This is a genomic window from Albimonas pacifica (assembly GCF_900113695.1).
GTDB lineage: Bacteria > Pseudomonadota > Alphaproteobacteria > Rhodobacterales > Rhodobacteraceae > Albimonas > Albimonas pacifica.
Genome location: NZ_FOQH01000002.1, coordinates 449,050 through 563,915 on the forward strand (window position 1 = coordinate 449,050; position 114,866 = coordinate 563,915).

A 114,866-nucleotide genomic window follows, 5' to 3' on the forward strand; every position below is an offset into this window, starting at 1 on the left:
CGGACGAGGCGGCGATCGCGGCGCTCGACGCGCTGCCGGGTATCGGGCGCTGGACGGCGGAGGTCTACCTGCTGACCTCGCTGGGGCGGGCGGACGTGTTCGCGCCCGGCGACCTCGCCCTGCAGGAGGCCGCGCGGCTGCTGTTCGGCCTCGAGGCCCGGCCGGCGGAGAAGGACTTCGCCGCCATGGCGCGCGCCTGGTCGCCCTGGCGCGGGGTGGCGGCGCGGCTGCTTTGGGCCTACTACAGGGCCATGAAGAACCGGGAAGGGATGATCTGATGGCGGCTCTCACGGGGCCCTCGCTGCCGGCGAAGTCGGGCGAGGCGAAATCGGCGGTGGTGTTCCTGCACGGCTACGGCGCGGACGGCCCGGACCTGCTGGGGCTGGGCGACGTGCTGGCCGATCACCTGCCCGACACCGCCTTCTACGCCCCCAACGCGCCCGAGCGCAGCGTGATGAACCCCATGGGCTACCAGTGGTTCCCGATCCCGCGCATGGACGGCTCGACCGAGGCGCAGCGCGCGGCCTCGATGGCGGTCTCGATCGGGCTGGTGAACGACTATCTCGACGGGATCCTGAAGGAGACGGGGCTGCCGGCGGACAAGCTGGCGCTGATCGGCTTCAGCCAGGGGACGATGATGTCCCTGCAGGTCGCGCCGCGGCGCAAGGAGCAGCTCGCCTGCGTCGTCGGCTTCTCGGGGATGCTGCTGGCGCCGGAGCGGCTGCCGGAGGAGATCGCGACGAAGCCCCCGGTGCTTCTGATCCATGGCGACGCCGACCCGGTGGTGCCCTTCGAGAACCTGGAGCTCGCGGCCCGGGGACTCGCCGAGGCCGGAATCGAGGTGCGCGTCCTGCCGTGCCGGAACGTGCAGCATTCGATCTCGCCCGAGGGGCTGGGGGCGGCGCTGCAGATGCTCAAGACGCATCTGGGCTGACCCGCCCGGGCCGGCGGGCCGGGGTCTCAAGCCCTTGTTTCCGCTGGCCGATCCCTCTCCCCACCGGGGCCGGGCGCGGGCGTCGTCAAGTCGTCGCAAAGCGCTGATAGACCTTCGGTGCGGCGGATGGGCTCGCAGCATCTGGAGAGTTGCGCGGCGTCATCCGCCAGATATAGTTCTCTTACCTACCGGGACGGGACGCGTCCCGTCTCGGCGGAACTGGAACGTCGGGACGGGAGACCTCTTGGGTGCGCAACGACCCCTACACCACCCAGTTCGTGCGAAGTCCGGCGCGGCTGAAGGAGCATCCCGCGCTGGTGCTCAACGCCGACTACCGGCCGCTGAGCTACTTCCCCCTGTCGCTGTGGCCCTGGCAGGAGGCGGTGAAGGCCGCCTTCCTCGACCGCGTGACCATCGTGGCGGAATACGAGGAGGTGGCGCGCTCGCCCAGCCTCGAGATCAAGCTGCCCTCGGTCGTGGTGCTGCGCGAATACGTGAAGCCGGCGCGGCTCGCGGCCTTCACCCGCTTCAACCTGTTCCTGCGCGACGAGTTCCGCTGCCAGTACTGCGGGGCGAAGGGGGACCTGACCTTCGACCACGTGATCCCGCGAGCGGCCGGCGGGCGCACGACCTGGGAGAACGTCGTCGCCGCCTGCGGGCCGTGCAACCTGCGCAAGGGCTCGCGGTCGCTGCGCCAGGCGGGGATGCGGCTCGCCAAGCCGGCCGGGCGGCCCACCGCGGCGCAGCTGCAGAACGTCGGGCGGAAGTTCCCGCCCAACCATCTCCACGACACCTGGCTCGATTACCTCTACTGGGACGCGGAACTGGAGCCCTGAGGGCGCCTCAGGCCCGCTTCAGCGAGGCGATCCACAGGCCCGCGAGGATCAGCGAGAAGATCCCGTTCCACGAGGCCATGGACAGGCCCGCCAGGCTCCACGCGACTTCGTCGCAGCGGACCAGGGGAGCGTTCTGGATCGCCGCCAGCAGGTCGTCGGTCGAGAGCCCCGCGCCCATCGAGGAGGCGCACTCCGTCGGGCCTTCCCACCAGCCGCGCTCGACCCCGGTGTGGAGCAGCGCGACGCCCGTCCCCGCCAGCATCGCCAGCGCCCCCAGCGCGCGGATCGCGCGCAGGCCGCGCAGCGCGGGGACCAGCAGCAGGGCGCCCAGCAGGATCGCCAGCGCATGGGGCCAGCGCTGCCAGATGCACATCTCGCAGGGCGCGAGGCCGCCCAGGTGCTGGAAGGCGAAGGCCCCCGCCAGCAGCCCCGCAGACCCCGCCGCGGCGAGGCCCGCGAGGTAGGTCTGCACGGTCTCGGGCAGGGCGGCCGGTCGGGCGGCGGTCCGGCTCGGGGCGCTCACAGGGCGTACTTCACGATCGCGAAGCCTCCGATCAGCAGGGCGACCGAGACGGTCGCCACCAGCCCCAGCCGCCGGTCGATGAAATCGCGGATCGGCTCGCCGAAGCGGTAGAGAAGGGCCGCGATGAGGAAGAACCGCAGGCCCCGGGCGAGCACCGAGGTCGCCATGAACAGAGCGAAGTTCAAACCCGTGACCCCTGAAAAGATCGTGATGACCTTGTAGGGGAAGGGCGTGACGCCCGCGATCAGCACCGCCCAGAAGCCCTGGTCGTTGTAGGAGCCGGCGAGCGCGTCGAAGGCGTCGGCCTTGTGGTAGAACTCCAGCACCGGCCGCCCGACGCTGTCGAACAGCCCCCAGCCGATATAGTAGCCCAGCGCGCCGCCCAGAACCGAGGCGAGCGTGCAGACGCCGGCGATCAGCCAGGCGCGCTTCGGGGCGGCGATGATCATCGGGATCATCAGCACGTCCGGCGGGATCGGGAACATCGAGCTTTCGATTAAGCTGACGAAGGCCAGCGTCCACAGCGCGTAAGGCGTTTCCGCCTGGCGCAGAACCCAGTTGTAAAGCGGTCTGATCATGGTCCGGAGCGTTAGCCATCCGATGGGGGGCTGTCCACGCGGCACACGGGGGTGCGGCGATGGGGGCCGGGGCGGGCGCCGGGGGGAGGGGCGGACGCCGCTCCGGTTCCGCGGTCGGGGAGCGCTTCTGAACTCGCCAGGCGACAGGCGCTTGGCAGAGGATGTCGGAGGGGCGGCGCCCGGGGGGCGGAGGTCGGAGGGGGGACGACCGGGCCGGGCCGCGCCGCGGGCGAGCGCGCGCCGCAGGCGGGACGGTCGACGCGGCGCCTGCGCGATCAGCCCAGGGGACCGGCCTCGGGGTCCTCGACCTCGGCCGGGGCGTCGCCGCGGCCGCGGAAGCCGGTGGCGAGCACGTACATCTCGGCCGAATCCTTGCGGCTCGACGGCGGCTTGATGTGGCGCACCGTGGCGAAGTTGGTCTTGAGCATCGCGAGCAGGTCCGCCTCGGACCCGCCCTGCAGGGTCTTGGCCAGGAACGCGCCGCCGGTCTTCAGCACCTCGGTCGCGAACCAGGCCGCGGCCTCGCACAGCGCCATGATCCGCAGGTGGTCCGTCGCCCGGTGGCCGGACGAGGAGGCCGCCATGTCCGAAAGCACCGCGTCCGCCTCGCCGCCGAGCGCGGCCTTCACCGCCTCGTCCGCGCCTTCCTCGAGGAAGTCCATCTGCAGCAGCTCGCAGCCGGGCAGGGGGGCGACCTCCTGCAGGTCGATGCCCAGGATCCGGCCGCGGGGGCGGTTGGGCTTGTGACCGTCGGCGTTGACCTTCTTCGCCGCCACCTGCAGCCAGCCGCCGGGCGCGCAGCCCAGGTCGACGATGCAGGCGCCGGTCCTGAGGAACGGGTGCTTCTCCTCGATCTCCAGCAGCTTGAAGGCGGCGCGGCCGCGATAGCCCTCGCGCTTCGCCCGCTGAACGTAGGGGTCGTTGAGCTGCCGCTCCAGCCAGCGGGTCGAGGACAGGCGCCGGCCCTTGGCGGTCTTCACCCGCGTCTTCAGTTCCCGCGCGCCGCGCCCGGAGGTTCCCGCTCCGTCGCCGCCGCTCTTGCCGCCGCTCATGACCCGTGTCCGTCCAAATCAGTGCTGCCGGGCCCGCTCGGCCCACATCAGGGAATACAGCATCCCCTCGCGAAGGCCACGGTCCGCGACGCGGATGCGGGGCGCGGGCCATAGCCGCAGGATGGTCTGCAGGATCGCGGCGCCGGCGATCACCAGCTCGGCCCGGTCGGGGCCCACGCCCGGGTGCAGGCGGCGCCCCTCGGGGCCGAGGTCGATCAGGTGGCGGGCGATGCGCGCCGAGGCCGAGCGCTCCAGCCACATGCCGTCGACCTTGGCGCGGTCGTACTTGGTCAGCCCCAGACGCAGGGCGCCGATGGTCGTCACCGTGCCCGAGGCGCCGATGATCTGCAGGCCGGGCAGCTTCTCGGCCGACTTCTCGTCCTCGTAGGGGAGGAAGCCCGCGATGTGATCCTCGAAATGGCAGGCCATCAGCGCATAGCGGTCGGCGTCGGATTCGACGTCCGCATAGCGGTCGTGAAGGGTCGCGACGCCGACGGGGGCCGAGATCCAGTCCACGATCCGCTCGCGCGCCGCCCGGCGCAGCTCCGAGCGGTCGGGGCCGCCGCGGCCCGGGGCGAGCGCCAGGATCAGGTCCTGCCGCTCCGCGGGCGCGCAGCCGGCGAGGTCGAGCCAGATCAGCTCGGTCGAGCCGCCGCCGATGTCGAAGACCATCAGGCTCTCGGCCTGCTCGTCGAGCAGCGGGGCGCAGCCGGCGAGCGCGAGGCGCGCCTCCTGCTCGGGCGTGATCACCTCCATCTCGAGGCCCGTCTCGCGGCGGACCCGGCGCAGGAAGCCCCGCGCGTTGGCCGCGCGCCGGCAGGCCTCGGTCGCCACGATCCGGCAGCGCGCCACCTCGTGACGGCGGATCTTGGAGGCGCAGATGCGCAGGGCGTCCAGCGTGCGGGACATCGCGGCGCGCGACAGCTCGCCATGGGTCTCCACCCCCTCGCCCAGGCGCACGTTGCGGCTGAAGGCGTCGATGACGCGGAAGCCGGAGGGATCCGGCTCGGCGATCAGCAGACGGCAGTTGTTGGTGCCGAGGTCGAGGGCAGCGTAACGGGCCGGCGCCTTCGACGGGGCCCGGGCGGAAATGGCTTTGGCAGGCGCCTGGGCCTGCGACTGCGCGCCCTGCGGCGTCGTCATATCGAAAACCTCCGCGGCGTGTCGCCGCGCTTGTCTACAATGGGTATCGAAAGAGCCGGCCGGCAACAAGGGGATGGCGGATGACGTGCACGAGAAGCCCGAGCGGCGCAATCCCGCGGGCGCCCGAAGGCGCCGCGGCCGGCGGCGGCGCGGGGGTCCTGGCCGAGCGGGACTTCGGCCCGGCGATCCCCCTCGACGCGGCCCCCTTCGCGGACCTCGCGCCCGGCGCCTGGGTCGAGGGCTGGAGCTTCGCCCCCGCCCCCCTGCGCCGCGCGGCCGAGGCGCGGCTCGCCGCCCGCGGGGTGGAGGCGCGCTTCCGCTCCGCCTGGAAGACCGTGCTCCACGCCCTGCTGGAGGGGGAGGGGCCCGGGGCGGGCGAGACGCTCGACCTGCTCTATCCCGTCGTCCCCGGCGTGGATCCCGAGCGCTTCCTGCGCGAGCTGCATCCCGCGGCCGAGCTGTTCCCCGGCCTTTCCCTGCGCCCCGACCCGGTCCCGAGCCTGCCCGGCGAGGCGCCCGCCTGCCACCTGCTGCGGGAGGGGGGGCGGGAATCGCGCCTCACGATCCCGGTGCGCGCGCGCACCGCCCCCCATGGGGGACAGGTGCTCGCCGCCTGCGGCTGGCTGCGCATCGTGCCCGCGGGAGAGGACGCGCCGGTCGTCGACGGCCCCTGGGAGGATCCGGTGGAGCAGGCGCTTCTCGCCGCCTTCGAGACGCTCTCCCAGGCCATCGCGCGGCGCGGCTGGCACGGCCCCGGCCCGCATTTCGACCGGCTGGTCCTGCGCATCGAGGCGCCGCTGGAGGATCGCCCCCTTCCCGTCGGCGCGGAGTGTCTCAGCCTCGCCGAGGCGCTGCACGAGGAGCTCTATTTCGGCGCGCTCGACCTGCTGCGCGCGGCCTCGGGCCTGCCGGAGGGGGACCGCACGCTGACCCCGGGCGAGGTGGTTCCCCAGGTCGTGCCGGTCCCCGCCGGGGCGCCGGTGCGCCTGCGTGTCACCGTCTCGCCCCCGCCCGCCGGCCCGCATCCCGCCCGCCCCGCGCCGCCGCCCGTGGACGCGCCGGAGCTCGAGACCCTCGAGCGGCCGATGACCGCGGGCGAGATCGCCGCGGCGCTGGCGGCCTTCGGGGGCGAGCCGCTCGAGACGCGCTCCCGCCGCGGGCGGGCGGTGGCGGCGCGCGTGCGGGCGGGCAGTGGGCCGGGCGTCGTCATCACCGGCGGCCAGCACGCCAACGAGCCCACCGGCATCCCCGGCGCGCTGCTGGCCGCCCGGGCGCTGGCGGCCGAGGGCGCGCCCGTCGCCGTCTGCCCGCTGGAGAACCCCGACGGCCACGCCCTGCACATGCGCCTGCGCGAGACCGCGCCGCGCCACATGCACCACGCCGCGCGCTACACCGCCCTTGGCGCCGACCTCGCCTTCGTGGCGGGGGGCGAGGGCGCCCTTCGCCCGCGGATGCGCGCCGCCGTCGGCGCCGACCTGCACCTGAGCCTGCACGGCTACCCCTCGCACGAGTGGCTGCACCCCTTCGCCGGCTACCTGCCCCACGGGTTCGAGAGCTGGTCGCTGCCCCGCGGCTGCTTCCTGATCCTGCGTCGGGACGAGGGCTGGGCCGCCCCCGCCCGCGCCGCGCTGCACGCCGCCGCCGCGGCGCTGGAGGCGGACCCGGAGATCGCCGCGCTCAACGCCCGCCAGCTCGCGACGCTGGCGCGCTACGCCCCCTCCGCCGCGCCCGAGCGCATCGGCTGCGTGCCGGTGATCGAGGGGCCACCGCTCCCCTCGCCGCACGGTGCGCCCTTTCCGGTCACGCTGATCGTCGAGACCCCCGACGAGACCGTGGACGGGCCCCTGTTCCGCCTGCTGACCCGCGCCCAGGTCCTGGCCGCGACCGCCGCCGCGCGCGCCTTCCGCGCCGCGCCCCGACCGGGCGCGTGATCGCCGCCGCGCCGCCCATCTCCCGGGCGCGTCGGGCGCCCCGCCGGGGCGCGGGGGCCGCGGGGCGCGCGCGGCTCCGGACCCATCGCGGGGATGTGACGCGCGATGCCGCAGATGCGGTTGCGCAGTGGCGAATACACCACATCTACGTCCCGATCGCATTCAGAGTCCGCGGCGTTCACGTTCCCTCCGCTAGATTGCCATCCGCTGGTCCGGCGGACGGCCCGGAAGGGCGACCGCCCGCGGCATCCGGAAGCTGGAGGAAGCAGACGTGCCACTCTCATCCCTCACCGTCCGCGGCCGCCCGATGGCGTCGTCGCTCGCGCTCGCGGCGGCGCTCGCCGCCGCGCTGATCGCGGCGGGCCCCTCGCCGCATGCGCTGGCGCAGCAGGCGGGGCCGCAGCCCGCCGGCGCGCCCGCCACCTTCGCGGACCTGGCCGAGACGCTGAGCCCGGCGGTGGTCAACATCGCCACCACCTCGAAGGTCGCCATGCCCGAGCGGCCGGGCGGCCCGCAGCTGCCCGAGAACTCGCCCTTCCGCGAGCTGTTCCCCGAGCTCTTCGGCGGCGAGCGCGGCGGCGGCGAGCGGCAGATGCGCCCGCGCCAGTCGCTGGGCTCGGGCTTCGTGATCTCGGCAGACGGCTACGTGGTGACCAACAACCACGTCATCGACGGCGCCGACGAGATCAAGGTGAACTTCACCGACGGCTCCTCGCTGACCGCCGAGCTGGTGGGCACCGACCCCAAGACCGACGTGGCGCTGCTGAAGGTCTCGCCCGAGCGCGACCTGCCGCACGTGCCCTTCGCGGATTCCGACGCCACCCGCGTCGGCGACTGGGTGATGGCCATCGGCAACCCGTTCGGCCTGGGCGGCTCGGTCTCGGCCGGCATCATCTCGGCGCGCAACCGCGACATCAACGCGGGCCCCTACGACGACTTCCTGCAGACCGACGCCGCGATCAACCGCGGCAACTCGGGCGGGCCGCTCTTCGACATGTCGGGCGCGGTCGTGGGCATGAACACCGCGATCATCTCGCCCACGGGCGGCTCGATCGGCATCGGCTTCGCGGTGCCCGCGAACATCGTCAAGAACGTCATCGACCAGCTGCAGGAGTTCGGCTCCACCCGCCGCGGCTGGCTGGGCGTCTCGATCCAGGAGGTGACGCCCGACATCGCCGAGAGCCTCGGGCTCGACAAGGCCGCCGGCGCGCTGGTCGCCCAGGTGGTCGAGGACGGGCCGGCCGCCTCCGGCGGGCTCGAGAACGGCGACGTGATCCTCAACTTCGACGGCAAGCCCGTCGAGACGATGCGCGACCTGCCGCGCATGGTCGCCGAGACCGCCGCCCACAAGACCGTCGAAGTCGAGGTCTGGCGCAAGGGCGAGGTCGAGACCGTGCAGGTCGAGCTCGGCCTGCTCGAGGAGGACGCGCCGGTGATGAACGCCTCGGCGGACGTCGGCGCCCAGGACCAGGCGCCGGGCGCGCAGGCGCTGGGCATGACCCTGACCGAGATCACCCCCAAGGCGCGGCAGGACTACAGCCTCGCCGACGACCTCGAGGGCGTGCTGGTCGAGCAGGTGGACGGCGCCTCCAACGCCGCCGAGAAGGGCCTGCGCCCGGGCGACGTGATCGTCGAGGTGGCGCAGGAGACCGTCGCCACCCCCGCCGACGTCGAGGCCCGCGTGCAGGCCGCGCGCGACCAGGGGCGCAAGTCGGTGCTGCTGCTGGTCAGCTCGGGCGGCGACCTGCGCTTCGTCGCGGTGACGGTCGACTGATCCGACCCGGGTCCGAGCGGCCCCGCGACCGCCGCCCCGTCCCGGGGCGGCGTCTTGCGTTTCGGGGGGCCTGCGCCGCCTCCGGCGTCGCCTGGCGCCATCGACCGTCATTCAACGAAATCGAAAGATTCGGTCGCGAGGGCGAGGGCGATCTTCATCTTCCGTAAACCGGAATCCGTCGACGCTGGTCCGCAAACATAACGAGACCGGAGGAAGCGTCATGACGATCAGGGAGGGGCGTCGCGTCGACGTCCTGCATCTCGTGTCCGGAGGCGCGCGCCAGCAGCCCCGGGCGGAAGCCGCGCGCGACCTCTACGACGGGCTCTGGTTCCGTTCCGCCCGCGCGCGGGCCGAACGGGCGGGCGACGCCTGGTTCATCCTCTCGGCCCGCCACGGACTGCTGGAGCCCGAGGCGCGAGTTCAGCCCTACGCCGATCGCCTCGACGGCCGCTCGGCCGCCGCCCTGCGCGCCTGGGTGACCCTGACCACCGAGCGGATGGAGCGGATGCTGCCCGAGGCCGGGCGCGTGGTGGTGCTGTGCGACCGCGACCCGCCGCCCGAGCTCCTGCGCTGGCTGCGCGTGCGCTACCCGGAGGTCGAGACCCCGCTCGCCGGGCTCAACATCGCCGCCCAGGTCCTGCACATGGCCCGCGACGCCGACCGGGTGATGCGCGCCCCGCCCGCCCGCCGCCTCGCGCGGATGGCCTGAGGGGCCGGGGCGCCGGCGCTCCGCGCCCTCCCCCGCGCGGGCGGTCCGCAAGTCCGCCGCGGTCCGGTTCCTCGCGCCGCCGCGGGCCCGAGGTCCCGAGGTCCCGTCCCACGCGCCGTCGCGGGCCCGGGGTCCCGTCACACGCGCCGCCGCGCTTCAGCGGCCTTGGGGCGTCCGGGCCGGCGCGCCTCGCCCGCCTGCGGCCATCCGGAGATGGCCCGAGGGCATCGGCGCCGGGTTCCCGCGCCCAGGGTCGCCACGCGCCCCGCCGAAAAGCACGAAAGCCGCCCCGGGGGGCGGCTTTCTCAAGCGGCGTCCGTAGGGACGGGCCGGGTCATTCCCGCCCGCCGCTCAGCCAGCTTTCCAGCCAGTGGATGTCGTAGGCGCCGGCCTGGACCTCGGGGTCGGCGGCCAGCGCGTCGAACAGCGGCGCGGTGGTGTCGATGCCGTCCACGATCATCTCGGCCAGCGCGCGGCGCAGGCGGGCGAGCGCCGTGGGCCGGTCCTCGGCGTGCACGATCAGCTTGCCGATCAGGCTGTCGTAATAGGGCGGGATCCGGTAGCCGCGGTAGATGGCGCTGTCCATCCGCACCCCCAGCCCGCCGGGGGCGTGGAAGGCGGTGATCGTCCCGGGGCAGGGGGCGAAGTCGGGCAGGCGCTCGGCGTTCAGGCGGCACTCGATGGCGTGGCCCTCGGGCTTCAGGGTCGCCTGGTCGAAGGTCATCGGGTGGCCGGCGGCGACGCGGAGCTGCTCCTTGACCAGATCGACGCGCCAGACGGCCTCGGTCACCGGATGCTCGACCTGCAGGCGGGTGTTCATTTCAATGAAATAGAACTCGCCGTTCTCCCACAGGAACTCGATGGTGCCGGCGCCGCGGTAGCCCATCCGGCCGATCGCCTCGGCGCAGGTCTCGCCGATGCGCTTGCGGTCGGCGGCGGTCAGGACCGGGGAGGGGCACTCCTCGAACACCTTCTGGTGGCGGCGCTGGAGGGAGCAGTCCCGCTCGCCCAGATGCACCGCGCGGCCCCTGCCGTCGCCGAAGACCTGGATCTCGATGTGGCGCGGCTTGCCGAGGTATTTCTCGAGATAGACCGCGTCGTCGCCGAAGGCCGCCCGGGCCTCGGAGCGGGCCGAGGACCAGGCGTTGGGGAGTTCCGAGGCGTCGCGGGCGACCTTCATGCCGCGGCCGCCGCCGCCCGCGCTGGCCTTCACCAGCACCGGGTAGCCGATGTCCTTGGCGACGCTCAGCGCCTCCTCGACCGAGGTCACGGCGCCGTCGGAGCCGGGCACGCAGGGCACGCCCAGCGCCTTCATCGTGTCCTTGGCGGCGATCTTGTCGCCCATCACCCGGATGTGCGCCGCGGACGGGCCGATGAAGGTCAGGCCGTGGTCCTCGACGATCTGCACGAAGTTGGCGTTCTCGCTCAGGAACCCGTAGCCGGGGTGGATCGCCTCGGCGCCGGTGATCTCGCAGGCCGAGATGATCGCGGGGATGTTGAGGTAGCTCTGCGCCGCGGCGGGCGGGCCGATGCACACGCTCTCGTCGGCGAGCCGCACGTGCATGGCGTCGGCGTCGGCGGTGGAATGCACCGCCACCGTCTTGATGCCCATCTCGCGGCAGGCGCGATGGATGCGCAGGGCGATTTCGCCCCGGTTGGCGATCAGGACCTTGTCGAACATCGAAACGCTCCCGGTAAAGGACGAGGGACCCGGGGGCGCGGCAGGCCCCCGGTCCGGCGTCACTCGATGATCATCAGGGGGGCGCCGAACTCGACCGGCGTGCCGTCGGCGACCAGGATCCGCTTCACCGTGCCCGAGCGCGGCGAGGGGATCTGGTTCATGGTCTTCATCGCCTCGACGATCAGCAGGGTCTGCCCCTCCGAGACCTGGTCGCCCACGCGCACGAAGCTCGGCGCGCCGGGTTCGGCCTGGAGGTAGACGGTGCCGACCATCGGCGAGGCGACGGCGCCCGGATGCCGGGCGAGGTCGTCGGCGGCGTCGCCGGTGGCCTCGGCCGCGACGGGCGCAGGCGCGGCCGCGACGGGCGCGGCGGCGGGAACGGCGACCTGGACGGGGGCGGCCTGAAGCTGGCGGGTGACGCGCACGCTCAGGTGGTCGTCCTCGCCGTATTCGCGATCGACCTCGATCTCGGTCAGCTCGGTCTCCCGAAGCAGCTCGGCGAGCTGACGGATGAAGGCGATGTCGGCTTCGTGGTGCTTGCTCATGCAGGGTTCGCGCTGTTGCGAGGCCTGACGGAGCGACGCCATTGGTCAGGCGACGCGGGCCCCCGGTGTCGTCGCTGCGGCGTTTACACGTTGAAAAGGGTCTTTGCCAAGGGCTGCGTGCCCAAGGCCCCGGACCGGCGGGGCGCCGCGCGCGTCGCGTGGACAAGCCGCACGCCCCGTGCGAGAGCCGCGCCCGGTCCACAAGCCGCGGGAGAGAGCCGATGAAAGCCGTCCTGTACGAGAGGTTCCAGGCGCCGCCGAAGGTCGTGCGCGTCCCCGATCCGACGCCCGCGCCCCACGGGGTCGTGATCCGCGTCGGGGCGACCGGGGTCTGCCGCTCCGACTGGCACGGCTGGATGGGACATGACGCGGACATCGAACTGCCGCACGTCCCCGGCCACGAACTGGCCGGCGTGGTCGAGGCGGTGGGCCGCGACGTGCGCCTGTGGGCGGTCGGCGACCGGGTCACGGTCCCCTTCATCTCCGGCTGCGGCGCCTGCGCGGAGTGTCACGCCGGCCACCAGCAGGTCTGCCTCGCCCAGGAGCAGCCGGGTTTCACGCACTGGGGCTCCTTCGCCGAGTTCGTGGCGATCCACCAGGCGGACCTCAACCTCGTGGCGCTGCCGCAGGAGATGGACTTCGCCACCGCCGCGAGCCTGGGCTGCCGCTTCGCCACCTCGTTCCGCGCGGTGGTCGACCAGGGCCGGGTCCGGGCGGGCGAGTGGGTGGCGGTCCACGGCTGCGGGGGCGTGGGCCTCTCGGCGGTGATGATCGCGGCGGCCTGCGGGGCGCAGGTGGTCGCGGTCGACATCGACCCCGCCAAGCTGGCGCTGGCGCGCGCGCTGGGGGCGGCCGCGACGGTGGACGGGACCGCCGTCGCCGACGTGCCCGCGGCGGTGATCGAGGCGACGCGGGGCGGGGCGCATGTCTCGCTCGACGCGCTGGGCCATCCGACGACCTTCGCCAACTCGATCCTCAACCTGCGCCCGCGCGGGCGGCACGTGCAGGTGGGGCTGCTGCTGGGGGACCAGGCGACGCCGGCCGCGCCGATGGCGCGGGTGATCGGCAAGGAGCTCGAGATCCTCGGCTCCCACGGGATGCAGGCGCACCGCTATCCGGCGATGCTGGAGATGATCCGCTCCGGCCGGCTCGATCCCTCGCGGCTGGTGGGGGCGCGGATTTCGCTCGACGAGGCGCCGGCGGCGCTGATGGCGATGGACCGCTTCCAGTCGCTGGGCGCCACGGTCGTCGACCGGTTCTGAGATGGCCCGGGGCGCGTCCGGAGCGCCTCCGCTCCGCGGGGCGAGGGGACAGGGGCGGGGAGAGCGCCGCGGCGCCGGTCCCCGCCCCGGCCCTCAGCCCTGCTTCTCGCGGGCGGCCGAGACCACGTCGCGCATGTGGTCGAGCGGCGCGTAGCCCCGCACCAGCTCGTCGCCGATCACGAAGGTCGGCGTGCCCTGGATCTGCAGCTTCTTGGCCAGCTCGTAGGTCCGCTCGATCTGCGCCTTGATCTCGGGCGACTCGGCGCGGGTCTTCAGCGCTTCGACGTCGAGGCCGACCTCCTGCGCGATCGACCACACCTGCGCGTCGGTGAGCGAGCCGCGGTGGCCCATCAGCGCGTCGTTGAAGGCCATGTAGAGCTTGCCGTCCTGCTGCGCGCGGGCGGCCAGCGCCGCCTTCGCCGCGGTCACCGAGCTCGGCCCCAGGATCGGGAACTCCTTGACCACGTAGCGCAGCCCCGCGTCGGTCTCGACCAGCTTGCGCACGTCGGCATGGGCCTTCTTGCAGTAGCCGCAGTTGTAGTCGATGAACTCGACCACCGTGACGTCCCCGTCGGGATTGCCGGCGACGTGGGAATAGCCGTCGTCGAAGATCTCGTCGCGGTTCTCCGAGACCATGTCGCGCGCCTCGTTCGCCTCGGCCGCCTCGCGCCGGTCCTCGAGGACCTTCACCGCCTCCATGATCACTTCGGGATGCTCGAGCAGGTAGCGCCGGATCTCGGCGCGCAGCAGGGCACGGCCCTCCGGGTCGAGCTGCATCGCCTCCGACAGCGCGGTCTGCGCGGGGGCCGGCGCAGGCGCGAGGCCGACCAGCGCCGCCGCGAGGGCGAGGCCGGGCAGGGCGAGCAGGGGCTTGCGGGCGAGGGGCGCGAGGGCGGTGGTCATGGTGCGGTCTCTCCGTCGGGGCGTTCCGGCCGGCCCGCGCGGGCGCGGAGGCGGAGGGGATGGGGTGTCGGACGCGAGTTTAACAAGGCTTCGCCGGGGATGCCCGCGTCATTGCTGCATGGCCTTGGTGGCGACCACGATGTCGTCCGCCCGCAGCCAGGAGGGGGAGCCCGCCGGCAGCAGGCTCTTGGCCCGCTCGGCCATGCGGTGGGCGTCGATGGGCTGGTTGATCAGCATCATCCGCTCGGCGGTGACCAGCGCCGCCTCCCCCTCCTGCCCGGTGCGGGCGTAGGCGAAGGCGAGGTCGCGCAGCAGCCCCGGGTCGCCGCCGTCCGAGCGCGCGGCCCCCCGCTCCAGCGCGGCCAACGCCTCGCGGTCCGCGGCGGGCGAGCCGACCGAGAGCAGGGCGCGCCCCAGGTAGCCCAGGATCAGCGGCTCGTCCGGGGCCAGCGCCACGGCGCGGCGATAGGGCGTCACCGCCTCCACGCCGCGCCCGCTCTCCAGCAGGATCTGGCCCTTGAGCTCGTAGTAATAGGGATCGTTCGGCCGGATCTGGATCAGCCGGTCGGCCTCGGCCACCGCGGCGTCCGGGTCGGGGGCGCGGTGCAGGGCGACGGCGCGGCGCAGGGTCGCGAACTCCGAGCGGTCGTCGGGGTCGAGCCGGCGCAGCACCGTGGAGGGCGTGTCGATGAACCCCTCCAGCTTCGCCTCCATCCGCTGCACCCAGTAGACCAGCTCCGGGTCCGGCGCGTCGCCGCGGGCGGGGGATTCGGCGGCCCGGCGGCGGATCGCCGACAGGCGCTCGGCCGAGACCGGGTGGGTCAGGGCGTAGGGGTCGACGTGGCGGGTCGAGAACACCTCCTGTCCGCGGAACTGCTCCAGCACCTCCTCCATGCCGGTCGGATCGACGCCCGCGCGCTCGAGATAGGTGATGCCGGCCTGGTCGGCGGCCGATTCCTCGGCGCGGCTGAACGACAGCAGCGCCCGCTGCACCGCGGTCTGCGAGCCGGCGCCCAGGCCCACGCCCGCCGCCGCGCTGGCGCCGCCGCCCGCGAGCCCCGCCGCGGCCGCCGCCGCGATGCCCAGCAGCATCCCCGCCATCGCCGGCCCGCGCAGGTTGTTCATGGCGATCTGCCGGCGCGCCAGGTGCCCGCCGGTGATGTGCCCGATCTCGTGCGCGATCACGCCCTGCAGCTTCGCGGGCTCGGGGAAGTCGCGCAGCAGGCCGGTCGAGACCACCAGGTTGCGGCCGCCGTAGACGAAGGCGTTGGGCAGCCGGTCGTCGAAGATGCGGATCTCGATCGACTCCGGCGCCACGCCGGCTGCGCGCATCAGCGGGTCGGAGAGGCGCTTGAGCGTCGCCTCCACCTCCGCGTCGCGCACGAAGCCGGCGGCGAAAGCGGGCTGCGCCAGCGTCGCCAGCAGCGCCGCGCCGAAGGCCGCGGCGCGCGCGGCGCGGCGCAGGAGGGAGCGCCCCGCAGGGGAGGCGCCGGTCGGGCGGGAGAGGGTCTGCGACACGTCCGCGGCTCGCCTTCGGTCTCGGCCGCGCGTCCGCGGCGCGGCCCGTGATCCTGTCCGGGGCGCGGTTCCTACGCCCCCGCATCCTTGCGCCGCGCCGGTCGGCCGCGGAAAAGGCGGCCTGCGCGAGGTTGACCGCCTGCGCGGCGGGGCCTCACGCTGGGAGGCGCGCGCAGGTCATCAGGAGCCGAAAAAGATGAAGAGTTCAAGGCGGAGCGCGGTGGCTCCCTTCATGGTGATGGACATCATGGAAAACGTACGCGCGCTGGAGGCGACGGGGCGCGACGTGATCCACATGGAGGTCGGCCAGCCCTCGACCCCCGCCCCGCGTCTCGCGCGCGAGGCGGTGGCCAAGGCGATGTCGGGCGAGGCGCTGGGCTACACCGTCGCCCTCGGCCTGCCGGAGCTGCGAGAGGCGATCGCCGACCTCTACCGCCGCCGCCACGGGATCGTGCTGGACCCCTCGCGGGTGGTGGTCACCGCCGGCAGCTCGGGCGCCTTCACGCTGGCCTTCCTGGCGCTGTTCGAGGTGGGGGCGAAGGTGGCGATCGGGGACCCGAGCTACCCCTCCTACCGCAACATCCTCAAGGCGCTCGGCATCGAGCCGGTGCGCATCGAGACCGGTCCCGAATCGAGATGGCAGCCGCGCCCCGAGGACCTGGGCGACGCCGACGGGATGCTGGTGGCGAGCCCGGCGAACCCCTCGGGCACGATGCTCGACCGCGCGGCGCTCGCGGCGCTGTCGGCGGCCTGCACGGCGCGCGGCGCGGGCTTCATCTCGGACGAGATCTATCACGGGTTGACCTACGGCGCCCCCGCGGTCAGCGCGCTGGAGGTCACCGACGACGTGATGGTGATCAATTCGTTCTCGAAATACTGGTCGATGACCGGCTGGCGGATCGGCTGGATGGTCGTGCCCCCGGACATGGTCCGCACGATCGAGCGCCTGGCTCAGAACTTCTTCATCTGCGCCCCTCACGTCGCCCAGGTTGCGGCGCTCGCGGCCCTGCAGGCGGAAGATGAATGCGAAGCGAACAGAAGGGTTTATGAACGCAACCGGGCGCTGCTGATGAACGAGTTGCCGGCCGCGGGCTTCACCGAACTGGCCCCCGCGGACGGCGCGTTCTACCTCTACGCGGACGTCCGCGGGCTGACCGACGACAGCCACGACTTCTGCGCGCGGATGCTCTCGGAAGCCGGAGTTGCCGCAACGCCCGGCCACGATTTCGACCCTGTGCGGGGCGAATCCTTCGTCCGTTTCAGCTTCGCGCGGGACGAGGCGCACATCGCCGAAGGGGCCCGCCGGCTGCGCGCCTGGCTGAGGGGATGAGGCCGCCGAACGGCCCCTCCCGCGCCTGCGGATAAGATTGCCGGAATGTGAATATCGCTGTTCCCAAGTCAGATGAATCGGGGTATGAATGGCCCGGAGAGAGATAGGTGGGGGTCCCCGAGAGGGGTTGTCGGCTTAGCCGACGTCCTTCCTGGTCTCGGTTGGGGAAGACGAGAGCTAGGAGATTATGGCCATGAAGCACTTCGCTCTGGCGGCGGCGATGCTCGGTGCGTCGGCCGGTTACGCGATGGCCGCGACGGTCACGTACACTTCGGCGGCGGACGGTTCGTCCATCGTGGGGTCCACGAACTCGGCCGGCACGGTGACGATCCCGGGCTTCGTCCTGGGTTATTCCGGTTCGGGCGGCACCATTCCGCTCGACGCCGTGCTGCAGTCGGTGACGATCTCGTTCAGCGGCGACTGGCAGGGGACCCTGGTCGCGACGCTTGGCAGCAACGAGTCGACCGGCTCGATCGCCGGCAACAACAACTGGGCGACCTGGCTGCTGACCGGGTTCAACCAGAACGGCGTCAGCATCCCGGCGTACGTCACGAACACCGGCGCGCAGTTCAGCGCGACGCTGCCGTCCAACTACAACTACAACTCGGCCACCAACGAGTACGAGACCCCGTTCAACTCGTTCGGCGTCAGCTACTCCGGCCTGCTGTCGATGGGCGCCTACAACCCCTCGACCTCGTTCTACGACGGCGTCGCCAACGTGAACTTCTCGTTCGCGGCCTCGGTGTTCGACGTGACGCAGTCCGAGAACGCGCCGCGCAGCATCCAGGACAAGCTCCTGAACCTGGGCGCGACCGTGACCTACACCTACGAGCAGGTTCCGCCGCCGCCGTCGACGGTGCCGCTGCCGGCCGCTCTGCCCCTGATGGGCGCCGGCCTCGCCGGCCTGGCCTTCGTGGCGCGCCGCCGCAAGGGCTGATCCGCCAGCTCGAAGATCCTGGAAACGCCGTCTCCCCCGGAGGCGGCGTTTTCGTTTGCGCAGGACCCTGAGCGGAGCCCGCCATCCGCGTCCTGCCCTGGTCCTGGCCCCGGCCGCGCAGCGGGCGCCGCCGAGCGGGCGGGGCCGGACCGGCCGCCGCGTCCAAGCCGCGCGTCCACGCCGACGCCCCTCGGCCCGCTTCTGCGATCCCGCCTGGCGCCTTCCCCCGCACGGCCCGCTGGCCCCGTCTCGCCGCATCCTGGCCGGGCTGCATCCTGTCCGCGACGCCGAGGGCGGGCGGAAGCCTGCGCTGGATCTCCGGAAACCTGAGGCGGGGGGGGGAGGCGGGCGCGGCGCGACTTCGTCGCCCGGCGCAGGGGGCGCGTCGTCAACGACAAAGGGGACGCCCTGGCGGGCGTCCCCTTCTTCGTCTGGAGCGGCTGGCCGGCCCTGGGCGGCCGGAAGGATCAGCGTTTCAGCGCCCACCAGCCGCGTTTCTTCGGACGCGCGGCCTCGGCCGCCTCCTCCGCCGCCGAGCGGGCCACCGGCTCGAACTCGGCCGCGGGGGCCTCGGGCGCCGGGGCGTCCTCAGCCGGGCTCGCCGCCTCGAGCGCGGGGGCCGGTTCGGCCTCCGCCGGCTCGGAGACGGGCTCGGCCTCGGCCTCGGGGGCAGGGGCCTCGGCCGCCGTCTCCGCCGGCGCCTCGACCTCGGCCGGGGCGGCCTCGGCGGTCTCGGGCTGCGCCGCCTCAGGCGTCTCCTCCGGCTCGGGGGCAGGCTCGGGAGCCGCGTCCTGCTCGGGCGCCGCGTCCTCGACGGACGTCTCGGACGCCGCGGTCTGCTCGGCGTCCTCCGCCTTCTTCGACTTGCGCCGACGGCGGGTGCGCTTGGGCTCGGGGATCTCGACCGGGGCGTCGGACTCCATCAGGGTCTCGGGCTGGGTCGGGGCGGCGGGCGCCTCGTCAGCCTCGCTCTCCTTCGCGGAGGGCGCGGCGGGCTTCTCGTCGGCGCCCTCCTCGTCCCCCCCGCGCCGCCGGCGGCGGCCGCCGCGGCGGCCGCGGCGGCGGCGGGAGCCGTCGTCGTCGTCCTTGTCCTTGCTCTCGGAGCGGTCGGAGCGCGCCTCGCGGCTCTCCTCCGCCGGCTCCTCGTCGCGGGCGACGGGGGCGGGGATCTCCTCGGCCGGGGCCTCGACCAGCTCGGCCTCCTCGACCTCCTCCAGGTCCGGCGCGTCCATCGCGGGGACCAGGCCCTGCAGCGGCAGGCGCGAGGCGGTCTTGATCCGCTCGACGTGGAACTCCGGCGAGAACAGCGAGGGGTCGCCCTCGACGCGGATCACCACGCCGTGGCGGGCCTCGATGCCCGAGAGATGGTCGCGCTTGTCGTTGAGCAGGTAGCTCGCCGTGCCCATCGGCGCGCGCACCGCCAGCTCCGGCGCGCGGCCGCGCGCGGCCTCGCCCTCGAGCTGGCGCAGGATCGACAGGGCCAGCGAGCTGTCCGCACGCACCACGCCGGTGCCGTGGCAGTGGGCGCAGGGGGCGGTGGTCGCCTCCAGCACGCCGGGCCGCAGACGCTGGCGCGACATCTCCATCAGGCCGAAGGCCGAGATCCGGCCGACCTGGATGCGCGCGCGGTCGACCTTCAGCTTCTCCTTCATCCGCTTCTCGACGGCCCGGTTGTTGCGCGGGTCCTCCATGTCGATGAAGTCGATGACGATCAGGCCGGCGAGGTCGCGCAGGCGCAGCTGGCGGGCGATCTCGTCGGCCGCCTCCAGGTTGGTCTTCAGGGCGGTGTCCTCGATGGACCCCTCCTTGGTCGACTTGCCGGAGTTGATGTCGATCGCCACCAGCGCCTCGGTGACGCCGATCACGATGTAGCCGCCCGACTTCAGGTGCACCGTCGGGTTGAACATCGAGGCGAGCTCCTGCTCGACCCCGTGCTTGGCGAACAGCGGCTGCGGGTCCGAGTGCCGGACCACGTTGCGCGCGTGGCCGGGCATCAGCATGGACATGTAGTCCTTGGCTTCCTTGTAGCCCTCGTCCCCGTCGACGCAGATCTGGTCGATGCCCTGGGCGTAGAGGTCCCGGATCGCGCGCTTGATCAGCGAGCCTTCCTCGTAGATCAGCGTCGGCGCGACCGAGCGGAGCGTCGTCTCGCGGATCCGCTCCCACTGGCGCAGGAGGTATTCGTAGTCGCGCTCGATCTCCTGGGCGGTGCGCTTGGCGCCGGCCGTGCGGATGATCAGGCCCATGCCGCGCGGCACCTCGATGTCGCCGGCGATGTCCTTGAGCTTCTTGCGGTCGGCCGCGTTGGTGATCTTGCGCGAGATGCCGCCGCCGCGGGCGGTGTTGGGCATCAGCACGCAATACCGGCCGGCGAGCGAGAGGTACGTGGTCAGCGCGGCGCCCTTGTTGCCCCGCTCCTCCTTCACGACCTGGACCAGCAGGATCTGGCGGACCTTGATCACTTCCTGGATCTTGTAGCGGCGCTGGAAGATGCGGCGGGCGGAGATGCCCTCGCCCAGGTCGTCGCCGTCGTCGCGCACCTCGGAGGCGGCGTCGTCGTCGGAGCCGTCGTCGACCGACGGCTGGGCGTCGCCCTTGTCGGACCGGTCGCCCTTGTCGGCTTTCGCCTCGGCGGGCGCGTCGTCGGCGCCCTCGTCGCGGCCCTTTCCGCGGCGCGAGCGGCGCGAGCGGCCGCCGCGGCGCGAGCGCCGGCGGCGCTTGTCGCCCGAGGCGTCGTCGCCCTCGCCGTCGCCGTCGCCGGAGGCGTCCTGGCCTTCGGTCTCGGTCTCGGCGTCGTCGGCGGTCTCGGCCTTCTGCGAGGCTTCGGCCTCGGCGACGGGGATCGCCTCCTCGGCCGGGATCTCGGCGGGGGCGGCTTCGGCCGTCTCCACTTCGGGCGTCTCGGCGGGGGCCTCGTCGGTCACGGGCTCTGCGGGCGTTTCGGGCGCGGCTTCGGCGACGGGCGCCTCCGGCTCGGCGACCGGCTCGGCCGGGGTGTCGGCGAAGACGCCGGCGACGATCTCGCGGGCGGCTTCCGCCTCGGGCGTGAGGGTCTCGGCCGGGGTTTCCTCGACCGGGGTTTCCTCGACCGGGGCCGTCTCGGCGGTCTCGGCGGGCGTCTCTTCGGCCGGGGCCTCGGACGCAGCTTCCGCGGACGCCGCAGAGGGCGTCTCGGCGGGCGTTTCGGCGGCGGCGGCCTCGTCCTCGGGGCGGCGGGTCGCGGGGGGATAGTCCTCCTCCACGCGCTCGTCGTCCTCGTCGCCGGCGCCGGCGGCCTCGGCCATCACGCGCGGCGAGCCGCCGTCCTTGTCGTCGCCGTCCTCGTCGTCGTCGCTGGAGCCGCCGCCGCCGGACGCGTCCGAATCCTCGGATGCGGCGGTCTCAGGGTCGGTTTCGGCGTCGGACCCGGCCTTCGGCGCCTCGGCCGCCGTCTCGGCCGCGGGGGCCTCCTCGGCGTGGACCGCCTCGACGGCCTCGCGCGTCCGGGGCGCGTCGTCCTCGTCGGCCGCGGAGTCGTCCTCGTCGGAATCGTCGTCCTCGGCGGAATCGTCCTCGCCCTCGGAGACGGTCTCGGGGCGCTCGGCCTCGTAGTCGTCGTCCTCGTCGTCGGAGTCGTCCGTCTCGCGGTCGTCCTCGTCCTCGTCCTCGTCGTCTTCGTCCTCGCGGGCGGCGTCGCGGGCGGCCTTGGCCTCGGCGCGGGCGGCGGCGGCGGCCTGTCGGGCGGCGCGGCGGTCCTCGTCGGCGGCGGCGCGCTTGCGGGCCTCCTCCTCCTCCTCGGCGATCAGCGCTTCGCGATCGGCCTTGGGGATCTGGTAGTAGTCGGGATGAATCTCCGAGAAGGCGAGGAACCCGTGACGGTTCCCGCCATATTCCACGAAGGCCGCCTGGAGCGAGGGCTCCACCCGGGTCACTTTCGCGAGGTAGATATTGCCGGCGATCTGCTTCTTCGAGATCGTCTCGAAGTCGAAATCTTCTACCTTGTTTCCGTCTGCGACGACGACCCGGGTCTCCTCCGGGTGCGTCGCGTCAATGAGCATCTTCTTCGCCATGGTCTCCCACGCCGGCGAGCGCCCTCCTCCGCCGCCCGGCCTTGCGGGGGCGGACGCAGCAGGGGCGCGCCGGTCTCGATACGGGCGATCCCGGGCCCGCCGGTCACGCCCGCGCGCGGAAGGGCCGGCGCCGAGGCGCGTCCTCCGTCTTCGCAGGTCCGGCAGGGCAGGGGCATCGCGGTCTGGTCTCCAAGATCACGCCGTCGATCATCGTCGCGGCGCGGTCGCATCGGGGGGCCGTCGTCCTTTGGGAGTCGGGCCCGAACTTCGGGGACGCGGCCTGCGCCGGCTGTCCTCAGGGGGCGGTCGTGGCCGCGTCCTCCCGGGATCCGGATATGCGCCGGGGCGTCGTCCGAAAAACCTGTTCGTTCATCGGGCGGCGGAACTCGGGGGCCTGTCGCCGTAAGGGGGGCGAGCGGCGGCCCGGGTCTTCCGCAGCCTGAGCAATATAGCCGGCCGGCGGTCGCCTTGACAATCGGAAAGCCCCGAGGCCGCATGGGGCGGGCGCGCGGCCTGGGGGAGGGGCGCGCGGACCCGGCGAACCGCCCCACGAGATCGCGCAAGTCAATGGCATGGAACCGTTTTTCCTGTCCGCCCCGGGGCGGGTTCCGCAGCGTCTTCCGACGCTGGGCGCCGCCTGTGTGCGCAAGCGCCGCGGCGTTGGCCGCCGCATTCGCGATCACTCCGCTGCGGGCGCCTGCGTCGGAGGCGCCCGAAACCGAGGCGCCCCGCATCGTCGGCCTGCGCCATGTCGAGGGCCGCACCCGCGTCGCCCTGCGGCTTGCGCGCGCGAGCGGCTTCGAGGTCTTCGCCCTCGAGGACCCGCCGCGGCTGGTGGTCGCCTTCGACGGTCCCGCCTGGGAGGGCGCGCCGCCCCCGCCGCCGCCCGGCGGCCTGGTGAAGGCGGTGCGCGCGGGCCTCGTCGCCGACGGGCGCGCGCGGCTGGTGCTGGAACTGGTGCGCCCGGCGCGGCTCGCCGAGGCGGTGCAGTTCCCCGACCCCGACGACCCCTCCGGCCCCACCATCCTGCGGCTGGAGCTCGCCTACGCCGCGCCCGACGCCTTCGCCGCCGCCGTGGGCTGGCCGGAGGGGCAGGGGCCGCTCGCCCCCGCGCCCCCGCCCGCCGATCCGCGCCCGCTGGTGATGATCGACCCCGGCCACGGCGGCATGGACCCCGGCGCGATCCGGGGCGAGGCGGTGGAGAAGGCGCTGGTGATGACCTTCGCGCGCGACCTGAAGGCCGCGCTCGAGGCGACCGGCCGCTGGCGGGTGGCGCTGACCCGCGAGGACGACCGCTACCTCGGCCTCGCCGAGCGGGTGGCGCGGGCGGAGGCGGCGGGGGCGGCGGCGCTGCTCTCGATCCACGCCAACACCGTGGCGCGCGGCGACGCGGTGGGCGCCTCGATCTTCACGCTGGCCGCCGCCGGGTCCACCGACGCCGAGACCGCGGCGCTCGCCGATTCGGAGAACCGGGCCGACGTGGCCCCCGGCGACGACCGCGCGGTGGAGCCCGACGCGGCGCTTCGCGCGGTTCACGAGATCGGGATGCGGCGCGCATTGCTCGCCTCGCGCGGGCTGGGGACGGAGCTGGTCGACCACCTGGCGCAGGCGACGCCGATGCTGCGCGGCCGGGCGCACAGCCAGGCGGGGTTCCGGGTGCTGAAATCCTCGCGCGTGCCCGCGGCGCTGGTGGAGCTGGGGTTCCTGTCGAACGCCCAGGACCTCGCGCGGATGCGCGACCCGGCCTGGCGGCGGCGCGCGGCGCAGGCGCTGACCCAGGGGCTGGACGCCTGGGCGGGGGCCGCGGCGGCCCGTCCTTTCGCCGCGCTCGCCCCCTGAGCGCCCAAGTTCGTCGCATTAAGGTCATCTCCGTCGCAGGATCGCCCGCTGCGCCGCCACGACGCCCTGTCGCCGCCCTTGGTCCGTCACTATGTTCCGCGAGTCCTGTCGCATCGAGTCGACCGGGGCGAGGCAAGGAACGGGATCGGGCATGACGCGCTTTCTGGCATGGGTGTTCTCCATCATCTCCATCGGCGCCATCTTCGGGCTGGGCGCGATGGCGGTCATGGTCTGGCATTACGGGAACGACCTGCCGTCCCATGAGCGCCTGGAGAACTATCAGCCCGCCACCCTGAGCCGCGTCTACGACCGCGACGGCCGGGTGATGGCCGAATACCTGACCGAGCGGCGCATCTTCGCCCCGGTCGAGGAGATCCCCGACCTGGTGAAGAACGCCTTCATCGCCGCCGAGGACCGCAATTTCTACGAGCACCACGGCTTCGACGCGCTCGGCATCATGGGCGCGGTGGTCGACTACGCCCGCGGCGGGCGCCTGCGGGGCGCCTCGACCATCACCCAGCAGGTGATGAAGAACTTCCTGCTCACCAACGAGCGCAGCTTCGACCGCAAGTTCAAGGAGATCATCCTCGCCACCCGCATGGAGCAGGTGCTGTCGAAGGACCAGATCCTCGAGCTCTACCTCAACGAGATCTATCTCGGCGCGCGCGCCTACGGCGTCGTCGCCGCCGCCGCCAACTACTTCGGCAAGCCGCTCGAGCATCTGAGCGTGGCCGAGGCCGCCTATCTCGCGGCCCTGCCCAAGGCCCCCTCCAACCTGCACCCGGTGGACAACCGCGACGAGGCGCTCGACCGGCGCGGCTACGTGCTGGGCCAGATGCTGCGCGCAGGCTTCATCACCCAGGCCCAGCATGACGAGGCGATGGAGGATCCGCTGCACACCGTGCTCGACGGCTCGCTGCAGCCCGAGATCCAGACCGTGCCGCGCCGCGACTATTTCTCCGAGGAGATCCGCCGCCAGCTCGTCGAGCGCCTGGGCGAGGACGAGGTGGAGGGCGGCGGCCTGACCGTGCGCGCGACGCTCGACCCCGAGCTGCAGCGAGTCGGCGCCGACGCCCTGCGCGCCCGGCTGGTGGAGTGGGACAAGACCCGCCAGGGCTGGCGCGGCCCGGTCGCCCAGCTCGACCCCGCCCAGCTCGAGACCGAGGAGAGCTGGCGGCGCGCGCTCGGCTCCGCCCGCGCGCCGATGGACATCCCCGGCTGGTTCCCCGCAGTGGTGCTGAAGGTGGGCGACACCACCGCGCGCATCGGCATCCAGGGCGTGCCCGAGGATGAGGACGGCCATTTCATCGGCATCGCCGACGCCAACTGGGCCAAGCCCGAGCTCGAGGGCGGCGGCGTCGGCCGCGCCCCGCGCCAGCCCTCCGACATCTACGCCGTGGGCGACGTGATCATGGTCGCGGCCGAGGACGCCGAGGGCGCCGAGATCCGCGACCTCGACGGCGAGGCGCTGCTCGCCGAGGTCGACAGCTGGTCGCTGCGCCAGATCCCCGAGATCGAGGGCGCGTTCATGGCCATGGACCCGACCACGGGCCGGGTGCTGGCGATGCAGGGCGGCTTCAGCTTCGAGACCTCGGTGTTCAACCGCGCCAGCCAGGCCAAGCGGCAGCCGGGCTCGTCCTTCAAGCCCTTCGTCTACGCCGCGGCGCTCGACAACGGCTACACGCCCTCGTCGGTGATCCTGGACGCCCCGATCGTCATCGACACCGGCTCTGACGAGCTGTGGCGGCCGACCAACTCCTCGAACCGGTTCTACGGCCCCTCGCCGATGCGCGTGGGCATCGAGCAGTCGCGCAACGTCATGACCGTGCGCCTCGCGCAGGAGATCGGCATGGAGCGCGTGGCGGAGTATGCCGAGCGCTTCGGCGTCTACGAGAACATGCCCCACCACCTGAGCTATGCGCTGGGCGCGGGCGAGACCACGCTCTACCAGATGGTCGGCGCCTACGGGATGTTCGCCAACGGCGGCTGGCGGATCGAGCCCACGCTCGTCGACCGCGTGCAGGACCGCTATGGCGAGACCCTGTTCAAGCAGGACAACCGCGCCTGCTACGAGTGCACCGAGATCTGGGAGGCCGGGCTGAAAGAGCCGGTGCCCACCCCCGACAAGCAGCTGATCATGGACCCGGTGACGGCCTTCCAGCTGACCTCGATGATGCGCGGCACGGTGGAGCGGGGCACGGCCACGACGCTCGCCTCGCTGGGCATTCCGATGGCGGCCAAGACCGGCACCACCAACGACGCCCGCGACGCCTGGCTGATCGCCTTCACCCCCAACATGGTGGCGGGCTGCTACATCGGCTACGACAACCCCCGTCCCATGGGCCGCAGCGCCTATGGCTCGACCATGTGCGGCCCGGTCATCAAGGCCTTCATGGAAGAGGCGATGAAGGACCGCCCGCACCTGGACTTCCACGTGCCCCCGGGCGCGGTGATGGCCAAGATCGACCGCGGCTCGGGCCGCCGGCTCTCGGACGACGCCTCGGGCCCCGGCGTGGTGGTCGAGGCCTTCCACCCCGGCGAGGAGCCGCAGATCGGCGAATACTCGGGCGGCCGGGTCATCGACGGCGGCTTCGTGGCCTACAAGGGCGGCGACCTGCCGATGTCGCTGGACGCCAGCGCCGACTCGGGCGGGGCCTACGGCGGGGGCGCGGCCCCTGCCGGCGGCGCCTCGGGCGGGGCGGCGCGGCCGGCGCCGCCGAAGCCCGCGGCCGGCGGCTTCGGCTCCGGCGGGCTCTACTGAGGGGTTTTCGGGCCCGTCATCGGTCGATCGCGGCGCGCGGCTCTCTTGAGCCGCGCGCTTCGCCGGTCTAAATCCCCCCATCGCGCGCCGCTCCGTCTTCGCCGGGGCCGGCGCGCGCCGTCAGGACGAGGAGCGTCTCCATGCGCGCGGAAACCCAGGGCGTCGTCGCCGAGATCGAGAAATCGCTGGACCTGCTGCGCAAGCGCCTGGGCTGGGAGACCGCCGAGCACCGGTTGGAGGAGCTCAACGCCCGCGTCGAGGACCCTACCCTGTGGGACGATCCCGCCAACGCCCAGAAGGTGATGCGCGACCGCCAGACGCTGGCCGACGCGCTGGCGCGATGCAAGGAGATCGGCCAGGAGCTCGCCGACAACGTCGAGCTGATCGAGCTGGGCGAAATGGAGGGCGACCAGGAGGTGATCGGCGAGGCCGAGGCCGCGCTCGCCGCCCTGCGCGACCGCGCCGCCGCCGCCGAGATCGAGGCGCTGCTGGACGGCGAGGCCGACGGCTCGGACACCTTCCTCGAGATCAACGCCGGCGCCGGCGGCACCGAGAGCTGCGACTGGGCGCAGATGCTGGCGCGCATGTACACCCGCTGGGCCGAGGCGCACGGCTACAAGGTCGAGCTGATGAGCGAGAGCGCCGGCGAGGAGGCCGGGATCAAGTCGGCCTCCTACAAGATCTCCGGCCCCAACGCCTATGGCTGGCTGAAGTCGGAATCGGGCGTGCACCGGCTGGTGCGGATCTCGCCCTTCGACAACGCGGCGCGGCGGCAGACCTCGTTCTCGTCGGTGTGGGTCTACCCGGTGGTGGACGACTCGATCGAGATCGACGTGAAGCCCAACGAGATCCGCATCGACACCTATCGCTCCTCGGGCGCGGGCGGGCAGCACGTGAACACCACCGACTCGGCGGTGCGCATCACCCACCTGCCGACGGGCATCGTGGTGACCTCGTCGGAGAAGTCTCAGCACCAGAACCGGGCCAACGCCATGGCGGCGCTGAAGTCGAAGCTCTACGAGATGGAGCTGCGCAAGCGCACCGAGGCGATCCAGGAGCAGCACGACGCCAAGGGCGAGATCGGCTGGGGCAACCAGATCCGCTCCTACGTCCTGCAGCCCTACCAGATGGTCAAGGACCTGCGCACCAACGTCGAGACCTCGGACACCGGCGGCGTGCTGGACGGGGATCTGGACAAGTTCATGGCCGCGGCGCTGGCGCTGGAGGTGACCGGCAAGTCCCGCGCCGAGGCGATGGCCGAGGACTGAGCCGCCCTCGCAGGCGGGTCGCGTCGATCGAAACGGCGGACGGGGCGAGGGCCCCGTCCGCCGTTTCGCATTCGGCCCCCGCGCCTGCCGGCCCCGCCTCCCCACCCGCCCGCCCTCGGCGCGGCCGGCAGCCGCGGGGGCCGACTGCGGGCGGGATGCCGGCCGCGAGGAGGGCCAGGCGCCGCGTGGGGAGGTCGTAAGGCCGGGGCTGGGCGCGGGCGCCGGCGGCGGGGCCTTGGCCGGGCGCGAGCCTGGCGCCGGAGGCGCTGGGCCCACGGGCGGGGCGTCCGGGCGGCGGGCGACGGGGGGACGGCGCTCCGCCGGCAGGGCGACCGAGGGCCGGCCCGGCTGCGCTTGGTGAGAGCGGTCGCCAGGCAGGGCGGCGGCGGGAGAGCCGGCGCAGGGGATGGACCTCCGACGGGGCGGGACCGGGCGGGGGGGCTCGGCGGGACAGGGCGCGCTATCCTTCGGGATAGGCGGATGCGCCATCCGGAGCGGGCGGCTGGCCCTTCGCGACGTCGCGCGGTGCACGGGGTTTTCGTAGAACCGTCCCTATCGCAGCGGGCGCCGCCTCGCCGCAGCCGACAGACAGGAGCATCGCAGATGACCGCCGCCGCCCCTCATCCCGTCTCCGCCCATCCCGCTTCCGGCCTTCCGGCCGCGCCGGGCGGGGCGCTGGGCGCGATCGTTCTCGCCTGCCTGGCCGGCGCCGCGATCGGCGGGGGCGTGGCCGTCGCGGGGCATGGCCTGCTGGCGGCGTTCGTCGCCGCCTGGCTTTCGGCGATCGTGGGGACGGTGGCGATCCCGGCCCTGGGACTGATGCTGCGCCGCGCGCCGGCGCGGGCGGCGGTCCCGGCCGATCTCGACGCCTGGGACGCCGATCTCAGGCAGGAGCTCGAGGCCGTACGCGCGTCGCGCCGCGTGGCCTGAGACCGGTTCCGGCCGCCGGCCCCGCAGAGCGGGACCTGCGCGCCCCCCCGATCCCCTTGCGCTCACCCCCCCCTCCGGGAGGGCGCGCGAAGCGGCCGGAGCCGACCCGACCGACGCCGCCGGCAGGACCGCCCGGTCCCGCCGGCGGCGTTCCGCGTTCAGCGCGCCAGCAGCCGGCGCAGGCGGTCGCGCACGCGCAGGTCGCGCACGAGGGTCCCGGCCTCGGCCGCCGCCTCCGCGCCGGCGGGGTCGTAGAGGTTCTCCTCGACGAAGCGCAGGGAGTTGGTCTCCAGCAGCTCGCGGTACTGGCGCCGCCAGGTGAAGCCGACGGTCTCGGGCAGGTCGGGGTTGCGCAGGAAGGCCTCGCCGCCGCGGCGGATCTTGCGCATGTAGCGCTCCCGCGAGCGCAGGGTGAAATGCAGGATGTCGAGCACGTTCTCGGCCACCCGCCCGGGCCGGCCGCCGTGCACGGCGTGGGCGCCGTCGACCACCGTGATCCGCCGGGCGCCGCGGTGGGCGTATTTCGGCGGCGCGGGAATGTCGTGGGGGATGGTGGTCACGCGCTTGCGCCACAGCATCCGCTCGTGGAAGGGCAGGGCCGGATCCTCGATGCACACGAAGTCGGCGTGCCAGCCCTGGGCGGTGGAGCGCCAGAAGGGCAGGGCCCCCAGCGCCTGGGCGAGCGAGCCGCCGGCGCGGGGGATCCAGAACTCGTCGGCGTCGCTGTTGATCACCCAGTCGGCGCGGAACCGGGCCGCGGCCATGCGGGCCATGCGCGTCACCCACTCGCCCTGGCGGAAGTCGTCGCCGGTCTCGCGCAGGGGAGTGACCACGCCCTGTCGGGCGAACTCGTCGATGATGTCGGGGGTCTCGTCGACGCTGAGATTGTCGGTGACGATGACGTGGTCGACGCCGGCGTCGAGGTGGAACAGCAGGTTCTCGCGCAGGATGTCGCCCTCGTCCCGCGCCAGGATCGTCATGACGAGGGTCATCGCAGGGGCGGCCTCCTGTCCCGCGGGCGCGGGCGACCGCGCGCCGGGCAAGCCGGCGGGCCCCCGAAAGCGACATGCGCCGCCGGGGGCGAACCGGGGCGCATGCGCGTCACGTCACGGGTCCGCGGGCGTCGGGCGCGCGCGGCGATCAGCTGTCCGACGAGTCGGAGGCGGGCGCCGGGCTGGGCGAGGGCGCGGGCGCCGAGGCGCGGGGCGCCTGAGAGCCGTTGGAGAGCGGGTCGTCCGAACGCTGGACCGAGCCCTCGAAATGGGCGCCGCTCTCGATGGCGATGGTCTTGTGGATGATGTCGCCCTCGACCTTCGCGGACGAGGTCAGGCGCACCTTCACGCCGCGGACCCGGCCCACGACGCGGCCGTTGACCACGACGTCGTCGGCGACGATCTCGCCGCGGATGGTGGCGGTCTCGCCGACGGTGAGCAGATGGGCGCGGATGTCGCCCTCCACCGCGCCCTCGACCTGGATGTCGCCGGTGGTCTTGATGTTGCCGGTGATCGTCAGGTCCGAGCTGAGGATCGACGGCGGCGCCTTCGGCTTGGGGGCCGGGGCGGGAGCGGCGGCGCCGGGACGCGGCGGCGCGGCGGGCGCAGGCGCGGGCTTGGCAGCCTCGTCCGCCTTGGTGTCGATCGGATCGTTGATCTTCGACTTAGAGAACATTGCGCGCGGCCTCGACGTACTTCATGGGGTTCACCGGCTTGCCGTTGAGGCGGATCTCGTAGTGGAGATGCGAGCCCGTCACGCGGCCGGTCCTTCCCATATCGCCGATCCGGTCATCCCGCGCAACCCGATCGCCGACCTTGACCCGGGCGGCGTTGAGGTGGGCGTAGACCGTTTCGAAGCCGAAGGCGTGCCGGATCTTCACCACGCGGCCGTATCCGGACTGCCAGCCGGAGAACACCACGACCCCGTCGCCGGAGGAGTAGATCGGCGTGCCGACGTCGGAGGCGAAGTCGACGCCGGCGTGCATCCGCATCCGGCCGTTCTTCGGATCACGCCGCACGCCGTAGCCCGAGGTGAAGCGGAAGGCCGAGCGCACGGGCTTGGACACCGGCATCTTGGCGGCGGCGACCTGCATCAGGCTGGCGCGCTCCAGCCCGCCGAGCAGCGTGGCCACCCGCTGGGCGTCGGTCGAGATCAGCTCGGGCGCCGGGGTCTCTTCGACGGGGATGAAGGGTCCGCCCTCGCCGGAATAGTCGCGGCGCATCTCGGCGACCACGCGGTCGGGGTTCACGCCGACCTTCTCGAACATCGACTCGAGCCCGCCGAGACCGGCCTGCACCGCATCCTCGAGCTGGGCGAAGAGCCGGCCGCGGGCCTCCTCGGCGCGGGCCTTGTCGGCCTCCATCGTGGCCAGCCGCTCGCGCAGGGCGGCCTGGAGGAGGGCGGCGGCGTCGCGTTCCTCGGTGGTCTGCTCGAGGGCGGCGGTGACCTCGGCGATCGAGGCGGTCCACTCGGCCTCGGCCTCGTTCTCGGCGCCGCGGGCGCGCGACAGCTCGGCGACCTGGCGCGAGAGCTCGGTGCGGCGGCGCTCGGCGGCGTCGCGCTCGGTCACGGCGTCGGCGAGCTTGGCGCGCAGACTGTCGAGCGCGGCGGCGAGCTCGGCCTCCGACTCGGCGGCCTCGACCAGGCGGGTCTGGCGGCGGGCGAGCTCGCGGGTCATCACCGCCAGCTTGCCCATGGCGTCGTCGGCGGCCCGGCGGGCGGCGTCGCGCGCCTCGGTCAGCTCGGCGATGCGGGCGTTGGAATCGGCCGCGAGCACCGCCAGCTCCTGCTGGTGACGGGCGTCGACCTCGGCCTCGACGCTGGTGGCGCCGGATTCGAGCTGGGCGACGCGGGCGGCGAGCGCGTCGCGCTCGGTCCCCGCCACGATGCTGGAAACGGTGGCGTACCCCGTCCAGCCAAGAAGCGCGGCCAGGGCGACCGCGCTGAGAACCTGCATCCGCGGCGACATCGACAGATGCCGCACGTCGTCTCCGGTCCGGATCGTAAGGCGCCTTTCCGGCAGCCCACCTTGCTCGCGCACGTCGTCCGTGCGGCCCGGCTGGCCTGTCATTGCTGTCCCTCGGTACGGTCCCGCGTCGATTCTGAGCCGACGAAGATTTTCGCGTGTTGTTGTGTTTATGCATCGATAGCCGAAGGCGGCCTCGGCGATCAACACGTTTTCCGCCCTGCGCCGGATCCGGCTGCGGACGGGTTTCCGCGGGGTCGGCCGCCTCTTGACGGCCGATGTGACGAGAATCGCCCGGATTTCGTCGCGATGAGGGACCGTAGGGGCCACATTCTTAACGGATCGTTGACTTAACCCCTCGGAAATCCGCCGGCCGCTGCGGCAAGAGAACGCGGCCGGCGCCTTGATCGTGAGCCGCGCCTCGGGATCGACCGCCGCAGGGCGGGCCGACCCCGCGGCGCGAGGTCGCGACCGGGCGGCCGAGAGGCGTCCCGACGGTCCCGGGACGCCATCGAATCGCCCGACTAGAGCGCCTGCACCGCCTTGAGCACCTGTTTGGCGTGCCCGGTCGCCTTCGCCTTGCGCCAGACCTGCGCGACCTTGCCGTCGGCGCCGACCAGGTAGGTGGCGCGCTCGATGCCCATGTACTTGCGCCCGTACATGCTCTTCTCGACCCAGACGCCATAGGCCTCGCAGGCCGCGCCGTCCTCGTCCGACAGCAGCGTCACGCCCAGCTCGTGCTTGGCCTTGAACTTGTCGTGGCTGGCGACCGTGTCCTTCGAGACGCCCAGAACCACGGCGCCCGCGGCCTCGAACTCGGCGGCGAGACCGGTGAACTCGATCGCCTCCTTGGTGCAGCCCGAGGTGTCGTCCTTGGGGTAGAAGTAGATCACGACCGGCTTGCCCTTCAGCCCCGCGAGCGTCACATCTCCGCCCCCGTCCCGGGGCAGGGTGAAGTCGGGGGCGTCGTCTCCGATCGCAGGTCCGGCTGCGGGGGCGGCGGCTTCGGTCATGGTCGCTTCTCCTCAGGGGGCGGTGTAGTCGTTCGGTCATACGACGCGCAGGCCGCGTCGGATCGCCGGGAGCCAGACAGGCGCCGGGGGGCGGGGTCAAGCCCGCGGAGACCGGCAGGGCGGAGCGGCCCCCTGCGAGGGGCGGGCGGAGGCGCAGGGGCGCGAATGCATCGCAGGCATGTCAACGGGCGCGAGCCTCCGGGGCGGCGGCACTCCCGCCGGCGCCGCCGGCGCGAGCGGCATGGACCCGTCGGCTGGGGCCTGCGGCGGGCGGGCTCGTTCCTGCTCGCGGCGCTGGTGCTGGCGGCGCTGGCGGCCGGGCTCGCCCAGCAGCGTCTGCGCCAGGGGCCGATCTCGCTGGGGCCGCAGGCCGCCGCGCTCGTCGCCTCGCGCATCGAGGCGGGGGCCGAGGGCGTCGACGTCGAGATCGGCGACCTTCAGTTCGCGCTGGGCGATCCCGGGCGCGCCTCGGGCCTGCGCCTGATCAACGTCACCCTGCGCGGCGCCGACGGGGCGCCCATCGCCTCGGCGCCGGAGCTGGTGGTCGACTTCCGGCTCGCCGACGCGCTGCAGGGGCGGCTGGAGCCCACGGCGGTGGAGCTGCGCGGCGCGGCCCTGACCCTGTCGCTGGAGCCCGACGGGCGCATCGCCCTCGACCCCTCCGCGCCCGCGCCCGGGACCGCGGTGCTCGAGGCGCCCCCGGACCCCGGGGCGGGCGGCGGGCCGGGGCTCGCGGGGTTCCTCGGCCTGCTCGACCAGGCGGCGCGGGGCGAGGGGCCGCTGCAGCGTTTCGCCAGCCTCTCGGCCCGCGACGCCTCGGTCACGCTGCACGACGCGCGCACCGGCCGGGCCTGGCGCCTGCAGGACGCCGAGCTGGTGGTGGCGCTGGAGGCGGAGCGCGAGATCGGCCGCCTCTCGGGCCGGCTGATCGAGGGCGGCCCCCTCGAACCGGAGGCGGTCGACGACCCCGTGCGCCGCACCCTGCAGGGCGCGACTCTCGACGCGGGCCCGCGCGCCTACCCCGAGGCCGGCGACCTCGATCCCGGGGCCGAGGCCGAGCCCGCCCCCGACCCCTACGTGACCCTGACCGGAGAGCGCGCCCGCGCGGGCGGCGAGATCTCCGCCCGGCTGGCGGTGCTGGACCTGCCGGTCTCCGAACTGGCCCTGGCGCCGGCGCTGGGGGAGCTGGCGGGCGTGGAGAGCCGCGCCTCGGGCATGGCCGAGCTGACGGTCGACGCGACCGGCGCAGTGCAGAGCCTCTCGGGCCGCCTGTCGCTGGGTCCCGGCGCGGTGGCGGCCGAGGGGCTGGAGGCGCCCTTCGACCGGATCGACGCCGCCCAGGTCGAGGCCTCGTGGTCGCGCGACGGCGGCGCGATCGAGCTCTCGCGCCTCGCGGTCTCCGGGCCGGCGGGGGCGGTGGAGCTCTCGGGCCTCGCCACGCCCTGGGGCCGCTCCGCCGCCGGCTGGGGGCCTGCGGGGTGGAGCGTAGACCTCTCCGTCGACCGGCTGCTCGCCTCGCAGGCCGCGGGCTTCGTCGCCCCGACCCTGTTCCGCGACGGCCGCCTGCAGGCCGAGGCGATGCCGGCCGAACGGCGGCTGGAGCTGACCGCGCTCGACCTTCCCGCCGATCTCGAGGAGGCGGGCCCCCTCTCCCTCCATGCCGAGGGCGTCGCCGCGCTCGAGGAGGCGGGCCCCCGCCTCGCGCTGCGCTTCGGCTCGCAGGGCTTCGGGGCGGAGGCGCTGAAGCGCGTCTGGCCGGTCTTCGCCGCCCCCGGCGCGCGGGAGTGGGTGGAGGCCAACGTCGCCGCCGCGCGCATCACCGGCATGTCCGGCGCCTTCTGGATGGCCCCGGGCGAGACGCCGGAAGTGACCATGGAATTCGGCTTCGCGGACCTTTCGGGCTCGATCCTCGAGGGCATGCCCGAGCTGACCGGCGCGGAGGGGACGGGCCACGTCACCCTGTCGCGTTTCGAGATGGCCTTCGACGCCGCCCAGACCACGCCGCCGGGGGGCGAGCCGATCTCGCTCGCCGGCTCCCGCTTCGTGATCCCCGACCTGATCGAGGACCCCCAGCCCGCCGCCCCGGTGATCCGGGGGGAGGGGCGGCTCGCGGACCTGCTGACGCTGATCGACCAGCCGCCGCTGCAGCTGACCCGCAAGCTCGACGTCGACCTGGGCGGGATCGAGGGGCGCGCGGCGGTCGAGGCGCAGCTGTCGTTCCGCCTGCTCAAGGACCTCGACGTCGAGGACGTGGCGGTGGAGGCCTCGGCGCGGATCTCGGGCCTCGACATGACCGCGCCGGGGGACGGGCCGCGGATCCGGTCCGACGACCTGCTGCTGGAGGCGACGCCCGAGGAATTCCGCCTCTCCGGTCCCGCCTCCATCGCCGGGCGCCCGGCGCAGGTCTCCTGGACCGAGCGCTTCGACGCGAGCCTGCCCGAGGCGCAGCGCCGCCAGGTCTCGGCCACAGTGACGCTGACGCCCGCGGATATCGCCCAGTTCGGGCTGAGCCCGGCGCTGGAGATGCCCCAGGGCCGGATCGCCGCCGCCATCGACCTGGTGGGCGACATCGGCGAGGGCTTCTCGGTCAGCGCCGACCTCGGCCCCGCGGCGCTGCGCATCGCCGAGATCGGCTGGGAGAAGGCGGCGGGCGAGCCGGGGCGGCTGCGCGTCTCGGGCCGGCTGGGCGACGACGGGGCGGTGACGCTGGACGCCTTCGAGGCGACGGCGGCCGGCCTCTCGGCCAAGGGCAAGGCGCGGCTCGGCGCCGGCTCGTCCCTGCGGCGGGTGACGCTGGAGCGGCTGGCGCTCGACGGCGTGCTGGACGCGGCGATCGACGTGCGGGCCGCCGACGACGGCGCGCTCGAGGTCACGGCCCGGGGCCGCACCCTCGACATCGCCGCGCTGACCGCGCGCCGCGACCGGATGGCCGAAGCCCAGGGGGCCTCCGCCGCGGACGAGGCGGAGGGCGGCGACCCGCTGGCCGGGATGCCCGACCTGCGCGGCGAGCTCGCCTTCGACGTGGCGACCCTCGTCGAGGGGGTGGCGCTGCACGACGCGACCGGCGAGATCCGCCGGCGGCGCGGGGTGACGGCGGTCCGGGTCTCGGGCGCGGTGAACGGCGGCGGCGAGGCGCGGCTGCGCTACCGCGAGGGGCGCCAGGGCGGCATCTCGATCGCGCTGCGCAGCGACGACGCGGGGCGGCTGCTGGACGATCTGTCGATCTCCGACGGCGTGCAGGGCGGAGCCCTGCGTGTGCGCGGCCGCCTGCCTCCAGGCCAGCCGGTGCTGGAGGGGGTGGCGGAGCTCACGAACCTGCGGGTGGCGGGGCGCAAGGCGCTGGAGGGCGTGGTCACCATCGCCCGGCGCGACGGCATCATCGAGCGGCGGACCGAGGGCGAGTACGAGGGCGGCTACCACTTCGACCGGGTCGAGGCGCCGTTCCGGCTGAACGGCGGCATCGTCACCGTCACCGACGCGCTGGCGACGGGGCCGCTGCTGGCGCTGAAGGTCAACGGCGACTACGACCTGAACTCGGAGCGGCTGGACCTGCAGGGCGTGCTGACCCCGGCCTACGCGGTGAACGGGATCCTCAACAACATCCCTGTCCTCGGCGAGCTGTTCGGGGGGGAGGGCGAGGGCCTGTTCGCGATGAACTTCACCGTCGCGGGCGCCGCCGACGACCCGCAGGTGAACGCCGACCCGCTCTCGATCCTGACGCCGGGCATCCTGCGCCGCCTGCTGCAGCCCTCGCGCCCCGACCCGGACGCCGAGGACCCCTACCCGGACCTGTTCGAGACCGACAAGTAGCCGGCCCCACCGGGCGGGCGAGGGCGGCGGCCCGGAACGGAAAAGGCCCCGGGCGCGCCCGGGGCCTTTCGCTCGTCGCGGCGTTCGGCCGGCTCAGTCGAGCTTGACCAGCGCGTGGCGCTTGCGCCCCGCCGACAGCTTCAGGGGGCCGGTCGAGAAGGCCTCGGGCTGCAGGACCAGGCCGGCGTCGGTCACCGCCTCGTCGGCGAGCCGCGCGCCGCCCTCGGAGATCAGGCGCCTGGCGTCCTTGCCGGACTTGGCCAGCCCCGCCTTCACGAAGAGCTGCACGATGGAGACGCCGGAGGCCGCCTCCTCGGCGGTCAGGGCGAAGGTCGGCAGGTCCTCACCGGCGCCGCCGCGCTCGAACACCTCGCGCGCGGTGGCCTCGGCGGCCCGGGCGGCGGCATCGCCGCGGGCGAGCTTCGTCACCTCGTTGGCGAGGATCACCTTGGCCTCGTTGATCTCCGAGCCCGCCAGCGCGCCGAGGCGGCGGCATTCGTCCAGCGGCAGCTCGGTGAAGCGCTTGAGGAGCTGCTCGACCTGCACGTCCTCGACGTTGCGCCAGTACTGCCAGAACTCGAAGTTGCCGAGCCGGTCCTCGTTGAGCCAGACGGCGCCGCCGGCGGTCTTGCCCATCTTGGTGCCGTCGGGCTTGGTTAGGAGGGGCGCGGTCATGCCGAACACCTGCTTGCCGTCGACCCGGCGGGTCAGCTCGACGCCGTTGACGATGTTGCCCCACTGGTCCGAGCCGCCCATCTGCAGCCGGCAGCCGGTGCGCCGGCTCAGCTCCAGGAAGTCGTAGGCCTGGAGGAGCATGTAGTTGAACTCGAGGAAGGTCAGCGGCTGCTCGCGGTCGAGGCGCAGGCGCACGCTGTCGAAGGTCAGCATGCGGTTGATGGTGAAGTGCCGGCCGTAGTCGCGCAGGAAGTCGATGTAGTTCAGCTGGTCCAGCCACTCGGCGTTGTTGGGCTGGATGGCGTTGCCGCCCTGCTCCTCGAACGACAGGTAGTTTTTGAAGATCGCGCGGATGCCGTCCATGTTGGCCGCGATGATCTCGTCGGTCAGCATCTGGCGCTGGGTGTCCTTGCCGGACGGGTCGCCGATGCGGGTGGTGCCGCCCCCCATCAGCGCGATCGGCTTGTGGCCGGTGGTCTGCAGCCAGCGCAGCAGCATGATGCCGGTCAGGTGGCCGACATGCAGGCTGTCGGCGGTGCAGTCGAAGCCGATATAGCCCGGAACCGCGCCCGCCAGGAGCGCCTCGTCGAGGCCCTCGAGATCCGTGCAGTCCTGCACCAGGTCGCGCTCGACCACGGCATGCAGGAAATCGGACTTGGGTGCGTAGGTCATGGTCCGGTCCTTGGGTGGATGTTGCGCGGCGGTCTATGCCTTGCGGGGGGACGGAAGGGAAGAGGGCAGGGGCGCGGCGGACCCGGGGCGTGGTTTCCGGGCGGCGCCGAGGACGCGCGCGCGGGACGCGGGGAGCGGGCGCCCTGCGGGCGGGCTTGGCTGGGGCGCGCGTGCGGGCAGGAAGCGAGGGAAGGGCTGGCGGGGGAGCCTCCGGCGGGCTCCTGACTCACCAAGGAACAGGGCCGCGCCTGTTCCCCGCAGCCGTCCGTCGCTTGCGATGCCTGAGCGACTCGCCCCCTCCGGTCAAGGACAAGCCGCGCTTCGCGCGGTCGCTGCGCGATCCTTGACCGGAGGGGACGAGTCGCTCTTTCCGGCATCCGCGACGGACGGCTCCGGGGAACAGGCGCTCCGCGAGGGGGCGGGGAACAGGCGCTCCGCGAGGGGGCGGGGGACGCTGCGCCCCGGGCGGGCCGGGGAGGGGCCGGCCGGGGGGCGGGGTTGACCGGGGCGGGGGGAGGAGGTCCTGTCGGGCCGGGTTCGGGATCCTGCGGGAGAACGTGAGAATGGATGCGATCTGGGCGCTGGGGCTGATGTCGGGGACCTCGTTCGACGGGATCGACGCGGCCCTGGTCAAGACCGACGGAGAGCGCGTCGAGGCCTTCGGGCCGGGCGGGGGCTTCGACTACGCGCCCGGCGAGATGGAGGCGGCCCGCGCGGTGCATCGCGACTGGCGGCCCTACCGCGGGGCCGGGGCGGGGAGCGAGGCGGGCGCCGCGCTGGCCCGCGCGCAGGCCGAGGTGACGGCCGCCCATGCCGCCGCCTCGGCCCGTCTGCTGGCGCGCCCGGAGGCGGCGCTGGCGCTGCCGGAGATCGTGGGCTTCCACGGCCAGACCGTCGCCCATGCGCCCGACGATCCGGAGGGCGGCTGGACCTGGCAGCTCGGCGACGGGGCGGGGCTGGCGCGGGCGCTGAACCGGCCGGTGGCCTGGGATTTCCGCACCGCCGACGTGGCCGCGGGCGGGCAGGGGGCGCCGCTGGCGCCCTTCTACCACTTCGCCCTCGCACGCACCCTGGGGCGGGGGCCGGTGTGCTTCCTCAACCTCGGCGGGGTGGGCAACGTCTCCTGGGCCGATCCGGAGGCCGAGGGGCCCGAGGCGCCGGGCGCGCTGGTGGGGTTCGACACCGGGCCCGCCAACGCGCTGGTCGACGACTGGATGCGCGCCCGCGCCGGCGAGAGCTGCGACCGCGACGGCGCCGCGGCTGCGGCGGGGCGGGTGCATGACGACCGGCTCAGGCGCAATTCCATCGAGGCCTTCGTAGCGCGCCGGCCCCCCAAGTCGCTTGACCGCAACGAGTTCGCCCAGGCGCTGGAGGCGATGGAGGGGCTGTCGACCGAGGACGGGGCGGCGACGCTGACCGCGCTCTCGGCGCTGTGCGCCGCCGGCGCGCAGGCGCATCTGCCGAGGCCCGCGGCCACCTGGATCCTGTGCGGCGGGGGGCGGCTGAACCCCACGCTCTGCGCGATGATCGCCGACAGGGTCGAGGCGGAGGTGCTGCCGGCCGAGGCGCTGGGCCTCGACGGCGACCTGATGGAGGCGCAGTGCTTCGCCTACCTCGCCGTGCGCAGCCTGCGCGGACTGCCGCTGTCCTCGCCTGCGACCACCGGCGCGGCGCGGCCGATGCCGGGGGGGCGGATCTCGCGGCCCTGAGGCGGCCATGAAAAAGGGCGCTCCCCGGAAGGAGCGCCCTCGATCTCGCGGCGGGTCGGCGGGGTCAGCCGACCTCGACCTGGGTGCGCTTGCGCACGTAGTTCTCGACCAGGCCGGTCATGTCCTCGAGCTGGCGGTCGAAGAAGTGGCCGGCGGAGGGGATCACCTCGTGGGTGATCTCGATCCCGCGCTGGGTCTTGAGCTTGTCGACCAGCTTCAGCACGTCCGCGGGCGGCGCCACCCGGTCGGCGTCGCCGTTGACGATCAGCCCCGACGAGGGGCAGGGCGCCAGGAACGAGAAGTCGTACATGTTCGCCGGCGGCGCCACCGAGACGAAGCCCGAGATCTCGGGCCGCCGCATCAGCAGCTGCATCCCGATCCAGGCGCCGAAGGAGAAGCCCGCCACCCAGCTCTGCCGGGCGTTGGGGTTCAGGACCTGCAGGTAGTCGAGCGCGGCGGCCGCGTCGGACAGCTCGCCGATGCCCTGGTCGAACTCGCCCTGGCTGCGGCCGACGCCGCGGAAGTTGAACCGCAGGACCGAGAAGCCCAGCCGGTGGAACGCGTAGTGCAGATTGTAGACGACCTTGTTGTTCATCGTCCCGCCGTACTGCGGGTTGGGATGAAGGATCAGGGCGATCGGCGCGTCCTTGGCCTTTTGCGGGTGATAGCGTCCTTCCAGCCGTCCGTCCGGTCCGGGAAAGATCACTTCAGGCATTAGGGTCCCCCGCGCGCAGCGTCGCCGTTCAGGGCCCGGAGCGTGGGCTTCGCCGCGCCTTTCGGGCAGGCGGAAAGCTTGACTCTTCTGGTCGGGCTACTTAGAACGTTTCCAAACTAGATGACCGGCCTCGCGCCGGTCCGTCTGCAATTAGGGGGCGGCCCCTGCGCCGTCAACTCTCGCGCGGGCGTTTCGGCGCCGCACCATGCGCGGGGCGGCCAGCGTATCCTGCGGTTTCGGCCGCGGCCAGCAAAGACCGGCGCGCCCCCGGGCCGGCGAGCGGAGGACCCGATGAAGCTCAGCACCAAGGGACGCTATGCGGTGACCGCGCTGGCCGACATCGCGCTGCAGAACGCGGCCGAGCGGAACGACCAGCGCCTGATCTCGCTGTCCGAGATCGCCGAGCGCCAGGACATCTCGCTGGCCTACCTGGAGCAGCTCTTCTCCCGCCTGCGCCGCGCCGGCCTGGTCGAGAGCGTGCGCGGCCCCGGCGGCGGCTACCGTCTGGCGCGTGCGGCCGACCGCGTGACCATCGCCGACGTGATGTCGGCGGTGGACGAGCGGCTGAACGCCATGGGCGACTGCGACGACGAGGGGGGCGGCTGCGGCGGCTCCCGTGCACGCTGCCTGACGCACAATCTTTGGGAGCAGCTGAGCTCCCACGTCCACGTCTTCCTCAGCCGCACGACGCTGGCCGACGTGGTGGCCGACAAGATGGCGCCGTGCCCGGCGGTGCCCGACTTCAGCCTGCTGATCGACGAGGACGCGATGGGCGGGAGGACCGGCTCCGCATGACGCGCGCCCGCGCCTATCTCGACTGGAACGCGACCGCGCCCCTTCGCCCCGAGGCGAAGGCGGCCATGCTCGCGGCGATGGAGCTGACGGGGAACCCCTCGTCGGTCCATGCCGAGGGCCGGGCGGCGCGGGCTGCGGTCGAGCGGGCGCGGGCGCAGGTCGCGGCGCTGGCGGGCGCGAGCCCGGGCGAGGTGGTGTTCACCTCCGGCGCCACCGAGGCGGCGGCGACGGCGCTGTCCGGCGGCCCGGTGACGGCGCTGGCGACCGAGCATGACTGCGTCCTGAAATGGGCCGATCGCACGGTTCCCGTCGACCGGCGCGGGCTGGCCGAGGCGGTGAACCACGGGTGCACGCTCACGGGCGCGCTCGCCTGGGCCGGCGCCTCGGGCGAGACCGGGGTGATCCAGGCGCAGCCCCCGGTCACGCCGGCCCGGGTTGTGGCGGACATGGTTCAGGCGGCGGGCAAGGTTCCGCTCGCAAGCCTATGGGACGGATGGGATTTCGCGCTGCTGTCGGCCCACAAGCTGGGCGGGCCGAAGGGCGTGGGCGCGATGATCGTGCGCGAGGGGCGGGAGCTTCCCCCCCTGCTGCGCGGCGGCGGGCAGGAGCTGGGCCGCCGCTCGGGCACCGAGAACGTCGTCGGGATCGCCGGCTTCGGCGCCGCGGCCGAGGCGGCGCTGGCCGACCTCGCCTCCGGCGTCTGGGAGCGGGTGGAGGCCCTGCGCGACGGGCTCGAGGCGCGCCTGCGCGAGACGGCGCCGGAGCTGGCGGTCCTGGGCGAGGGCGCGCGGCGCCTGCCGAATACCGCCTGCCTGGCCCTTGCCGGATGGCGGGGCGAGACGCAGGTGATGCAGATGGACCTCGCGGGCTACGCGGTGTCGGCCGGGTCGGCCTGCTCCTCGGGCAAGGCGGGGCCGAGCCGGGCGCTCGCCGCCATGGGCCTGGGACCGGAGATCGCGGGAAGCGCGATCCGGGTCTCGCTGGGCCCGACCACCACCGAGGCGGAGGTCGCGGGCTTCGCGGCCGCCTGGGAAGAGAGATACCGCCGGTTTCGCCTGAAATCGGCCTGAAGACACGCACCGAACGCATTGCCCCCGCGCGCTTTTCTGCGAAAGGCGCCGCGCCGGCGAGGAAGGAGAGACGACATGGCCGCTCTGGATGATGCGACCCTCAGGGACGGGGTCAAGGAAGGCGTCGAGCAGGACACCGTCGAGGCCGTCCGCTCGCTCGGCGGGGAATACAAGTACGGCTGGTCCACCGACATCGAGATGGACTACGCCCCCAAGGGCCTGAACGAGGACATCGTCCGCCTGATCTCAAGCCGCAAGAACGAGCCGGAGTGGCTGCTGGAGTGGCGCCTGAAGGCCTACCGGCGCTGGCTGAAGATGGAGGAGCCGGACTGGGCGATGGTCCACTACCCCAAGCCCGACTTCCAGGATCAGTATTATTACGCCCAGCCCAAGAGCTTCGCGACCAAACCGAAGTCCCTGGACGAGGTCGATCCCGAGCTGCTGCGCACCTACGAGAAGCTCGGCATCCCGCTCAAGGAGCAGATGATCCTCGCGGGCGTCGAGGGCGCCGAAAGCGCCCCCGCCGAGGGCCGCAAGGTCGCCGTGGACGCGGTCTTCGACTCCGTGTCGGTAGGCACCACCTTCAAGGAGGAGCTCGCCAAGGCCGGCGTGATCTTCTGCTCGATCTCGGAAGCGGTGCAGGAGCACCCGGAGCTGGTGCGGAAATACCTGGGCTCCGTCGTGCCTTACAGCGACAACTTCTACGCGACTCTGAACTCGGCGGTGTTCTCCGACGGGTCCTTCGTCTACGTGCCGCAGGGCGTGCGCTGCCCGATGGAGCTGTCGACCTATTTCCGCATCAACGCCGAGAACACCGGCCAGTTCGAGCGGACGCTGATCATCGCCGACAAGGGCTCCTACGTGAGCTACCTCGAGGGCTGCACGGCGCCCAAGCGCGACACGACCCAGCTTCACGCGGCGGTCGTCGAGATCGTGGCGCTCGAGGACGCCGAGGTGAAATACTCGACGGTGCAGAACTGGTTCCCGGGCGACAGCGAGGGCAAGGGCGGCATCTTCAACTTCGTCACCAAGCGCGCCGACTGCCGCGAGGACCGGGCGAAGGTGATGTGGACCCAGGTCGAGACCGGCTCGGCCGTGACCTGGAAATACCCCTCCTGCATCCTGCGCGGGAACGAGAGCCAGGGCGAGTTCTACTCGATCGCCATCGCCAACAACTTCCAGCAGGCCGACACCGGCACCAAGATGATCCACCTGGGGAAGAACACCCGCTCGCGGATCGTTTCCAAGGGCATCTCGGCGGGCCGCGCGCAGAACACCTACCGCGGGCTGGTCTCGATCCATCCCAAGGCGAAGGACAGCCGCAACTACACCCAGTGCGACAGCCTTCTGATCGGCGACAAGTGCGGGGCCCACACGGTCCCCTACATCGAGGTGAAGAACAACTCCTCGAAGGTCGAGCACGAGGCGACGACCTCCAAGATCGCCGACGACCAGCTCTTCTACTGCCGCGCCCGCGGCATGGACGAGGAGGAGGCCGTGGCGCTGGTGGTCAACGGCTTCTGCAAGGAGGTCCTGCAGGCCCTGCCGATGGAGTTCGCGATGGAGGCCCAGAGCCTGGTCGCGATCTCGCTCGAAGGCTCGGTGGGCTGAGCGCCGCCCGGCGCGGGACGGGAGACCCGGGATGGACCATGGCATGAGCAGGATCGGCGGGGAGACGACGCCGTCGCCGATCCGGTTGTTCGCGCACGACAAGGACCCCAACGTCGGCGACCTCCTGAGCAAGGACGTCGTCGGCTGGGTCGCGCGCGGGCCGTGGGTCCGGGCCTCGGTCTCGGACTGCAACCTGATCGCGATCGGCAGCATCTACCCGTGGCTGAAGCGCTCCTGGCGCCGGCGGCTGCGGGTGGTGCATGTCTGGGGCTCGGGGATGCTGCAGTATTACGACGGGCAGGCGGCGGATTCGCGCATCGTGGTCCATGCCGCCCGCGGGCCGCTGACCGCGATGGCGATGCGGCGCAGCCCCAGGGCGCTGGGCGACCCGGGGGTGCTGGCGGACCGCACCTTCGGGGTGAGCCGGGCGGAGGGCTGGGCCTCGGCCCGCCCCGGCCTGATCCTGCACCTGCACCAGCACCAGCACATGCCGCAGGCCGACATCGACCGGCTGTCGGAGATCTACGAGGTCATCGACATGCGCACCCACGACGTGCGCGGCACGCTGGAGCGGATCGCGGGCTGCTCGGCCATCTACTCCTCCAGCCTGCACGGGCTGGTGATGGCCGACGCGGTGGGCGTGCCCAACGCGCTGGTCGCCCCTTATGGCGGCGAGGCCCCCAGCGGCAAGCCGCTGTTCAAGTACTACGACTACGCGCTTTCGGTGGACCGGACGCTGGGCGCGCCGGCGAAGGTCGCGGACCTGGTTGCGGGCCCGCCGCCGCTGCCGCCGCAGGCCGATCCCGCGCGGCTCGAGGCCGTGAAGGACGCGCTGATCCGCAGCTTCCCCTTCGAGGTCGCGGACGCGGCCGCGGCGACCGTCGCGCGCCCGCATCCTGCCACGGCGAGCGCGGCATGAGCCGGGCCGCGCGGAGAGGGCCCGCCCCCGGCCGGGGCGGGTCGGCGGCGGCGATCGCGCCCGCCGCGAACGAGACGGAGGACGGCGGATGAGCGACGGGCGCCACGGATCGCGCTCCCCCCGGCTGGGTCATGTCGGGCGGATGAGCCTGCCCTCGAAGGTGCGCTGGCTGATCTCGGCGCATCTGGTGATCTTCGCGCTGTCGCTCGAGGACGAGGAGATCGTCGAGATGATGGCCGAGGCCTGGAACCTGGGCGCCCGGGCGCAGATCACCGCCGAGGTGATCCTGTCGCTGATCCTGCTCGCCGCCTGGGGGGTCCTGACGCTCGCCTGGGTGCGCATGGCCTGCGGGTCCGGCCGGCCGGGGCACGAATGACATGGCCGGTCCCTGGGGCGCGGCCGAGACGGAGGACGGACGTATGATCGTCACCACCACGAATTCCATCGACGGCCGCCGCATCACCGCCTACCGCGGCGTGGTGGTCGGCGAGGCGATCATGGGCGCCAACTTCGTCCGCGATTTCTTCGCGGGCATCACCGACATCGTCGGCGGCCGCTCGGGCGCCTACGAGGGCAAGCTCCAGGATGCCCGCGAGGTCGCCTTCCAGGAGCTGGAGGCCCGCGCCGCCAAGCTGGGCGCCAACGCCGTCGTGGGCATCGACATCGATTACGAGGTCGTCGGCAAGGACGGCTCGATGCTGATGGTCTCGGTCTCGGGCACCGCCGTCGTCGTCGAGTGACCCCGGAGATCCACGCCGGGCGGTCCCGCCGCCCCTGACATCCCCGGGGCCCCGCGCCCCGACCGCAACCCGCGGGGGGCCTCGCCCCCCGACCGAAACCCACGGGGGGCCTCGCCGCCCGGCCGAAACCCACGGGGGGCCTCGCCCCCAGAACGAAACAAGGGGCCGCGCCTGCCGCGCCCACAGGACAAGGAACGCACGATGCTGGAGATCAAGAACCTTCAGGTGAAGCTCGAGGAAGAGGACAAGCAGATCCTCAAGGGCGTCGACCTCACCGTCGAGGCGGGCAAGGTCCATGCGATCATGGGGCCCAACGGCTCGGGCAAGTCGACGCTGAGCTACGTGCTCTCGGGCCGCGACGGCTACGAGGTGACGGGCGGCTCGGCGACGCTCGACGGCGAGGACCTGCTGGAGATGGAGGCCGAGGAGCGCGCCGCCGCCGGCCTGTTCCTGGCCTTCCAGTACCCGGTCGAGATCCCGGGCGTGGGCAACATGACCTTCCTGCGCACCGCCCTCAACAGCCAGCGCAAGGCCCGCGGCGAACCGGAGATGTCGGCGGCCGAGTTCCTCAAGCACATCCGCGAGAAGGCGGCCCAGCTGCAGATCACGCAGGACATGCTCAAGCGCCCGGTCAACGTCGGCTTCTCGGGCGGCGAGAAGAAGCGCAACGAGATCCTGCAGATGGCGGTGCTGGAGCCGAAGATGTGCATCCTCGACGAGACCGACTCGGGTCTCGACGTGGACGCCATGAAGCTGGTGGCCGACGGCGTGAACGCGCTGCGCGACGCGGGCCGCGGGTTCCTCGTCATCACCCACTACCAGCGCCTGCTCGACCACATCAAACCGGACGTGGTGCACATCATGTCCGACGGCCGGATCATCAAGACCGGCGGGCCGGAGCTGGCGCTCGAGGTCGAGAAGAACGGCTACGCCGACCTGAAGGAGGGCGCGTGACCATGGCCGCTCTTCCCGCCCGCAAGCTCGAGGCGGCCGAGGCGCTTCTGGCCGCCCACCCCGCGCCCCAGGGCGAAGGCGCCTGGGCGCGCGAAGCCCGCGCCGCCGCGGCCGCGCGTCTGCGCGAGATGGGCGCCCCGATCGGGCGCGACGAATACTGGAAGTGGACCGACCCCTCGGCGCTGACCGCGCCCGAGGCGCCGGCCGTGCCGCTGCACGCCGCCGGCCCCGCGATCTTCGCCGACCGCGGCGCGCTGACGGTGGTCTTCGTCGACGGCGTGCTGCGCCGGGACCTGTCGGACGACCTCAGCCTCGAGGGCGCCGAGATCTGCACGCTGGAGGAGGCGCTGGCCGCCGACATCCACTGGGCCAGGGAGGTCTTCGGCGTGCTGGAGGCCCGCGGCCAGGATCCGGTCGCGCGTCCGCTGGCCGCCTTCAACACCGCCGTGGCGGGGCAGGGGCTGGCGATCCGGGCCACGGGCAAGGTCTCGCGTCCCGTCCTGATCAAGGGCGTGCGGGAATCCGAGACCTCCGACGCCCTGATGCACCACGTCGTCAAGCTGGAGGAGGGCGCGGAGCTGACCGTGCTCGAAGCCGGCGGGCCCGGCGCGCGGGTGAACTCGGTGCTCGAGGTCGAGATCGCCGACCGCGCCGCCTTCCACCAGATCCGCGCCCACGGGCCGGAGGCCGAGCGCCGCGGCGCCTGGCACCTGTTCGCGCGGCTGGGGACCGAGTCCGTGTGCAAGACCTTCTCGGTCGCCGCCGGCGGTCGCCTGACCCGGATCGAGCAGGTGGCCGAGCTGACCGGCGACGACGCCGCCGTGCATCTCGCGGGCGCCTGCCTCGGCGAGGGGAAGGATTTCATCCACGACGACACGGTCTTCGTCACCCATGACGCGGTGAACTGCGAGAGCCGGCAGGTCTTCAAGAAGGTCCTGCGCGACCAGGCCAAGGGCATTTTCCAGGGCAAGATCCTGGTGAAGCCCGACGCCCAGAAGACCGACGGCTACCAGATCTCCCAGGGGCTGCTGCTGGACGAGCACGCGGACTTCCTGGCCAAGCCCGAGCTCGAGATCTACGCCGACGACGTCGCCTGCTCCCACGGCTCGACCTGCGGGGCGGTGGACGAGGACGCGCTCTACTACCTTCGCGCCCGCGGCATCCCCAAGCGCGAGGCGGAGAACATGCTGGTCATGTCCTTCCTCGGCGAGGCGGTCGAGGAGATCGAGTCCGAGGACCTCGCCGAAGAGATGCGCGAGCGCATCGCCCAGTGGGTGATGGACGGGGCGTAAGCGGGTGAGCGACGCCGCCGCTTCCCCGGCCGGCCGCCCCGCCCCGCGCGGGCTGGTCGGCCGCATCGCCGCCGCCTGGACCGGCCGGCACCGCGAGGTGATCCGGGCGGACCTGGCGGGCGAGCTGACCGAGGCCCGCCTGCTCGCCTACGCGATGGGCGCGGGGCTGCTGATGCTGCTCGCCTCCCTGCCGACCGTGCTCGCCGAGCGGGCGCGGCAGGCGGCGATCACCGGGGGCGAGGCGGCGATCCCCTCGGTCGGCGAGGTGGTGACCATGCAGGTGGTCGCCGACCTGTTCTTCGTGCCCCTGTTCCTCTACGGCGTCGCGGCGCTGCTGCGCATCGTGCTGCGCCTGTTCGGCGGGACCGGCGGCTGGCAGGCGACCCGGCTCGCGGTGTTCTGGGCGCCGCTGGCGGCCGCCCCGGCCACCCTGCTGGGCGCGGCGCTGGCGAGCCTGCTGACCGTGGCGGGCGCCGGCACGCTGGCGATCTCGATCCCGGGGGAGCTCGCCGGGCTCGCCGGTCTGTGGTTCTGGTGCGCGGGCCTGGCCGAGGCCCACGGCTTCCGCCGCGCCTGGCCGGGCTTCGTCGTCATCGTGGCGCTGTGGCTCGCGGCGCTCGCGCTGCTGGGACCGGTCGCGGCATGAGCGAGCGGGACATGAGCGGGCGCGCGGCCCGGCCCGCCGTCGCGCCGGCGGAAACCGATTCGCGCCGCGGGGTCGCAAATCGCCCCGCACCCTGCGTCAGGTCCGGCGACGCGGCGACAATGCCGCCCGGCTCGTTCATCTTGCGTGCAGTTTCGGCGTTCACTTTCACTTCATCTCATGCTAGACAACTCCAGAGTGCAGCGGCCCTGCCGCGGTTTCGTTCGTGGAGTTCCCGGCATGGCGTATGTTCAGTCCCTTCCGCCCGACTACGAGTCCCCGACGGAGCCCGAGGACGACATCGGCCCCGCGACGATGAGCGGCCGGGTCTGGGAAGCCTGGCTGGACATGCAGGGCTCGACGCGTCGGCTGATCTCGGAGAACCCGTCCGAGGGGCGGCTGCTGTTCTACCTGATCCTGTCGGACCTGGTGTTCTTCCTGTCCTGGACGATCAAGGGCGTGCTGGCGCCGACCTCGGCCGCCGCCGCCATGATGCCGATCTACATGAGCGGGGTGCTGCTGGTCGGCTTCCTGATGCGCACGGCGGCGATGTACGTGCTGGCGGCGGCGGCCTTCGCGGCCTGCCGGCTCGCGGGCGGGCAGGGCAGCTGGCGCGACACCCGCGCGGCGGTGTTCTGGGGGGCGCTGGTCTCGGCCCCCTTCGGCCTGCTGGCGGCGCTGGTCGCGGTGGGCATGCGCCATGGCGAGCACATCTGGCCGGCGATGGCCGACCCGGTCTACGCGATGCCGCCCTACTACATCGGGCTGGTGCCGTTCCTGTGGTTCATCGCGGCCGGGCTGGCGGCGGTTCACGGAATGCGGCGCGTGGGCTGGATCTTCCTGGTTCTCTCCACGGGCACGGTGGTGCTCAGCATCCTCGGGGTCTATCTGTCCGCCTGACGACGGCCCCGCGGGGCGCGCCGCGAGGGCGGCGCGCGCGCGACGCGGCCGCAGGGAGCGGACGCGGATGATCTTGGAATTCCTCAAGACCGTCGCCATGGCCTATCGCGCGCCGCGCCGATCCGCGCGCGCGATGCTGGACCGGGCGCCGAGCATGACCGACTGCGCGCTGATGGTGGTGCTCGCCACCCTGGTGCAGGCGATGTTCGGGGCGGTCGTGGACCTCGCCATGGGCGGGGACGGCCCCTCGATGTCGGCGCTGGGCGCGCGGATGACCGAGGTGGCGCTGAACTTCTTCATGTTCGCCGTGCTCACCGCCGGCGCCTACTGGCTGGGCCGCCGCTTCGGCGGCAAGGCCCAGCCCGCGGACATGGCCCGCGTCGTCGCCTGGCACCTGCTGGTCACCGCCTTCCTCGCGCCGCTGAACCTGCTGGGCATCCACGCCATCACCTCGGCGAACCCCGAGGACGGCGCCTCGGCGCTCGCCCTGCTGGCGCCGGTGTCGGTGGGCCTGTCGATCTGGCTCTTCGCCGCCTTCGTGGCCGAGGCGCACGGCTTCCGGCGCGTCGGCCTGGTGGCGGTCGCCACCGTCGGCGGCTTCATCGCGCTGGGTTTCGCGACGATGATCCTCGCCACCCTGTTCTCCCTCGCGCCCCCGCCGGCCTGAGCCCGGCGGGGCGGCGCGCGAAAGGTCACCTCCGATGAGCAACGCCCCCTACGACGTCCACGAGGTCCGCAAGGATTTCCCGATCCTGTCGCGCACCGTGCATGGCAAGCCGCTGGTCTACCTCGACAACGGCGCCTCGGCCCAGAAGCCGCGCCAGGTGATCGAGGCGGTGACGCGCGCCTATTCCGAGGAATACGCCAACGTCCACCGGGGGCTGCACTTCCTCTCCAACCTCGCGACCGACAAGTACGAGGCGGTGCGCGAGACGATCCGCGCCTTCCTGGGCGCCGCGAAGCCGGAGGAGATCCTGTTCACCACCGGCTCGACCATGGGGCTGAACCTGGTGAGCTACGCCTGGGCCGCGCCGCGGCTGCAGGCGGGGGACGAGATCGTGCTCTCGGTGATGGAGCACCACGCCAACATCGTGCCCTGGCACTTCCTGCGCGAGCGGCAGGGCGTGGTCCTGAAGTGGGTGGAGCCGGCGGCGGACGGCTCCCTCGACCCCCAGGCGGTGATCGACGCGATCGGGCCGAAGACGAAGCTGGTGGCGATCACCCACATGTCCAACGTCACCGGCACGGTGGTGGACGTGAAGGCGATCTGCGCGGCGGCGCGCGCGAAGGGCGTCGCCACCGTGATCGACGGCAGCCAGGCGGCGGTGCACATGCCGGTGGACGTCCAGGACATCGGCTGCGACTTCTACGCGATCACCGGCCACAAGCTCTACGGCCCCTCGGCCTCCGGCGCGCTCTACGTCCGCGCCGAGCGCTATGCGCAGATGCGCCCGTTCATGGGCGGCGGCGACATGATCCGCGAGGTCGGCCGGGACGAGATCACCTACAACGACGCCCCCCACAAGTTCGAGGCGGGCACGCCGGGCATCGTGCAGATGATCGGCCTGGGCGCCGCGCTCGACTACATGACGGGCCTCGGCATGGACGCCATCGCGGCCCATGAGCACGACCTGCGGGATTACGCGCAGGCGCGGCTCTCGGGGCTGAACTGGCTGCAGATCCAGGGGACGGCGCCGGGCAAGGGGGCGATCTTCTCCTTCACGCTGGAGGGGGCGGGGCACCCGCACGACATCTCCACCGTCGTCGACCGCAAGGGGGTGGCGGTGCGCGCCGGACACCACTGCGCGCAACCGCTGATGGAGCACATGGGGGTCTCGGCCACCTGCCGGGCGTCCTTCGCCCTCTACAACACGCGCGAGGAGGTGGACGTTCTGGTGGACGCGCTGGAAACCTGCCACAAGTTGTTCTCATGACCGTTTGACGACGAACGTTTGAAGGAGACGAGCCATGGTCTGCGTTCCCGCGCCGATCCCCGCGAAGGCCTCCTCGGCCCGCGCCGGATCCACGACCGCCGACGCCTTCAGCTTCTCGGGCGCCGACGGCGCCGAGGCGCTGACCCGCAACTGGTGGGCTCTGATGGCGCTGCCCTGGGCCGCCGTCTGGGCGGTGCAGTCGGAGATGATCGAGGAGACGCTCCGCCGCATGGGCGTCTGACCGCGCCCGAGCTCCCGAACGGCGCCTGAAACGCCCGGCCCGAGCGGCCGGGCGTTTTCGTTCGCGCCCCGGGCTCGAGGTCCGCGGGCGGGGGCGCCTCGCCGCCCGCGCCCGATCGCCTGCCCCGCCGCGTCCCCCACCCCCTCGCCTGTCGGGCGCGACCTCCACCGGCGCGCGACATGCCCCGCCCCCCGACTTCCGGGCGCGCCCGTGGCCGGAGGCCCAAGCCCGCCCACAGGCGCCCTGCGGGCGGGCTGGGATGCGTCGCGCGGGGGGCGGGCGGGGCGACTGGAAAGGGGAGGGTCGGGGCAGGGGCGCGCACGAAAAAGCGCGGCTCCCGGGGGGAGCCGCGCGCTTCAGACCCGTCGGGGCCGGACGGGATCAGCCGTTGCGGCGGCCGTCGGCCAGGTGGTCGTGCATGTGCTGCAGGACCCGGCGGAAGGCCTGGATGTCGGAGTCGGGCAGACCCTCCATCGCGTCCGCGATCACCTTGCGGGTCAGCGGCATGATCGTGTCGATCGCCTCGCCGGCCGTCTCGGTGGGCACGATCTTCTTGGCGCGCTTGTCGGCGGGGTGGGGCTGACGCTCCACCAGGCCGCGGGACTCCAGCCGGTCGACGTAGCCGCACAGGGTCATCGGCTCGACGCCCATGCGCTCGGCGATCTCGGTCTGCCGGGCGCCGGCGGCGGCGACCGCATGCACGAGCGCGCGCGCCTCGCCGGTGGTCAGCTCGAGACCTGCGTCGTTCACCGCCTGTCCGAAGCTCACGCGCATCAGCCGCGCCACGTCCTGGAGCAGGAAGCCCAGGGACCGGGTGTTCGGGATCACCTCGACGTTGCGGTCGGCGGCGCCGGGCGAGGCCGCGGCCGCGCCTTCGGCGTTCCCGGCGGGCGCGTCGTGCAGGGCATCCTGCGCGATGGCGCGGGTCGGAAGAGACATGGCGGCTCCTGGTCCTGTATCGGTGGGCGCTAAGTTTAGAACGATTTGACCCGGGCGCAAGCCGAGCCGCCATGTTTTCGCCGTGTTTGCCCCACTCGCGCATGAATTGTGATGTGAAAACACGCGCGTAGCGGGCGAGCGTCGCGGGACGCCTCCGCGCCTCCCGGCCGCCGGCCCGCGCGGATACGAGCCTGGGCGCCCCCGAATCCCCGCCGGCCCGCGCGCCGGGGCGCCGCCGCGGCCCCCGCCGCGGGCGTCGCGATTGACAGCACGGGCGCGAGCCGACACGGATAGGCTCCACCGCCCGCGCATGACCGGCGCGCGGCGCGCGACCGCCCGGCGATCCCCGCCGCGGCGGCGTCCGCGCGCCGGAACCAGCCGGCGCCGCGGACGGGACCGGATGACAGGGAGATGTTTCGATGAAACCTGCACAGCTCGCCGCCGCGCTGGCCATGGGCGCCTCGGCGCTGGCGATGGCCGCCCCCGCCCAGGCCGAGGACGTCAAGATCGGCGTCCTGCTGGGCTACACCGGCCCGATCGAGTCCCTCACCCCCGGCATGGCCGACAGCGCCGAGCTGGCGATGACCGAGGTCAACAACGCCGGCGGCGTGCTCGAGGGCGACATGCTGGTGCCGGTGCGCGCGGATTCGACCTGCATCGACGCCGCCGCCGCCTCGGCCGCGGCCGAGCGCCTGGTCACCTCCGAGGGGGCCAAGGCGATCATGGGCGCCGACTGCTCGGGCGTGACCATCGCGACGCTGAACAACGTGGCCGTGCCCAACGGCGTGGTGATGATCTCGCCCTCGGCCACCTCGCCGGCGCTGAGCTCGATCGAGGACGGCGGCTTCTTCTTCCGCACCGCCCCCTCCGACGCCCGCCAGGGCGCGGTGCTGGCCGAGGTGCTGGCCGACAAGGGCGTGACCGAGATCGCGGTCACCTACACCAACAACGACTACGGCAAGGGCCTCGCCGACAGCTTCCAGGCGGCCTTCGAGGAGAAGGGCGGCAAGGTCCTGCTCTCGGCCGCGCATGAGGACGGCAAGGCCGACTACTCGGCCGAGGTGGGCGCGCTGTCGGCCACCGGGGCCGAGCACCTGGCCGTCTTCGGCTACGCCGACCAGGGCGGCGTGGGCATCATCCGCGCCTCCGTCGACTCCGGCGCCTTCGAGAAGTTCGTGCTCGGCGACGGCATGTTCGCCGAGAGCCTGATCGAGGCGATCGGCGATGACCTGAACGGCACCATCGGCTCGGTGCCCTGGTCCGAGGGCGAGGGCGCCGACGCCTTCGTCGCCGCCGCCGAGGCCGCGGGCGTGGACCCCGACGGCTCGTTCCGCCGCGAGTCCTACGACGCCGCCGCCCTGATCGCGCTGGCGATGCAGGCCGCGGGCTCGACCGACCCGAAGGTCTTCAAGGACAGCGTGATGGACGTCGCCAACGCGCCCGGCGAGAAGATCCTGCCCGGCGAGCTCGCCAAGGCGCTGCAGATCCTCAAGGACGGCGGCGACGTCGACTACGTCGGCGCCACCAACGTCGAGCTGATCGGCCCGGGCGAGGCCGCCGGCACCTACCGCGAGTACGAGGTCAAGGACGGCGCCTACGAGACCATCGGCTTCCGTTGACGCGCGAGTCATGATTAAAGCCCGGCCCGGCGCTGCTGCGCCGGGCCGAAGCATGTGAAGGGAGCGCCGCGTGATCCGCGTCGAGAACCTGGTGAAGACCTTCGGCGGCCTGCGGGCCGTCGACGGGGCGAGCCTCGAGATCGCCCAGGGCGCGATCACCGGCCTGATCGGCCCCAACGGCGCGGGCAAGACGACGCTGTTCAACGTCGTCGCCGGCGCCTACGCCCCCGACGAGGGGCGCGTGCTGCTCGACGGCGAGGACATCACCGGCCTCGCGCCGCACCGGCTTTTCGACAAGGGCCTGCTGCGCACCTTCCAGATCGCGCACGAATTCTCGACCCTGACGGTGCGCGAGAACCTGATGACCGTCCCCCCCGCCCAGGACGGCGAGACCCTGTGGAACGCCTGGTTCCAGCCCTCGGCCGTGCGCGCCCGCGAACGGGCCGTGCGCGAGAAGGCGGACGAGGTGATCGACTTCCTCCAGCTCGGCCACGTGGCCGACGAGCTCGCGGGCAACCTCTCGGGCGGGCAGAAGAAGCTGCTGGAGCTCGGCCGCACGATGATGACCGAGGCGCGGATCGTGTTCCTCGACGAGGTGGGCGCCGGCGTGAACCGCACGCTCCTCAAGGCCATCGGCGAGGCGATCCTGCGCCTGAACCGGGAGCGCGGCTACACCTTCTGCATGATCGAGCACGACATGGATTTCATCGGCCGCCTCTGCGACCCGGTGATCGTGATGGCGGAGGGAAAGGTCCTCACCCAGGGCTCGGTCGAGGAGGTGAAGGCCGACGAGCGGGTGATCGAGGCCTATCTCGGCCGCGGCCTGAAGAACCGCCCCGCCCGGACCCGCGCGCCGGAGGCGGGCGCATGAGCGTCCTGATCGGCGAGACCATGACCGGCGGCTACGGCGGCGCCGACATCCTGCACGGCTGCACCATCGCGGTGGAGGCGGGCGAGATCGCGGTGATCGTCGGCCCCAACGGGGCGGGCAAGTCGACCGCGATGAAAGCGCTGTTCGGGATGCTGCCGCTGCGCCAGGGGCAGGTCCGGCTGCGCGGCCGGGACATCACCGCGCTGAGCCCGCAGGACCGGGTGAAGGCCGGCATGGGCTTCGTCCCCCAGGTGCGCAACGTCTTCGCCTCGATGACCGTCGAGGAGAACCTGGAGATGGGCGCCTTCCTGCGCGAGGACGACTTCCGAGAGACCATGGAGATGGTCTACGGCCTGTTCCCGATCCTGCGCGAGAAGCGCCGCCAGCCCGCGGGCCAGCTCTCGGGCGGCCAGCGCCAGCAGGTGGCCGTCGGGCGCGCGCTGATGACCCGGCCGGAGGTGCTGATGCTCGACGAGCCCACCGCCGGCGTCTCGCCCATCGTGATGGACGAGCTCTTCGACAAGATCATCGAGATCGCGGCCGCCGGCATCGCCATCCTGATGGTCGAGCAGAACGCCCGCCAGGCGCTGAACATCGCCGACCGCGGCTATGTGCTCGCCCAGGGCCGCAACCATTTCACCGACACCGGGGAGGCGCTGATGGCCAATCCCGAGGTGCGCCGCTCGTTCCTCGGAGGCTGAGCCATGACCCTGATCCGATCCGCCCTCGCGCTGCTGCTGCTTTCCGCCCCCGCCGCGGCCGAGAGCCTGCGCTGCGATTTCGACCGGGTCTGCGACGCGGAAGGCTGCCGCTCGACCACTTTCGAGCTGCGCCTCGACTGGGAAGGCGAGGACGGCCGCTTCACCGACGGCGCCGGCCGCTCGGGCGACGTGACCGTGGCCGAGATGGAGGCCTTCTGGCATTTCATCGAGATCATGGACCGCGGCGACCTGGTGCTGACCTCGGTCGCCGAGGGCGGCGCCGCGGTCCACTCCAAGCACGCGCTGCTGGGGGGGAAGCTGGCCCCGACCCAGTATCACGGCGCCTGCCGCCGCTCCGGGGAGTGACATGGAGATCCTGAACGCCCTCGCGCTGTTCACCAACTTCGTGGGCCTGCCGGCGCTGGCCTACGGCAGCCAGCTGGCGCTGGGCGCGCTGGGGGTGACGCTGATCTATGCGGTGCTGCGCTTCACCTTCTTCGCACACGGCGACCTGATGGCCTTCGGCACCATGGTGGTGGTGCTGGCGACCTGGGGGCTGCAGGCGATGGGGGTGGGCCTCGGGCCCCTGCCCACGGCGCTGCTGGCGCTGCCGGCGGGGATCGCGGCGGCGGCGGGCTTCACGCTGCTGAGCGACCGCTGGGTCTTCGCCTTCTACCGCCGCCAGAAGGCGAAGCCGGTGGTGTTCATGATCGCCTCGGTGGGCGTGATGTTCCTGCTCAACGGCATCGTGCGCATCGTCATCGGCCCCGACGACCAGCGCTTCGCCGACGGCGAGCGGTTCCTGTTCACCGTCGGCGATTTCCGCGACTGGAGCGGGCTGGACGAGGGCGTCGCCTTCCGCTCCACCCAGGCGCTGACCATCGTCGCCGCCGTCATCGCCATGGCGGCCCTGTTCTGGTTCCTGCAGCGCACCCGCATGGGCAAGGCGATGCGGGCCTATTCGGACGAGGAGGATCTCGCCCTCCTCTCCGGCGTCGACCCGGCGAAGGTCGTGCGCACCGCCTGGATCCTGGCCGCCGCGCTCGCGACCCTGGCGGGGGTGCTCTACGGCCTCGACAAGTCGTTCAAGCCCTTCACCTACTTCCAGCTGCTGCTGCCGATCTTCGCCTCGGCGATCCTGGGGGGCATCGGCAATCCGGTGGGCGCCGTGGTGGGGGCCTATATCGTCGCCTTCTCCGAGGTCATGGTCACCTACGCCTACCGCAAGTTCGCGGGCTACCTGCTGCCCGAGGGGGCGATGCCCGAGGGGCTGCTGCAGCTGCTGTCCACCGACTACAAGTTCGCGGTCAGCTTCGTGATCCTGGTGGTGGTGCTGCTGGCCCGGCCGACGGGCATCTTCCGGGGGAAGGTCATATGAGCTGGCTTCAGGGGCCCGCGCGGGGGCCGCTCCTCTACCTCGTCATGGCGCTGCTGCTGGCGCTGGTGGGCGTGGCGCAGAGCTGGAACGTGGCGCTGGCGATCCTCAACATGTGCCTGGTCTCGGCGGTGATGGCGCTGGGGGCGAACATCGCCTGGGGCTACGCGGGGCTGATGAACGTGGGCCTGATGGGCTTCGCGGCGCTGGGCGGGCTGGCGGTGGTGCTCGCCGCCCAGCCGCCCGTGCCCGAGGCCTGGTCCGCCGGCGGCCTGCGCCTGCTGGGAACCGGCGCGGCGCTGGTCGCCTCGGTCGCGGCCATTGCGCTGGTGCGCGCGCGGCTGGCGAAGGGCCGGCTGCGGGCGCTGGCGACCGTCGCAATGGTGGTGGGGGCCTACGCGCTGGTGCGCTTCCTCTTCGATCCCGCCACCGACGCGATCGAGGCGGTGGACCCCGCCGTCACCGGCTACCTGGGCGGGCTGGGCCTGCCCTCAGCGACCGGCTGGCTGCTGGGCGGGCTGCTGGCGGCGGGGGCGGCCTGGCTGATCGGCAAGGTCAGCCTCGGCCTGCGCTCGGACTATTTCGCCATCGCGACGCTGGGGATCTCCGAGATCGTCATCGCCGTCCTGAAGAACGAGGACTGGCTGGCCCGCGGCGTGAAGAACGTCACCGGCCTGCCGCGGCCCGCGCCCTACGAGGTCGACCTGCAGGCCTCCGCCGCCTTCGTCGAGCGCGCCCAGGCCTGGGGGCTGGACCCGGCCGAGGCCTCGGGGATCGTCGTGAAGCTGTGCTACGCCGCGCTCTTCGCCGCGGTGCTGGGCGTGCTGCTGTGGCTGGCCGAGCGGGCGCTGAACTCCCCCTGGGGGCGGATGATGCGCGCGATCCGCGACAACGAGGTCGCGGCCGAGGCGATGGGCAAGGATGTGGTGAAGCGCCGCCTGCAGACCTTCATCCTCGGCTCGGCCGTGGTGGGGATCGGGGGGGCGATGATGGTCAGCTTCGACGGCCAGTTCACCCCCGGCGCCTATCAGCCGCTGCGCTTCACCTTCCTGATCTGGGTGATGGTGATCGTGGGCGGCTCGGGCAACAACTGGGGCTCGGTGCTGGGCGGCTTCCTGATCTGGTTCGTGTGGATCGAGGCCGAGCCCGTCGGCCGCTGGCTGATGGACGCCGCCACCGCCTGGGCGCCCGAGGGCAACGCCTTCGCCGCCCACCTGCAGGAGGGGGCGGCCCACATGCGCATGATCTTCATGGGCGCGATCCTGCTGCTGGTCCTGCGCTTCGCGCCCCGCGGCCTGATGCCCGAGAAGGTCCGCCGCTGACCCGCCGCCGGGCCCGGCCTGCGTCGGCGCCGCGATCCAAGGGGGCGCGGGCCGTGAGGCGGCAAAGAAAAGCCGCCGGCGCGGACGCCGGAGGAGGTGGTGCAAAAAGTCATGTCCGCACATCGTGTTGGTCCGCTTCGAGCCCGAAGCCGACGCACGGAGTCGCGCGTCCGCGGCCGGAGCGGTCTCGCGCCCTGCCGTAAGCCCGACATACGATGACGCGGATCATCGTGCGAGGGACCTGGCCGCAGCTAGAATAGCTGCGCGTCGGCCGGCATCCCTTGGCGATCCGGGCGCCGCAGGCGATGGACGGAGCCGGCCATGAAAGACCCCTTCACGCTCCCGCTTCGTGCGGGCATTCTCGCGACGCTCGGCGCCGCGTCGCTGCTCGCCTTCGGGACCGCTGCCGAAGCCTGCAGCCGCATCCTCTACCAGACGGGGGCAGGCGCCTACATCACCGGTCGAAGCATGGATTGGAACGATCTCGCGATGCAGACCGCGTTCTGGGCCTTTCCCCGCGGCATGGATCGGGACGGCGGCGTCGGCGAGGCGTCGATCAAGTGGACCTCGAGATACGGCTCGGTGGTCATCAGCGCCTACGACATCGCGACGAGCGACGGCCTGAACGAGGCGGGGGTCGCCGGCAATCTGCTCTACCTCGCCGAGTCCGATTTCGGGGACGCGGCCGACAGGGGCAAGCCGCTGCTCTCGGTCGGCGCGTGGCTCCAGTACCTGCTCGACAACTACGGCTCCGTGGCGGAGGCGGTCGCGGCGCTGGAGCCCGACCCTTTCACCGTCGTTCCCGTGACCGCCCCCAACGGGCGCCCGGCCACGGTCCACATCGCGCTCTCGGATGCCGGCGGCGACTCCGCGATCCTCGAGTACATCGGCGGCGAACTCAGAATTCATCACAGCCGCGACTACAGGGTGATGACGAACTCGCCGACCTTCGATCAGCAGCTCGCCATCAACGCCTACTGGAAGCTGGTCGGGGGCAGGAACTTCCTGCCGGGGACCATCGGCGCGGCGGACCGCTTCGTCCGTCTCAGCTACGCCCTCGAGTCGTCCCCGAAGTTCGAGGACCGTCGCGCGGCCGTCGCCGCGGTCATGTCGCAAATGCGCGCCATCGGCGTGCCGCTCGGGATGAGCGACCCGGACAAGCCCAACATCTCGTCCACGCTCTGGCGGTCCGTGATCGACCATGACGCCAGGCGCTACTACTTCGACTCGGTCATCAATCCGTCGGTCGTGTGGGTGGACCTCGACGACCTTGACCTGGGCCCCGGCGCGCGGCCCATGACGCTGAAGCTGGGCGTTCCCGACAGCGCCGGAGGCGATGTCTCGTCGCGTCTGCAACCGGCCGAACCGTTCGCATTCGCAAGACCCTGAACTGCTCGACCCGTCCGCCCCGCCGCCGATCGAGCCCCTTTCGTCGATCCCACAACGGAAGTCAGTTTCGTCCCGCGCAGCGGACCAACACGGTTTACAGACATGCCCAAGAAAAACCGCCGGCGCGGGCGCCGGCGGTTTCGATCGTCCGGGACTGCGGATCATTCGGCGGGGGCGAGGCCCCACTTCACGGCGGTCGTCTCGAAGAAGCCTTCCAGCTTCTTGATCTTGATCCAGTTGTTCACGTAATTGATCCAGACCTGATCGGCCTGCGGCAGCAGCATCGCGATGGGCGAGGGGGCGCGCGGGTCGCCGACCTCGATCCGGGTCACGTTCGGAAACTTCTCGGTCAGCGTCGCGCCCTCGATGTTCGAGGTCACGAAGACGTCGGCGCGCCCGGCCAGCACCTCCTGGTAGCCGCGGGCGGGGGCCTCGACGACCTTGATGGTCGCGTTGGGGAACCACGCCTTCACGTATTTCTCGAAGGTGGTGCCCAGCGTGGTGGCGACCGTCACCTCGGGCTTGTCGATGTCGGCCCAGTCGGCGAAGCGGTCGGCCTTGTCCTGGGTGGTGAAGGGCAGGATCACCACCGTGAGGTAGCTGTCCGAATAGCCCGCCACCTTCATCCGCGCCGGGCTGATCGAGGCCGAGCCGGTGAGGTGGTATTTCCCCGCCACCACGCCGTTGACCAGGGTCTTCCAGTCGGTGGGCACGAACTCGAGCTCGACGCCCAGGTCGGCGGCCAGCGCCTCCATCACGTCGATGTCGTAGCCCTTGTAGCTGTTCGAGGCGGGGTCCCGCACGCTCATCGGGTTCCAGTCGCCGGTGGTCCCCACCTTCAGCACGCCGCCGTTCAGCACGTCCTGAAGCGCGGACTGCGCGGCTGCGGGCAGGGCGCCCAGCGCCAGGGTCAGCATCGCTGCGGCCGCGAGGCCCCGGCCGAGAAGTCGTCGCATCTCTCTCTCCGTTCCGCGCCGGTCGCACGCTCCCCCGCGGCGCCCGGCCAGTTGCTCCCGCGCGCCGCGTGGCGGCCGACCGTGGGGCGGGCGGCGGGCGGGGCGCGGGTGCGACCATAGCACTTCGATCGGGCGTGTCAGTCGCAAAGGCGCGGTCCGGACGCCTGCATCCGCGCGCGCAGGGCGCCGCAAGGCGGAGGGACGGGACCGGATCCCGGTTTGACATTCCGCCCCGCGACGTCGCTGATGGCGCCATCATGGAGACCTGGGTCCTTCTCGCGCTCGGCGCGGCCTTCCTTCAGAACCTGCGCTTCGCGCTGCAGAAGCGCCTGGCCGGCGCGCTCGGCTCGGCCGGCGGCGCGGGCGCGCGCTTCGTCTTCGCGGCCCCGCTGGCGGCGCTGGGCCTCGCGGCCCTGTGCCTCGCGCGGGGGGAGACGCCGCCGGCGCCCAGCTGGGCGTTCCTGGGCTTCTGCGTGGGCGGCGGGCTCGCGCAGATGGCCGCGACCCGGCTGATCGTGGGGCTTTTCGCGCACCGCAGCTTCGCCGCCGCCATGGCCTACACCAAGACCGAGGCGCTGCAGACCGCGCTGTTCGGCGCGCTGCTGCTGGGCGACCGGCTGCCGCTCGCGGCCTGGGGGGCGATCGGCCTGGGGATCTTCGGCGTGCTGATGATCTCGAGCCCGCCCGAGGGTCTGCGTCCGGGCGCCCTGCTGGACCGGCGGGCGCTGATCGGCATCGCCTCGGGCGGGCTCTTCGGCCTCTCGGCGGTGGCCTACCGCGGCGCCACGCTGGCGCTGCCCGAGGGCGACGCGGCGCTGCGGGCGCTGACCGCGCTGGCGGCGGTGACGCTGCTCCAGGCCGGGCTGACGGCGGTGCAGCTCGAGGTCGGGCGGCGGGGCGACATGGCGCGCCTGCTGCGCGCCTGGCGGCCGGGGGTCGCGGTGGGGCTGACGGGGGTCGGCGCCTCGCTGGGCTGGTTCTGCGCGCTGGCGCTGCGCGATGCGGGCTCGGTGCGCATGGTCGGGCAGGTGGAGGTGGTCTTCACGCTGGCCGCCTCGATCCTGATGTTCGGCGAACGGCCCGGACGGCGCGAGATCGCCGGCGTCCTCGTGGTCAGCCTCGCCATCGTCGCCCTGGTGCTGGCGACGCGCTGAGCCCGGGCGCCGAGAGGCCTGCGCCTCCCACGCCCCTCGCCCGCCCTCGCCCGCGCCGCCTCGGCTCCGCGCGCCCGGCCCGCCCCATGGGCGCCCCGGGCTCGACCCGGGGCCGCTCCCCGCTGCGCGTCCGGGCGCGAGGCGGGCGGAAGAGCGTGGGGGCAGGGGATGGGCGCGCCCGGGGCGGGGCGCGGGATCCGCCGCGCCCCGCGTCGTCACGACCGGCGGAGCGGCCCTCGGGGCGGGTTCCGCGGGCGGGTCGATGCGGCTAGGCTCGGCGCCGCACGCCCCCCGTCCGGGCGCGTCCCCGCGGCGCGCCGGCCCCCTCCCGGAGGTTCTTCATGACCGGCATCCGCCGCATCCGGCCCGTCCGGGCCGCGCCTCTGATCGCGCTCGCCGCGGCCCTGGCGCTGGCCGGCTGCGGAAGCGGCGCGCAGGGCGGCGCGGCCTGGGGGTGGTACGTGGTCTCGCCCTGGACGGCGGGGGGACGCTCGAACTTGCTGTTCCTGCTGGGGGGCTCTGGGACACGATCCTGCTGTCCGCCACCGCCATGGCGATCTCGGTGCTGGTGGGGATCGCGGTGGCCCTGCCGGGGGTCGGGCGCAACCGCTGGGGGCGGCGCTTCAACCTCGCCTATGTCGAGATCGTGCGCGCGGTCCCGATCCTGGTGCTGATCCTGTGGGTCTACTACGGCCTGCCGGTGGTCGCGGGCATCGCCATCAACGTGTTCTGGGCCGGCGTGCTGGCGCTGGCGCTCTCGGACTCGGCCTTCGAGGCCGAGATCTTCCGCGCCGGCATCCAGTCGATCCCCAAGGGCCAGACCGAGGCCGCCCAGTCCATGGGCCTCGACCGCCTGCAGGTGATGCGCCTCGTGATCCTGCCCCAGGCGATCCGTCGGATCCTGCCCCCGCTGGCGAACCAGTTCGCCTACATGCTCAAGATGTCGGCCCTGGTCTCGGTGATCGGCATGCAGGAGCTGACGCGGCGGGCCAACGAGCTGGTGGTGACCGAATATCGCCCGCTGGAGATCTACACGGTCCTGGTCCTCGAATACCTGGCGCTGATCCTGCTGGTCTCCCAGGCGGTGCGCTGGCTGGAGCGGCGGATGTCGCGCAGCGGAGAGCACTGAGGCCGCCATGGACGTCGCGCGATGAGAGCCGCTCCGGGCGCCTCGCGGCTGGCGGGCGCGGTGGCGCTGACGCAGCTGATCGGCTGGGGGTCGACCTACTCGATCCCCGCCGTGCTGGCGCGTCCGATGGCCGAGGCGCTGGGGATGCCGCTGGCGGTCGCCTTCGGCGCCTCCTCGGCCTTCCTGCTGGCGATGGCGGGGATCTCGCCCTGGCTCGGCCCCGCGTTCGAGCGCCGGGGCGCCCGGCCGCTGCTGGCGCTGGGCTCGCTGACGCTGGCGGCGGGGCTGGGGCTGCTGGCGGCGAGCCCGAACCCCGCGGTCTACTTCCTCGCCTGGCTGGTGATGGGGGCGGGGGGCGCGATGGCGCTCTCGAACGGCGCCAACGTGCTGCTGGCCGAGCGGCTGGGCGCGGGCGCGCGGCGCGCGATCTCGGCGGCGATGCTGGTCTCGGGGCTCGCCTCGACCTGCTCCTTCCCGGTGATGCTGTGGCTGGAGCCTGAGCTGGGCTGGCGGGGCACGCTCGCGGTCTATGCGCTGGCGAACCTGCTGGTCTGCGCGCCGCTCCACTGGATCGTGCCGGGGCCGCGCCCCACGCCCGCGCCCGCGCCCGCCCCGGCCCCCGTGGTCCCGCCCGGGGAGGCGGAGGCGCCGCCCCCCGCGCGCCCCGCCCCCGCGGTCGCCGCGGCCGAGCGGGCGCGCTTCGCCTGGCTGGCGCTGGCGATGTCGCTGGCGGGCATGATCTCCTGGGGGCTCGGCGTGGCGCTGCCCGAGACGCTGGCCGCGCTGGGGGCCGAGACGCGGACCGCGGTGCTGCTGGCGGGCGTGGTGGGGGTGGCGCAGGTGGCGGCGCGGGGCGTGGATTTCGCGCTGCGCGCGCCGTGGCCCTCGCTGAGCCTCGCGATCCTCGCCGCCGCGGGGATGCCGGTCGCCTTCGCCACGCTGGGCCTGGGAGGCGGGAGCGTGGCGTCGGCCGTGCTCTTCGCCTGCATCTACGGGGCGGGGACGGGGCTTCTGTCGGTGTGCCGGGCGACGCTGCCGCTGGAGCTGTTCGATCCGGGCGCCTATGCGCGGATGGTCACCCGGCTGGCGCTGCCGATGAACCTGGCCTTCGCCGCGGCGGGGCCGCTCTTCGGCTGGCTGCTCTCGGTCTTCGGCGCGGCGGGGCCGGTGTGGGCGGGGTTCCTCGGCGCGCTGGGCGCGCTGGCGGCGCTGCTGCGGCTGCGGGCGCTGCGCTAGGGGCCGGGCGCCGGGGCCTAGACCACCTGGCCGATGCGGGCGGCGACGGCGGCGATGCGGCGCTCGTCGCGGCGGTAGAAGGTCCATTGCCGGGTGCGCTTGGCCACCACCAGCCCCGCGCTGATCAGCTGCTGCATGTGGCGGTGGAGCGTGGGCTGGCTGACGCCGAGCTTGTCGGCGAGGAACACCGCGCAGACCCCGTCGCGCACCAGGTCCCCGTCGCGCTGCGGCGGGAAGTGCTTCACCGGATCGCGCAGCCAGCCCAGCACCGCCAGCCGCTTGTCGGAGGCCAGCGCCTTCAGCGCCTCGACCAGCTCTGCGGTGGCGCGGTCCGGCTTCGGGCCTGCCTCGTCCGCGTCCTGCGTGTCCGGCTCGCGCCGGGTCGCTCGCGAAGTGTGCGCCTGCAAGTGTTAGCCTCTTTGCTAAGTTGAGAACTTGTGCCATGCGGAGGGCCGAGACTCAAGACCCGGGAGCATCACCATGCCCGTCGCCGCGCTGAAGCTGACCTGCCGCCAGGACGTCGAGGACGCCTACCGCCAGATCGTGCCCCACGTGCGCCGAACCCCGGTGATCGAGGTGGACCCGCAGGATTTCGGCCTGGACGGATTCCGGCTGTTCCTGAAGCTCGAGCTGATGCAGCACGGCGGCTCCTTCAAGACGCGGGGCGCCTTCGCGAACCTGCTGTGCCGGCGCGCGCCGGCGGCGGGGGTGGTGGCGGCCTCGGGCGGCAATCACGGCGTGGCGGTGGCCTTCGCGGCCGCGCGCACCGGAGTTCCGGCCACGATCTTCGTGCCCACCGCCTCCAACCCCGCCAAGGTCGAGGCGATCCGCGCCCTGGGGGCCGAGGCCCGCGTGGTCGGCGAGCGCTACGACGAGGCGCGCGCCGCCGCCGAGGCCCATGCCGAGGCGACCGGCGCCCTCTCGATCCACGCCTACGACAGCCATGAGACGCTCTGCGGCCAGGGCACGGTGGCGCTGGAGTTCGAGGCGCAGGCCGCCCCGGACACGGTGCTGGTGGCGACCGGTGGCGGCGGGCTGATCTCGGGCATGGCGGCCTACCTGTCGGGCCTGCGCCGGCTGGTGGCGGTGGAGCCCGAGGCCGCCCCGACCCTGCACATGGCGCTCGCCGCCGGCCGTCCGGTGGATGCGCCGGGGGGCGGCGTCGCGGCCGACAGCCTCGCGCCGCGCCGGGTGGGCGAGATCGGGTTCCCGCTGGCCAAGCGCTACGTGGCCCGCTCGGCGCTGGTCTCGGATGCGGCGATCGTCGAGGCGCAGAAGCGCCTGTGGTCGGTCTGCCGGGTGGCGGCGGAGCCGGCGGGCGCCGCGGCGCTGGCCGCGCTGTTGTCGGGCGCCTACAAGCCCGACCGCGGCGAGGCGGTGGGCCTGCTGGTCTGCGGCGGCAACACCGATGCGGTGAACTTCGCCTGACGCCTGCCGCGGAGGCCGCCCTGCGGGCGGCGCTCGCCCCTGCGGGGCGGAGGCTCAGGGCGCCCCTGCGGGGCGCCCCTGCGGGGCGTGGGCGCCTCAGGCCTCGGCGGACTCGAGCGCGGCGGCGGCCTCGGCGAGGGCCTGGGGCAGGGCGGTCTCGAAGGCGTCGAGCATCTCGGGGGTGCCGGCGGAGACGCGGATGCAGCGGTTCTCGGGCTCGACGAAGGGCATGCGCACGAAGACGCCGCGCTCGATCAGGGCCGAGAGCACCGCCTTGGCGAAGTCGCCGTCGCGCCCGCAGTCGACCGCCACGAAGTTGGTGGCCGAGGGCAGCGCCGACAGGCCGTTCTTCTCGGCGATCTCGCCGATACGCCCGCGGGCGGCCTCGACCCGGGCCCGGATCTGCGGGATCCAGTCCGCGTCGGCGAGCGAGGCGGCCGCCCCGACCAGGCCGATGCGGTTCATGCCGAAGTGGTTCTTGACCTTGTTGAAGGCCGCGATCATCCGCTTGGTGGCGATCGCGTAGCCCACCCGCATCCCCGCCATGCCGTAGGCCTTGGAGAAGGTGCGCATCCGCACCACGCGGGGATCCTCGGGGTCGATCTCGGGGGCCGTGCCCTCGGGCGCGAACTCGATGTAGGCCTCGTCGAGGCACAGGACCGAGTCGGAGGGCATCGCGGCGATCATCGCCTGCATCTTCGAGGCCGGCCACCAGGTGCCCATCGGGTTGTCGGGGTTGGCGATGTAGACCAGCGGCGCCGCCTCGCGCGCGGCTGCGGCCAGCAGCGCGTCTGGATCCTCGTGGTCGTCGCGGTAGGGGACCTTCACCAGCCGGCCGCCGAAGCTCGCCACATGGTAGTTGAAGGTCGGGTAGGCGCCGTTGGAGGTCACCACCGGCGTGCCCTCGGAGACCAGAACCCGCGCCAGCAGGCCCAGCAGCCCGTCCACGCCCTCACCCACGATGATGTTCTCGAAGGGCACGCCGTGCTTGGCGGCCAGCGCCTCGCGCAGCTCGCGATGCTCGGCGTCGGCGTACATCCAGCACTCGGGCAGCGCCTGCGCCATCGCGGCCAGCGCCCGGGGCGAGGGGCCGAAGACGTTCTCGTTCGCGCCCAGGCGGGCGGAGAACGGCCGGCCCAGCGCACGCTGCTGCTGCTCGGGGCTGACGAAGGGAATGGTGGCCGGCAGGCGCTCGACCAGGGGCGTGAAATGCGGACGGGACATGGGCGCCTCCTCACTGCCGGCGCGCGGGAGCACGCGAAAGGGGTGGGCGCGCATATCCGCTCGCGGCCCCTGGCGTCAAGCGCACGGCGTCGTGAACGCCGCCGGATTCACGGGCGGGGCGGCGCGGAATCCACGCCCCGGCGGCGCCGACCGCCGGTTGGCGATTGACGCCGCGCCGCGCCCCGGTCTAACGCTCGCGCGCGATCCTGCGATGCAGCAAGCGGAGGCCGTCCATGGTCCAGCGTCTTCACCTCGTCTTCGGGGGCGAGCTCGTGAATCCGTCCTCGAACCAGTTCATCGACGTCTCGAAGATCGACATCGTGGGGATCTATCCCAACTACGCCGCCGCGTTCACCGCCTGGAAGGCCGCCGCCCAGCGCACCGTGGACGACGCCCATACCCGCTATTTCATCGCCCACCTGCACCGCCTGCGCGACGAGGAGCGCGAGGCGAGCCCCACCGAGGAGCTGGGCTGAGCCCCTCGATGCTGGGCCGGGTCCGACGCTCGCCGCGCCTGCGCCGGCTCGCGGCCTCGCTGGGGGCGTGGTACATCCGGCTGGTCGACCGCACCACGCGGTGGGAGATCCCCGACCCCGCCCTGCGCGACCGCATCCGCGGCCAGCGCGAGCGCATCGTGATCGCCATCTGGCACGGCCGCCTGCTGATGATCCCGGCCGAAATGCCGCCGGGCGGCCGAGTGCACGCGATGATCTCGGCCAACCGCGACGGCGACATCATCGCCGACTGCGTGGGCCGGTTCGGCATCGCCTCGATGCGCGGCAGCTCGCGCGATCCCCGCAAGCCCCACAAGCGCAAGGGCGGCGCCGCGGTGGCCGCCGAGGCGATGGAGCTGCTGGCCGAGCATGAGCGCATCGCCGTGGCGCTCAGCCCCGACGGGCCGCGCGGGCCCCGGATGCGCGCCCAGCCCGGGGTCGCCACCGTCTCGGCCACGATGGGCGTGCCGGTGATGCCCTTCTCCTATTCCACCAACCGCGGCTTCGTGGCCGGCAGCTGGGACGGCTTCTTCGTGCCCCTCCCCTTCGGCCGCGGGGTGAAGGTCTGGGGCCCGGTGATCGAGCCGCCCGAGGACCGCTCGCCCGAGGGGATCGAGGCCCACCGCCTGCATATCGAACAGGCCCTGACCCGGATCACTCAGGACGCCGACCGCCGCATGGGCCGCACGCCTGTCGAGCCCGCGGCCCCCGGCGCGCGGCGCTGAGCATGTCCACCCCCGCCCTCACCCTCTACCTGGCGCTCGCCCGCCTCGGCGGACCGCTCGCGCCCCGGCTGCTGGCGCGGCGCGCGGCGAAGGGCAAGGAAGAGCCCGCGAGGATGCGCGAGAAGCTGGGCGAGGCGGCGCTGGCGCGGCCCGCCGGTCCGCTCGCCTGGTTCCACGCGGCCTCGGTGGGCGAGTCCCTCTCGGTGCTGGGGCTGATCGAGGAGATGCGCGCGGCGCGCCCCGACGTCTCGGTGCTGGTCACCACCGGCACGCTCACCTCGGCGAAGCTGATGGCGACGCGGCTGCCCGCGGGCTGCCGGCACCAGTTCGCGCCGCTCGACCTCGGCCGCGCCCCGCGCCGCTTCGTCGAGCACTGGCGCCCCGACCTCTGCGTCTGGGTGGAAAGCGAGATCTGGCCCGCGCTGGTCGAGGCCGCCGGCCGCTCCGGCGCGCCGATGGCGCTGGTCAACGCGCGGATGTCGGAGGCCTCCGCCCGCGGCTGGGCCCGCGCGCCGGGGATGATCGCCCACCTGCTGCGCCGCTTCTCGGCGGTGCTCGCGCAGGACGCGGACGGGGCCGCGCGCCTGCGCCGGCTGGGGGCGGAGGGGGCGCGGGCCTCGGGTTCGCTGAAGGCAGGCGCGGCGCCGCCCGACCGGCCCAACCTGCGCAAGGCCGCCCTGGCGGCGCTGCGGGGGCGCCCGGTGTGGCTCGCCGCCTCCACCCACGAGGGCGAGGAGATGGAGGTGGCCGAGGCCCAGCGCGTCGCCGCCGCCCGCGTGCCCGGCCTCGTCTGCCTGCTGGTCCCCCGCCACCCCGAGCGAGGCGAGGCGATCGCGCGCGAGCTGTGGTCGCGCAGCCTGCGGGTCGCGCGCCGCGGCCGTGGCCAGGCGATCGGCCCGCAGGACGAGATCCACGTGGCCGACACGCTGGGCGAGATGGGGGCCTGGCTGCGGCTGGCCCCGGTCGCCTTCATCGGCGGCTCGCTGGTCGACCGGGGCGGGCACAACCCGCACGAGCCGACCGCGCTGGGCGCGGCGATCCTGCATGGCCCCCACGTGGGCAACTTCCGCGCCGACTACGCCGCCCTCGCCGCCGCCGGCGGCGCCCGGCAGGTCGCCGACGGCGTGGCCCTGGGCGAGGCGGTGGCCGACCTGCTGAGCGACCCCGCCGCGCGCGAGCGCATGGTCGATGCCGCCCGCGCGGCGCTGGGCGACGGCCGCGGCGCGACGGAGGCGACGCTCGAGGCGCTGCTTCCCCTGCTGCCGCAGCGCGTCGAGGCGCCCTCTCCCTGGGCGCTCGCCCCCCGCCCGCCGGACGCGGACCCCGACGCCGAGGCCGCCCCGGGGGCGGCGCGCTGATGCGCGCGCCCGCCTTCTGGTCGAACCCGCCCGAGCGGCCGGGGCCGCTGGCGCGGCTGCTGGCGCCGCTGGGCCGGGTCTACGCCTGGGCGACCGCGCGGCGGGTGGCGCGGGCGCCGGACTGGCGGGCGCCGGTCCCGGTGATCTGCGTGGGCAACCTGACCGCGGGCGGCGCGGGCAAGACGCCGACGGTGCTGGCGATCCTCGAGATCCTCGCCGACCTGCGGATCGAGGCGCATGTGCTCAGTCGCGGCCATGGCGGCGCGGCCGTGCGCGGGGCGCCGCGGCGGGTGGACATGCGCGCCGACACGGCCGCGGAGGTGGGCGACGAGCCCCTGCTGCTCGCGGCCTTCGCCCCGGTCTGGGTCTGCGCCGACCGGGCCGCGGCCGCGAAGGCCGCCGTCGCCGCCGGCGCGCAGGCGCTGGTGATGGACGACGGCTTCCAGAACCCCGGCCTCGCCAGGGATTTCTCGCTGGTCGTGGTCGACGCCGCCTCCGGCTTCGGCAACGGCCTGCCGATCCCCGCGGGCCCCCTGCGCGAGACGGTGGACGCGGGTCTCGCCCGCGCCCAGGCCGTGCTGCTGATCGGCGCCCCCGCCGCGCGCGCCCGTGCCCTTGCCCGCTGGCCGGCGCTGGCGCGCCTGCCGCTGCACGAGGGCGAGGTGCGCGCCCGCGAGATCGGCATCGACTGGCGGGGCGAGAAGGTGCTGGCCTTCGCCGGCATCGCACGCCCCGAGAAGTTCTTCGCCACGCTGCGGGGCCTGGGCGCCGATCTCGTCGCCGCCCATGCCTTCCCCGATCACGCGCCCTTCGAGCCGAAGGCGCTGCGCCGCCTCGAATCGGAGGCCGCCGCGCTGGGCGCGCGCATGGTCACCACCGAGAAGGACGCCGTGCGCCTGCCGGCCGCCTTCCGCGGCAAGGCGATGCCGCTGCCGGTGCACCTGGCGCTGGAGGGCGAGGGGCTGCGCGCCGCTCTCGAGACCGTGTGTTCACATAGAGTTAACCTAACGCCCTGAATTTGACGTAATTAGAACAGACGCGCGCCGCCTCCCGCCGCTCTCCTTCAGCTGTCCCTCGGTCGTGACGCCTGTCCGCGCACGACGGAATTCCTGGGGCGCGTTCGCCTGACGATCCATTCGCCTGGCGGCGCGCCCCGTTTTTTTGTCAGCCGCACGCCGTCCGCCCCGAGGCCGCCTCCGCCACCGCCCGGCAAGCGATCACCTTGACCAGGTGCGCGCGGTAGTCCGCCGGCGCCTGCACGTCGGCGAGCATCCCCTCGGCCGAGACGCAGAGCGGCGCCAGCGCGCCGGGGGAGAAGTCGGAGGCGAGGAGCTGCTCCGCCTCCGTCCAGCGGTAGACGCCGGAGGCCGAGGCCCCCGTCACCGCCACCCGCACCCGCCCCCCCGCGAAGCGCGCGACGAAGACGCCCGCCAGCGCGAAGCGCGAGGCGGGCTGGCGGAAGCGCACGTAGGCGGCGGCCAGCGGCAGGGGCAGGCGGACCTCGGTGACGATCTCGCCCGCGCGCAGGTCGGTGTCGAAGAGGCCGCGGAACCAGGCGTCGGCCGCGATCTCCCGCGGGCCCGCGAGGCCGCGCACCCGGACCACGCCGCCCAGGCCCAGCACGGCGGCGGGCCAGCAGGCGGCGGGGTCGTTGTTGGCGAGGCTGCCGCCGATGGTGCCGCGGTGGCGCACGGCGGGGTCGCCGATGCCGCCCGCCAGCCGCGCCAGCGCCGGCAGCGGCGCCTCGGCGGCGACCCGGGCGTGGGGGGTGGCGCCGCGGATGCGGATCTCCCCGCCCTCCACGCGCAGGCCCACCAGCTCGGGCAGGGCGGCGAGCGCCACCACCCGGCCGGGCATCGCCAGCCGCTGGCGCAGCGCGGGGATCAGCGTCTGCCCGCCGCCCAGCGGCAGCGCGTCCTCGGCCTGAAGGGCGGTCACGGCCTCGGCCAGCGAGGCGGGCCGCACGAAATCGAGCGAATACATCGGCAAGGCGTCCGGCGGCGGGAGCGCGGGGCGAAGCCCGCGAGCCGGGGCCCGCGGGCAGGCCCCGAAACGGGAGCGGGCCCCCGCCTTCCGGTGGGGGCCCGCCCGTCGCGCGCCTGGGATCAGGCGGCGGCGTCGCGCATCGCGGCCCAGACCCGCGCGGGGCTGAGCGGCATGTCGACATGGGCCACCTTGTGCCCGCCGGCGTTCAGCGCGTCGAGCACCGCGTTGACCAGCGCCGGCGGCGAGCCGATCGCCCCCGCCTCGCCGCAGCCCTTCACGCCCAGCGGGTTGTGGGTGCAGGGGGTCTGGCAGGAATGGTCGACGCCGATCATCGGGATGTCGGTCGCCCGCGGCATGGCGTAGTCCATGTAGGTGCCGGTCAGCAGCTGCCCGGTCTCGTCGTAGACGCAGCTCTCCAGCAGCGCCTGGCCGATGCCCTGGGCGACGCCGCCCTGCACCTGGCCCTCGACGATCATCGGGTTGACCACGTTGCCGAAGTCGTCCGCCGCCCAGAAGCCCAGCACCTCCACCTTGCCGGTGTCGGGATCGACCTCGACCTCGCAGGCGTAGGCGCCGGCGGGGTAGGTGAAGTTGGAGGGGTCGTAGAAGGCCTGCTCCTCCAGCCCCGGCTCGAGTTCCTCGAGCGGGTAGTTGTGGGGCACGTAGGCGGCCAGCGCCACCTCGCCGAAGGCCACCGAGCGGTCGGTGCCCTTGACGGTGAACTGGCCGTTCTCGAAGGCCACGTCCTCGGCCGAGGCCTCCATCAGGTGGGCGGCGATCTTGCGGGCCTTCTCGATCACCTTCTTCGTGGCGTTGACGATGGCCGAGCCGCCCACGGACAGCGAGCGCGAGCCGTAGGTGCCCATGCCCATCGAGCCTTTCGAGGTGTCGCCGTGGACGATCTCGATCTGGTCCTCGGGCAGGCCGAGCATGTCGGCGACCACCTGGGCGAAGGTCGTCTCGTGCCCCTGGCCGTGGGAGTGCGTTCCGGTCCAGACCACCACGCCGCCGGCGGCGTTGACCCGGACCTGGGCGCTCTCGAACAGGCCCGCCCGGGCGCCGAGCTGGCCGGCGAGGCGGGAGGGGGCGAGGCCGCAGGCCTCGATGTAGCTCGCCACCCCGAAGCCGCGCAGCTTGCCGCGTTTCGCGCTCTCGGTCTTGCGGGCCTCGAAGCCGGCGCGGTCGGAGATCTCGACGAGCTTGTCCATGGTCGCGGCGTAGTTGCCGGTGTCGTATTCCACCGCCACGGGGGTCGCGTAGGGGAAGCGGTCGGCGGGGATGAAGTTCTTCCGCCGCAGCTCGATGGGGTCGAGGCCGAGTTCGCGGGCGGCCTGGTCGATGACCCGCTCGAGCTGGTAGGTCGCCTCCGGCCGGCCGGCGCCGCGGTAGGCGTCGACGGGCACGGTGTTGGTGAACACCGCGCGCACGTTCACGGTGATCTTGGGCGTCAGGTAGTTCCCCGCCATCAGCGTCCCGTGCAGGTAGGTCGGGATCGAGGAGGCGAAGGTCGAGAGATACGCGCCCATGTTGGCCAGCGTGTCCGTGCGCAGCGCGAGGAACTTGCCCTCGGCATCCAGCGCCAGCTCGATCTTGGTGACGTGATCGCGGCCCTGGGCGTCCGAGATGAAGGCCTCGGCCCGCTCGGAGGTCCACTTGACGGGGCGGTTGATCTGCTTGGCCGCCAGCGTCACCAGCGCCTCTTCGGCGTAGTGGTAGATCTTCGTTCCAAAACCGCCGCCGACGTCGGGGGCCACAACCCGCAGCTTGTGCTCGGGGATGCCCAGCACGAAGGCGCCCATCAGCAGGCGGATCACGTGGGGGTTCTGGGAGGTGGTGTAGAGCGTGTGCTCGCCCGAGTGGCGGGCGTAGTCGCCGATGGCGGCGCGGGGCTCCATCGGGTTGGCGACGAGGCGGTTGTTGATCAGCTCCAGCGTGGTGACGTGGGCGGCGGAGGCGAAGGCCGCGTCGGTCTCCTCCTGCGGGGTGCCGAAGGTCCAGTCGTAGCACAGGTTGCCGGGCGCATCCTCGTGCACGTCGCCGGCGCCGTCCTTCAGCGCCTTGCGCATGTCGATGACGGCCGGGAGCTCGGCGAGGTCCATCTCGATCATCTCGGCGGCGTCGCGGGCCTGGGCGTAGGTCTCGGCGACGACGAGCGCCACGGGGTCGCCGACGTGGCGGACCTTGCCGTGGGCGAGGATCGGGTGCTTGGGCTCCTTCATCGGCGAGCCGTCGCGCGAGTGGATCAGCCAGCCGCAGGGCAGGCCGCCGACCGCCTCGACGTCGGCGCCGGTCAGGACCAACAGCACGCCGGGCGCGGCCCTGGCGGCGGAGGTGTCGAGCGCGTTGATCCGGGCGTGGGCCACGGGCGAGCGCAGGATCGCCGCGTAGGCCTGGCCGGGCAGGTTGATGTCGTCGGTGTAACGCCCCGCGCCGGTGAGGAAGCGCACGTCCTCCCGCCGCTTGGAACTGGCGCCGATGCCGAAATCCTTGGGCATGTGGGTCTCCCTGGCTGAGCCGTCGGTCGCGGGCCGTGCTCCCTGCCGCGCCGCCGGTCTGGATTCGCTGGGCCGAGGCCGGCGCGGGGCCGGTCTCCGGGTCGGATCAGCGGGGCGTGGGGGCGCGGCGCGCGGGCCTTGCGGCCGCGCCGGAATAGGGATTGCGCCTGTCCACGCCTGGCATCGCCCGATCCTCCCGTCTGGTTCTGGTTGTCCCGCGCGGTCCGGGCGGGGCCCGAGCGAGTCCGGGGATCGTAGACGCCCGGCGCGGGCGGTCAATGCATTTCCCGGCGCCCGGCCCCGCGGCGGGCGGCGCCGCGTCGGCCCTCGCGCCCGGGGCGAGGGCGCGCCCGCGGCGCGGGGCGGGCGTGCGCGCCCGGGGCGTGGGGCGCCGGCTGCGGGCGTCGGCGGCGGCAGGCGACGCAGGCTCGGCGTCGAGGCCGGGACGCGCCGCGTCGGGCGCGTCGCTGGCGGGAGCGGGCGCGCCCGCGGCGCGGAGGCGGGCGGAGGCGCGCAGGGCCAGGGGCGCGGGCGGCGGGCGTCTCGGCCGGACGGGGCGGCGCGGCGCGCGGGCGGGCGGCGGGCGTCGCGCCGGCCGCGCTCCACGCGCTGCGCCCGGGGGCGTCAGGCGCCGTCGGCCGGCTTCTCGCGGGGGCTGCGGCCGGAGGGGGCGGCGAGACTGTAGGGCAGCAGGTCGCGGCGCGAGTGGTCCACCGCGATCGCGGCCTTCAGCGGCGGGACCGAGCGTTGGTGGCAGTCGGCGCGCTCGCATATCCGGCAGCTCACCCCGATGGGCTCGTAGGAGGCCGGCGAGGCGAGGTCGAGGTCGTCGGCATAGACCAGCCGGTCGGCGAACTTCACCTCGCAGCCCAGGCCGATGGCGTAGCGGCGGGTGGGGCGGCGGAAGCCGCCGCCGGGCTTGGTCACGTCGCGGGCGAGGCTGATGTAGCGCACGCCGTCCGGCGTCTCGGCGAGCTGGCGCAGCAGGCGGCCGGGCGTCTCGAACGCCTGGTGCACGTTCCACAGCGGGCAGGCCGAGCCGTAGCGGGCGAACTGCAGGCGGGTCGCCGAGTGTCGCTTGGTGATGGTCCCCGCCTGGTCCACCCGCACGAACCAGAACGGCACCCCCTGGGCGCCGCGGCGCTGAAGGGTGGAGAGGCGGTGGGCCACCTGCTCGATCGAGGCGCCGAACTGGTCGGCCAGCAGCTCGATGTCGTGGCGCTGCTCCTCGGCCGCCTCCTGGAAGGCGGCGTAGGGGAGGACGGCGGCGCCGGCGAAGTAGTTGGCCAGCCCGATCTTGCAGATCTCCCGCGCCTCCTCCGAGCCGAAACCCGCGAGGTCGAGCGTCGCCTCGATCAGGTCCCCGTAGGAGGTCAGCGCCACCTGCACCGCCGCCTGGAAGGCGCGGGTGGCCGAGGAGGTGCGCGACGAGAGGGTCAGCTCGTCCCCGACCATCACCCGCAGCGCCGGCGTGTCGCCGATGCGCAGCCGGATGCCGTGGCGGTCCGCCAGCCAGTCGGCGGCGGCCTGCAGGCGGTCGCGGCCCGGGTCGGGGCGCCCGAAGCCGGTGGCGGCGGCGAAGCTCTCGGCCGCGCGGTCCACGGCGTCGATGTAGTTGTCGCAGTAGTGGAAGAAGTCGCGCACCTCCTCCCAGGGCTGGGGGGCCAGCGCATCCTCGCGCCCCAGCGCGTCGTCGAGCGAGGCCAGCCGCTCCCCCCGCTGGCGGAAGGCGCGGTGCAGGGTCAGGAAGGCGCGGGCGAGCGCGGGGGCGTTGGTGGCGGCGAGCTCCAGGTCCGCCGGCGGCGGCGCCGCGCCGTCGAACACCGGGTCGGCCAGCGCCTCGCGCATGTCGGCGGTCAGGCGTTGGGATTCGCCCACCGAGAGGGTGGAGAGGTTGACCCCGAACCGCTCCGACAGCGCGATCACCACCGCCGCCGAGACGGGGCGGTGGTTGTTCTCCATCTGGTTGAGGTAGCTCAGCGAGATCCCCAGCGCCTCGGCATAGGCGGCCTGGGTCAGGCCCTGCTCGCGGCGCACCTCTCGCAGGCGGACGCCGGCGTAGAGCTTTCGGGCGCGGGTCAATGGGGCCTCCCCCGGCGGGCGCCGGCGTCTTCGCAACTTTGCAATTCGCAAAGCCGGTTCTTCGTAATCTTCGCAGCTCCGCGCGACAAGGCTTTTCGCCGGGCGTCCCGCAGCGATACGGTGCGCGGCCGGTATGGGACGGAACTCGGCCGAGAGAAGGGACCCCGATGAACGACATCCTCGCGGAGCTTGAACTTCGGCGCCAGACGGCGCGCCTGGGCGGCGGCCAGAAGCGGATCGACAGCCAGCATGCCAAGGGCAAGCTGACGGCGCGCGAGCGCATCGAGCTGTTCCTGGACGAGGGCTCCTTCGAGGAGTTCGACATGTTCGTGGCCCACCGCTGCACCGACTTCGGCATGGAGCAGGACCGCCCCTACGGCGACGGCGTGGTCACCGGCTGGGGCACGGTCAACGGCCGCCAGGTCTATGTCTTCTCCCAGGACTTCACGGTGTTCGGCGGCTCGCTGTCCGAGACCCACGCCCAGAAGATCTGCAAGATCATGGACATGGCGATGCGCAACGGCGCGCCGGTGATCGGGCTGAACGACTCGGGCGGCGCCCGCATCCAGGAGGGCGTGGCCTCGCTCGCGGGCTACGCCGAGGTGTTCCAGCGCAACATCATGGCCTCGGGCGTGGTGCCGCAGATCTCGGTGATCATGGGGCCCTGCGCCGGCGGCGCGGTCTATTCGCCCGCCATGACCGACTTCATCTTCATGGTGCGCGACTCGTCCTACATGTTCGTCACCGGCCCCGACGTGGTGAAGACGGTGACCAACGAGGTGGTCACCGCCGAGGAGCTCGGCGGCGCCAAGACCCACACCTCGAAGTCCTCGGTCGCCGACGGCGCCTACGACAACGACGTCGAGGCGCTGATCCAGACCCGTCGCCTGGTGGACTTCCTGCCGCTCTCGAACCGCGAGAAGCCGCCCGTGCGGCCCTTCTTCGACTCGGTCGACCGGGTGGAGACCAGCCTCGACACGCTGATCCCCGACAACCCCAACAAGCCCTACGACATGAAGGAGCTGATCGAGAAGATCGCCGACGAGAGCGACTTCTTCGAGATCCAGGCCGACTTCGCCAAGAACATGATCACCGGCTTCATCCGCATGGAGGGCGAGACGGTCGGCGTCGTCGCCAACCAGCCGATGGTGCTGGCGGGGTGCCTGGACATCGACAGCAGCCGCAAGGCCGCGCGCTTCGTGCGCTTCTGCGACTGCTTCAACATACCGATCCTGACGCTGGTCGACGTGCCGGGCTTCCTGCCGGGCACCGGCCAGGAATACGGCGGCGTCATCAAGCACGGCGCCAAGCTGCTGTTCGCCTACGGCGAGGCGACGGTGCCCAAGGTCACCGTCATCACCCGCAAGGCCTACGGCGGCGCCTACGACGTCATGGCCTCCAAGCACCTGCGCGGCGACATCAACTACGCCTGGCCGACCGCCGAGATCGCGGTGATGGGCGCCAAGGGCGCGACCGAGATCCTCTACCGCAGCGAGCTCGGCGACCCCGAGAAGATCGCGGCGCGGGCCAAGAACTACGAGGACCGTTTCGCGAACCCGTTCGTGGCGGCCGAGAAGGGCTTCATCGACGAGGTGATCATGCCCCAGTCGACCCGCAAGCGGGTCGCCCGGGCCTTCGCCGCGCTTCGCAACAAGAAGCTCGAGAACCCGTGGAAGAAGCACGACAACATTCCGCTGTGATCGCGGAATAGTCCGGCAGGGACCCAGATGGACCATCCCATCTTCCATATGATCGGCGGGGGGCCGCGGCCCGTGGCCCCCTTCAGCCACGCCGTGGAGGCGGACGGCTGGGTGATCCTGACCGGGCAGATGCCCACGGATCCGGCCGCCCCCGACGCCCCGTTGCCCGAGGGCGTCGAGGCGCAGACGCGGCGCGTGATGGAGAACCTCGAGATCGTGCTGAAGGGCGTGGGGCTGGACCTCTCGCACGTCGTGCAGTGCCGCTGCTTCCTCACCGAGTTCGAGCGGGACTACGCGGCCTTCAACGAGACCTACAAGCGCTTCTTCCCCGCAGACCGCCTGCCGGCGCGGACCACCGTGGGCGTGACCGCGCTCGCCGTCGGCGCGCTGGTGGAGATCGACTGCATCGCGAGGCGGCCGGAATGAGCGCGCCGCGCGACATCGCAGGGCAGGGCCGCGGCTCGGCGGCGGGGGCCGACGCCCCGGCCGCGCGCGCCGGCGGGCCCGGGCCGGAATGTCGCGATGACCCGCGCGGCCGCGGCGCCCTATCTCTCGGGGGGACCGGGACGGCGCAGGCCGGCGCCGCGCCCCGGCGGGAGACGCGCGATGCGACGCGATCCGAAACCACCGCACGACCCCTGGCGGCTGGCGAAGTTCCTCGCCCTGCACGCGGCGACCGGGATCGTCGCGGGCTGGGTCTGCCTGCTGATCCTGCTCTGGCTCGACGTGGGCGGGCTGGGCAGCCTGGTCGCACGGGCCGAGCGATCGGAGATGGCGACGGTGCTGCTGGCGATCGGCTTCGGGACCTCGTTCGGCTTCGTGGGCATCGCCTGGGGCGTGCTCGCGGTGCTGCCGCACGAGAAGGACTGAGCGCGGCCGGACCCGCCAGCCCGCAGACGTGGAGACTTTTCCACGCAGCGGAAGGAGTGGGGCGAGACTTCGCCCCCCAGCGCTCGGTTTCCGCCACAGGCGACGCCCATCTCTCTCTCAGCCACGAGCGAGAGAGAGGAAAAGCATCATGTCCATCGGTCGTACCAGCATCCTGCGCCGCGGTCTCCTGTCCGCCTCCGTCCTGGCCCTGGGCCTCGGCGTCGCGGCCTGCGGCAACTCCACCGGCGAGCGGGCGCTCTCCGGCGGCGCGATCGGCGCGGGCGTCGGCGCCGCGGCCGGCGCCGTCACCGGCGGCAGCGCCGCGACGGGCGCCATCGTGGGCGGCGCGGCCGGCGCCGCGACCGGCGCCCTCACCGACGCCGACGACATCCGCCTCGACTGAGGCCGCGGCCCGCACCCGTCCCGCGGGGCGGATGCGGGACCGTTCCGCCCTTGCGGCGACGGGACCGGCGGGGAGCGCGAGCTCCGCGCCGGTTCATCTTCGTCAGGCTTCGTGCGCCGGCGCCACGATCACGGATGCGTCGGTCGCGAAATGGCCCCGGTGCGACGGAACTTCCGCCCTGCTTCGTTTGCATGTTTGGACGAACGTCCGAGCAGAAGGAGGGACGGAATGTCCTCGACGCGTATCATCAATTCCCGCATCGCCCTGGGCGCCGGCGTCGCCGCGCTTCTGCTGGCGGCCGGCTGCGGCAACTCCACCGGCGAGCGGGCGCTCTCCGGCGGCGCCATCGGCGCCGGCGTCGGCGCGGGCGCCGCGGCGGTCACCGGCGGCGACTGGGCGACCGGCGCCATCCTGGGCGGCGCGGCCGGCGCCGCGACCGGCGCCCTCACCGACTCCGACGACATCGATCTCAACGGCAACAACCGCAAGAAGCGTCGCCGCTGGTGATCGCGCGGCCGCGCGCCGGACGGGCCCTGCGCCCGCGCCGGCCCGCGCCGACGTCCAGATGCGCCGCGCGGCCCTGACCGGGCCCGCGCGCGCCATCCATCATCCATCGGCCCGCCGCGCCTCCGCGCGGCGGGCCGTCGTGCATTCCGGGCCGGCCTTCGCCGCCTGACCACCCAACGGGAGGGACGATGTTCAAGAAGATCCTGATCGCCAACCGCGGCGAGATCGCCTGCCGGGTCATCAAGACGGCCCGCAAGATGGGCATCAAGACGGTCGCGGTCTATTCGGACGCCGACAAGAACGCGTTGCATGTGCGCATGGCGGACGAGGCGGTCCACATCGGCCCGCCCCCGGCCTCCGAGTCCTACATCGTGATCGACAAGATCCTGGACGCGATCAAGCGGACGGGCGCCGAGGCGGTGCACCCCGGCTACGGGTTCCTGTCGGAGAACGCGAAGTTCGCCAAGGCGCTGGAAGACGCCGGCGTCGCCTTCATCGGCCCGCCCGCCGGCGCCATCGAGGCGATGGGCGACAAGATCACCTCCAAGAAGCTGGCCGCCGAGGCGGGCGTCTCGACCGTGCCCGGCTACATGGGCCTGATCGACTCGGCCGACGAGGCGGTGAAGATCGCGGGCGAGATCGGCTACCCGGTGATGATCAAGGCCTCCGCCGGCGGCGGCGGCAAGGGCATGCGCATCGCCTGGAACGACCAGGAGGCCCGCGAGGGCTTCCAGTCCTCGAAGAACGAGGCGAAATCCTCGTTCGGCGACGACCGGATCTTCATCGAGAAGTTCGTCACCCAGCCCCGCCACATCGAGATCCAGGTGCTGGGCGACAAGCACGGCAACTGCATCTACCTCAACGAGCGCGAATGCTCGATCCAGCGGCGGAACCAGAAGGTCATCGAGGAGGCGCCCTCGCCGTTCCTGGATGAAGAGACCCGCAAGGCCATGGGCGAGCAGTCCGTGGCGCTGGCCAAGGCAGTGGACTATTGCTCGGCCGGCACGGTGGAGTTCATCGTCGACGGCGACCGCAACTTCTACTTCCTCGAGATGAACACCCGCCTGCAGGTGGAGCATCCCGTCACCGAACTGATCACCGGCATCGACCTGGTCGAGCAGATGATCAAGGTGGCCTGGGGCGAGAAGCTGGAGCTGGAGCAGAAGGACGTCGGCATCAACGGCTGGGCGATCGAGAGCCGGCTTTACGCCGAGGATCCCTACCGCAACTTCCTGCCCTCGATCGGGCGTCTGACCCGCTACAACCCGCCCAAGGAGGTCGCCACCAACTCGATGGCCGTGCGCAACGACACGGGCGTCTTCGAGGGCGGCGAGATCTCGATGTTCTACGATCCGATGATCGCCAAGCTCTGCTCCTGGGCGCCGACGCGCCTGGAGGCGATCGAGGTGATGCGCGACGCGCTCGACGGGTTCGAGGTCGAGGGCATCGGCCACAACCTGCCGTTCTGCGCGGCGGTGATGGACCACCCGCGGTTCGTCTCGGGCGACATCTCCACGGCCTTCATCCAGGAGGAATACCCCGAGGGCTTCGAGGGCGCGACGCTGGCGCCCGAGGCGCTGAAGCGCCTGGCCGCGGCGGCCTCCGCCTTCAACATGATCGTCGAGGGGCGGGCGGCCCAGATCTCGGGCGCGATGCGCAACCACACCCGGCGGGTGGACCCGCACTGGGTGGTGCGGCTCGGCGGCGAGACCTTCGACACGGTGGTGGCCGAGGTCGCCGGCGGCTGGGACGTGACCATCGACGGCGAGACCAGCCGGGTGGAGACGGGCTGGACCCCGGGCAAGACGCTGGCCAGGGCGGTGGTCGACGGCAAGCCGCTGACCGCCAAGGTCTCGCTGGGCGTGGGCGGGGCGCGGGTGCGCTACCGCGGCGCCGACCTGAAGGTGCAGGTGCTGACCCCGCGCCAGGCGGAGCTGGCGGCGATGATGCCGGTCAAGATGCCGCCCGACACCTCCAAGATGCTGCTCTGCCCGATGCCCGGCCTGATCGTCTCGGTCGACGTCGAGGAGGGGCAGGAGGTCCAGGAGGGCCAGGTGCTCGCCGTGGTCGAGGCCATGAAGATGGAGAACGTGCTGCGCGCCGAGAAGAAGGCCGTGGTGACCAAGGTCAACGCCAAGGCCGGCGACAGCCTGGCGGTGGACGACGTCATCATGGAGTTCGAGTGATCCGATGACCCGGTTCCCGGTTCCTTCGCTGGCCTGGGGAGGGGCGGCTTCGGCCGGCGCTCTCCCGGCCTGCGCGGGGCCCGGGGGCGGGCGGATCGCGACGGTCGGGGCGGCCCTCGCGCGGCGCTGCGCGCCGCTCTCGCCCCGCCCGACCGTCCCCGGTCCCGGCGGGCCGGTCGCCTCAGCGGCGGCCGAGCTCCTGCTGGCGGATCGGCAGGCGGTCGATCAGGCGGGCGAGGCTGTCGCCGGTCATCGGCACGGGGCTGCGCTTCTTCACCTCGCCGTCCTTGCCGACCACGATGACGTTGAAGTCGTGGGGGCGGAACTTGCGGCGCAGGTCGGTGGTCTCGTAGCGCGACGGGCCGGGCTCGGTGTCGACGATGACCACCACGTCCCGTTCCTCGAGGTCGGCGGCGACGCGCTCGAACTCGGAGATCTGGCGGATCAGGCGCGGGTCGCGGTCGTTGTTGGCGAAGACGATCACCGGGCGCGCGACCCACAGGTACTGCGCCAGCGGATCCGCGCCCTCCTGCGCCCGCGCGGGGCGGAGGCCGGCGAGCGGCAGCAGCGCAAGGGTCGCGAGGAGGCGTCGGCGAAGGATCATCGGCTCCCGTTCCGCAGGACCGCCGCGAGGCGGTCGGGTCGGGAACCGATATAGGCGATCGCGTCGGGCGCGGCCACCCGCGCCGGCCGACGGGTCGCAGGCGGAAGGCCGCGCGCAGGCGCGGCGCAAGCGGAATCGCCGCGCGGGCGCGGCGGACGGGAGATCGCCGCGGCGCGGCGGGACGAAACCTCACGGCGCGGCGGGCGCCGGAAAGGAGCATCGGGATGGGCAAGTCTGATCTGGAGGCCTGGCGCTCGCTGGCCGAGAAGGAACTGAAGGGCAAGACGCCCGACGACCTGGTCTGGAAGACGATCGAGGGGATCGACGTCAAGCCGCTCTACACCGAGGCGGACCTGGAGGGCGTCGACCACCTCGGCTCGGTGCCCGGGCAGTTCCCCTTCGTGCGCGGCCCGCGGGCCACGATGTACGCGGGCCGTCCCTGGACGATCCGCCAGTATGCCGGCTTCTCGACCGCCGAGGAGTCGAACGCCTTCTACCGCAAGGCCCTGGCGGCGGGTCAGCAGGGCGTCTCGGTCGCCTTCGACCTCGCGACGCACCGCGGCTACGACAGCGATCACCCCCGGGTGATCGGCGACGTGGGCAAGGCGGGCGTGGCCATCGACTCGGTCGAGGACATGAAGATCCTGTTCGACGGGATCCCGCTGGAGAAGATCTCGGTCTCGATGACCATGAACGGGGCGGTGATCCCGATCCTGGCGAACTTCATCGTGGCGGGCGAAGAGCAGGGGGTGGAGCGCAAGCTGCTCTCGGGGACCATCCAGAACGACATCCTCAAGGAGTTCATGGTCCGCAACACCTACATCTATCCGCCCGAGCCCTCGATGAAGATCATCGCGGACATCATCGAGTACACCTCGAACGAGATGCCGAAGTTCAACTCGATCTCGATCTCCGGCTATCACATGCAGGAGGCGGGCGCGAACCTGGTGCAGGAGCTGGCCTTCACCATCGCCGACGGCATGGAATACGTGCGCGCGGCCATGGCCAAGGGCCTGACGGTGGACCAGTTCGCGGGGCGGCTGTCGTTCTTCTTCGCCATCGGCATGAACTTCTTCATGGAGGCCGCGAAGCTCCGCGCCGCCCGCCTGCTGTGGGCGCGCGTGATGGAGGACTTCGGCGCCCAGAAGCCCGGCTCGAAGATGCTTCGCACGCACTGCCAGACGTCGGGCGTCAGCCTCGCCGAGCAGGACCCCTACAACAACGTGATCCGCACCGCCTACGAGGCGATGTCGGCGGCGCTGGGCGGCACCCAGTCGCTGCACACCAACGCGCTGGACGAGGCGGTGGCGCTGCCGACCGAATTCTCCGCGCGCATCGCCCGCAACACCCAGCTGATCCTGCAGGAGGAGACCGGCGTCACCCGGGTGGTCGACCCGCTGGCCGGCTCCTACTACGTCGAGGCGCTGACCGCCGAGCTCAAGGACAAGGCCTGGGCCCTGATCCAGGAGATCGAGGAGATGGGCGGCATGACCAAGGCCGTGGCCTCGGGCATGCCCAAGCTCAGGATCGAGGAATCGGCCGCCATGCGCCAGGCCGGGATCGACCGGGGCGAGGAGGTCATCATCGGGGTGAACAAGTATCGCCTCGAGAAGGAGGACGACCTCGACATCCTCGACATCGACAACGAGGCGGTGCTGCGCAGCCAGGTCGCCCGCCTCGCGAAGATCCGCGAGACGCGCGACCAGGCGGCCTGCGACGCGGCGCTGGCGGAACTGACGAAGGTGGCGGAGACCGGCGAGGGCAACCTGCTGGCCGCCGCGGTCGAGGCGGCGCGCGCCCGCGCCACGGTCGGGGAGATCTCGGACGCCATGGAGAAGACGTTCGGCCGGCATCGCGCCGAGGTGAAGACGCTGTCGGGCGTCTACGGGGCCGCCTACGAGGGCGACGCGGGGTTCAAGGCGATCCAGGACGACGTCGCCGCCTTCGCCGAGGAGGAGGGCCGCCGCCCGCGCATGCTGGTGGTCAAGATGGGCCAGGACGGCCATGACCGCGGCGCCAAGGTGATCGCGACGGCCTTCGCCGACATCGGCTTCGACGTCGACGTTGGCCCGCTGTTCCAGACGCCGGAGGAGGCCGCGGACGATGCGATCGACAACGACGTGCATGTGGTCGGCGTCTCGTCCCAGGCGGCAGGTCACCGCACGCTCGCGCCGAAGTTGATCGAGGCCTTGAAGGCGAAGGGCGCGGGCGACATTCTGGTGATCTGCGGGGGCGTGATCCCGCAGCAGGACTACGACTTCCTGAAGGCCGCGGGGGTGAAGGCGATCTTCGGGCCGGGGACCAACATCCCCGAGGCCGCGAAGAACATCCTGACCCTGATCCGCGAGCAGCGCCGCCCCGAGGCCGCCGAGTAAGGCCTCGCACCCGGTCCCGGGGCCGATCGCTCACGCGGTCCCGGAAACCCGCGCGCCGGCACGCGCGCGGAAGGCCCCGGCATCCCCCAGACGAAGCCGGGGCGGGAGGAAGCGCGAGGGCGCGCCGGTCGGGAGGCCGGCGCGCCCGTTCCGTTTCAGGCGCGCGCGTCCCGGCCCGGCCGCGGCCCGGGGCGGGCGGCGCGCGCTCCGGCTCGGGCGGCCCTCGCGTGCGCTGCGCGCCCGCATCGCCCCGCCCGGCCGTCCCCCTCGCGGGCCTGCGGGCGGGGGCGCGCCCGGGCGGGCAGGGTGCGCGTGCGGCGCTGCGGCATCCCGGCGGGGGGCGCCGGCGCCCCGGCGGCGCTAAGCATGTCCGGACAGGTTCGGGGCCGCGCGGTCCGGGCCGCGCAGCATCAGGCTTCAGGCATCGGGCGGAAGGAGCATCCCCATGAAGGTGGCGATCGTCGGCGCAGGCGGGATCGGGGGCTACCTCGCGGTGCGGCTCGCCGCGGCGGGCAATCCCGTCTCGGTGGTCGCGCGCGGCGCGCATCTCGAGGCGATCCGGGCGCAGGGCCTGACCCTCGAGGAGGCCGGGGGCAGGGCCGCCACCGTGAAGATCCCCGCCGCCACCGACCCGGCGGAGCTGGAGCCCGCCGACCTGGTGATCTTCGCCGTGAAGGGCCACCAGCTCGACGCCGCCATGGAGATGGCGCGCCCTCTGATGGCCGGCGGCGGCGTGGCGCTGCCGATCCTCAACGGCGTCACGGCCACCCCGCGGCTGGAGGCGGTGTTCGGCGAGGGCCGGGCGCTGATCGGCACGGCGCTGGTCTCGGCCGAGATCGTGCGCCCCGGCGTGATCGGCAAGCTCGACAGCGAGACGGGGATCGTCTTCGGCGACCGCGAGGGCCGGCAGGACACCGAGCCCACGGCTTCGGCGCGCGCCATGTTCCTCGCCGCCGGCGCGCCGGCGCCTGCCTCGCCCGACGTGCGCGTCGACCTGTGGCGCAAGATGATCGCCTGGAACGGGACCGGCACGCTGACCGCCGCCGCCCGCTGCACGGTGCACGAGCTGCAGACCGTGCCGGAGTTGCGCGCGCTCTACGAGACGCTGGTGCGCGAGGCGCAGGCGGTGGCGCTGGCCTCGGGCGCGCCGGTGCCCGCGGACACGGCCGAGGCGGTGATCGCGCGCTTCGAGAAGATGTCGGGCAAGATCCGCTCGTCGATGGCCGCGGACCTGGAAGCGGGCCGCCCGCTCGAGCTCGACCACATGACCGGCGCCGTCGCGCGCATGGGCCGCGAGCTGGGCGTGCCGACCCCCTCGACCGCGGCCATGTACGCGATCCTCCTCCCCCACCGCGACGGCCGCTGACCCCCTTCGCGCCGTCGCCCGCCCCCACGCGCCCGTCGCCCCACGCCCTGCCGGGAGCGCCTGTTCTCCGGAGCCGTCTCTCGCTGATGCCGATCAGAGCGACTCGGCCGGAGGGGTCAAGGATCGCGCAGCGACCGGCGAAGCCGGCTCGTCCTTGACCCCTCCGGCCGAGTCGCTCAGGCATCAGAAGCGAGAGACGGATCCGGAGAACAGGCGCGGGCTTGTTCTTTGGTGAGTCAGGAGCCCGCCGGAGGCTCCCTCCTTCCCCCAATCCTCGCACCGCCCCCAGGTCACGCACCCCAGCCAGGCCCGCCCGCAGGGCGCCTCCAGGCCCGCCGCCCCTGCCCTGCGACCCGAGGCCCGGATTGCGCCGCCGCGCGCCCGGCGTCAGTCTCTGCGCCGCAGGGGTCGTCCCTGCGAGGGTTCTGGAGAAAGCGAATGCGGTTCGCGACGGTGGCGACGGGGGGCGTGAACGGCTACCTCGCGGTGAAGCTGGCCGAGGGCGGCGCGGACGTGGCGTGCCTGGCGCGCGGCGCCCATCTCGAGGCGATCCGCGCGCGCGGCCTGCGCCTGGTGGGTCCGGCGGGCGAGAGCGTCGGACGGCCGCGCATCGCCACCGACGACCCGGGCGCGATCGGGCCCGTGGACGTGGTGCTGTTCGCGGTGAAGGCCCAGGACCTCGACGGGGCGGCGCCGCTGTGCCTGCCGCTGATGGGGCCCGAGACGGTGGTGATCCCGTTCCTCAACGGCGTCGAGGCCTCGGGTCGGCTGGAGAGCCACCTCGGCGCCGGCCGGGTGCTGGAGGGGACCTGCGGGATCTCGATCTTCCTGGGCGAGCCGGGTCGGCTGGACATGGCCTCCTCCTTCGCCTGGTACAAGTTCGCCGAGCGCGACGGGACCCGCTCGGAGCGCGCCGAGGCCATCGCCTCGGCGATGCGGGCGGCGGGCGTGGACGCGGTCGTGCCCGAGGACATCCGGGTCGAGCTCTGGCGGAAGTTCCTGATGCTGGCGACGCTGTCGGGGGTGACGGCGGCGGGGCGCTGCTCTGCCGGCGACATCCAGGCCTCGCCGGCGCTGAGCGCGCTGGCGGCCGAGTGCGTGGCCGAGATCGGGGCGCTGGCGCGCGCCACGGGCGTGCCCATCGCCGAGGCCGACGAGGCCCGGACCCTGCAGACCATCGCCGGCTTCGCGGCGGGGATGCGGGCGAGCATGGCCAAGGACCTCGACGCCGGCCGGCCGCTGGAGGTGGACTGGCTCTCGGGCGCGGTGGCGCGGCTCTCGGCGGCCGAGGGGCTGGACGCGCCGGCGCATCGCACCATCGCGGCGCTGCTGGCGCCGTGGCGGCTGGGGCGGCGGGGCTGAGGCTGTCGGGCGCGTGGGCGCCCTGCGGGCGGGCTTGGGCCTTGGGATGGCGGGGCGCCTGGCTGGGGGAGGGCGGGAGCCTCCGGCGGGCTCCTGACTCACCCGGGAACAGGCGCTTCGCGAGGAGGCCGGTTCGGGGCGCCGGGCGTCGCGGGCGGAGGTCTGGTGTTGGTTCCGGGGCAGAGGCGCGGCCGGCGGCGGAGGCCGGGAGCGCGGGGAGGGCGCGGCGGCCGCGTCGCGCGCGGCCGCCGTGCCGGGGCGGTTTGGCGGGCCTGCGGCCCGCCGGGGGTCACTCGGCGGGCTTGTGGCCCGCGTCCAGTCCCGCCACCTGCTCGGCGGGGGCGACCTGGCCCGCCGCCTCGTGGGGCTTGGTCAGCAGGCGCAGCACCAGGTAGCCGCAGACCGCCGAGAGCAGCGAGCCGGTCAGCACGCCCAGGCGCACGTCCGCGGCATGCTGCACGTCCGAGAAGCTGAGCCCGCCGATGAACAGCGACATGGTGAAGCCGATGCCCGCCAGCAGCGCCGCGCCGTAGAGCTTGGGCCAGGTGATCCCCTCGGGCAGGCGCACCAGGCCCAGTTTCACCGTCAGGAAAGACGCGCCGAACACGCCCACCTGCTTGCCGATGAACAGGCCCGCGGCGATGCCCAGCGGCACCGGCTCGAGCAGGGAGGCGAAGCTCATCCCCTGCAGCGAGAGCCCCGCGTTGGCGAAGGCGAAGACCGGCACGATGAAGAAGAACACGTAAGGCGTCAGCCCGTGTTCGATCGAGTGCAGCGGCGAGGAGCCGTGGCGCGAGCGCAGCGGGATGAAGAAGGCCAGCAGCACGCCCGCGATGGTCGCGTGCACGCCCGACTTCAGCACCAGGAACCACAGCACCAGGCCCAGCATCAGGATCGGCGCCACCCGGTGCGCGCCGCGCAGGTTCAGCCACAGCATCCCCGCCATCGGGATCAGGGCGTAGGCGAGATACTCGGGCTTCAGCTCGGCCGTGTAGAAGATCGCGATGATCAGGATCGCGCCGATGTCGTCCAGGATCGCCAGCGTCAGCAGGAAGACCTTGAGCGAGGGGTGAATCCGGTCGCCGAGCAGCGCCAGGATGCCCAGCGCGAAGGCGATGTCGGTGGCCGCCGGAATCGCCCAGCCGGCCAGCGTCTCGGGCGTCGACCAGTTCAGCGCGGCGTAGATCACCGCGGGGACCGCCATGCCCCCGATCGCGGCGATGCCGGGCAGGATCACGTCGGCGGGGTTCTTGAGCTTGCCTTCCAGGAACTCGCGCTTCAGCTCGAGGCCCACCAGGAAGAAGAAGATCGCCATCAGGCCGTCGTTGATCCACAGGATCAGGGGCTTTTCGATGCCCTCGCCGGCGTAGGTGAAGTCGAGATAGCCGTTGAGGGTCGTGTCGTACCAAACCGCCAGCGGCGAGTTGTAGACGACCAGCGCGGCCACGGCCGACATCAGCAGCAATATCCCGCCAGCGGCCTCGTGTCGGAACAATCGGTCGATGGCGCGGATGATCATGGGCGATCCCTCTCCTCTGGAATTTTCGCGTCAGGAAACCATTTGGGATTTCAGACCCCCGTTTCAACGCGCCCCCGCCCGCGGCCGCGCGAGTTTTCACTGCGCGTTGCCGTCGCGGGTGACGCGGGGTCGCTTCCTCACCGTTTCGTGACCGCTTCGCGATCTGCGCGCGACGCTTGCCCCGGCGCGCGCAATGGGCCATTGGGTCCGTCCGGAATTCGCGCCGCGAAGTCGGCGCCGCCGGGGGAGCGGGAGGCGTTCCCCCCGGCGAGAACGGGAGGAAGGTCATGAGCGAAGACCGCACCCAGGACGCGGCCCGGCAGGCGGCGCTGGACTATCACGAGTTTCCCAAGCCCGGGAAACTGGAGATCCGCGCCACCAAGCCCATGGCCAACCAGCGCGACCTGAGCCGCGCCTACAGCCCGGGCGTGGCCGAGGCCTGCCTCGAGATCGAGAAGGACCCGCTGGCCGCCGCCCGCTACACCGCGCGCGGCAACCTGGTCGCCGTGATCTCCAACGGCACCGCGGTGCTGGGGCTGGGCGACATCGGCGCCGCCGCCTCCAAGCCGGTGATGGAGGGCAAGGCGGTCCTCTTCAAGAAATTCGCCAACATCGACTGCTTCGACATCGAGGTCTCCGAGCGCGATCCGCGCAAGCTCGCCGACATCGTGGCGGCGCTGGAGCCGACCTTCGGGGCCATCAACCTCGAGGACATCGCCGCCCCCGACTGCTTCGAGGTCGAGGAGCTGTGCAAGGCGAAGATGAACATCCCCGTCTTCCACGACGACCAGCACGGCACCGCCATCGTGGTGGCCGCCGCGGCGCTGAACGCCATGCGGGTCGCCCAGAAGAAGTTCGAGGAGATCAAGGTCGTCTCGATGGGCGGGGGCGCGGCGGGCATCGCCTGCCTCAACCTGCTGCTGACGCTCGGCGTGAAGCGGGAGAACGTCTGGCTGCTGGACCGCAAGGGCCTGATCTACAAAGGCCGCGGCGACAACATGGGCGCCCAGAAGGAATCTTATGCGCGCGCGCCGGAGGACGCGGAGGGGGGCACGACGCTCGACGACGCCATCGGCGGCGCGGACATGTTCCTCGGCCTCTCGGCGGCCAACGTGATGACGAAGGAGATGGTCGCCAAGATGGCCGACCGTCCGATCATCTTCGGCCTGGCCAACCCGATCCCCGAAATCATGCCCGAGCTCGCCCGCGAGGCGAAGCCGGACGCGCTGATCGCCACCGGCCGCTCGGACTATCCCAACCAGGTCAACAACGTCCTGTGCTTCCCGTTCATCTTCCGCGGCGCCCTCGACGTCGGCGCGCGGGAAATCAACGAGGAGATGAAGATCGCCTGCGTGAAGGCGATCGCGGACCTCGCCCTGCAGGCCGGCTCGGCCGAGGCCGCCGCCGCCTACCGCGGCGAGCGGCTGGTGTTCGGGCCCGAATACCTCATCCCCAAGCCCTTCGATCCGCGACTGCTGCCCGCCGTCGCCTCGGCCGTCGCCAGGGCGGCGATGGACTCGGGCGTCGCCGCCCGGCCGATCGAGGATCTCGACGCCTACCGCCACCAGCTCGAGAACTCGCAGTTCCGCTCTTCGCTGGTGATGCGCCCGGTGTTCGAGGCCGCGCGCACCTCCGAGCGGCGGATCGTCTTCGCCGAGGGCGAGGACGAGCGGGTGCTGCGCGCCGCCCACGCGATGCTGGAGGAGACGACCCACAAGCCGATCCTGATCGGCCGTCCCGAGGTCGTGGCCCACCGGCTCGAGCGCTACGGCCTGCCGATCGAGGCCGGGCGCGACTTCGAGCTGGTGAACCCCGAGTCCGATCCCCGCTATCGCGACTACTGGGAGACCTACCACCAGGCCATGCAGCGCCGCGGCGTGACCCCGGACCTGGCCCGCGCCGTGCTGCGCACCAACACCACCGCCATCGCGGCGGTGATGGTGCGCCAGGGCGACGCCGACAGCCTGATCTGCGGCACCTTCGGCCAGTACCTGTGGCACCTCAACTACGTGACCCAGATGCTGGCGACCGACGGGCTGAAGCCCGTGGGGGGCCTGTCGCTGATGCTGCTGGAACGCGGGCTGGTGTTCATCGCCGACACCCAGGTCCACCCGGACCCGACGGCCGAGGAGATCGCCGAGATCGCCGTCGGCGCCGCGCGCCACTGCCGCCGCTTCGGGATGGAGCCGAAGGTGGCGCTGCTCTCGCACTCCCAGTTCGGCAACATGGACATCCCCTCGGGACGCAAGATGCGCCGGGCGATGGAGATCCTCGACGAGGAAGACCGCGGCTTCGCCTACGAGGGCGAGATGCACGCCGACGCCGCGCTCGATCCCGAGATCCGCGACCGCATCTTCCCCAACTCGCGCATCGAGGGGGCGGCGAACATCCTGATCCTGCCCAACGCCGACGCGGCCTCGGGGATGCGCAACGTGCTCAAGCAGATGTCGGGGGCGCTCGAGGTCGGGCCGATCCTGATGGGGATGGGCAACCGGGCGCATATCGTGACGCCGTCGATCACCGCGCGGGGGCTTCTGAACATCGCCGCCCTCGCCTCGACGCCGATGACCTCCTACGCCTGAGCCGGAGCGGGGACGGGGTGGACGCGCTTCAGCTTCTCGCCTTCGTCCCCGCGGCGCTGCTGATGGCGCTGACGCCGGGGCCCTCGAACCTGCTGGCCTTCGCCAACGCCGCCACCCGCGGATGGGGGGCGGCGGTGGCGGGGGCCTTCGGGCGGCTCGCGGCCTATGCGGCTCTGATCGCGGGGGTGGCCTTCGGGCTGGGGGCGCTGCTGGCGGCCTCGGCCGGGGTCGCGGCCGCGATCAAGTGGGCGGGGGTCGCCTATCTCGCCTGGCTCGCCTGGAAGCTGTGGTCGGCGCCGGTCGAGGGGGCGATGGCCGAGGCCCAAGCGCAGGCGAAGCGCCTGTCGGGCCTGCGGGTTCTGGCGCGGCGGGAGTTTCTGACCGGCATTGCAAACCCCAAGGCGCTGGTGTTGTTTACGGCGTTCCTGCCGCAGTTCGTGCAGCCCGGGGCGGCGGCCGGATTCGCCGCGCAGCTGCTGACGCTGGGCGCGGTCTACCTGGTCTGCGAGCTGGCCGCGGCCGCGACCTGGGCCGCCGCCGGGGCCCTGCTGGGCGCGGGCGGCATGAGCCGGGCGCGCCGGCGCGCGGTCAACCGCGTCTCGGGCGGGCTGCTGGCGCTGGCCGCGCTGCTGCTGGCCCGCGCCGGCCGCGCCGCCTGACGTCCCGCGGCCTGCCGTCGCGGCGGCGGCGGACATGAGATGGATCAAGGCGCGCGGACGCGCCCGCGCGCCATGACCACGGACGGAGCGCGCCCGCGCGCGCGCCGGCAGGACGCGCGCGGGAGGCGCGCGTCCGCTCCGGGGGCGGAGAGGAGCCGCCCCCCTCGTCGGCGGGGACCCGGCCGCAAGGGGCGGCGCCGGGCCCTCGTCACCCCCGCGCGCCCGGACGGGCCCGCGGGCGGAGGGCAGGGGCCCGCCCCGAGCGGCGGGCGAGACGGGAGGAAGCCATGGGCTACCGCGAGACCTACGACGCCTGGAAGGCGGACCCCGAGGCGTTCTGGCTGGAGGCGGCCGAGGCCATCGACTGGGTCGAGAAGCCCACGAAGGCGCTCGACGACACGTCGGCGCCGCTCTACGAGTGGTATGCCGACGGGGTGATGAACACCTGCTGGAACGCCGTCGACCGCCATGTCGAGGCCGGTCACGGCGAGCGCACGGCGATCATCTGGGACAGCCCCGTCACCCGCACCAGGCAGGAGATCACCTACGCGACCCTGCGCGAGCGCGTGGCCCGGATGGGCGGCGCGCTGAAGGCGCGCGGCGTGGGCAAGGGCGACCGGGTGATCATCTACATGCCGATGATCCCCGAGGCGCTGGTGGCGATGCTGGCCTGCGCGCGGATCGGCGCCATCCACTCGGTCGTCTTCGGCGGCTTCGCGGCCCACGAGCTCGCGGTGCGCATCGACGACTGCAAGCCCAAGGCGATCCTCGCCGCCTCCTGCGGGATCGAGCCGGGGCGGATCGTGCACTACAAGCCCCTGCTCGACGGCGCCATCGAGCAGTCGACCCACAAGCCCGAGTTCACCGTCATCGTGCAGCGCGACGCCGAGGAATGCGAGCTGATCCCCGGCCGAGACTTCGCCTGGCACGCCTTCCAGGCCAAGGCCACGCCCTGCGATTGCGAGCCGATGGCGGGGACCGATCCGCTCTACGTCCTCTACACCTCCGGCACCACCGGGCAGCCCAAGGGCGTGGTGCGTCCCAACGCGGGCCATGCGGTGGCGCTGGCCTGGACCATGAAGAACCTCTACGCGGTCGAGGGGGGGGACGTGTTCTGGGCGGCCTCGGACGTGGGCTGGGTCGTGGGGCATTCCTACATCTGCTACGGCCCCCTGATCGCCGGCTGCACCACCGTGGTGTTCGAGGGAAAGCCCGTGGGCACCCCCGACGCCGGGACCTTCTGGCGGGTGATCTCGGAGCACAAGGTCAAGAGCTTCTTCACCGCCCCCACCGCCTTCCGCGCCATCAAGCGCGACGACCCGCACGCCGAGCACCTGGCGCGCTATGACATCTCCTGCCTGAACTACCTCTTCCTGGCGGGCGAGCGGGCGGACCCGGACACGGTGAACTGGGCCGCGGACAAGCTGGGCGTGCCGGTGATCGACCACTGGTGGCAGACCGAGACCGGCTGGTGCATGGTCGGCAACCCCGCGGGGCTGGAGCTGCTGCCGATCAAGGTGGGCTCGCCCTCGGTGCCGCTGCCGGGCTACGACGTGCAGGTGCTGGACGAGGCGGGGCATCCCGTGCCGGCCGGCACGCTGGGCGCGATCGCGGTGAAGCTGCCGTTGCCTCCGGGCACGCTGCCCACGCTCTGGAACGCCGAGGAGCGGTTCCGCAAGAGCTACCTCAGCCACTTCCCCGGCTATTACGAGACGGGCGACGCGGGCATGATCGACGCCGACGGCTACGTGTGGATCATGGCGCGCACCGACGACGTGATCAACGTGGCGGGCCATCGCCTGTCGACGGGGGCGATGGAGGAGGTGCTGGCCTCCCACCCCGACGTCGCCGAATGCGCGGTGATCGGCGTGGCGGACGAGCTCAAGGGCCAGCTCCCCATGGGCTTCGTGTGCCTGACCAAGGGCGTGAACCGCCCCGCCGAGGAGATCGTGAAGGAATGCGCGGCCCTGGTGCGCCAGGAGATCGGGCCGGTCGCCGCCTACCGGATGACCCTGGTGGTGGACCGCCTGCCCAAGACTCGCTCGGGCAAGATCCTGCGCGCGACCATGGTCAAGATCGCCGACGGGGAGAGCTTCAAGACCCCCGCCACCATCGACGACCCCGCGATCCTCGACGAGATCCGAACGGCGGTGAAGGGGCTGGGCTACCCCCACGCAAAGGCCGAGGCCTGAACGCCGCGCCTGCCCGGCGCGACCGGGAGGCGGCGCGGCTGACGGGTGCGTCCGACGGGGGCGGCGGGGCGGGGGCCTCGCCGCCCCTTTGCGTTGCGCGGGGGGCCGGGCGGCCGCGGGGCCCCGGCACGCCTCCCGCCCGCCCACCCCGGCGCGCCGGGGCCCCGCGCCCGCCGGCGGGCGGCGTCGAAGGGGGCGGGCCGGGGACGCTCCCCGGGCGCCGTCGGGACGGTCCCGCATGCGGCCCACGGCCCCGCGGCGGCGGCGCAGCGGCCTCGGCGGCCTCGGCGGCGGCGCGCGGCCGGCGTCGCGGGTCGCCTGCGGCCGACGCGCGGCCGGCCCCGCGGGCGGCGTGCGGGCAGGGCCCGGGGCGCCGGCGCGCAGGGCCCCCGCGAGGCTGGGCAGGGGCACGGGCGCGCGCTAGGTTTCGGGGCCCGCCGACCGCACAGGAGCTTCGATGACCCTGAAGCCGATCCCCCCGCGCGCCGCCGCCGTCTCCCGCGACCTGACGGGCGCGCCGCGGCAGGGGCCGGACCGGGCCTCGGACCACGACCGGGCGCCGGACATGGCCGTGCCGGCGCTGCTGTGGGCCTACGACGTCTTCCCCGACGGGCGCGCGCAGCCGGTGACCCCGCGCGAGGCCCACCATCCGCTCGCCGAGGGCGCCGCCTGGCGCTGGGTGCATGTCGACGGTCTGGCGCCGGGGGCCGAGGCCTGGCTCGCCGCCGGGGGCTGCGGCCCGCTCTCCGACATCGTCGCCGAGGCGCTGACCGAGACCGACACCCGTCCCCGCGCCCAGGCCGCGCGCGACGGCGCGCTGGTGTTCCTGCGCGGCGTCAACCTCAACGAGGGCGCGGACCCCGAGGACATGATCTCGATCCGCGTCTGGCTGGAGGAGACCCGGGTGATCACCGTGGTCCTGCGCCGCCTGCTGACGGTGGCCGAGCTGCGCGGGCGGATGGAGGCGGGCGTCGCCCCCGACCGCCCCGGCCTCTTCGTCACGGAGCTCGCCGAGGGGCTGGCCGCGCGCATGGCCCCGGTGCTCGACGCGCTGGAGGACCGGGCCGACGACATGGAGGACCGCGCCGCCGAGGCGGCGCTGGGCATGATCGACCCGCTCGACCCGCGCGAGACGCGCCGCGACCTGGCCGAGCTGCGCCGGGTGGTGATCGCGCTGCGCCGCTACCTCGTCCCCCAGCGCGAGGCGCTGGCCGAACTGCGGCGCATGGCCGGCGCCCCGCTCGACGACGTCGAGCGGGCGGAGCTCGCCGAGACCGGCGACCGCATGACCCGCTACGTCGAGGACCTCGACGCGGTGCGCGAACGGGCGATGGTGCTGGCCGAGGAGGCGGCGGCGCGGGCGGCGGAACGCTCGAACCGCGCGATGTACGTGCTTTCGATCGTGACCGCGGTGTTCCTGCCGCTGGGCTTCCTGACCGGCCTGCTGGGGGTGAACCTGGGCGGGCTGCCCGGCGCGGCGACGCCCTGGGGCTTCGCGGCCTTCGTGGTGATGCTGGCGCTGGTGGCGGGGGGCGAGCTGTGGCTGATCCGCAAGCTGCGCCTGCTGTGACCGCCCGCCCGCGACGCGCCGCGGGTCTGGGAATGCCGGGCCGCGATCATATATTCGCCCCAGACGATATCGCCGGGGCGGGCCGCCGCTGCGATCCCGTTCCCCCGGGCCGGCGCCGCCTGCAGGCCGCCGCCGGCGCCGCCGAGACGAAAGGAGACCCCGATGCGTGAGGAAGCCACCCCCTCCGGCGTGCTCGAGCACTGGACCCCCGAGGAGGTCGCCGCCGGGCTGAAGGCCGGCGAGATCGTGCTGATCGACGTGCGCACCCCCCAGGAATACATGTTCGAGCACATCGAGGGCGCGTTCCTGATGCCCATGGCCTTCTTCGCCCCCGCCTCGCTGCCGGTGGACGGATCGAAGCGGGTGGTGCTGCACTGCGGCTCGGGCGTGCGCTCGGCGCGCATGGCCGACGTCGCCCTGCGGGCGGGCGCGGACCGCATGGCCCACATGGAAGGGGGCTTCGCCGCCTGGAAGGGCGCGAAGCTGCCCTACGTCGGCACCGACATGGCCACCGGCGCGCCGAAGCGCATGGGCGGCTGACCCTCCGTCCCCCCCGTCGCGCGCGCGGCCCGACCGGGGCGGGCGCGCAGCCCGACCGGGGCGCGCCCGCTCCTGCGACGACGGCTCGGGGAGGAAGCCCTTGCGCCGGGGACCGCCAGGGCGGACTATGGGCGACGTTAGGGCGCTTGAGGGGGGAATTGGAATGACGATCGCGACTATGCGAGCGGCGGCGGCCGCGCTGGCCATCGGACTGTGCGCCGCGGCGGGCGAGGCCGGCGCGCTGGTGCATGAGGAGGTCGGCGACGCCGGCGCCGACTTCGGCTCGGCGCAGGCGGTCGACGCCTCGACGCTGACCGGCATCTCGGGCACGCTGACCGAGGGGGACAACGACCTCTACGTCTTCGTGCTGACCGCGCCGACCTACGTGTCGGTGCTCAACCTTCTGCCGGACATCAGCGGCGACGAGTCCTACGACATCATCGACATCGGCTTCGGGCCGCTGAGCGCGCCCGAACCCTATTGCTTCGACTGCTACTACAGCGGCAGCGGCGCGGGTTCGGTCGCGTTCCTCGACGTGCTGGTGGGGCCGGGGACCTATTACCTCGGCATCGTCGACACCGACCTCATCACCGAGGATCCCGAGGCGCCGCCGCCGATCGCGCTGGGGGCCTACAGCTTCGACGTGGTCCTGTCCGCCGGCCCCGTCGCGGTGCCGCTGCCCGGCGCCGCTGGGCTGGCGATGCTGGGCCTGGGCGCGCTGGGGCTCGTCGCCCGCCGCCGCCGGGCCTGACCGCCGCCGGGCTCCTCCGCCCGGAGGGGTCCGGGGCGCGCGCCCCTCGGTCGTGGACCGTGGCGCGCTCCGCTCAGGCGGGGACGGGCGCGTTGTCCACGATCAGCGGCGTCTCGAAGATCGAGATCGCGGGCTCCGCGCCGAAGGCGGCGTTGATGCGCGCGCGGAAGGCGGGGCCATGCGCCTCGACCGCCGCCGCTCGCGAGCGCCACAGGTAGACGCCGCCGCCGCGCCGGCCGTCGAGATCCAACAGGTAGTTCTTGCGGATCAGCTCGGGATGCTCCCGCCAGATCGGGGCCGAGGCGGCGTAGGCCGCCAGCACCTCGTCGCGGCTCATGCCCTGGGGGATGGCGAAGGCGACGATCTCGGTGAAAAGGGGCGTGTCCTGCATGGGGTCCTCCCTGGTCGTGCCCGTCCGGACGGGGCCCATCCTAGCACGTCCGCCCCCGCGGCGTCCGGGCCGCTTTTCTTTTCCCTCCGGAGGTGACAGAGGGAAGCGCCAACCGAGGTCCCGGGCAGGAGGCTCCCATGGAGATTCGCGAGGCGTATACTTTCGACGACGTGCTGCTGGTTCCGGGGGCCTCCGAGGTTCTTCCCGCGCAGGCCGACCTGCGCACCCGCGTCACCCGCGAGATCGAGCTGAACCTTCCCCTGCTGTCCTCGGCCATGGACACGGTCACCGAGGCCGAAATGGCCATCGCCATGGCCCAGGCCGGCGGGCTCGGCGTGATCCACCGCAACCTCGACGTCCAGACCCAGGCCGACCAGGTCCGCCGGGTCAAACGCTTCGAGAGCGGGATCGTCTACAACCCCATCACCCTGCGCCCCGACCAGACGCTGGCCGACGCGCGCCAGATGCAGGCGAGCTTCAAGATCACCGGCTTCCCCGTGGTCGACGACCGCGGCCGCCCGGTCGGCATCCTGACCAACCGCGACATGCGCTTCGTCGAGGACGAGTCCACGCCCGTGCGGGTGATGATGACCCCCGAGGAGAAGCTCGTCGTCGCGCGCGAGCCCGTCGACGCCGAGAAGGGCCGCCGCGCGATGCACGAGCGGCGCATCGAGAAGCTGCTGGTGGTCAACGCCGAGGGCCGCCTCTCGGGCATGATGACCCTCAAGGACCTCGAGAAGGCGGTCGTCCACCCCCGCGCCTGCAAGGACCCGCTGGGCCGGCTGCGGGTGGCGGCGGCGACCACCGTGGGCGACGCGGGCTTCGCGCGCTCCGAGGCGCTGATCGACGCCCATGTGGACCTGATCGTGATCGACACGGCGCACGGGCATTCCGCGTCCGTCGGCGAGGCGGTGACGCGGATCAAGAAGCTCTCGAACGCCGTGCAGGTGGTGGCGGGCAACGTCGCCACCGCCCAGGCGACGCGGGCGCTGATCGACGCGGGCGCGGATGCGGTGAAGGTGGGGATCGGGCCGGGCTCGATCTGCACCACGCGCATCGTGGCGGGCGTGGGCGTGCCGCAGCTGACCGCGGTGATGGACTGCGCCGAGGAGGCCGACCGCCACGGCGCGGTGGCCATCGCCGACGGCGGCATCAAGTTCTCGGGCGACCTTGCGAAAGCCATCGCCGCCGGCGCCCATTGCGCGATGGTCGGCTCCGCGCTCGCCGGCACCGACGAGAGCCCGGGCGAGGTGGTCCTGTGGGAGGGGCGCTCCTACAAGGAATACCGCGGCATGGGCTCGGTCGGCGCGATGGCGCGCGGCTCGGCCGACCGCTACTTCCAGAAGGAGGTCTCGGCCGAGAAGCTGGTGCCCGAGGGGATCGAGGGCCGGGTGCCCTACAAGGGCTCGGCCAACGCGGTCCTGCACCAGCTTGCGGGCGGCCTGCGCGCGGCGATGGGCTACACCGGCAACCGCACGATCGACGAGATGCGCAGGAACTGCAATTTCGTGCGGATCACCAACGCCGGCCTGCGCGAGAGCCACGTCCACGACGTGCAGATCACGCGCGAGAGCCCGAACTACCGGATGGGCTGACCCCGCCCGAGATGCGTCCGCCGGCCGGCGGACGCGTCTCAGGCGCCCGGCCGCGCGGCCTCCGCGCCGGTTCGCGTCGGCCGGGGGCCGCGCGAAGCCCCCGGGGCGCGGGCGCGGCGGCGCTCGCGCTGGAGCCAGATCTCGAGCAGGGCCAGGTAGGTCAGGTAGAAGCCCCACGCCTGGAAGCGGTCGAAGGGTCCGGTCATGTCGGGGGTGGTCCCGGCGCCGTCGGCGATCAGGTCCCAGATCACGTAGTGCATCCGGTAAAGCCAGGAGGCGATCGCCAGCACCGACAGGCGCAGACCCCAGCGGCGATGCGCGGGCCAGCGACGGGCGCGGCCGTGGCGGAAGGTCTCGACGGCGGCGAGCAGGATCAGCAGGCCGTAGACGGTGGACGAGAGGTCCATGAACGGCCCTCCCGTCGTGCCTCGACCCAGCGCGTAGACGACGCCCCCCGCCCCGGTCGCCAGCCCCAGCGCGATCATCGTGCTGCCCAGCCCTCGGTGCAGGCGCGGGCGGGCGCGGCGCAGGGGGCCGATCAGCTGCACGGGCGCCAGCAGGGTCAGGCCCGCGCCGGCGGCCATGTGGGCGAACATGATCGCGGTGATCGCCGGCGCCCCGGGGTCGTAGAACGGGCTCTCGCCGCTCAGGTCGCGGGTCAGGCCCGCAAGGCCCAGCCCGGCGGAATGGCGCACGAACCCCCACATGCCGGCGAACAGCGCCGCCGTGCCGAGCGTCCACAGCAGCCCCGCGTTGCGGCGGGCGAAGCCGGCGGATCGGGGCCGCGCCGCGGGGCGGCCCGCCGTCGCGGGTCCCGGGGACGCCTCGGTCACGGCTGCGCCCAGAGCGACCTGATCCGCCCATGCAGCGCCGCGAAGGCGGGCGGGGGCAGCATGTGGCCGCCGCCGATCGGGTGCAGGCGCACGGGGCCGTCGGTGCTCGCCTGCCAGTCGGCGAGGCAGTCGGGGCCGACCAGCGGGTCCTCCTCGCCCAGGAAGACATGGACGGGGCAGGCCAGGCGCGGGGCGCCGGGGGCGGGGCGGAACTCGGCGCAGAGGCGGAAGTCGGCGCGCAGGGCGGGCTCGAACAGCTCGCGCAGCTCGGGGCTCGCCAGGATCTCGCGCGGGGTGCCGCCGAGGCGGGCGATCTCCGCCCAGAACGCCGCGCTGTCGAGGGCGTGCAGGCGCGCCACCCCCTCGCCCAGGCGGCAGGGGGCGTGGGCGCCCAGCACGAACAGCGCCTCGGGGCCGGGCAGGCCGCGGCGGGCGAGGCGCTCGGCCAGCAGGGCCGCCAGCGCGCCGCCCATCGAGTAGCCGAAGAGCGCGTAGCGGGGCGGCAATCGGGGGGCGAGCTCTCCCGCCAGCCGGTCGGCGAGCGTGTCGAAGTCGGGCGCCGGCGGCTCGCGGAAGCGGCCCTCGCGGCCGGGCAGGCCAGGGGCCTCGACGCGGGCGTCGGCGGCGATCCAGGGGCGGAACAGGCTGGGGCCGGCGCCGGCGGGGGGCAGGCAGATCAGGCGGGCGTCGGACATCAGAACTCCACCACGCTCTCGCCCGCCGCGGGGGAGGCGGGTGTGGAAGCGGCGCGCAGCGCGTCCACATGACGCGCGAGGTCGCCCAGCCGCGGCCGGTCGACCAGCGCGCGCACCCGCACGTCCACCCCGAAGGCCGCCCGCAGGCGCGAGGCGACGCGGGCCGCGGGCAGGGAATGCCCGCCCAGCGCGAAGAAGTCGTCGGCGGCCGAGGGCGTCGGGATCTTCAGCACCTCGGCCCAGATCGCGGCGACCTGGCGCTCGGTCTCCGTGGCGGCGGCGGGCGGATCGGGGAGCGGCGCCGCCGAGGGGCCGGGCGCGGGCCGGGGCGCGGGGCCGGGGGGCGGATCCGGCAGGAGCTCCGCCAGCGGGGCGTCGGGGCGGGCCAGCGCCTCGGCCAGCAGGCCGGCGAGGGCGGCGAGGAAGGCCTCCATCTCCTCGGGCGGCAGGGCGGCGAGGTCGTGGCGCAGGATCAGCTTCAGCCCGTCGCGCGCGGGCGCGGCCATCACCGTCAGGGGGAAGTGGGTCCACTCGTCGAACTCCACGTCCTCCAGCGTCACCTCGGCGGCGGCGTCGCCGGTGGTGGCGGGGTAGTTCTCGATCACCAGCAGGCAGTCGAAGAGGGTCCCGCGGCCCTCCTGCACCTTCCGCAGGGCGATGTGCTCATGCTCGATGCAGGCGGCCTGGCGGGACTGCAGCGCGCGCAGCCAGTCGGCGAGGCGGGCGTCGCGGTCGACCTGCACCCGCACCGGCAGGGCGTTGAGGAACAGGCCCACCATCTCGGTCGCGCCGGGCAGCGAGGCGGGGCGGCCGGCGGTGGCGGCGCCGAAGAGCACGTCCTCGCGCCCCGTGCGCCGGGCGAGGGCGAGGCCCAGCACCCCCTGCAGCAGGCTGCTGAGCGTCACGCCCTGCGTGGCGGTGAACTCGCGCAGCGCACGGACCAGCGTCTCGGGGACCGCCCATTCCTGCCGCGCGAACGCCGGCGCAGGGCCGCCGCCGGGGAAGGCGAGGCAGGGCCCGGGGACGCCGTCGAGATAGCCGCGCCAGAAGGCGGCCGAGGCCGCGTCGTCCTGCCGTTTCAGCCAGCGCAGGAACTCGGCGTAGGGCGGGGCCGGGGGCAGGGTCCCGCCGTGGTAGAGGGTCATCACGTCCTGCAGCATCCGGGCCGTCGACCAGCCGTCGAGGATGATGTGGTGGAAGCACAGCACCAGCACGTGGCGCGCCGCGTCCGTGCGGGCGAGCTGCACGCGGATCAGCGGCGGCTGGCGCAGGTCGAAGGGCGCCGCGCGGTTGCGCGCGAAGAGGTCCCGCAGGCGGGCCTGCGCGTCCTCGCCCCGCCAATCGAAAACCTCCCAGGGCAGGGGCAGGTCGCGGTAGACGACCTGGAAGGGCTCGTCGCGCTCCTCCCAGCGGATGGCGCTGCGCAGGGCGCTGTGGCGGGCCAGCACCTGCGCCCAGGCGGCGCGCAGCCGCGCGGGCTCGATGGGGCCGGCGAGGTGGTATCCCATCTGCGGCATGTAGACGGCCGAGGCCTCGGGCGTGTCGAGGCTGTGGACCAGGATCCCCTCCTGCAGCGGCGCGAGGGGGAGGATGCTCTCGATGTTGCGGCGGCGGGCGGCTGCGTCGTCGGCGTCGGAATGGGGCATGTCACAGGCTCTGCAGGAGGTCGTCGAGCTCGTCCTGCCCGAACGCCATGTCCGGGAAGTCGGCGGGGGTGAAGCCGGCGTCCTCGCCGGCGAGGCAATGGGCGAGGATCGCGTCGAGTTGGCTCGCGATCCGCCCCGCGATCCGCGCCACGGTCTCCGGGCGGAGCTGGGCGGCGGAGTGGGTCAGGCCGAGGCGCATGGCTCCCTCCACCACGCGGGCGTCGATCTCCAATGCCGCGTCGCGGGGATTGTCGGGGCCGCGCAGGGGGCCGGGGCTCTCAGGCGCGGGGCGCAGCAGGGCGCCCGCCGCCGGCAGGGCCGGGGCCTCGCCGAGGAAGGCGAACCGCACCGCCGGGGCCGGGCCGCCGGGGCGCGGGGGGCCGCGCAGGGCGTCCTTGGCGCTGCGCAGCGCCTCCGCCGGGCCGGCCCCGGGCGGCAGGTCGAGACGCACGGAGCGGCAGGCGCTCAGCCAGCCGCCGGCCCCGCCGGGGTCAGGCGCGCCGGGGAGGGCGTCGCGCCCGTGGCTTTCCAGTTCGAGGTCCACGCCCGGTTCCCCCGTGTGCTCGGCGAGCGCCAGGGCGAGGGCCGCGGCCAGCGCCTCCCGCGGGGCGACGGGAAAGGCGGCGGGGGCCTCGTGCAGCAGGCGGGCGGCGGTCTCCGGGCCCGGGACCAGGAGGTGCGTCCGCGCGTCCCGCTCGAGGTTCGAGCCGTCCGGATCGTCGAGGGGGAAGGCGGCCGGGTCGCCCGGGGCTGCGTCCGGGGTCTCGGGCGGCAGGGGCGCGCGCAGGCGGGGGGGCGGCGTCTCGCCGGCCTCCAGCGCCGCGTGGATCGCCTCGAGGTCGTCGAGCAGGATCCGCCACGACGCCGCGTCCGCCAGCAGGCGATGGGCCGCCACCGCCAGGCGCTGTCCGCCGTCCGCGCCGGTCCCCAGCACCGCGCCCCACAGAGGACCCTCGGCCAGGTCGAAGCCGGCCTGCATCCGCGCCGCGGCCTCGGTCACGTCGCCCTCGGCGAGCGTCAGGGGCGCGGCCCCGGGCGCGGGCGCGAGGCTCGGCTCCCGGCCCTGCGGCCCGCGGCGGAAGCGCAGGCGCAGGGCGTCGTGACGCTCGGCCAGCAGGGTCAGGGCGCGGGCGAGGAGGTCGGGATCCAGCGGGCGGGAGGGGGCCAGCATGACGGCCCGGTTCCAGTGATGCGCCTGGGGCAGGTCGCGGGCGAGGAAGCGGCGTTGCGCGGGCGTCAGGGGCGGGGGGCCCTGGGGCGCCTCGGTCGCGATCGCCTCGCGCCCGCGGACGGCCTCGGCCAGGGCCGCCAGCGTGGGGAACTGGAAGATGTCTCGCGGAGACAGGTCCAGCCCCTGGGCGCGCGCCTGGGCCACCGCCTGGATGGCGAGGATCGAGTCCCCGCCCAGCGCGAAGAACCCTTCCGAGCGCCCGACCCGCTCGCGCCCCAGCACGCGCCGCCAGGTCTGCGCCAGCCGCTCCTCCAGCCCCGGGCGGGGCAGGTCCGCGAGCGCGGCGCGCGCCGGGTCCTCGGGCTGCGGGGGCGGCAGGGCGTTGCGGTCGACCTTGCCGTTGGGCAGGCGCGGCAGGGCGCCGAGCGGCACGAAGATCGAGGGGACCAGATGCGCGGGCAGGAAGCGGGAGAGCGCCTCGCCCAGGTCCGCGGCGTCGGGGGCGGCGGTCTCCACCCAGGCGACCAGCCGGCGGTGGCCCTGCGCGTCGCGCCACACGTCCACCGCGGCGGCCGCCACGCCGGGAAGGCGGGCGAGCGCGTCCTCGACCTCGCCGGGCTCGACCCGGAAGCCGCGGACCTTCACCTGCCGGTCGCCGCGCCCGAGATAGTCGAGCGTGCCGTCGACCGCGTGCCGCACCCGGTCGCCGGTGCGATACATCACCGGCGCGCCGCCGGCATCGAAGGGGTTCGCGAGGAACCGCTCCGCCGTCAGCTCGGGCCGGTTCCAGTAGCCCCGCGCGACGCCGGCGCCGGACAGGAACAGCTCTCCCGCCATGCCCGGCGGCACGGGGGCGAGGCGCTCGTCCAGCACATGGGCCTGCGTGCCGCGGATGGGGCGGCCGATGTTGAAGGCGCCCTCGCGCGGCAGGCGGCAGGCGGTGGAGTAGGTCGTGTCCTCGGACGGGCCGTAGAGGTTCCAGACCTGCGCCACGGAGGGGATCGCGTGCAGCCGCTCGGCCAGCGCCGGGGGCAGGGGCTCGCCCGCGAGGCAGACCGTGCGGACCGAGGGCGGCAGGGGCGCGAGCCGCAGCAGCTCGGTCATCGGGGTGGGCACGGTGTTGACCAGCGTGACCTGGTCGCGGAACGCCGCCTCGGGCAGGGCGAAGAGGTCGTCGACCAGCAGCAGCGTGCCGCCGAGCGCCAGCGTCGCGAAGATCTCGAAGACCGAGAGGTCGAAGCAGATCGAGGTGGAGCCGAGCACGCCGGACAGCTCCCCGGGGGCGAACTGCTCCTCCGCCCAGCGGATCAGGGCGACGGCGTTGCGATGCTCCAGCGCCACGCCCTTGGGCGCGCCGGTCGAGCCGGAGGTGTAGATGAGATAGGCGAGGTCCTCGCCGGCGACCTCCGCCTCCACTGGCCGCGCGGCGGGACCTCGCGGACCGTCGCCGAGGCCCGGCGGGCCCTGCCAGAAGTCCGAAAGGTCCAGCCGCCCCTCGCCCCCGTCCCCGCCGTCGCCGAGGCTCAGCACCAGCGCGAGCTCGGCGTCGCGGGCGACATAGGCGATGCGGTCGGCGGGATAGGCGGGGTCCAGCGGCACGTAGGCCGCGCCCGCCTTCAGCACCGCCAGCATCGCCGCGACCATGTCGATGCGCCGGGGCAGGGCGATGCCCACCCGGTCGGCGCGCCCCACGCCCAGCGCCTGCAGATGGGCGGCGAGCGCCCCGCTGCGGGCCTCCAGCGCCGCGTAGGTGATCGCGTGCCCGGCGTCGCGGATGGCGATGCGCCCCCCCGCCTGCGCGGCGCGGGCCGAGACCAGGCCGTGCAGCGTCTGCGGCCCGTCGAGGGGGATCGTCCCGGTGTCGTTCCAGGCGGCGAGGCGGCGCGCCTGGTCGGGGTGCAGCAGCGGCAGTTCCGCGGTGGGCCTGTCCGGCTCGGCCACCGCGGAGGCGAGCAGCGTCTCGTAGGCGCGCAGCATGTCGGCGGCGGTCTCGGGCCGGAACAGGTCGCTTCGGTATTCCAGGCGGATGCGGAGCGCCTCGCCCAGGTCCAGCACCCCCAGCGCCAGGTCCAGCCGGGCGCCGGCGCCGGGGAGGGGCAGGCTCTCCCAGGCGATGCCGGCGGTTTCGGCCGGCGTCGCCTCGCGGGTCTTCCAGGAGAACAGGGTCTGGAAGACCGGGTTGTGGCTCCAGCTCCGCTCGGGGTCGAGCGCCTCGATCACCTGCTCGAAGGGGGCGTCCTGGTGTTCGATCCCCTCGATCACCTGGCGGCGGCAGGCGTCGAGGATGGCGCGGAAGCCGGCGGGGCTCTCGGCCGGCAGGCGGTGGACGACGGTGTCGACGAAGAGGCCGACCATCTCGGACAGGTCCGGGTGCGGGCGGGAGGTCACCGGCGTGCCGATCACCGCCTCGTCGGTCCGGGCGTAGCGGCCCAGCAGCACGGCCCAGGCCGCCAGCATCGCCATGTAGGGCGTGGCGCCCTGCTGGGCGGCGAGCGTGCGCAGGGCCTGCGCGGTCTCCCCCGACAGCTCCACGTCCACGCTGCCGCCGGCGAAGCTCTGGCGGGCGGGGCGGGGGAAGTCGGTGGGGATCTCCAGCAGCGGCGGCGCGCCGCGCAGCCGCTCGACCCAATGCGCCACCGAGGCGGAGAGGTCGCGCCCCCGCTGCCAGGCGGCGAAGTCGGCGTAGCGCAGGGGGAGGGCCGCCGGGCGGTGCTCCGGATCGCGGGCCAGCGCCGCGTAGATCTCCGTGAGGTCGCGCAGCGCGATCTGCAGCGAGATCGCGTCGCCCACGATGTGATGCAGCGTCAGCAGCAGCGCGTGGTCGTCCTCGCCCAGCGCATAGAGCCTCAGGCGGGCCAGCGGACCGGCGGAGAGGTCGAAGGGCCGCGCCGCCTCGGCCCGCATCGCGTCTTCCAGGCTCTCGGGCGTCGCGGCCGCAGGGGTCAGGTAGGTCGCCTCCGGCGGTCGGATCGCGATGCGCGGGGCGCCGTCCGGGGCGGGGTAAGCGCTGCGCAGAGTCTCGTGACGCGCCTGCAGCAGGGTCCAGGCGCGGGCCAGACGGGCGGGGTCCAGCGGCCCGCGCAGGCGCAGGGCGGCGGCGAGGGTGTAGGCGGTGTTTCCGGGGTCGAGCGACTCCAGCGTCCACTGCCGCGCCTGGGCGGGGGAGAGGGGGGGCTCGGCCGTTTCGGGCAGGGGCGGGATCGGGGGGGGCGGGGTCTCGTCCAGGATCTCGGCGGCCTCCAGCGCGGCGGCGAAATCGCCCAGCCGCGGGTGTTCGAACAGCAGCCGCAGGGGCGTCGCCCGCGGGCCGCGGTGGGGGATGCGGGCGATCATCCGCATCGCCAGCAGGGAATGGCCGCCCAGCGCGAAGAAATCGGCGGCGGGCCCCGGCGCATCGGTTTCCAGCAGCTCGGCCCAGAGGCGGGAGAGCATCGCCTCGACCCCGCTGCGCGGCGGCCCGTCCGGTTCGGCGCGCGGCGCGGGCGGAGGCAGGCGCAGGCGGTCGACCTTGCCGTTGGCGTTCAGCGGAAACGCCTCGATCTGCACGAAGAGCGAGGGGACCATGTAGGCGGGCAGCCGCTCGGCGAGGCGGGCGCGCAGGCGGGGCTCGTGGGTCGAGAGGTCGCCCTCGGCCCGGCACCAGGCGACGAGGGCGGCGTCCTCGCCCGCGCCGTGCAGCGCCGCGACCGCCTCCAGGACCGCGGGGTCCTCGGCCAGCGCGCCCTCGATCTCGCCCAGCTCGATGCGGAAGCCGCGCAGTTTCACCTGGAAGTCGAGCCGGCCGAGGTAGACCAGCGTCCCGTCCGCCAGCCGCCGCGCCCGGTCGCCGGTGCGGTAGAGGCGGGCGCCCTGGCGCTCCACGAAGCGCTCGGCGGTCAGGTCGGGGCGGTCGAGATAGCCGGGGCTGAGGCCGAGCCCGCCGATATGCAGCTCTCCGGCCGCGCCGGGCGGGCAGTCGCGGCCCGAGGCGTCCAGCACGTGCAGCGTGGTGTTGGCGATCGGCCGGCCCAGCGGGATCAGGCGGCGGGCGAGGTCGGCCGGCGTGACCTCGGCGCAGGCGGACCAGATCGTGGTCTCGGTCGGGCCGTAGAGGTTCCACAGCCGCCCCTCGCCCTCCAGCAGCCGGGCGGCGAGGGCGAGGTCCAGCGCCTCGCCGCCGCAGAGCATCGCGAAGCCCTCGGGGGCGCGCCAGCCCTCCTCGGCCAGCAGGCGCCATGTGGCGGGGGTGGCCTGCATCATCGTGGCGGCGGAGCGGGCCAGGAGATCGCGCAGCGCGGCGCCGTCGATCACGTCCCAGGCGTCGGCCAGCACCAGCCGGCCGCCGGTCATGAGCGGCAGGAACAGCTCCAGCCCCGCGATGTCGAAGGCCGGCGTGGTGACCGAGACCAGCGTGTCCGACGCCCCCATCCCCGGCCGCTCGGCCATCGAGGTCAGCAGGTTCGCGAGGCTCTCGCGCCGGATCGGCACGCCCTTGGGCCGACCGGTCGTGCCGGAGGTGAAGATCACGTAGGCGAGGTCCTCGCCGCGGGGCGCCCGGCGCGGCGCCCGGGCGGGGGCCGGCGGGGGCGGCGCGGCCAGGTCGAAGACCGGGCAGGCCGTCCCCTCGGGCGGCGGGCCCTTGGTCAGGATCAGCGCCGGCGCCGCGGCCTCGAGGATGCCGGCGAGCCGCCGAGGCGGGTGCGTGGGGTCGAGCGGCACATAGGGCGCCCCCAGCTTCAGCGCCGCCAGCAGCGCCACCGGCAGGTCGGCGTCGCGGGGCAGGCAGACGGCCACGCGGGCGCCCTCGGGCAGGCGGGGGGCGAGCGCGTCGGCCAGCCGCTCGGCGGCGGCGTCGAGCTCGGCGTGGGTCAGGCGGGTCTCGCCCGCCTCCAGCGCGGGGGCGTCGCCGCGGGCGCGCATGGCGGTGGCCAGCAGGTCCGAGAGCTCCGCCTCGGGCAGGGGCCGGGCGGTGTCGTTGAGGGCGGCGAGGGTCGCGCGGTCGTGGGCGTCGAGCAGGTCGATTTCGGCCAGCGGGCGGTCCGGCTCGGCCGTCGCCTGGTCGAGCAGGCGCAGGTAGTCGTCGGCCAGCCGCTGCGCGGTCTGCGGCAGGAACAGGTCGGTCGCGTATTCCAGCACCCCCGACAGCCGCTCGCCCAGGAACAGGTCCAGCGACAGGTCGAAGCGCGCGCCGCGGCCCGGCGTGGGCTCGGGCGAGAGGGTCAGGCCGGGCAGCTCGATCCGCGCCGGCTGGCGGCGGTGGAGGTTGAACATCGACTGGAACAGCGGCGCGTGGGCCAGGTTGCGCTGGGGGGCGGCGAGCTCCACCACCCGCTCGAACGGAACCTCCTGGCGGGAGAGGGCGGAGAGGACGACGGTCTTCAGCCGCGCCACGGTCGCGGCAAAACTCTCGGCCGGGTCGATGCGGGCGCGGAGCGCGAGGGTGTTGGCGAAATAGCCCACGGTGTCCGCCACTTCCGCGCGGTCGCGGTTGGAGACGGTCGTGCCGATGCAGATGTCCTGCGCGCCGGAATACCGCGCATGCAGGGCGTGGAAGCCGGCCAGCAGCACCACATACGGGGTGGTCGCATGGGCGCGGGCCAGCGCCTCGATCCGCGGGAGCAGCGCGTCGGGCGCCTCGAAGCGCAGACGGGCGCCGGCGGGGTCGCGGCGCGCGGGGCGGGGCAGGTCGGTGGGCAGGTCGAGGAGGGGGGCGAGGCCGTCGAGCTCCTGCCGCCAGGCCTCCGCCTGGGCCTCGAACTCGCCGGCCCGGCCGCGCTGGGCCAGCGCGTGGGCGGCGTAGGACATCGCGGGGACGGGGGGGGCGGCGGCCGGATCGCGATAGAGGGCGACGAGATCGGCGATCATCACCTCCAGCGAGCGGTGGTCGGCGATGATGTGATGGGCGGCCAGCGCCAGCACATGGGTCTCGGGCGCCAGCCGCACCAGCAGGCAGCGCACCAGCGGGCCGGCGGCGAGGTCGAAGGGCTGGGCGGCGAAGGCGGCCAGCGCCGCCTCCAGCGCCTGGGGGTCGGCGGCCAGGTCCGCGCGGGCCAGCTCCAGCGGTTGGGGCGGGTCGATCGCCTGCAGGGGGGCGCCGCCCTCGTCCTCGAAGCGGGTGCGCAGGCTGGCGTGGCGGGCGCGGATCCGGGAGAGGGCCGCGGAGAGGCGCGGCACGTCCAGCGCCCCCTCCAGCCGCAGGGCCGAGGAGATCGTGTAGGCCGAGCCGCCGGGCGCCATCTGCTCGACGAACCACAGGCGCTGCTGGGCGAGGCTCAGCGGGGCGCGCCGCAGCTCCCCCCCGCCCTCGGCCGCGCGGCGCAGGCGGGCGGCGAGCAGGGCGCGGCGGTCAGAGGTCTCCGGGGCGGGGATCGCGTGATCTTCGGGCATCAGGCTCGCGCCTCCGTGTCGTCGTCGTCCATGCGGGCCAGCATCGCCTCCACCTCGGCGTCGGAGAGACCGTCGAGGTCGATCTCCGCTGGCTCCGGCCGGCTCAGGGCCGCGTCCACCAGGGCGGCCTGGCGGCGAGGGGTGAGCGCCTCGAAGAGGGCGCCCAGCGGCAGCTCCACGTTGAAAGTCTCGCGCAGGCGGGCCAGCAGGCGCATCGCCAGCAGCGAGTGGCCGCCGCGGGCGAAGAAGTCGTCCTCGGCGCCGACGGCCTCCACCTCCAGCAGGGCCTGCCAGAGGGCGATGACCTGCGCCTCGGTCTGCGTCGCGGGCGGCGCCGGCGGGGCGGCGTCGGGCAGCGGCAGGGCGGCCAGCGCCCGGCGATCGACCTTGCCGTTGGGCATCCGCGGCAGGGCCGGGTGCAGGGACCACAGGGCGGGGACCATGTGGCGGGGGAGGGCCTGGACCAGCGCCTCGCGCAGGGCGGCCGGATCGAGCGTGTCGGGCGCCACATGGGCGATCAGCCGGCGGTCGACGTCGCCGGGCGCGCCGGTGGCGAGGACGGCGGTCTCGGCGACCTGCGGGAGCGCCTCCAACGTCGCCTCGATCTCGCCGATCTCGATGCGCAGGCCGCGCAGCTTCACCTGGGCGTCGATGCGCCCCAGGATGTCGATGCGCCCGTCCGCCCGCCAGCGCCCGCGGTCGCCGGTGCGGTAGAGCCGGGCGCCGGGCGTGGGGTCGAACGGGTCGGGCACGAAGCGCTCGGCCGTCAGCCCGTGCCGCTCGAGGTAGCCGCGCGCCAGGCCCGCGCCGGCCACGCAGATCTCGCCGGCCGCGCCGCGGGGCAGAAGCCGGCCGTCGCGGTCGAGGATGTGCAGCCGGGTCCCGGGGAAGGGGCGGCCGATGGGCATCGGGCGCTCGGTCTCGTCCTGCACCGGGCCGCCGGCGTCGTAGATGGCGTCCTCGGTAGGGCCGTAGAGGTTGTGGATGCGCCTCAGGCCGCCGCGGGCCTGCAGGCGGTCGAGCAGGGCGGGGGGGAAGAATTCGCCCGCCAGGTTGATCACCCGCAGGGTGTCGGGCAGGTCGTGGCGCTCGGTCAGCTCGCGCAGCAGGCTGGGCACGGTGTTGACCAGCGTGACCCCGGCCGAGGCCGGCAGCGTCGGCAGGTCCAGCAGCGTCTGCGCCAGCACCAGCCGCCCGCCATGGGCCAGCGTCGCGAAGATCTCGAACAGCGACAGGTCGAAGGAGACCGATGTGGCGAAGAGCACGCCCGAGAGGTCGTCCGCGTCGAAGGTCTCCCCTGCCCAGGCCACGCGCGAGAGGATCGCGCGATGCTCCAGCGCCACCCCCTTGGGCCGACCGGTGGAGCCGGAGGTGTAGATCACCACCGCCAGCGAGCCCGCCTCGCCCCGCGGCGCCACGGGGCCGGGCGCGGGGGGGATCTCGGCGAGGTCCAGCGTCTCTCCCATCGCGACCGGCGCGGGTCCGTCGACCAGCGTCAGGGCGAGGCTCGCGTCCTGCGCCAGCAGCGCGAGGCGCGCCGGCGGCCAGGCGGGGTCGAGGGGCACGTAGGCGCAGCCCGCCTTCAGCACGCCCAGGATCGCGGGGACGAGGTCCGGGCCGCGGCGCAGGCAGAGCCCGATCCGCGTCTCGGGGGGCAGGTCGCGGGCGATCAGAGCGGCGGCCACCGCCTCGGCCCGCGTCTCGATCTGGGCGTAGGTCAGCGCGCCCCCCTCATGGGTCAGCGCCACGGCGTCCGGAGTGCGGGCGGCCTGGGCGGCGACGGCTTCGTGCAGGGTCGGCGCGTGCGGGGGCAGAGGCGGGCCCTGGGCGAGCTCCATCAGCTCGGCGCGCTCGGCCGCGTCCAGCAGGGGCAGGTCGGCGGGGGCGGTCCCGGGGGCGTCGAGCAGGGCGGCGAGCGTGCGGAGATAGCGGGCGCCCAGCGTCTCGACGGTGGCGGTGTCGTAGAGGTCGGCGCGGTATTCGATCCGCCCGGCCAGGCGCGCGCCGTCGTCCTCGAGGTTGACCCGCAGCTCGTATTTCACCGCCCGCTCGCGGGGGCTCATCCGTTCGAGGCGGAGGCCGTCGAGGGCCTCCGGCAGGGTCTCGGCCTGCTGGAGGTCGAACTTGGCGCGGAACAGCGGGATCGGCTCGCCGGGGGCGCGGTCGGGGTTCAGCGCCTCGACCACCTGGTCGAGGGGGGCGTCCTGGCGGGCCATCGTCTCCTGCAGGGCCTGTTCCGCGCGGGCCTGCGCCTCGGCCAGGGTGGCGGCGCCCGCCAGGTCCACCCGCAGCGCCAGCGTGTTGACCAGCGGCCCCACCAGCGCCCCCGTGCCCATCGGTCCGCGGCCGGAGACGTCGGTCCCCAGCACCACGTCGTCGGTGTCGGCGACGCGCGACAGCGTCAGCGCGAAGGCCCCCAGCAGCAGCGTATAAAGCGAGACGCCGCGCCGCCGCGCCGCCTCCCGCGCGCGGGTCGCCAGCGCCTGCGGCAGGGCGAAGGGGGCGAAGCCGCCCTGCGGCTCCGCGCCCGGCCGGCGATCCCGCGGCAGCTCCAGCGTCGGCGCGTCGGCGAGGCGGTCGCGCCACCAGGCGAGCTGCGCCTCGATCTCCGCCCCCTGCGCCTCGTGCTGCCAGGCGGCGTAGTCCAGCATCCGCGGCGCCAGCGGCAGGCCCGCGTCCTCGCCCCGGCAGGCGGCGGCGTAAAGGGCCGCGAGCTCCCGCACCAGCAGGCCCAGCGACCAGCGGTCGGCGGCGATGTGGTGCAGGCCGAGGGCGAGGAGGTGGTCCCCGGCCCCCAGCCGCGACAGCCCTGCGCGCATCGCCCCGGCGGCGAGGTCATGCGGGCGCCCGGCGATCTCGTCCAGCGCGGCGCGGGCGGCGGCCTCGGGGTCCGGTTCCGCCGCAAGGTCGAGGCGCCGCAGCGGGGGCCGCGCGTCGGCGGTCTGCACCGGGGCGCCGTCGGCGCCCTGGGCGCAGCGCATCCGCAGCGCCTCGTGACGCTCGACCAGGGCGGCGAAGGCGGCCTCCATCGCGTCCTCATCGAGAGGGCCGCGCAGGCGCAGGGCGAGGGCGAGGTTGTAGGCCGTCTCCGCCGGCGCGAGCTGCTGCACGAACCACAGGCGGGCCTGCGCGAAGGAAAGCGGGGCGGGGCCGTCATGGGCGCGCCGCGGAATGCCGCCCTCGGGCCGGCGCGCAGCGAGGCGGCGTTCCAGCAGCGCCCGGCGCTCGGGCGACAGCTGCGCGAGCTTCTCCGACAGCGCGCTCATGCCGAGCCCTCCGCCAGCGCCTGTTCCAGGTCTTCGTCGGAGAGGTCCGAGACCTCGGAGAGCAGGGCGGCGAGGTCCTCGTCCGCGGCCAGCTTCGCCTCGATCAGCCGGGCGATGCCCGCGGCGCTGGGGTTGCCGGAGAGCAGGTCGCGCATCTCGATCTCCACCGGGAAGGCCTCGCGCAGGCGGGCGATGGCCCGAATCGCGAGAAGGGAATGGCCGCCGAGCTCGAAGAACCCGTCCTGCGCGCCCACGCGGTCCAGCTTCAGCAGGTCCTGCAGGATGCCGGCGACCGCGGTCTCCACCGGGCCCGAGGGGGCGACGAAGGGCGTGTCGATCTCGGGCCGCGGCCGGGCGCCGGGGGCGGCGGTTTCGGTTTCGAGCCGCGGCGTGGGGGCCAGCCAGCGGGCCCGGCGGGCGTCGACGTCGGCGCGCGAGACGATGGCGCAGCCGGAGACGCCATCGGCCAGCAGGCGCAGGGTCGCCTCCCAGACCTGATCCGCGGTCAGCGACAGGTCGGGGACGCCGGGGCGCTCGGGCGGCGCCTCCGGGCCGCGGACATGGTCCCAGGCGATGGAGAGCCAGCGCGTCCGCGCCTCCCGCGCCTCGCCCGCCACCACGAGGTCGGCGCGGTGATGCGCGCCTGCATAGGCCGCCAGGCCCGCCCCCCCGATCACCGAGGACAGCGATCCCTGCACGCAGCAGAAGCCGACCTTCAGTCCCCGGGTGGCCTCCGCCAGCGCCTCGACCGGCGCGGCGCAGGCCGTGTGCGCGCGGGAGAGTTGGGCGGCCCCCAGCAGCGGCAACGGCGCCGTCGTCTCGGCGTCGGAGAAGGGCGAGCACAGGAACACCCCGTCGATCCGCCCCCAGCGGGCGACCACCGCCTCCAGCGCCGCGCGCAGGGCGGAGGCGTCGGCGACGTCGGCCGCAAGACGCAGCAGGCGGTCGTTTTCCGCCATCCCGAAAGGCGCGGCGCCGGGCGACTCGATCAGGGCGAGGCGGAGGCCCGGACGGGCGGCGAGGCGTTCGGCCCAGACCCGGCCGAGGCCGGCGGAGACGTCGCCCGCCACCACGAAGACGCCGTTGCGGCGCAGGGCGCGGGCGGGGTCTTCGGGGGCGAGGGCCAGCCGCTCATGCTCCAGTCGCCACAGGCGGGCGCCGCGGCGGGCGGCGATGGGGGCGGTCTCGGCCGGCAGCGCGCGGGCGAGCCAGGCGGCGAGCTCCGCAGGGCGGGCGCGCTCGGCCGGGTCGAGGTCGAGGATCCGGCAGCCCAGCCCCGGCGTCTCCTGCGCCGCGACCTGGGCGAGGCCGTGCAGGGCGGCCTGCGCAGGGTCCAGCGTCTCGGCCCCCGTGACGTCGACGGCCCCGCGGGTGAGCAGCGCGACGGTCGTCTCCCCCTCCCGCGCCGAGAGGGCGCGGAGCAGGTCCACGAGGGGCTCGGGCCGCGCGCCCTCCTCGCCCAGCGGCCCGAGGATGGCGACATGGCTCGGCGCGGCCCCGCGCTGGGCGAGCAGGGAGAGCAGGCCGGCGGCCGGGCCTTCGGCAGGGGCGGAGACCGTGCGGTAGCCGGTCTCGGCCAGCGTCGGGCCGGGTTCGACCCGCCAGACCTCGTCGCCGGCCCGCTCCAGCGCCTCGGCGAGCGGGCGGCCCAGGGCGCCGTCGTCCAGTATCAGCCAGCCGCGGCGACCGGGAACGGCGGGGGCGGGCTGGGCGCGCCGCCAGGCGGGGACGTAGGCCTGCGGCGCCCCGGGGGCGTGGGCCTGCGGCGCCCCGGGGGCGTCGTCGGGCTTGTCCTGCGGAGCGGCGGCCGCGGAGGCGTCCGGCTCCACCCAGCAGCGCTCGCGCTCGAACGGGTAGAGGGGCAGCGCCACGCGGCGGGCGCCGGGCGGCGACAGGGCCGCGAGATCGGGCGAGAGACCGGCCCGCCAGGCGCAGCCGACCGCCTCCAGCAGCGCCTCGGGCGTGAGGGCCGCGAGGCCCGGGACCGTGCGCTCGGCCCCCTGCCGGCGCAGCAGCAGGTCGAGGCCGCCGGCGGGGCCGACCTCGACGAAGACCGGCGTCTCCAGCGCCGCGGCGGCC

General features: G+C 73.6%; 89 protein-coding genes and 1 pseudogene (2 of these 90 only partly in view). 59 read left to right on the top strand and 31 right to left on the bottom strand.

Going from position 1 to position 114,866, the window contains the following annotated elements; translation table 11 throughout:
- From BM064_RS04810 to BM064_RS04820, 3 genes are all read left to right on the top strand, one after another.
- Positions 1-278: the 3' end of a DNA-3-methyladenine glycosylase family protein gene (locus BM064_RS04810; protein ID WP_092858809.1), read on the top strand. Its footprint begins 355 nt before the window's first position; the window shows 278 of its 633 coding nt (coding positions 356-633); its start codon lies off the left edge, out of view; its stop codon occupies positions 276-278.
- A complete protein-coding gene (locus BM064_RS04815; RefSeq protein ID WP_092858403.1) occupies positions 278-934 on the top strand; it encodes an alpha/beta hydrolase in 657 nt (218 codons plus the stop codon). Before BM064_RS04810 ends, BM064_RS04815 begins: the two co-directional genes overlap by 1 nt.
- 248 nt (positions 935-1,182) lie before the next feature.
- Positions 1,183-1,770, top strand: coding sequence for an HNH endonuclease (locus BM064_RS04820; RefSeq protein WP_092858405.1), 588 nt, complete (start codon positions 1,183-1,185; stop codon positions 1,768-1,770).
- 7 nt (positions 1,771-1,777) lie between these two features.
- On the opposite strand, the gene BM064_RS04825 is transcribed toward BM064_RS04820, so the two are convergent.
- From BM064_RS04825 to BM064_RS04840, 4 genes are all read right to left on the bottom strand, one after another.
- A complete protein-coding gene (locus BM064_RS04825; protein ID WP_245779056.1) occupies positions 1,778-2,293 on the bottom strand; it encodes a disulfide bond formation protein B in 516 nt (171 codons plus the stop codon).
- The gene (locus BM064_RS04830) at positions 2,290-2,871 is read right to left on the bottom strand and encodes a YqaA family protein (RefSeq protein ID WP_092858407.1); all 582 of its coding nucleotides are present in this window, start codon (positions 2,869-2,871) and stop codon (positions 2,290-2,292) included. The genes BM064_RS04825 and BM064_RS04830 overlap by 4 nt, the downstream gene beginning before the upstream one ends.
- Before the next feature lie 275 nt (positions 2,872-3,146).
- Positions 3,147-3,923: an RlmE family RNA methyltransferase gene (locus BM064_RS04835; protein ID WP_092858409.1), complete on the bottom strand. Its 777-nt coding sequence runs from the start codon at positions 3,921-3,923 to the stop codon at positions 3,147-3,149.
- Between the two features lie 18 nt (positions 3,924-3,941).
- Positions 3,942-5,066: a Ppx/GppA phosphatase family protein gene (locus tag BM064_RS04840; protein ID WP_092858411.1), complete on the bottom strand. Its 1,125-nt coding sequence runs from the start codon at positions 5,064-5,066 to the stop codon at positions 3,942-3,944.
- 80 nt (positions 5,067-5,146) lie between these two features.
- On the opposite strand from BM064_RS04840, the gene BM064_RS04845 reads away from it, so the two are divergent.
- The 3 genes from BM064_RS04845 (at position 5,147) to BM064_RS04855 (ending at position 9,480) form a co-directional block, all read left to right on the top strand.
- Positions 5,147-6,997: a M14 family metallopeptidase gene (locus BM064_RS04845; RefSeq protein WP_092858413.1), complete on the top strand. Its 1,851-nt coding sequence runs from the start codon at positions 5,147-5,149 to the stop codon at positions 6,995-6,997.
- Between the two features lie 271 nt (positions 6,998-7,268).
- Positions 7,269-8,771: a DegQ family serine endoprotease gene (locus BM064_RS04850; protein WP_245779057.1), complete on the top strand. Its 1,503-nt coding sequence runs from the start codon at positions 7,269-7,271 to the stop codon at positions 8,769-8,771.
- Between the two features lie 220 nt (positions 8,772-8,991).
- A complete protein-coding gene (locus tag BM064_RS04855) occupies positions 8,992-9,480 on the top strand; it encodes a DUF6884 domain-containing protein (RefSeq protein WP_092858417.1) in 489 nt (162 codons plus the stop codon).
- Between the two features lie 334 nt (positions 9,481-9,814).
- Here BM064_RS04855 and accC read toward each other — a convergent pair whose 3' ends face one another.
- The gene (gene accC / locus BM064_RS04860) at positions 9,815-11,161 is read right to left on the bottom strand and encodes an acetyl-CoA carboxylase biotin carboxylase subunit (protein ID WP_092858419.1); all 1,347 of its coding nucleotides are present in this window, start codon (positions 11,159-11,161) and stop codon (positions 9,815-9,817) included.
- Between the two features lie 59 nt (positions 11,162-11,220).
- Complete coding sequence (gene accB, locus BM064_RS04865; protein ID WP_092858421.1) at positions 11,221-11,706, bottom strand: acetyl-CoA carboxylase biotin carboxyl carrier protein; 486 nt, start codon at positions 11,704-11,706, stop codon at positions 11,221-11,223.
- 221 nt (positions 11,707-11,927) lie between these two features.
- On the opposite strand from accB, the gene BM064_RS04870 reads away from it, so the two are divergent.
- Positions 11,928-12,968 (top strand): zinc-dependent alcohol dehydrogenase family protein, encoded by a 1,041-nt coding sequence (locus tag BM064_RS04870; RefSeq protein WP_092858423.1) that lies wholly within the window; start codon positions 11,928-11,930, stop codon positions 12,966-12,968.
- Positions 12,969-13,061: 93 nt separating this feature from the next.
- Here the strand turns inward: BM064_RS04870 and BM064_RS04875 are convergent, their stop codons facing one another.
- Together BM064_RS04875 and BM064_RS04880 are read right to left on the bottom strand one after the other, a co-directional pair.
- Positions 13,062-13,871, bottom strand: a complete 810-nt coding sequence (locus BM064_RS04875) for a DsbA family protein (protein WP_092858425.1) — start codon at positions 13,869-13,871, stop codon at positions 13,062-13,064.
- Between the two features lie 108 nt (positions 13,872-13,979).
- Positions 13,980-15,389 carry a M48 family metalloprotease gene (locus tag BM064_RS04880; protein WP_092858427.1) on the bottom strand — a complete coding sequence of 470 codons (1,410 nt, stop codon included), beginning with the start codon at positions 15,387-15,389 and terminating at the stop codon, positions 13,980-13,982.
- Positions 15,390-15,585: 196 nt separating this feature from the next.
- Here BM064_RS04880 and BM064_RS04885 point away from each other — a divergent pair, with 196 nt between their 5' ends.
- Positions 15,586-16,719, top strand: a complete 1,134-nt coding sequence (locus BM064_RS04885; RefSeq protein WP_092858429.1) for a pyridoxal phosphate-dependent aminotransferase — start codon at positions 15,586-15,588, stop codon at positions 16,717-16,719.
- Between the two features lie 193 nt (positions 16,720-16,912).
- A complete protein-coding gene (locus BM064_RS04890; RefSeq protein ID WP_177236146.1) occupies positions 16,913-17,656 on the top strand; it encodes a VPLPA-CTERM sorting domain-containing protein in 744 nt (247 codons plus the stop codon).
- Between the two features lie 467 nt (positions 17,657-18,123).
- Here BM064_RS04890 and BM064_RS04895 read toward each other — a convergent pair whose 3' ends face one another.
- The gene (locus BM064_RS04895; RefSeq protein WP_245779058.1) at positions 18,124-21,705 is read right to left on the bottom strand and encodes an Rne/Rng family ribonuclease; all 3,582 of its coding nucleotides are present in this window, start codon (positions 21,703-21,705) and stop codon (positions 18,124-18,126) included.
- Positions 21,706-22,365: 660 nt separating this feature from the next.
- On the opposite strand from BM064_RS04895, the gene BM064_RS04905 reads away from it, so the two are divergent.
- The 4 genes from BM064_RS04905 to BM064_RS04920 all read left to right on the top strand — a co-directional run bounded on the left by BM064_RS04905 (position 22,366) and on the right by BM064_RS04920 (position 28,503).
- Positions 22,366-23,544: an N-acetylmuramoyl-L-alanine amidase gene (locus BM064_RS04905; RefSeq protein WP_177236147.1), complete on the top strand. Its 1,179-nt coding sequence runs from the start codon at positions 22,366-22,368 to the stop codon at positions 23,542-23,544.
- Positions 23,545-23,695: 151 nt separating this feature from the next.
- Positions 23,696-26,305, top strand: coding sequence for a penicillin-binding protein 1A (locus BM064_RS04910; RefSeq protein ID WP_177236148.1), 2,610 nt, complete (start codon positions 23,696-23,698; stop codon positions 26,303-26,305).
- Between the two features lie 140 nt (positions 26,306-26,445).
- On the top strand, positions 26,446-27,573 hold the full coding sequence (gene prfB, locus BM064_RS04915) for a peptide chain release factor 2 (protein WP_092858437.1): 1,128 nt from the start codon (positions 26,446-26,448) through the stop codon (positions 27,571-27,573).
- Positions 27,574-28,176: 603 nt separating this feature from the next.
- The gene (locus BM064_RS04920; protein ID WP_092858439.1) at positions 28,177-28,503 is read left to right on the top strand and encodes a hypothetical protein; all 327 of its coding nucleotides are present in this window, start codon (positions 28,177-28,179) and stop codon (positions 28,501-28,503) included.
- Between the two features lie 158 nt (positions 28,504-28,661).
- On the opposite strand, the gene BM064_RS04925 is transcribed toward BM064_RS04920, so the two are convergent.
- From BM064_RS04925 to BM064_RS04940, 4 genes are all read right to left on the bottom strand, one after another.
- Positions 28,662-29,495 (bottom strand): glycosyltransferase family 2 protein, encoded by an 834-nt coding sequence (locus tag BM064_RS04925; protein ID WP_092858441.1) that lies wholly within the window; start codon positions 29,493-29,495, stop codon positions 28,662-28,664.
- 148 nt (positions 29,496-29,643) lie between these two features.
- The gene (locus BM064_RS04930; protein WP_092858443.1) at positions 29,644-30,171 is read right to left on the bottom strand and encodes a bactofilin family protein; all 528 of its coding nucleotides are present in this window, start codon (positions 30,169-30,171) and stop codon (positions 29,644-29,646) included.
- Positions 30,161-31,567 (bottom strand): DUF5930 domain-containing protein, encoded by a 1,407-nt coding sequence (locus BM064_RS04935; RefSeq protein ID WP_143103255.1) that lies wholly within the window; start codon positions 31,565-31,567, stop codon positions 30,161-30,163. Before BM064_RS04935 ends, BM064_RS04930 begins: the two co-directional genes overlap by 11 nt.
- Before the next feature lie 419 nt (positions 31,568-31,986).
- Positions 31,987-32,475, bottom strand: a complete 489-nt coding sequence (locus BM064_RS04940) for a peroxiredoxin (protein ID WP_092858447.1) — start codon at positions 32,473-32,475, stop codon at positions 31,987-31,989.
- Positions 32,476-32,640: 165 nt separating this feature from the next.
- On the opposite strand from BM064_RS04940, the gene BM064_RS04945 reads away from it, so the two are divergent.
- Positions 32,641-36,285, top strand: a complete 3,645-nt coding sequence (locus BM064_RS04945; protein WP_092858449.1) for an AsmA-like C-terminal domain-containing protein — start codon at positions 32,641-32,643, stop codon at positions 36,283-36,285.
- A 93-nt stretch (positions 36,286-36,378) separates the two neighbouring features.
- Here BM064_RS04945 and tyrS read toward each other — a convergent pair whose 3' ends face one another.
- Complete coding sequence (gene tyrS / locus BM064_RS04950) at positions 36,379-37,632, bottom strand: tyrosine--tRNA ligase (RefSeq protein ID WP_092858451.1); 1,254 nt, start codon at positions 37,630-37,632, stop codon at positions 36,379-36,381.
- A gap of 563 nt (positions 37,633-38,195) precedes the next feature.
- On the opposite strand from tyrS, the gene BM064_RS04955 reads away from it, so the two are divergent.
- Positions 38,196-39,341: an anhydro-N-acetylmuramic acid kinase gene (locus tag BM064_RS04955; RefSeq protein WP_092858453.1), complete on the top strand. Its 1,146-nt coding sequence runs from the start codon at positions 38,196-38,198 to the stop codon at positions 39,339-39,341.
- A 64-nt stretch (positions 39,342-39,405) separates the two neighbouring features.
- Here BM064_RS04955 and BM064_RS04960 read toward each other — a convergent pair whose 3' ends face one another.
- Positions 39,406-40,056 (bottom strand): alpha/beta hydrolase, encoded by a 651-nt coding sequence (locus tag BM064_RS04960; RefSeq protein WP_092858455.1) that lies wholly within the window; start codon positions 40,054-40,056, stop codon positions 39,406-39,408.
- A gap of 291 nt (positions 40,057-40,347) precedes the next feature.
- On the opposite strand from BM064_RS04960, the gene BM064_RS04965 reads away from it, so the two are divergent.
- The 13 genes and pseudogenes from BM064_RS04965 (at position 40,348) to BM064_RS05020 (ending at position 51,155) form a co-directional block, all read left to right on the top strand.
- On the top strand, positions 40,348-40,851 hold the full coding sequence (locus BM064_RS04965) for an Rrf2 family transcriptional regulator (protein ID WP_092858457.1): 504 nt from the start codon (positions 40,348-40,350) through the stop codon (positions 40,849-40,851).
- Positions 40,848-41,921, top strand: a complete 1,074-nt coding sequence (locus BM064_RS04970; RefSeq protein WP_092858459.1) for a cysteine desulfurase family protein — start codon at positions 40,848-40,850, stop codon at positions 41,919-41,921. The genes BM064_RS04965 and BM064_RS04970 overlap by 4 nt, the downstream gene beginning before the upstream one ends.
- Before the next feature lie 75 nt (positions 41,922-41,996).
- Positions 41,997-43,532 carry a Fe-S cluster assembly protein SufB gene (gene sufB, locus BM064_RS04975; RefSeq protein WP_092858461.1) on the top strand — a complete coding sequence of 512 codons (1,536 nt, stop codon included), beginning with the start codon at positions 41,997-41,999 and terminating at the stop codon, positions 43,530-43,532.
- Positions 43,513-44,451 (top strand): annotated as a pseudogene (locus BM064_RS04980) (polysaccharide pyruvyl transferase family protein); the annotation flags it as partial. The gene sufB and the pseudogene BM064_RS04980, both read left to right, overlap by 20 nt.
- Positions 44,452-44,539: 88 nt before the next feature.
- Entirely contained in the window at positions 44,540-44,827 is a 288-nt protein-coding gene (locus tag BM064_RS04985; protein ID WP_092858465.1) for a hypothetical protein, read from the top strand.
- Between the two features lie 43 nt (positions 44,828-44,870).
- Positions 44,871-45,191, top strand: a complete 321-nt coding sequence (locus BM064_RS04990) for a heavy metal-binding domain-containing protein (protein WP_092858467.1) — start codon at positions 44,871-44,873, stop codon at positions 45,189-45,191.
- Positions 45,192-45,392: 201 nt separating this feature from the next.
- Entirely contained in the window at positions 45,393-46,145 is a 753-nt protein-coding gene (gene sufC / locus BM064_RS04995; protein WP_092858469.1) for a Fe-S cluster assembly ATPase SufC, read from the top strand.
- 2 nt (positions 46,146-46,147) lie between these two features.
- On the top strand, positions 46,148-47,437 hold the full coding sequence (locus BM064_RS05000) for a SufB/SufD family protein (protein WP_092858471.1): 1,290 nt from the start codon (positions 46,148-46,150) through the stop codon (positions 47,435-47,437).
- A 4-nt stretch (positions 47,438-47,441) separates the two neighbouring features.
- Positions 47,442-48,083 (top strand): YIP1 family protein, encoded by a 642-nt coding sequence (locus BM064_RS05005; protein WP_092858473.1) that lies wholly within the window; start codon positions 47,442-47,444, stop codon positions 48,081-48,083.
- A gap of 237 nt (positions 48,084-48,320) precedes the next feature.
- Entirely contained in the window at positions 48,321-48,980 is a 660-nt protein-coding gene (locus BM064_RS27360) for a YIP1 family protein (RefSeq protein ID WP_177236149.1), read from the top strand.
- A gap of 67 nt (positions 48,981-49,047) precedes the next feature.
- Positions 49,048-49,647 (top strand): YIP1 family protein, encoded by a 600-nt coding sequence (locus BM064_RS05010; protein ID WP_177236150.1) that lies wholly within the window; start codon positions 49,048-49,050, stop codon positions 49,645-49,647.
- A gap of 34 nt (positions 49,648-49,681) precedes the next feature.
- The gene (locus BM064_RS05015) at positions 49,682-50,914 is read left to right on the top strand and encodes a cysteine desulfurase (protein ID WP_092858477.1); all 1,233 of its coding nucleotides are present in this window, start codon (positions 49,682-49,684) and stop codon (positions 50,912-50,914) included.
- A 34-nt stretch (positions 50,915-50,948) separates the two neighbouring features.
- Positions 50,949-51,155, top strand: a complete 207-nt coding sequence (locus BM064_RS05020; protein WP_092858479.1) for a hypothetical protein — start codon at positions 50,949-50,951, stop codon at positions 51,153-51,155.
- Positions 51,156-51,536: 381 nt separating this feature from the next.
- Here the strand turns inward: BM064_RS05020 and BM064_RS05025 are convergent, their stop codons facing one another.
- Complete coding sequence (locus BM064_RS05025; protein ID WP_092858481.1) at positions 51,537-52,094, bottom strand: MarR family winged helix-turn-helix transcriptional regulator; 558 nt, start codon at positions 52,092-52,094, stop codon at positions 51,537-51,539.
- Between the two features lie 419 nt (positions 52,095-52,513).
- Here BM064_RS05025 and BM064_RS05030 point away from each other — a divergent pair, with 419 nt between their 5' ends.
- The 7 genes from BM064_RS05030 to BM064_RS05060 all read left to right on the top strand — a co-directional run bounded on the left by BM064_RS05030 (position 52,514) and on the right by BM064_RS05060 (position 59,371).
- On the top strand, positions 52,514-53,713 hold the full coding sequence (locus tag BM064_RS05030; RefSeq protein ID WP_092858483.1) for an ABC transporter substrate-binding protein: 1,200 nt from the start codon (positions 52,514-52,516) through the stop codon (positions 53,711-53,713).
- A 70-nt stretch (positions 53,714-53,783) separates the two neighbouring features.
- Positions 53,784-54,584, top strand: a complete 801-nt coding sequence (locus BM064_RS05035; protein ID WP_092858485.1) for an ABC transporter ATP-binding protein — start codon at positions 53,784-53,786, stop codon at positions 54,582-54,584.
- Positions 54,581-55,285 carry an ABC transporter ATP-binding protein gene (locus tag BM064_RS05040; RefSeq protein ID WP_092858487.1) on the top strand — a complete coding sequence of 235 codons (705 nt, stop codon included), beginning with the start codon at positions 54,581-54,583 and terminating at the stop codon, positions 55,283-55,285. Before BM064_RS05035 ends, BM064_RS05040 begins: the two co-directional genes overlap by 4 nt.
- 3 nt (positions 55,286-55,288) lie before the next feature.
- Positions 55,289-55,651 (top strand): hypothetical protein, encoded by a 363-nt coding sequence (locus BM064_RS05045; RefSeq protein WP_092858489.1) that lies wholly within the window; start codon positions 55,289-55,291, stop codon positions 55,649-55,651.
- Between the two features lies 1 nt (position 55,652).
- The gene (locus BM064_RS05050) at positions 55,653-56,663 is read left to right on the top strand and encodes a branched-chain amino acid ABC transporter permease (RefSeq protein ID WP_092858491.1); all 1,011 of its coding nucleotides are present in this window, start codon (positions 55,653-55,655) and stop codon (positions 56,661-56,663) included.
- Positions 56,660-57,982, top strand: a complete 1,323-nt coding sequence (locus BM064_RS05055; RefSeq protein WP_092858493.1) for a branched-chain amino acid ABC transporter permease — start codon at positions 56,660-56,662, stop codon at positions 57,980-57,982. The genes BM064_RS05050 and BM064_RS05055 overlap by 4 nt, the downstream gene beginning before the upstream one ends.
- 321 nt (positions 57,983-58,303) lie before the next feature.
- Positions 58,304-59,371 (top strand): linear amide C-N hydrolase, encoded by a 1,068-nt coding sequence (locus tag BM064_RS05060; protein ID WP_092858495.1) that lies wholly within the window; start codon positions 58,304-58,306, stop codon positions 59,369-59,371.
- Positions 59,372-59,532: 161 nt separating this feature from the next.
- Here the strand turns inward: BM064_RS05060 and BM064_RS05065 are convergent, their stop codons facing one another.
- Positions 59,533-60,327 carry a transporter substrate-binding domain-containing protein gene (locus tag BM064_RS05065; RefSeq protein ID WP_092858497.1) on the bottom strand — a complete coding sequence of 265 codons (795 nt, stop codon included), beginning with the start codon at positions 60,325-60,327 and terminating at the stop codon, positions 59,533-59,535.
- A gap of 257 nt (positions 60,328-60,584) precedes the next feature.
- On the opposite strand from BM064_RS05065, the gene BM064_RS05070 reads away from it, so the two are divergent.
- The 3 genes from BM064_RS05070 (at position 60,585) to BM064_RS05080 (ending at position 63,846) form a co-directional block, all read left to right on the top strand.
- A complete protein-coding gene (locus BM064_RS05070; protein ID WP_092858499.1) occupies positions 60,585-61,481 on the top strand; it encodes an EamA family transporter in 897 nt (298 codons plus the stop codon).
- 454 nt (positions 61,482-61,935) lie between these two features.
- Positions 61,936-62,610 (top strand): amino acid ABC transporter permease, encoded by a 675-nt coding sequence (locus BM064_RS05075; protein ID WP_342741352.1) that lies wholly within the window; start codon positions 61,936-61,938, stop codon positions 62,608-62,610.
- A 21-nt stretch (positions 62,611-62,631) separates the two neighbouring features.
- Positions 62,632-63,846 carry an MFS transporter gene (locus BM064_RS05080; protein WP_092858501.1) on the top strand — a complete coding sequence of 405 codons (1,215 nt, stop codon included), beginning with the start codon at positions 62,632-62,634 and terminating at the stop codon, positions 63,844-63,846.
- A 17-nt stretch (positions 63,847-63,863) separates the two neighbouring features.
- On the opposite strand, the gene BM064_RS05085 is transcribed toward BM064_RS05080, so the two are convergent.
- Complete coding sequence (locus tag BM064_RS05085; RefSeq protein ID WP_218160954.1) at positions 63,864-64,253, bottom strand: ArsR/SmtB family transcription factor; 390 nt, start codon at positions 64,251-64,253, stop codon at positions 63,864-63,866.
- A 73-nt stretch (positions 64,254-64,326) separates the two neighbouring features.
- Between BM064_RS05085 and BM064_RS05090 the strand changes: the two genes are divergently transcribed.
- Positions 64,327-65,274 (top strand): threonine/serine dehydratase, encoded by a 948-nt coding sequence (locus BM064_RS05090; RefSeq protein ID WP_092858503.1) that lies wholly within the window; start codon positions 64,327-64,329, stop codon positions 65,272-65,274.
- Between the two features lie 96 nt (positions 65,275-65,370).
- On the opposite strand, the gene BM064_RS05095 is transcribed toward BM064_RS05090, so the two are convergent.
- Positions 65,371-66,498 carry a pyridoxal phosphate-dependent aminotransferase gene (locus BM064_RS05095; RefSeq protein ID WP_092858505.1) on the bottom strand — a complete coding sequence of 376 codons (1,128 nt, stop codon included), beginning with the start codon at positions 66,496-66,498 and terminating at the stop codon, positions 65,371-65,373.
- Between the two features lie 233 nt (positions 66,499-66,731).
- Between BM064_RS05095 and BM064_RS05100 the strand changes: the two genes are divergently transcribed.
- From BM064_RS05100 to lpxK, 4 genes are read left to right on the top strand one after another with little or no spacing between them, the layout of a single operon-like run.
- The gene (locus BM064_RS05100; RefSeq protein ID WP_092858507.1) at positions 66,732-66,974 is read left to right on the top strand and encodes a DUF4170 domain-containing protein; all 243 of its coding nucleotides are present in this window, start codon (positions 66,732-66,734) and stop codon (positions 66,972-66,974) included.
- Positions 66,975-66,982: 8 nt separating this feature from the next.
- Entirely contained in the window at positions 66,983-67,717 is a 735-nt protein-coding gene (locus BM064_RS05105; RefSeq protein WP_092858509.1) for a lysophospholipid acyltransferase family protein, read from the top strand.
- A gap of 2 nt (positions 67,718-67,719) precedes the next feature.
- Positions 67,720-69,075 carry a 3-deoxy-D-manno-octulosonic acid transferase gene (locus BM064_RS05110; RefSeq protein ID WP_092858511.1) on the top strand — a complete coding sequence of 452 codons (1,356 nt, stop codon included), beginning with the start codon at positions 67,720-67,722 and terminating at the stop codon, positions 69,073-69,075.
- Positions 69,075-70,091, top strand: coding sequence for a tetraacyldisaccharide 4'-kinase (gene lpxK, locus BM064_RS05115; protein ID WP_092858513.1), 1,017 nt, complete (start codon positions 69,075-69,077; stop codon positions 70,089-70,091). Before BM064_RS05110 ends, lpxK begins: the two co-directional genes overlap by 1 nt.
- 148 nt (positions 70,092-70,239) lie before the next feature.
- Here lpxK and BM064_RS05120 read toward each other — a convergent pair whose 3' ends face one another.
- The 3 genes from BM064_RS05120 to BM064_RS05130 form a co-directional block, all read right to left on the bottom strand.
- The gene (locus BM064_RS05120; RefSeq protein ID WP_092858515.1) at positions 70,240-71,058 is read right to left on the bottom strand and encodes an FAD binding domain-containing protein; all 819 of its coding nucleotides are present in this window, start codon (positions 71,056-71,058) and stop codon (positions 70,240-70,242) included.
- A 122-nt stretch (positions 71,059-71,180) separates the two neighbouring features.
- Positions 71,181-73,556: a xanthine dehydrogenase family protein molybdopterin-binding subunit gene (locus BM064_RS05125; protein WP_092858517.1), complete on the bottom strand. Its 2,376-nt coding sequence runs from the start codon at positions 73,554-73,556 to the stop codon at positions 71,181-71,183.
- 624 nt (positions 73,557-74,180) lie between these two features.
- Entirely contained in the window at positions 74,181-75,638 is a 1,458-nt protein-coding gene (locus BM064_RS05130) for a helix-turn-helix domain-containing protein (RefSeq protein WP_092858519.1), read from the bottom strand.
- Between the two features lie 167 nt (positions 75,639-75,805).
- On the opposite strand from BM064_RS05130, the gene BM064_RS05135 reads away from it, so the two are divergent.
- From BM064_RS05135 to BM064_RS05160, 6 genes are all read left to right on the top strand, one after another.
- Positions 75,806-77,338: an acyl-CoA carboxylase subunit beta gene (locus BM064_RS05135; protein WP_092858521.1), complete on the top strand. Its 1,533-nt coding sequence runs from the start codon at positions 75,806-75,808 to the stop codon at positions 77,336-77,338.
- Positions 77,339-77,365: 27 nt separating this feature from the next.
- Entirely contained in the window at positions 77,366-77,764 is a 399-nt protein-coding gene (locus BM064_RS05140) for a RidA family protein (RefSeq protein ID WP_218160955.1), read from the top strand.
- A gap of 180 nt (positions 77,765-77,944) precedes the next feature.
- Positions 77,945-78,208 carry a hypothetical protein gene (locus BM064_RS05145; protein ID WP_092858523.1) on the top strand — a complete coding sequence of 88 codons (264 nt, stop codon included), beginning with the start codon at positions 77,945-77,947 and terminating at the stop codon, positions 78,206-78,208.
- Positions 78,209-78,356: 148 nt separating this feature from the next.
- Positions 78,357-78,611, top strand: a complete 255-nt coding sequence (locus BM064_RS05150) for a hypothetical protein (protein ID WP_092858525.1) — start codon at positions 78,357-78,359, stop codon at positions 78,609-78,611.
- 228 nt (positions 78,612-78,839) lie between these two features.
- The gene (locus tag BM064_RS05155) at positions 78,840-79,118 is read left to right on the top strand and encodes a hypothetical protein (RefSeq protein WP_092858527.1); all 279 of its coding nucleotides are present in this window, start codon (positions 78,840-78,842) and stop codon (positions 79,116-79,118) included.
- A 188-nt stretch (positions 79,119-79,306) separates the two neighbouring features.
- Positions 79,307-81,304 (top strand): acetyl-CoA carboxylase biotin carboxylase subunit, encoded by a 1,998-nt coding sequence (locus tag BM064_RS05160; protein WP_092858529.1) that lies wholly within the window; start codon positions 79,307-79,309, stop codon positions 81,302-81,304.
- A gap of 181 nt (positions 81,305-81,485) precedes the next feature.
- On the opposite strand, the gene BM064_RS05165 is transcribed toward BM064_RS05160, so the two are convergent.
- Complete coding sequence (locus BM064_RS05165; RefSeq protein WP_092858531.1) at positions 81,486-81,908, bottom strand: DUF4174 domain-containing protein; 423 nt, start codon at positions 81,906-81,908, stop codon at positions 81,486-81,488.
- Between the two features lie 224 nt (positions 81,909-82,132).
- On the opposite strand from BM064_RS05165, the gene scpA reads away from it, so the two are divergent.
- The 3 genes from scpA to BM064_RS05180 all read left to right on the top strand — a co-directional run bounded on the left by scpA (position 82,133) and on the right by BM064_RS05180 (position 87,011).
- Positions 82,133-84,283 carry a methylmalonyl-CoA mutase gene (gene scpA, locus BM064_RS05170; protein WP_092858533.1) on the top strand — a complete coding sequence of 717 codons (2,151 nt, stop codon included), beginning with the start codon at positions 82,133-82,135 and terminating at the stop codon, positions 84,281-84,283.
- Between the two features lie 445 nt (positions 84,284-84,728).
- Complete coding sequence (locus BM064_RS05175) at positions 84,729-85,649, top strand: ketopantoate reductase family protein (RefSeq protein WP_092858535.1); 921 nt, start codon at positions 84,729-84,731, stop codon at positions 85,647-85,649.
- A 438-nt stretch (positions 85,650-86,087) separates the two neighbouring features.
- Positions 86,088-87,011, top strand: coding sequence for a ketopantoate reductase family protein (locus BM064_RS05180; RefSeq protein ID WP_092858537.1), 924 nt, complete (start codon positions 86,088-86,090; stop codon positions 87,009-87,011).
- Between the two features lie 289 nt (positions 87,012-87,300).
- Here BM064_RS05180 and nhaA read toward each other — a convergent pair whose 3' ends face one another.
- Entirely contained in the window at positions 87,301-88,530 is a 1,230-nt protein-coding gene (gene nhaA, locus BM064_RS05185) for a Na+/H+ antiporter NhaA (protein WP_092858539.1), read from the bottom strand.
- A gap of 287 nt (positions 88,531-88,817) precedes the next feature.
- On the opposite strand from nhaA, the gene BM064_RS05190 reads away from it, so the two are divergent.
- The 6 genes from BM064_RS05190 to BM064_RS05215 all read left to right on the top strand — a co-directional run bounded on the left by BM064_RS05190 (position 88,818) and on the right by BM064_RS05215 (position 96,824).
- Positions 88,818-91,112, top strand: a complete 2,295-nt coding sequence (locus BM064_RS05190) for an NADP-dependent malic enzyme (RefSeq protein WP_092858541.1) — start codon at positions 88,818-88,820, stop codon at positions 91,110-91,112.
- 17 nt (positions 91,113-91,129) lie between these two features.
- Positions 91,130-91,771, top strand: coding sequence for a LysE family translocator (locus BM064_RS05195; protein WP_092858543.1), 642 nt, complete (start codon positions 91,130-91,132; stop codon positions 91,769-91,771).
- Positions 91,772-92,058: 287 nt separating this feature from the next.
- On the top strand, positions 92,059-93,963 hold the full coding sequence (locus tag BM064_RS05200) for a propionyl-CoA synthetase (RefSeq protein WP_092858545.1): 1,905 nt from the start codon (positions 92,059-92,061) through the stop codon (positions 93,961-93,963).
- A 457-nt stretch (positions 93,964-94,420) separates the two neighbouring features.
- A complete protein-coding gene (locus BM064_RS05205; RefSeq protein WP_092858547.1) occupies positions 94,421-95,533 on the top strand; it encodes a CorA family divalent cation transporter in 1,113 nt (370 codons plus the stop codon).
- A gap of 162 nt (positions 95,534-95,695) precedes the next feature.
- Positions 95,696-96,073 carry a rhodanese-like domain-containing protein gene (locus tag BM064_RS05210; RefSeq protein ID WP_092858549.1) on the top strand — a complete coding sequence of 126 codons (378 nt, stop codon included), beginning with the start codon at positions 95,696-95,698 and terminating at the stop codon, positions 96,071-96,073.
- A 163-nt stretch (positions 96,074-96,236) separates the two neighbouring features.
- A complete protein-coding gene (locus BM064_RS05215) occupies positions 96,237-96,824 on the top strand; it encodes a PEP-CTERM sorting domain-containing protein (RefSeq protein WP_143103256.1) in 588 nt (195 codons plus the stop codon).
- 73 nt (positions 96,825-96,897) lie between these two features.
- Here BM064_RS05215 and BM064_RS05220 read toward each other — a convergent pair whose 3' ends face one another.
- A complete protein-coding gene (locus tag BM064_RS05220; protein WP_092858553.1) occupies positions 96,898-97,215 on the bottom strand; it encodes a hypothetical protein in 318 nt (105 codons plus the stop codon).
- Between the two features lie 137 nt (positions 97,216-97,352).
- On the opposite strand from BM064_RS05220, the gene guaB reads away from it, so the two are divergent.
- On the top strand, positions 97,353-98,810 hold the full coding sequence (guaB, locus tag BM064_RS05225) for an IMP dehydrogenase (RefSeq protein ID WP_092858555.1): 1,458 nt from the start codon (positions 97,353-97,355) through the stop codon (positions 98,808-98,810).
- Between the two features lie 38 nt (positions 98,811-98,848).
- Here guaB and BM064_RS05230 read toward each other — a convergent pair whose 3' ends face one another.
- The 6 genes in view from BM064_RS05230 to BM064_RS05255 are tightly spaced (at most 1 nt apart) and all read right to left on the bottom strand, a layout consistent with a single transcriptional unit that may run on beyond the window.
- On the bottom strand, positions 98,849-99,643 hold the full coding sequence (locus BM064_RS05230; protein ID WP_092858557.1) for a DUF2306 domain-containing protein: 795 nt from the start codon (positions 99,641-99,643) through the stop codon (positions 98,849-98,851).
- Positions 99,640-100,338, bottom strand: coding sequence for a thioesterase II family protein (locus tag BM064_RS05235; RefSeq protein ID WP_092858559.1), 699 nt, complete (start codon positions 100,336-100,338; stop codon positions 99,640-99,642). Before BM064_RS05235 ends, BM064_RS05230 begins: the two co-directional genes overlap by 4 nt.
- Positions 100,338-101,984 (bottom strand): condensation domain-containing protein, encoded by a 1,647-nt coding sequence (locus BM064_RS05240; protein WP_092858562.1) that lies wholly within the window; start codon positions 101,982-101,984, stop codon positions 100,338-100,340. The genes BM064_RS05235 and BM064_RS05240 overlap by 1 nt, the downstream gene beginning before the upstream one ends.
- Before the next feature lies 1 nt (position 101,985).
- A complete protein-coding gene (locus BM064_RS05245) occupies positions 101,986-109,521 on the bottom strand; it encodes a non-ribosomal peptide synthetase (protein WP_092858564.1) in 7,536 nt (2,511 codons plus the stop codon).
- Complete coding sequence (locus tag BM064_RS05250) at positions 109,521-112,787, bottom strand: non-ribosomal peptide synthetase (RefSeq protein WP_092858566.1); 3,267 nt, start codon at positions 112,785-112,787, stop codon at positions 109,521-109,523. Before BM064_RS05250 ends, BM064_RS05245 begins: the two co-directional genes overlap by 1 nt.
- Positions 112,784-114,866, bottom strand: the end of a protein-coding gene (locus tag BM064_RS05255; protein WP_092858568.1) for a type I polyketide synthase. It continues 2,336 nt past the right edge of the window; 2,083 of the gene's 4,419 nt are visible here — the last part of the coding sequence; the start codon falls outside the window, past its right edge; it ends in the stop codon at positions 112,784-112,786. Before BM064_RS05255 ends, BM064_RS05250 begins: the two co-directional genes overlap by 4 nt.

Bases quoted from the DNA above. Each gene is read 5' to 3' on its own strand.
- BM064_RS04815 (WP_092858403.1), top strand. From the start codon at position 278: ATGGCGGCTCTCACGGGGCCCTCGCTGCCGGCGAAGTCGGGCGAGGCG.
- BM064_RS04830 (WP_092858407.1), bottom strand. From the start codon at position 2,871: ATGATCAGACCGCTTTACAACTGGGTTCTGCGCCAGGCGGAAACGCCT.
- BM064_RS04835 (WP_092858409.1), bottom strand. From the start codon at position 3,923: ATGAGCGGCGGCAAGAGCGGCGGCGACGGAGCGGGAACCTCCGGGCGC.
- BM064_RS04840 (WP_092858411.1), bottom strand. From the start codon at position 5,066: ATGACGACGCCGCAGGGCGCGCAGTCGCAGGCCCAGGCGCCTGCCAAA.
- BM064_RS04845 (WP_092858413.1), top strand. From the start codon at position 5,147: ATGACGTGCACGAGAAGCCCGAGCGGCGCAATCCCGCGGGCGCCCGAA.
- BM064_RS04855 (WP_092858417.1), top strand. From the start codon at position 8,992: ATGACGATCAGGGAGGGGCGTCGCGTCGACGTCCTGCATCTCGTGTCC.
- accC (WP_092858419.1), bottom strand. From the start codon at position 11,161: ATGTTCGACAAGGTCCTGATCGCCAACCGGGGCGAAATCGCCCTGCGC.
- accB (WP_092858421.1), bottom strand. From the start codon at position 11,706: ATGAGCAAGCACCACGAAGCCGACATCGCCTTCATCCGTCAGCTCGCC.
- BM064_RS04870 (WP_092858423.1), top strand. From the start codon at position 11,928: ATGAAAGCCGTCCTGTACGAGAGGTTCCAGGCGCCGCCGAAGGTCGTG.
- BM064_RS04875 (WP_092858425.1), bottom strand. From the start codon at position 13,871: ATGACCACCGCCCTCGCGCCCCTCGCCCGCAAGCCCCTGCTCGCCCTG.
- BM064_RS04885 (WP_092858429.1), top strand. From the start codon at position 15,586: ATGAAGAGTTCAAGGCGGAGCGCGGTGGCTCCCTTCATGGTGATGGAC.
- BM064_RS04890 (WP_177236146.1), top strand. From the start codon at position 16,913: ATGAAGCACTTCGCTCTGGCGGCGGCGATGCTCGGTGCGTCGGCCGGT.
- BM064_RS04895 (WP_245779058.1), bottom strand. From the start codon at position 21,705: ATGGCGAAGAAGATGCTCATTGACGCGACGCACCCGGAGGAGACCCGG.
- BM064_RS04910 (WP_177236148.1), top strand. From the start codon at position 23,696: ATGACGCGCTTTCTGGCATGGGTGTTCTCCATCATCTCCATCGGCGCC.
- prfB (WP_092858437.1), top strand. From the start codon at position 26,446: ATGCGCGCGGAAACCCAGGGCGTCGTCGCCGAGATCGAGAAATCGCTG.
- BM064_RS04920 (WP_092858439.1), top strand. From the start codon at position 28,177: ATGACCGCCGCCGCCCCTCATCCCGTCTCCGCCCATCCCGCTTCCGGC.
- BM064_RS04925 (WP_092858441.1), bottom strand. From the start codon at position 29,495: ATGACCCTCGTCATGACGATCCTGGCGCGGGACGAGGGCGACATCCTG.
- BM064_RS04930 (WP_092858443.1), bottom strand. From the start codon at position 30,171: ATGTTCTCTAAGTCGAAGATCAACGATCCGATCGACACCAAGGCGGAC.
- BM064_RS04935 (WP_143103255.1), bottom strand. From the start codon at position 31,567: ATGACAGGCCAGCCGGGCCGCACGGACGACGTGCGCGAGCAAGGTGGG.
- BM064_RS04940 (WP_092858447.1), bottom strand. From the start codon at position 32,475: ATGACCGAAGCCGCCGCCCCCGCAGCCGGACCTGCGATCGGAGACGAC.
- BM064_RS04945 (WP_092858449.1), top strand. From the start codon at position 32,641: ATGCATCGCAGGCATGTCAACGGGCGCGAGCCTCCGGGGCGGCGGCAC.
- tyrS (WP_092858451.1), bottom strand. From the start codon at position 37,632: ATGACCTACGCACCCAAGTCCGATTTCCTGCATGCCGTGGTCGAGCGC.
- BM064_RS04955 (WP_092858453.1), top strand. From the start codon at position 38,196: ATGGATGCGATCTGGGCGCTGGGGCTGATGTCGGGGACCTCGTTCGAC.
- BM064_RS04960 (WP_092858455.1), bottom strand. From the start codon at position 40,056: ATGCCTGAAGTGATCTTTCCCGGACCGGACGGACGGCTGGAAGGACGC.
- BM064_RS04965 (WP_092858457.1), top strand. From the start codon at position 40,348: ATGAAGCTCAGCACCAAGGGACGCTATGCGGTGACCGCGCTGGCCGAC.
- BM064_RS04970 (WP_092858459.1), top strand. From the start codon at position 40,848: ATGACGCGCGCCCGCGCCTATCTCGACTGGAACGCGACCGCGCCCCTT.
- sufB (WP_092858461.1), top strand. From the start codon at position 41,997: ATGGCCGCTCTGGATGATGCGACCCTCAGGGACGGGGTCAAGGAAGGC.
- BM064_RS04985 (WP_092858465.1), top strand. From the start codon at position 44,540: ATGAGCGACGGGCGCCACGGATCGCGCTCCCCCCGGCTGGGTCATGTC.
- BM064_RS04990 (WP_092858467.1), top strand. From the start codon at position 44,871: ATGATCGTCACCACCACGAATTCCATCGACGGCCGCCGCATCACCGCC.
- sufC (WP_092858469.1), top strand. From the start codon at position 45,393: ATGCTGGAGATCAAGAACCTTCAGGTGAAGCTCGAGGAAGAGGACAAG.
- BM064_RS05000 (WP_092858471.1), top strand. From the start codon at position 46,148: ATGGCCGCTCTTCCCGCCCGCAAGCTCGAGGCGGCCGAGGCGCTTCTG.
- BM064_RS27360 (WP_177236149.1), top strand. From the start codon at position 48,321: ATGGCGTATGTTCAGTCCCTTCCGCCCGACTACGAGTCCCCGACGGAG.
- BM064_RS05010 (WP_177236150.1), top strand. From the start codon at position 49,048: ATGATCTTGGAATTCCTCAAGACCGTCGCCATGGCCTATCGCGCGCCG.
- BM064_RS05015 (WP_092858477.1), top strand. From the start codon at position 49,682: ATGAGCAACGCCCCCTACGACGTCCACGAGGTCCGCAAGGATTTCCCG.
- BM064_RS05020 (WP_092858479.1), top strand. From the start codon at position 50,949: ATGGTCTGCGTTCCCGCGCCGATCCCCGCGAAGGCCTCCTCGGCCCGC.
- BM064_RS05025 (WP_092858481.1), bottom strand. From the start codon at position 52,094: ATGTCTCTTCCGACCCGCGCCATCGCGCAGGATGCCCTGCACGACGCG.
- BM064_RS05030 (WP_092858483.1), top strand. From the start codon at position 52,514: ATGAAACCTGCACAGCTCGCCGCCGCGCTGGCCATGGGCGCCTCGGCG.
- BM064_RS05040 (WP_092858487.1), top strand. From the start codon at position 54,581: ATGAGCGTCCTGATCGGCGAGACCATGACCGGCGGCTACGGCGGCGCC.
- BM064_RS05045 (WP_092858489.1), top strand. From the start codon at position 55,289: ATGACCCTGATCCGATCCGCCCTCGCGCTGCTGCTGCTTTCCGCCCCC.
- BM064_RS05050 (WP_092858491.1), top strand. From the start codon at position 55,653: ATGGAGATCCTGAACGCCCTCGCGCTGTTCACCAACTTCGTGGGCCTG.
- BM064_RS05055 (WP_092858493.1), top strand. From the start codon at position 56,660: ATGAGCTGGCTTCAGGGGCCCGCGCGGGGGCCGCTCCTCTACCTCGTC.
- BM064_RS05060 (WP_092858495.1), top strand. From the start codon at position 58,304: ATGAAAGACCCCTTCACGCTCCCGCTTCGTGCGGGCATTCTCGCGACG.
- BM064_RS05065 (WP_092858497.1), bottom strand. From the start codon at position 60,327: ATGCGACGACTTCTCGGCCGGGGCCTCGCGGCCGCAGCGATGCTGACC.
- BM064_RS05070 (WP_092858499.1), top strand. From the start codon at position 60,585: ATGGAGACCTGGGTCCTTCTCGCGCTCGGCGCGGCCTTCCTTCAGAAC.
- BM064_RS05080 (WP_092858501.1), top strand. From the start codon at position 62,632: ATGAGAGCCGCTCCGGGCGCCTCGCGGCTGGCGGGCGCGGTGGCGCTG.
- BM064_RS05090 (WP_092858503.1), top strand. From the start codon at position 64,327: ATGCCCGTCGCCGCGCTGAAGCTGACCTGCCGCCAGGACGTCGAGGAC.
- BM064_RS05095 (WP_092858505.1), bottom strand. From the start codon at position 66,498: ATGTCCCGTCCGCATTTCACGCCCCTGGTCGAGCGCCTGCCGGCCACC.
- BM064_RS05100 (WP_092858507.1), top strand. From the start codon at position 66,732: ATGGTCCAGCGTCTTCACCTCGTCTTCGGGGGCGAGCTCGTGAATCCG.
- BM064_RS05105 (WP_092858509.1), top strand. From the start codon at position 66,983: ATGCTGGGCCGGGTCCGACGCTCGCCGCGCCTGCGCCGGCTCGCGGCC.
- BM064_RS05110 (WP_092858511.1), top strand. From the start codon at position 67,720: ATGTCCACCCCCGCCCTCACCCTCTACCTGGCGCTCGCCCGCCTCGGC.
- lpxK (WP_092858513.1), top strand. From the start codon at position 69,075: ATGCGCGCGCCCGCCTTCTGGTCGAACCCGCCCGAGCGGCCGGGGCCG.
- BM064_RS05120 (WP_092858515.1), bottom strand. From the start codon at position 71,058: ATGTATTCGCTCGATTTCGTGCGGCCCGCCTCGCTGGCCGAGGCCGTG.
- BM064_RS05125 (WP_092858517.1), bottom strand. From the start codon at position 73,556: ATGCCCAAGGATTTCGGCATCGGCGCCAGTTCCAAGCGGCGGGAGGAC.
- BM064_RS05135 (WP_092858521.1), top strand. From the start codon at position 75,806: ATGAACGACATCCTCGCGGAGCTTGAACTTCGGCGCCAGACGGCGCGC.
- BM064_RS05140 (WP_218160955.1), top strand. From the start codon at position 77,366: ATGGACCATCCCATCTTCCATATGATCGGCGGGGGGCCGCGGCCCGTG.
- BM064_RS05145 (WP_092858523.1), top strand. From the start codon at position 77,945: ATGCGACGCGATCCGAAACCACCGCACGACCCCTGGCGGCTGGCGAAG.
- BM064_RS05150 (WP_092858525.1), top strand. From the start codon at position 78,357: ATGTCCATCGGTCGTACCAGCATCCTGCGCCGCGGTCTCCTGTCCGCC.
- BM064_RS05155 (WP_092858527.1), top strand. From the start codon at position 78,840: ATGTCCTCGACGCGTATCATCAATTCCCGCATCGCCCTGGGCGCCGGC.
- BM064_RS05160 (WP_092858529.1), top strand. From the start codon at position 79,307: ATGTTCAAGAAGATCCTGATCGCCAACCGCGGCGAGATCGCCTGCCGG.
- BM064_RS05165 (WP_092858531.1), bottom strand. From the start codon at position 81,908: ATGATCCTTCGCCGACGCCTCCTCGCGACCCTTGCGCTGCTGCCGCTC.
- scpA (WP_092858533.1), top strand. From the start codon at position 82,133: ATGGGCAAGTCTGATCTGGAGGCCTGGCGCTCGCTGGCCGAGAAGGAA.
- BM064_RS05175 (WP_092858535.1), top strand. From the start codon at position 84,729: ATGAAGGTGGCGATCGTCGGCGCAGGCGGGATCGGGGGCTACCTCGCG.
- BM064_RS05180 (WP_092858537.1), top strand. From the start codon at position 86,088: ATGCGGTTCGCGACGGTGGCGACGGGGGGCGTGAACGGCTACCTCGCG.
- nhaA (WP_092858539.1), bottom strand. From the start codon at position 88,530: ATGATCATCCGCGCCATCGACCGATTGTTCCGACACGAGGCCGCTGGC.
- BM064_RS05190 (WP_092858541.1), top strand. From the start codon at position 88,818: ATGAGCGAAGACCGCACCCAGGACGCGGCCCGGCAGGCGGCGCTGGAC.
- BM064_RS05200 (WP_092858545.1), top strand. From the start codon at position 92,059: ATGGGCTACCGCGAGACCTACGACGCCTGGAAGGCGGACCCCGAGGCG.
- BM064_RS05205 (WP_092858547.1), top strand. From the start codon at position 94,421: ATGACCCTGAAGCCGATCCCCCCGCGCGCCGCCGCCGTCTCCCGCGAC.
- BM064_RS05210 (WP_092858549.1), top strand. From the start codon at position 95,696: ATGCGTGAGGAAGCCACCCCCTCCGGCGTGCTCGAGCACTGGACCCCC.
- BM064_RS05215 (WP_143103256.1), top strand. From the start codon at position 96,237: ATGACGATCGCGACTATGCGAGCGGCGGCGGCCGCGCTGGCCATCGGA.
- BM064_RS05220 (WP_092858553.1), bottom strand. From the start codon at position 97,215: ATGCAGGACACGCCCCTTTTCACCGAGATCGTCGCCTTCGCCATCCCC.
- guaB (WP_092858555.1), top strand. From the start codon at position 97,353: ATGGAGATTCGCGAGGCGTATACTTTCGACGACGTGCTGCTGGTTCCG.
- BM064_RS05235 (WP_092858559.1), bottom strand. From the start codon at position 100,338: ATGTCCGACGCCCGCCTGATCTGCCTGCCCCCCGCCGGCGCCGGCCCC.
- BM064_RS05240 (WP_092858562.1), bottom strand. From the start codon at position 101,984: ATGCCCCATTCCGACGCCGACGACGCAGCCGCCCGCCGCCGCAACATC.
- BM064_RS05245 (WP_092858564.1), bottom strand. From the start codon at position 109,521: ATGCCCGAAGATCACGCGATCCCCGCCCCGGAGACCTCTGACCGCCGC.
- BM064_RS05250 (WP_092858566.1), bottom strand. From the start codon at position 112,787: ATGAGCGCGCTGTCGGAGAAGCTCGCGCAGCTGTCGCCCGAGCGCCGG.